86 protein-coding genes, 3 rRNA genes, 1 pseudogene and 1 riboswitch (2 of these 91 cut by a window edge) are annotated in these 115,343 nt (G+C 70.8%); of the genes and pseudogenes, 43 read left to right on the top strand and 47 right to left on the bottom strand.

The window, feature by feature from the left end; all coding sequences use genetic code 11:
* Positions 1-1,142: the 3' portion of an AMP-binding protein gene (locus tag OG408_RS06255; RefSeq protein WP_326668753.1), read on the top strand. The gene continues 409 nt to the left of window position 1, outside the view; 1,142 of the gene's 1,551 nt are visible here — the last part of the coding sequence; its start codon lies off the left edge, out of view; it ends in the stop codon at positions 1,140-1,142.
* A 154-nt stretch (positions 1,143-1,296) separates the two neighbouring features.
* Positions 1,297-2,892: an MFS transporter gene (locus OG408_RS06260; RefSeq protein WP_266776226.1), complete on the top strand. Its 1,596-nt coding sequence runs from the start codon at positions 1,297-1,299 to the stop codon at positions 2,890-2,892.
* Between the two features lie 92 nt (positions 2,893-2,984).
* On the opposite strand, the gene OG408_RS06265 is transcribed toward OG408_RS06260, so the two are convergent.
* The 12 genes and pseudogenes from OG408_RS06265 to OG408_RS06320 all read right to left on the bottom strand — a co-directional run bounded on the left by OG408_RS06265 (position 2,985) and on the right by OG408_RS06320 (position 35,194).
* The gene (locus OG408_RS06265; RefSeq protein ID WP_266776228.1) at positions 2,985-3,746 is read right to left on the bottom strand and encodes a TetR/AcrR family transcriptional regulator; all 762 of its coding nucleotides are present in this window, start codon (positions 3,744-3,746) and stop codon (positions 2,985-2,987) included.
* Between the two features lie 173 nt (positions 3,747-3,919).
* On the bottom strand, positions 3,920-5,125 hold the full coding sequence (locus OG408_RS06270; RefSeq protein ID WP_326668756.1) for an NAD(P)/FAD-dependent oxidoreductase: 1,206 nt from the start codon (positions 5,123-5,125) through the stop codon (positions 3,920-3,922).
* 75 nt (positions 5,126-5,200) lie between these two features.
* Positions 5,201-10,375, bottom strand: a pseudogene (locus OG408_RS06275) (type I polyketide synthase); the annotation flags it as partial.
* Between the two features lie 22 nt (positions 10,376-10,397).
* Positions 10,398-26,711, bottom strand: coding sequence for a type I polyketide synthase (locus OG408_RS06280; RefSeq protein ID WP_326668760.1), 16,314 nt, complete (start codon positions 26,709-26,711; stop codon positions 10,398-10,400).
* A gap of 110 nt (positions 26,712-26,821) precedes the next feature.
* Positions 26,822-28,180 carry a methylaspartate mutase gene (locus OG408_RS06285; protein WP_326668762.1) on the bottom strand — a complete coding sequence of 453 codons (1,359 nt, stop codon included), beginning with the start codon at positions 28,178-28,180 and terminating at the stop codon, positions 26,822-26,824.
* A complete protein-coding gene (locus OG408_RS06290; protein WP_326668764.1) occupies positions 28,177-28,677 on the bottom strand; it encodes a cobalamin B12-binding domain-containing protein in 501 nt (166 codons plus the stop codon). The genes OG408_RS06285 and OG408_RS06290 overlap by 4 nt, the downstream gene beginning before the upstream one ends.
* Positions 28,674-29,936, bottom strand: coding sequence for a type III PLP-dependent enzyme (locus OG408_RS06295; RefSeq protein ID WP_266776241.1), 1,263 nt, complete (start codon positions 29,934-29,936; stop codon positions 28,674-28,676). Before OG408_RS06295 ends, OG408_RS06290 begins: the two co-directional genes overlap by 4 nt.
* On the bottom strand, positions 29,933-31,468 hold the full coding sequence (locus tag OG408_RS06300; RefSeq protein ID WP_266776243.1) for an AMP-binding protein: 1,536 nt from the start codon (positions 31,466-31,468) through the stop codon (positions 29,933-29,935). Before OG408_RS06300 ends, OG408_RS06295 begins: the two co-directional genes overlap by 4 nt.
* Positions 31,469-31,624: 156 nt before the next feature.
* A complete protein-coding gene (locus OG408_RS06305; protein ID WP_266776245.1) occupies positions 31,625-31,819 on the bottom strand; it encodes a ferredoxin in 195 nt (64 codons plus the stop codon).
* An 11-nt stretch (positions 31,820-31,830) separates the two neighbouring features.
* The gene (locus OG408_RS06310) at positions 31,831-33,060 is read right to left on the bottom strand and encodes a cytochrome P450 (RefSeq protein WP_326668769.1); all 1,230 of its coding nucleotides are present in this window, start codon (positions 33,058-33,060) and stop codon (positions 31,831-31,833) included.
* 49 nt (positions 33,061-33,109) lie between these two features.
* The gene (locus OG408_RS06315; protein WP_326668771.1) at positions 33,110-33,973 is read right to left on the bottom strand and encodes a sugar phosphate isomerase/epimerase family protein; all 864 of its coding nucleotides are present in this window, start codon (positions 33,971-33,973) and stop codon (positions 33,110-33,112) included.
* Positions 33,974-34,306: 333 nt separating this feature from the next.
* Positions 34,307-35,194, bottom strand: a complete 888-nt coding sequence (locus OG408_RS06320; RefSeq protein ID WP_266785993.1) for an ACP S-malonyltransferase — start codon at positions 35,192-35,194, stop codon at positions 34,307-34,309.
* A 517-nt stretch (positions 35,195-35,711) separates the two neighbouring features.
* Between OG408_RS06320 and OG408_RS06325 the strand changes: the two genes are divergently transcribed.
* The 7 genes from OG408_RS06325 to OG408_RS06355 all read left to right on the top strand — a co-directional run bounded on the left by OG408_RS06325 (position 35,712) and on the right by OG408_RS06355 (position 41,941).
* Positions 35,712-37,322 (top strand): acyl-CoA carboxylase subunit beta, encoded by a 1,611-nt coding sequence (locus tag OG408_RS06325; RefSeq protein WP_326668773.1) that lies wholly within the window; start codon positions 35,712-35,714, stop codon positions 37,320-37,322.
* A 12-nt stretch (positions 37,323-37,334) separates the two neighbouring features.
* Positions 37,335-37,571 carry an acyl-CoA carboxylase epsilon subunit gene (locus OG408_RS06330; protein ID WP_266776252.1) on the top strand — a complete coding sequence of 79 codons (237 nt, stop codon included), beginning with the start codon at positions 37,335-37,337 and terminating at the stop codon, positions 37,569-37,571.
* A gap of 78 nt (positions 37,572-37,649) precedes the next feature.
* A complete protein-coding gene (locus OG408_RS06335) occupies positions 37,650-38,414 on the top strand; it encodes a thioesterase II family protein (protein WP_266776254.1) in 765 nt (254 codons plus the stop codon).
* 789 nt (positions 38,415-39,203) lie between these two features.
* Entirely contained in the window at positions 39,204-39,473 is a 270-nt protein-coding gene (locus tag OG408_RS06340) for a PqqD family peptide modification chaperone (protein WP_266776256.1), read from the top strand.
* 172 nt (positions 39,474-39,645) lie between these two features.
* Positions 39,646-40,449 carry an MBL fold metallo-hydrolase gene (locus tag OG408_RS06345; protein ID WP_326668776.1) on the top strand — a complete coding sequence of 268 codons (804 nt, stop codon included), beginning with the start codon at positions 39,646-39,648 and terminating at the stop codon, positions 40,447-40,449.
* Between the two features lie 198 nt (positions 40,450-40,647).
* The gene (locus OG408_RS06350) at positions 40,648-41,028 is read left to right on the top strand and encodes a hypothetical protein (protein WP_326668779.1); all 381 of its coding nucleotides are present in this window, start codon (positions 40,648-40,650) and stop codon (positions 41,026-41,028) included.
* Between the two features lie 208 nt (positions 41,029-41,236).
* On the top strand, positions 41,237-41,941 hold the full coding sequence (locus OG408_RS06355; RefSeq protein WP_326668781.1) for a class I SAM-dependent methyltransferase: 705 nt from the start codon (positions 41,237-41,239) through the stop codon (positions 41,939-41,941).
* Between the two features lie 87 nt (positions 41,942-42,028).
* On the opposite strand, the gene OG408_RS06360 is transcribed toward OG408_RS06355, so the two are convergent.
* Positions 42,029-42,949 (bottom strand): SDR family oxidoreductase, encoded by a 921-nt coding sequence (locus OG408_RS06360; RefSeq protein WP_266776264.1) that lies wholly within the window; start codon positions 42,947-42,949, stop codon positions 42,029-42,031.
* 136 nt (positions 42,950-43,085) lie between these two features.
* Between OG408_RS06360 and OG408_RS06365 the strand changes: the two genes are divergently transcribed.
* The 4 genes from OG408_RS06365 to OG408_RS06380 are packed head-to-tail and all read left to right on the top strand — an operon-like array spanning position 43,086 to position 46,553.
* Positions 43,086-43,841, top strand: coding sequence for an enoyl-CoA hydratase family protein (locus tag OG408_RS06365; RefSeq protein ID WP_266776266.1), 756 nt, complete (start codon positions 43,086-43,088; stop codon positions 43,839-43,841).
* A gap of 14 nt (positions 43,842-43,855) precedes the next feature.
* Entirely contained in the window at positions 43,856-44,704 is an 849-nt protein-coding gene (locus tag OG408_RS06370) for a CoA transferase subunit A (RefSeq protein ID WP_285571144.1), read from the top strand.
* Positions 44,701-45,480, top strand: coding sequence for a CoA-transferase subunit beta (locus tag OG408_RS06375; protein ID WP_326668784.1), 780 nt, complete (start codon positions 44,701-44,703; stop codon positions 45,478-45,480). The genes OG408_RS06370 and OG408_RS06375 overlap by 4 nt, the downstream gene beginning before the upstream one ends.
* A complete protein-coding gene (locus OG408_RS06380; protein WP_326668785.1) occupies positions 45,477-46,553 on the top strand; it encodes an NAD(P)H-dependent flavin oxidoreductase in 1,077 nt (358 codons plus the stop codon). The genes OG408_RS06375 and OG408_RS06380 overlap by 4 nt, the downstream gene beginning before the upstream one ends.
* Positions 46,554-46,563: 10 nt before the next feature.
* On the opposite strand, the gene OG408_RS06385 is transcribed toward OG408_RS06380, so the two are convergent.
* Positions 46,564-48,027: a tetratricopeptide repeat protein gene (locus tag OG408_RS06385; protein ID WP_326668788.1), complete on the bottom strand. Its 1,464-nt coding sequence runs from the start codon at positions 48,025-48,027 to the stop codon at positions 46,564-46,566.
* 148 nt (positions 48,028-48,175) lie between these two features.
* Here OG408_RS06385 and OG408_RS06390 point away from each other — a divergent pair, with 148 nt between their 5' ends.
* Entirely contained in the window at positions 48,176-49,543 is a 1,368-nt protein-coding gene (locus OG408_RS06390; RefSeq protein WP_326668790.1) for a M64 family metallopeptidase, read from the top strand.
* 58 nt (positions 49,544-49,601) lie between these two features.
* Here the strand turns inward: OG408_RS06390 and OG408_RS06395 are convergent, their stop codons facing one another.
* From OG408_RS06395 to OG408_RS06415, 5 genes are all read right to left on the bottom strand, one after another.
* A complete protein-coding gene (locus OG408_RS06395; protein ID WP_326668792.1) occupies positions 49,602-50,540 on the bottom strand; it encodes a DUF4862 family protein in 939 nt (312 codons plus the stop codon).
* 173 nt (positions 50,541-50,713) lie between these two features.
* Positions 50,714-51,871: an acetyl-CoA C-acetyltransferase gene (locus tag OG408_RS06400; RefSeq protein ID WP_266776278.1), complete on the bottom strand. Its 1,158-nt coding sequence runs from the start codon at positions 51,869-51,871 to the stop codon at positions 50,714-50,716.
* 34 nt (positions 51,872-51,905) lie between these two features.
* Complete coding sequence (locus OG408_RS06405) at positions 51,906-52,499, bottom strand: TetR/AcrR family transcriptional regulator (RefSeq protein WP_266785997.1); 594 nt, start codon at positions 52,497-52,499, stop codon at positions 51,906-51,908.
* Between the two features lie 5 nt (positions 52,500-52,504).
* The gene (locus OG408_RS06410) at positions 52,505-53,302 is read right to left on the bottom strand and encodes an SDR family oxidoreductase (RefSeq protein ID WP_326668795.1); all 798 of its coding nucleotides are present in this window, start codon (positions 53,300-53,302) and stop codon (positions 52,505-52,507) included.
* Positions 53,299-54,465 carry an acyl-CoA dehydrogenase family protein gene (locus OG408_RS06415; RefSeq protein WP_266776282.1) on the bottom strand — a complete coding sequence of 389 codons (1,167 nt, stop codon included), beginning with the start codon at positions 54,463-54,465 and terminating at the stop codon, positions 53,299-53,301. The genes OG408_RS06410 and OG408_RS06415 overlap by 4 nt, the downstream gene beginning before the upstream one ends.
* 46 nt (positions 54,466-54,511) lie before the next feature.
* Between OG408_RS06415 and OG408_RS06420 the strand changes: the two genes are divergently transcribed.
* From OG408_RS06420 to OG408_RS06440, 5 genes are read left to right on the top strand one after another with little or no spacing between them, the layout of a single operon-like run.
* On the top strand, positions 54,512-55,360 hold the full coding sequence (locus OG408_RS06420) for an enoyl-CoA hydratase (RefSeq protein WP_326668798.1): 849 nt from the start codon (positions 54,512-54,514) through the stop codon (positions 55,358-55,360).
* Positions 55,360-56,532, top strand: coding sequence for an acyl-CoA dehydrogenase family protein (locus OG408_RS06425; protein WP_326668800.1), 1,173 nt, complete (start codon positions 55,360-55,362; stop codon positions 56,530-56,532). Before OG408_RS06420 ends, OG408_RS06425 begins: the two co-directional genes overlap by 1 nt.
* Entirely contained in the window at positions 56,532-57,524 is a 993-nt protein-coding gene (locus tag OG408_RS06430) for an acyl-CoA dehydrogenase family protein (RefSeq protein ID WP_266776288.1), read from the top strand. Before OG408_RS06425 ends, OG408_RS06430 begins: the two co-directional genes overlap by 1 nt.
* The gene (locus tag OG408_RS06435; RefSeq protein ID WP_326668802.1) at positions 57,521-58,594 is read left to right on the top strand and encodes an acyl-CoA dehydrogenase family protein; all 1,074 of its coding nucleotides are present in this window, start codon (positions 57,521-57,523) and stop codon (positions 58,592-58,594) included. The genes OG408_RS06430 and OG408_RS06435 overlap by 4 nt, the downstream gene beginning before the upstream one ends.
* A gap of 35 nt (positions 58,595-58,629) precedes the next feature.
* Complete coding sequence (locus OG408_RS06440) at positions 58,630-59,418, top strand: SDR family oxidoreductase (RefSeq protein ID WP_326674481.1); 789 nt, start codon at positions 58,630-58,632, stop codon at positions 59,416-59,418.
* Positions 59,419-59,493: 75 nt separating this feature from the next.
* Here OG408_RS06440 and OG408_RS06445 read toward each other — a convergent pair whose 3' ends face one another.
* A complete protein-coding gene (locus OG408_RS06445; protein ID WP_266776292.1) occupies positions 59,494-60,417 on the bottom strand; it encodes an RNA polymerase sigma-70 factor in 924 nt (307 codons plus the stop codon).
* A gap of 197 nt (positions 60,418-60,614) precedes the next feature.
* On the opposite strand from OG408_RS06445, the gene OG408_RS06450 reads away from it, so the two are divergent.
* The 6 genes from OG408_RS06450 to OG408_RS06475 all read left to right on the top strand — a co-directional run bounded on the left by OG408_RS06450 (position 60,615) and on the right by OG408_RS06475 (position 66,998).
* On the top strand, positions 60,615-61,100 hold the full coding sequence (locus tag OG408_RS06450) for a carboxymuconolactone decarboxylase family protein (protein ID WP_326668806.1): 486 nt from the start codon (positions 60,615-60,617) through the stop codon (positions 61,098-61,100).
* A 117-nt stretch (positions 61,101-61,217) separates the two neighbouring features.
* Positions 61,218-61,778: an antibiotic biosynthesis monooxygenase gene (locus OG408_RS06455; protein ID WP_326668808.1), complete on the top strand. Its 561-nt coding sequence runs from the start codon at positions 61,218-61,220 to the stop codon at positions 61,776-61,778.
* 135 nt (positions 61,779-61,913) lie between these two features.
* Positions 61,914-62,519, top strand: a complete 606-nt coding sequence (locus OG408_RS06460; protein ID WP_326668810.1) for an acyl-CoA-like ligand-binding transcription factor — start codon at positions 61,914-61,916, stop codon at positions 62,517-62,519.
* Between the two features lie 103 nt (positions 62,520-62,622).
* Positions 62,623-64,227: an MDR family MFS transporter gene (locus tag OG408_RS06465; RefSeq protein ID WP_285571104.1), complete on the top strand. Its 1,605-nt coding sequence runs from the start codon at positions 62,623-62,625 to the stop codon at positions 64,225-64,227.
* Between the two features lie 82 nt (positions 64,228-64,309).
* A complete protein-coding gene (locus OG408_RS06470) occupies positions 64,310-66,469 on the top strand; it encodes a prolyl oligopeptidase family serine peptidase (RefSeq protein ID WP_326668813.1) in 2,160 nt (719 codons plus the stop codon).
* A 73-nt stretch (positions 66,470-66,542) separates the two neighbouring features.
* Complete coding sequence (locus tag OG408_RS06475; RefSeq protein WP_326668815.1) at positions 66,543-66,998, top strand: Rieske (2Fe-2S) protein; 456 nt, start codon at positions 66,543-66,545, stop codon at positions 66,996-66,998.
* Here OG408_RS06475 and OG408_RS06480 read toward each other — a convergent pair.
* A complete protein-coding gene (locus OG408_RS06480; protein ID WP_266776306.1) occupies positions 66,982-67,659 on the bottom strand; it encodes a cysteine hydrolase in 678 nt (225 codons plus the stop codon). The two genes, OG408_RS06475 and OG408_RS06480, sit on opposite strands and share 17 nt — an antisense overlap.
* A gap of 111 nt (positions 67,660-67,770) precedes the next feature.
* Between OG408_RS06480 and OG408_RS06485 the strand changes: the two genes are divergently transcribed.
* Positions 67,771-68,247: a pyridoxamine 5'-phosphate oxidase family protein gene (locus tag OG408_RS06485; RefSeq protein WP_266776308.1), complete on the top strand. Its 477-nt coding sequence runs from the start codon at positions 67,771-67,773 to the stop codon at positions 68,245-68,247.
* Positions 68,248-68,320: 73 nt separating this feature from the next.
* Here OG408_RS06485 and OG408_RS06490 read toward each other — a convergent pair whose 3' ends face one another.
* Positions 68,321-69,241: a LysR family transcriptional regulator gene (locus tag OG408_RS06490; protein WP_266776310.1), complete on the bottom strand. Its 921-nt coding sequence runs from the start codon at positions 69,239-69,241 to the stop codon at positions 68,321-68,323.
* 74 nt (positions 69,242-69,315) lie between these two features.
* On the opposite strand from OG408_RS06490, the gene OG408_RS06495 reads away from it, so the two are divergent.
* Positions 69,316-70,353 (top strand): DMT family transporter, encoded by a 1,038-nt coding sequence (locus tag OG408_RS06495; RefSeq protein ID WP_442806010.1) that lies wholly within the window; start codon positions 69,316-69,318, stop codon positions 70,351-70,353.
* Here OG408_RS06495 and OG408_RS06500 read toward each other — a convergent pair.
* Positions 70,340-71,671: an aminotransferase class I/II-fold pyridoxal phosphate-dependent enzyme gene (locus OG408_RS06500; RefSeq protein WP_266776315.1), complete on the bottom strand. Its 1,332-nt coding sequence runs from the start codon at positions 71,669-71,671 to the stop codon at positions 70,340-70,342. The two genes, OG408_RS06495 and OG408_RS06500, sit on opposite strands and share 14 nt — an antisense overlap.
* 35 nt (positions 71,672-71,706) lie before the next feature.
* Here OG408_RS06500 and OG408_RS06505 point away from each other — a divergent pair, with 35 nt between their 5' ends.
* Complete coding sequence (locus OG408_RS06505) at positions 71,707-72,402, top strand: pyridoxamine 5'-phosphate oxidase family protein (protein WP_266776317.1); 696 nt, start codon at positions 71,707-71,709, stop codon at positions 72,400-72,402.
* A gap of 55 nt (positions 72,403-72,457) precedes the next feature.
* On the opposite strand, the gene OG408_RS06510 is transcribed toward OG408_RS06505, so the two are convergent.
* The 3 genes from OG408_RS06510 to OG408_RS06520 all read right to left on the bottom strand — a co-directional run bounded on the left by OG408_RS06510 (position 72,458) and on the right by OG408_RS06520 (position 75,158).
* Positions 72,458-73,456, bottom strand: a complete 999-nt coding sequence (locus OG408_RS06510; RefSeq protein WP_442806011.1) for a DMT family transporter — start codon at positions 73,454-73,456, stop codon at positions 72,458-72,460.
* 113 nt (positions 73,457-73,569) lie between these two features.
* Positions 73,570-74,574 carry an EamA family transporter gene (locus OG408_RS06515; protein WP_266776321.1) on the bottom strand — a complete coding sequence of 335 codons (1,005 nt, stop codon included), beginning with the start codon at positions 74,572-74,574 and terminating at the stop codon, positions 73,570-73,572.
* A 137-nt stretch (positions 74,575-74,711) separates the two neighbouring features.
* Complete coding sequence (locus OG408_RS06520) at positions 74,712-75,158, bottom strand: nuclear transport factor 2 family protein (RefSeq protein WP_326668823.1); 447 nt, start codon at positions 75,156-75,158, stop codon at positions 74,712-74,714.
* A gap of 86 nt (positions 75,159-75,244) precedes the next feature.
* Here OG408_RS06520 and OG408_RS06525 point away from each other — a divergent pair, with 86 nt between their 5' ends.
* The gene (locus OG408_RS06525) at positions 75,245-75,838 is read left to right on the top strand and encodes a TetR/AcrR family transcriptional regulator (protein WP_326668825.1); all 594 of its coding nucleotides are present in this window, start codon (positions 75,245-75,247) and stop codon (positions 75,836-75,838) included.
* A gap of 9 nt (positions 75,839-75,847) precedes the next feature.
* Here OG408_RS06525 and OG408_RS06530 read toward each other — a convergent pair whose 3' ends face one another.
* Positions 75,848-76,381: a Clp protease N-terminal domain-containing protein gene (locus OG408_RS06530; protein WP_326668827.1), complete on the bottom strand. Its 534-nt coding sequence runs from the start codon at positions 76,379-76,381 to the stop codon at positions 75,848-75,850.
* Between the two features lie 244 nt (positions 76,382-76,625).
* Between OG408_RS06530 and OG408_RS06535 the strand changes: the two genes are divergently transcribed.
* Together OG408_RS06535 and OG408_RS06540 are read left to right on the top strand one after the other, a co-directional pair.
* Complete coding sequence (locus tag OG408_RS06535) at positions 76,626-76,802, top strand: hypothetical protein (RefSeq protein ID WP_266776329.1); 177 nt, start codon at positions 76,626-76,628, stop codon at positions 76,800-76,802.
* Positions 76,803-76,899: 97 nt separating this feature from the next.
* Positions 76,900-77,331 carry a type II toxin-antitoxin system Rv0910 family toxin gene (locus OG408_RS06540; RefSeq protein WP_266776331.1) on the top strand — a complete coding sequence of 144 codons (432 nt, stop codon included), beginning with the start codon at positions 76,900-76,902 and terminating at the stop codon, positions 77,329-77,331.
* 97 nt (positions 77,332-77,428) lie between these two features.
* Here OG408_RS06540 and OG408_RS06545 read toward each other — a convergent pair whose 3' ends face one another.
* Positions 77,429-78,070 carry a PadR family transcriptional regulator gene (locus OG408_RS06545; protein ID WP_266776333.1) on the bottom strand — a complete coding sequence of 214 codons (642 nt, stop codon included), beginning with the start codon at positions 78,068-78,070 and terminating at the stop codon, positions 77,429-77,431.
* Positions 78,071-78,267: 197 nt separating this feature from the next.
* On the opposite strand from OG408_RS06545, the gene OG408_RS06550 reads away from it, so the two are divergent.
* Positions 78,268-79,086 (top strand): PhzF family phenazine biosynthesis protein, encoded by an 819-nt coding sequence (locus OG408_RS06550; protein WP_326668831.1) that lies wholly within the window; start codon positions 78,268-78,270, stop codon positions 79,084-79,086.
* A gap of 95 nt (positions 79,087-79,181) precedes the next feature.
* Here the strand turns inward: OG408_RS06550 and OG408_RS06555 are convergent, their stop codons facing one another.
* Positions 79,182-79,961 (bottom strand): CPBP family intramembrane glutamic endopeptidase, encoded by a 780-nt coding sequence (locus tag OG408_RS06555; RefSeq protein ID WP_285571140.1) that lies wholly within the window; start codon positions 79,959-79,961, stop codon positions 79,182-79,184.
* Between the two features lie 184 nt (positions 79,962-80,145).
* On the opposite strand from OG408_RS06555, the gene OG408_RS06560 reads away from it, so the two are divergent.
* Complete coding sequence (locus tag OG408_RS06560; protein ID WP_266776339.1) at positions 80,146-81,933, top strand: substrate-binding and VWA domain-containing protein; 1,788 nt, start codon at positions 80,146-80,148, stop codon at positions 81,931-81,933.
* A 107-nt stretch (positions 81,934-82,040) separates the two neighbouring features.
* Here OG408_RS06560 and OG408_RS06565 read toward each other — a convergent pair whose 3' ends face one another.
* Complete coding sequence (locus OG408_RS06565) at positions 82,041-83,546, bottom strand: glutamate-cysteine ligase family protein (protein WP_266776341.1); 1,506 nt, start codon at positions 83,544-83,546, stop codon at positions 82,041-82,043.
* 480 nt (positions 83,547-84,026) lie between these two features.
* Here OG408_RS06565 and OG408_RS06570 point away from each other — a divergent pair, with 480 nt between their 5' ends.
* A complete protein-coding gene (locus OG408_RS06570; protein WP_266776343.1) occupies positions 84,027-84,620 on the top strand; it encodes a hypothetical protein in 594 nt (197 codons plus the stop codon).
* A 311-nt stretch (positions 84,621-84,931) separates the two neighbouring features.
* A complete protein-coding gene (locus tag OG408_RS06575; protein WP_136326371.1) occupies positions 84,932-85,138 on the top strand; it encodes a DUF5999 family protein in 207 nt (68 codons plus the stop codon).
* A 93-nt stretch (positions 85,139-85,231) separates the two neighbouring features.
* Here the strand turns inward: OG408_RS06575 and gcvP are convergent, their stop codons facing one another.
* Positions 85,232-88,114 (bottom strand): aminomethyl-transferring glycine dehydrogenase, encoded by a 2,883-nt coding sequence (gene gcvP / locus OG408_RS06580; RefSeq protein ID WP_326668837.1) that lies wholly within the window; start codon positions 88,112-88,114, stop codon positions 85,232-85,234.
* Between the two features lie 193 nt (positions 88,115-88,307).
* Positions 88,308-88,405: riboswitch (glycine riboswitch) on the bottom strand.
* Positions 88,406-88,518: 113 nt separating this feature from the next.
* On the opposite strand from gcvP, the gene OG408_RS06585 reads away from it, so the two are divergent.
* Positions 88,519-88,887, top strand: coding sequence for a PRC-barrel domain-containing protein (locus OG408_RS06585; RefSeq protein ID WP_266776348.1), 369 nt, complete (start codon positions 88,519-88,521; stop codon positions 88,885-88,887).
* Here OG408_RS06585 and OG408_RS06590 read toward each other — a convergent pair.
* The 13 genes from OG408_RS06590 to OG408_RS06650 form a co-directional block, all read right to left on the bottom strand.
* Positions 88,812-90,278: a DNA polymerase IV gene (locus tag OG408_RS06590; RefSeq protein ID WP_266776349.1), complete on the bottom strand. Its 1,467-nt coding sequence runs from the start codon at positions 90,276-90,278 to the stop codon at positions 88,812-88,814. The two genes, OG408_RS06585 and OG408_RS06590, sit on opposite strands and share 76 nt — an antisense overlap.
* Positions 90,279-90,372: 94 nt before the next feature.
* Positions 90,373-90,990, bottom strand: coding sequence for a MerR family transcriptional regulator (locus OG408_RS06595; protein WP_266776350.1), 618 nt, complete (start codon positions 90,988-90,990; stop codon positions 90,373-90,375).
* A gap of 166 nt (positions 90,991-91,156) precedes the next feature.
* Positions 91,157-91,630, bottom strand: coding sequence for a bifunctional nuclease family protein (locus OG408_RS06600; protein WP_006123076.1), 474 nt, complete (start codon positions 91,628-91,630; stop codon positions 91,157-91,159).
* 53 nt (positions 91,631-91,683) lie between these two features.
* Positions 91,684-92,427, bottom strand: a complete 744-nt coding sequence (ftsR, locus tag OG408_RS06605; RefSeq protein ID WP_285574368.1) for a transcriptional regulator FtsR — start codon at positions 92,425-92,427, stop codon at positions 91,684-91,686.
* A gap of 46 nt (positions 92,428-92,473) precedes the next feature.
* Positions 92,474-93,262 carry an FHA domain-containing protein gene (locus tag OG408_RS06610; protein ID WP_266776354.1) on the bottom strand — a complete coding sequence of 263 codons (789 nt, stop codon included), beginning with the start codon at positions 93,260-93,262 and terminating at the stop codon, positions 92,474-92,476.
* A gap of 190 nt (positions 93,263-93,452) precedes the next feature.
* A complete protein-coding gene (locus OG408_RS06615) occupies positions 93,453-94,241 on the bottom strand; it encodes a DUF881 domain-containing protein (protein ID WP_405402249.1) in 789 nt (262 codons plus the stop codon).
* Between the two features lie 5 nt (positions 94,242-94,246).
* Positions 94,247-94,579, bottom strand: a complete 333-nt coding sequence (locus OG408_RS06620) for a small basic family protein (RefSeq protein ID WP_003970459.1) — start codon at positions 94,577-94,579, stop codon at positions 94,247-94,249.
* Positions 94,576-95,499, bottom strand: coding sequence for a DUF881 domain-containing protein (locus tag OG408_RS06625; RefSeq protein WP_285574403.1), 924 nt, complete (start codon positions 95,497-95,499; stop codon positions 94,576-94,578). Before OG408_RS06625 ends, OG408_RS06620 begins: the two co-directional genes overlap by 4 nt.
* A gap of 153 nt (positions 95,500-95,652) precedes the next feature.
* Entirely contained in the window at positions 95,653-98,148 is a 2,496-nt protein-coding gene (locus OG408_RS06630) for a mannose-1-phosphate guanyltransferase (RefSeq protein ID WP_266776360.1), read from the bottom strand.
* Between the two features lie 113 nt (positions 98,149-98,261).
* Positions 98,262-98,870, bottom strand: a complete 609-nt coding sequence (locus OG408_RS06635) for a CDP-alcohol phosphatidyltransferase family protein (protein ID WP_266776362.1) — start codon at positions 98,868-98,870, stop codon at positions 98,262-98,264.
* A 153-nt stretch (positions 98,871-99,023) separates the two neighbouring features.
* A 5S ribosomal RNA gene (rrf, locus tag OG408_RS06640) occupies positions 99,024-99,140 on the bottom strand.
* Positions 99,141-99,219: 79 nt separating this feature from the next.
* Positions 99,220-102,344: ribosomal RNA gene (locus OG408_RS06645) — 23S ribosomal RNA — on the bottom strand.
* Between the two features lie 298 nt (positions 102,345-102,642).
* Positions 102,643-104,168, bottom strand: a 16S ribosomal RNA gene (locus OG408_RS06650).
* Together the 16S, 23S and 5S rRNA genes form the textbook arrangement of a ribosomal RNA operon.
* Before the next feature lie 698 nt (positions 104,169-104,866).
* Between OG408_RS06650 and OG408_RS06655 the strand changes: the two genes are divergently transcribed.
* Together OG408_RS06655 and ptsP are read left to right on the top strand one after the other, a co-directional pair.
* A complete protein-coding gene (locus OG408_RS06655; RefSeq protein ID WP_266776364.1) occupies positions 104,867-105,316 on the top strand; it encodes a PTS sugar transporter subunit IIA in 450 nt (149 codons plus the stop codon).
* A 76-nt stretch (positions 105,317-105,392) separates the two neighbouring features.
* Positions 105,393-107,063 (top strand): phosphoenolpyruvate--protein phosphotransferase, encoded by a 1,671-nt coding sequence (ptsP, locus tag OG408_RS06660; protein ID WP_266776366.1) that lies wholly within the window; start codon positions 105,393-105,395, stop codon positions 107,061-107,063.
* Between the two features lie 84 nt (positions 107,064-107,147).
* Here ptsP and OG408_RS06665 read toward each other — a convergent pair whose 3' ends face one another.
* Together OG408_RS06665 and OG408_RS06670 are read right to left on the bottom strand one after the other, a co-directional pair.
* Positions 107,148-108,065 carry a hypothetical protein gene (locus tag OG408_RS06665; protein ID WP_266776368.1) on the bottom strand — a complete coding sequence of 306 codons (918 nt, stop codon included), beginning with the start codon at positions 108,063-108,065 and terminating at the stop codon, positions 107,148-107,150.
* Between the two features lie 66 nt (positions 108,066-108,131).
* Complete coding sequence (locus OG408_RS06670; protein ID WP_326668845.1) at positions 108,132-110,108, bottom strand: acetoacetate--CoA ligase; 1,977 nt, start codon at positions 110,106-110,108, stop codon at positions 108,132-108,134.
* A 253-nt stretch (positions 110,109-110,361) separates the two neighbouring features.
* Here OG408_RS06670 and OG408_RS06675 point away from each other — a divergent pair, with 253 nt between their 5' ends.
* The gene (locus OG408_RS06675) at positions 110,362-112,713 is read left to right on the top strand and encodes a glycoside hydrolase family 31 protein (protein ID WP_326668847.1); all 2,352 of its coding nucleotides are present in this window, start codon (positions 110,362-110,364) and stop codon (positions 112,711-112,713) included.
* A 12-nt stretch (positions 112,714-112,725) separates the two neighbouring features.
* Here OG408_RS06675 and OG408_RS06680 read toward each other — a convergent pair whose 3' ends face one another.
* Positions 112,726-113,235 (bottom strand): NUDIX domain-containing protein, encoded by a 510-nt coding sequence (locus OG408_RS06680; RefSeq protein WP_266776374.1) that lies wholly within the window; start codon positions 113,233-113,235, stop codon positions 112,726-112,728.
* A gap of 97 nt (positions 113,236-113,332) precedes the next feature.
* Here OG408_RS06680 and OG408_RS06685 point away from each other — a divergent pair, with 97 nt between their 5' ends.
* The 4 genes from OG408_RS06685 to OG408_RS06700 all read left to right on the top strand — a co-directional run.
* Entirely contained in the window at positions 113,333-114,142 is an 810-nt protein-coding gene (locus OG408_RS06685; protein ID WP_266776376.1) for a M15 family metallopeptidase, read from the top strand.
* Between the two features lie 124 nt (positions 114,143-114,266).
* The gene (locus OG408_RS06690; protein WP_266776378.1) at positions 114,267-114,614 is read left to right on the top strand and encodes a DUF962 domain-containing protein; all 348 of its coding nucleotides are present in this window, start codon (positions 114,267-114,269) and stop codon (positions 114,612-114,614) included.
* A 48-nt stretch (positions 114,615-114,662) separates the two neighbouring features.
* On the top strand, positions 114,663-115,142 hold the full coding sequence (locus OG408_RS06695) for a Zn-ribbon domain-containing OB-fold protein (protein ID WP_326668850.1): 480 nt from the start codon (positions 114,663-114,665) through the stop codon (positions 115,140-115,142).
* A protein-coding gene (locus OG408_RS06700; protein WP_266776382.1) for a lipid-transfer protein crosses the window boundary here: on the top strand, positions 115,139-115,343 show its 5' portion. It continues 986 nt past the right edge of the window; the window shows 205 of its 1,191 coding nt (coding positions 1-205); it begins with the start codon at positions 115,139-115,141; the stop codon falls past the right edge of the window. The genes OG408_RS06695 and OG408_RS06700 overlap by 4 nt, the downstream gene beginning before the upstream one ends.

A 115,343-nucleotide genomic window follows, 5' to 3' on the forward strand; every position in this document is an offset into this window, starting at 1 on the left:
ACGGGGCGGCCGGGGTGGTCTCCCCCGACTCGGCGGCACGCCTGGCGTGCCCGCACCCGGTCGCCTCCGACGACGTCGCCTACGTGCTGTTCACCTCCGGCTCCACGGGACGGCCCAAGGGCGTGCCGGTCACGCATGCCAACGGTGCCCATTACTTCGGCCTGCTCGACGCGCGGTACGACTTCGGGCCGCACGACGTGTTCTCCCAGAACTTCGATCTGAACTTCGACTGCGCGATGTTCGACCTGTTCTGCGCATGGGGTGCCGGTGCCACGCTGGTGGCCGTTCCCGCGGGTGCCTACCGGGACCTGCCCGGTTTCGTCGCCGAGCAGGGCATCACCGTCTGGTTCTCCACCCCCAGCGTGATCGGCCTGGTCCGGCGGACCGGCCGGCTGACGGACGACGCCCTGCCCTCACTGCGCTGGAGCTTCTTCGCGGGCGAGGCGGTGACCTGTCAGGACGTGACGGACTGGCAGCACGCGGCGTCGGGTTCGGCCGTCGAGAACCTCTACGGCCCGACCGAGCTGACGATCACCATCACGCGGCATCGCTGGTCGCCCGGGACGTCGCCCGGTATCTCGGTCGCGGGTGTAGTCCCGATCGGGCCGGTTCACGCGGGCCACGCCTGGATGCTGATCGGCGAGGACGGCGAACGGGACCCGCTGGAAGGCGAGTTGTGCGTCGCGGGCCCGCAGCTGACGGCCGGGTATCTGGACCCGGCCGACGATGCGGGCCGGTTCCTCGACCGGGACGGGGTCCGTTACTACCGGACGGGCGACCGGATCCGTGTGGGTGAGAACGGACAGTTGCTCTACCTCGGCCGGCTGGATCAGCAGGTCCAGGTCCGTGGCGTGCGGATCGAACTGGCGGAGATCGACGAGGCGTTGCGCCGGTGCCCGGGGGTGGAGGATGCCATCGCGGTGCCGGTGCCCTCCGAGCAGGGCATCACGCTGGCCGCTTTCCACACCGGAGCGCGCGTCGCACCCGTCGCCCTGGCCCGCGAGCTGAGCAGCACCCTCCCCCGGGCCGTACTCCCCCAGCACTTCTTCCACCTCACGGAGTTCCCGCTCAACCCCAATCGGAAGATCGACCGACGGGCACTGCTGCACCGGGCGATGGAACTGCTCGGCCGTCCGCACTGAAGTCCCGGCGGCGCAGGGTCTCCGGAACCCGGCCGGCCACGGATGAGCACGCCAATGGGCACACGGATGAGTACGCGACACGCTGACGCGTACCTGATACGCTCAGCGTGTTACGTACTCAGGGTCATGACGCAGGAAGGCATGGACGTTCGCCATGACAGAAATCAAGCCCCGCGCGGGGCTCAAGGAATGGCTCGGCCTCGTGGTGATCGTCCTGGTCACCCTGCTGATCGCCATTGACATCTCCGTACTCGGCTTCGCGATCACACCCATCAGCGAGTCCCTGAAGCCGAGCGCCACCCAGCTGCTGTGGATCATGGACATCTACAGCTTCGTGCTGGCCGGCGCACTGATCACGATGGGGTGGGTCGGCGACCGCTTCGGCCGGCGGAAGCTCCTGATCGTCGGCGCCCTGGTCTTCGGCGTCGCGTCCGCACTCGCCGCCACGGCGGACACCCCCGAGATGCTCATCGGCGCGCGCGCCCTGCTGGGGCTCGGCGCGGCGACCCTGACGCCGACCTCCCTGGCCCTGATCCGCAACATGTTCCACGATTCCAAGCAGCGCAAGTCGGCCATCGCCGCCTGGAGCGGCACCCTCGCCACCGGGGCGGCCCTCGGGCCGGTCGTCGGGGGTCTGCTGCTGAACAACTTCTGGTGGGGTTCGGTCTTCATGATCAACACCCCGGTGATGGTGCTGGTGCTGATCCTGGCCCCGATCCTGCTGCCGGAGCGGCGGGACCCCTCGCGCGGCAAGCTGGACGTGCTCGGCGCGTTCCTCTCGATCGCCGGCATCATGCCGTTCATCTACGGCCTCAAGGAGCTGGCCGTGGACGGCTGGTCGGGCGAGTCCGCGATCTGGGCCGGTGCCGGCGCGGTCCTGCTCGTCGCCTTCGTGCAGCGTCAGCGCATGACGTCGCACCCGCTCATCGACATCTCGCTGTTCCGCTACGGCGGCTTCACCGGCGCGATCCTGACCAACCTGATGGTGATGTTCTCGTTCATGGGCATCAGCATTCTCACCAACCAGTTCCTCCAGATGGTGCTGGGCATGACACCCTTCCGGGCGGCGCTGTGGTCCATGGCGGTGATGCCGGCGATCGGGATCGCGGTCGGTCTCGTCTCGGCCCTGTCCCGCAAGGTCAAACCGGTCTATCTGGTCGCCAGCGGCATGCTCGTGATGGCCCTCGGATTCGGTGTGCTCAGCCGGCTCACGGTGGACTCGAACGTCGCCCTCCTCCTGGTGGGCGTGGGACTGATGGCCGCCGGCATGACGGCCTCGAAGACGCTCACCGCGGAGATCGTCGTCACCTCCGCACCGAAGGAGCACGCCGGATCGTCCACCGCCACCTCGGAGACGTTCACCGAGTTCGGCAGCGCGTTCGGCTTCGCCGTCATCGGCAGCATCGGATCCGCCATCTATCGGCATGACATGGACGCGGCGAACCCGGCCGGTCTCGGCGGAGAGGCACTGGACGCGGTACGCAACACGATCGGCGGTGCCGCCACCGTCGCCGCCCAGCAGCCGGCCGCGGTCGGCGCCGAACTGCTCGCCACCAGCCGCGAGGCCTTCACCCACGGCCTCCAGGTGGCAGCGCTCTCCGGGGCCGCCGCCATGGTCGTGGTGGCCGCGATCGTCGCCGTACTGCTGCGCAAGGTGCCGATCGAGACGGGCGACCCGATCGACCCCTACGACATCGACGCTCCGGCGACCGTGCCCTCCCCCAAGCGCATGCAGCCCACCGCGGGCTGAACCGACGCGGGCTACGTGCGTGGAAAGGGGCTGGTCGCCCACCCGGTCGGGTGGGCGACCAGCCCCTTTCCACGCACGTGGCCGGAAGGCTGTCAGGTGAGCGGCTGCTCGCCGTTACGGATGCGGCCCAGCACCTCGATGCCGTCCAGAACCCGCTGAAGGCCGAAGGTGAAGTCGTCCTCGGGCTCGTCGAACGCCCCGGCCTCCAGCAGCTCCACGAGGGCGGGGAAGGACGCGGAGTCGGCGTACTTGGCCAGCGCACGGCCGTAGTTGGCCATCAGGTCCGTGTCGCTGATGTCCTGGGTGACGACACCGAGCGACATCTGCACGTTGTTGCGCACGTAGCCGATCATCAGCATCATCACGGACAGCTTGTCGTCCGGCCGCAGGGTGGTACCGCCCAGCGTGCGCAGGCCGCACTCCAGCCAGCTGAGCTGCCCCGGCTCCAGAGGCGGTCCGCTGACCGAGATCTGCAGCATCCACGGGTGCCGGCGGAAGACCTCCTGGAACGCGCGGGCCCACTGCTCCAGCCCGCCACGCCAGTCACCGTCTGCCGTGTCGATGCGGGGCGGGGTGCCGTAGGCCATGTCGAGCATCAGCTGCCGCAGCTCGTCCTTGCTCGACACATGGCGGTACAGAGACATGGTGCCGAAGTCGAGGCTCTTGGCCACGCGGGACATGGACAGGCCGGCGAGACCGTCGGCGTCCGCCGACTCGATCGCGGCCGTCACGATGCGCTCGACGCTCAGACTGGTACGCGCGGTGCGCTGTTCCCGGTTCCGCAGTTCCCAGAGCACCTCGATGCTGTTCGGCAGGCCGACGCCTTCCGTGCTCGTTTCTTCGCCAGTCGTCATCTCGTGCCTGCCTTCATCAGAGCCTTTCCATGCGTATCACGCACGCATAGAGCATCGTATACGCCTCGGGTCCGCCGTACGCGGAGCCGGTGTGAGACCGAGGTGGAGAGACGGTACGGCACCGCGCACGGTGCCGTACCGGGCGACCCACGCCCGCCTCCCGGTGCAGCTGGTCAGACGCCTGCCGCCGCGGCGGTCAGCTCCGACGACGGCCGACCGAGCAGCTGCCTGCACTGCCGCAGGCCACGCGCGCTGTTCCAGCCCAGCCCGCCGACGAGGACACCGTCGCGGTGGTACGCGGCGACGAACACCCGGTCCGCGGTGGAACCGCTGATGATCTCCGTCCTCGCGTCGGGCGGGCACCAGCCGACTGTCTGGATCTTCTCCCCGAACTGATGCGTCCAGCCGAAGGGCACGGGGGTGTACGGCTTCGCTCCCGTTTCACCCGCCAGCAGGTTGGCGGCGACCGCCATGGCCTGCTGGGCGGCGTTGGTCCGCTGTTCGAGCCTGACCCGGGCACCGGCGACCATCGGGTGGGGCCAGTTGGCGACGTCTCCCGCCGCCCACACCCCGGGGGCGGCCCGGCAGTAGGCGTCGCACAGGACCCCGTCACCCAGGGGCAGTCCGGAATCGGCGAGCCAGTCCACGGCGGGCACGGAGCCGATCGCGACGACGACCAGATCCGCGTCGACGACGGCGCCGTCCGACAGCATGACGCCGCGGACACGCGTGCCGTCCCGGGCCATTCCCACGACATCGGCGCCGAGCACGAGCCGTACTCCGTTGTCACGGTGCAGGCCGGCCACGAGCCCGCCGATCTCGGCACCGACCTGGCGAGCGAGCGGCTGGTCGTTCGTGTCGATCAGTGTGACGCCGAGTCCGGCACCGCGCGCCGTGGCGGCGACCTCCGCACCGAGGAACCCCGCCCCGATCACCGCCACCTCGGGCCGCCCCGCCCCAAGTGCCTCGCGCAGCCGGACCGCGTCGTCCAGCGACCGCAGGACGTGGACGCCTTGCAATCCGTCCCCGCAGGGAAGCCTGCGCGGCCGGAGACCGGTCGCGATGACCGCCGCGTCGTAGGGCAGCCTCTCGCCGGTGGACAGGGCGATGGTGCGGGCGCCCTGGTCGAGGCCGATGGCCCGGCAGCCGAGACGCAGATCGACATCGAGGGCCGCCAGCACGTCTTCCTTGCGCAACCAGGTGTCCGAGGGCTCCCAGCTCTCGCCCAGCAACTCCTTGGAGAGGGGCGGACGGTCGTACGGCGGATGGCGTTCGTCGCCGACGAGCGTCAGCCTGCCCTCGTACCCCTTGGCCCGCAGCGTCTCCACCGCGGTCAGTCCTGCGGCCGCCGCGCCCACGACGACTATCCGGTTCAGCACACTCGCTCCTCGTCTCCGGTCGGTGCTCACGCGAGCGCCCGGTGCGGCTCCCGGCAGGGCCTGCCGGGAGCGGCCCTACGCCTCGCCGTCGAGAATGTCGAACAGCTCGTCCGCGGTGGCCGCGCTGAGGTCATCCGCGGGAACGTCCTCGCCGAAGAGGGTCCGGCGCAGGTGCGCGGCCAGCTCGGCGGCCGAGGGATAGTCGAAGATCAGCGTCGGCGCCAGCCGGCAACCGGTCACCTCGCTCAGGCGGTTCCTGAGTTCCAGAGCCGTCAGGGAGTCGAATCCGATGTCGAGGAATCCGCGCTCTGCCGGGACGGCCTCGGCGCCCGAGTGCCCCAGAACGGCGGCGGCGTGACCGCGCACCAGGTCCAGCAGGGCCCGTTCACGGTCCTCTGCGCCGAGGTCGGCGAGGCGTGCCACCAATGCGGCGGGATCGGCGCTCTTCGTGCGGCTCCGGACCACGGGACCGGCCTCGGTGAGGACCATGTCCCGCAGAAGGGGGTGCAACGCACCCGGCTTCGCGTTCAGGGTCGGTACGTCGACTGCGAGCGGCACCAGTGCCGGCAGCCCGGAGCGCAGACCGGCGTCGAACAGCCGGAGCGCGTCGGCCGGGGCGAGAGCGGGCAGACCCCGTGCGGCCATGAGACGGGCGTCGTCCTCGATGGCTTCGGTCAGGCCCGTGGCGACGTCCCACAGCCCGTACGCCAGCGAAGTGGCCGGCAGCCCCTCCGCCCGACGCTGCACCGCCAGCGCATCCAGGAACACATTCGCCGCCGCATAATTCGCCTGCCCCGCCGCCAGCACCGAACCACCCGCCGACGAGAACAACACAAAGAACGCCAAATCCAGCTCACGCGTCAGCTCATGCAAATACCAAGCACCATCCGCCTTCGCACCCAACGCCCGATCCAGCCGGGCCCCATCCATCGACCCCACCAAACCGTTGTCACCCGCACCCGCCGCATGCACCACACCCACCAGACCAGCACCCACACCCTCCACCAGACCAGCCACCGCAGCCCGATCCGACACATCACACGCCACCACCGACACCTCAGCACCCAACCCACGCAACACCTCACACAACTCCCCCACCCCCGGAGCCTCCGCACCACGCCGCCCCGCCAACACCAAACGCCGCACCCCATGCACCTCCACCAAATGCCGCGCCACCAAACCACCCAAACCCCCGGTCCCACCCGTCACCAACACCACCCCACCCGGCACCACCACCGGAAGACCACCACCGACCCCACCCACCTCAACCAACCGCGGAACCAACAACTCACCCCCACGCACAGCCACTTCCGACTCACCCGAACCAACCACCGCATCCGCAACATCAGCGAACGAACCACCCACAGAATCCACATCCACCAACACAAACCGACCCGGATTCTCCGCCTCCGCCGCCCGCACCAACCCCCACACCGGCGCCCCACACACATCAACACCCACATCCCCAGGCAACGAGACCGCACCCCGCGTCACCACCACCAACCGACCAGCCTCATCACCCTCCAACCAGCCCTGAACCGCCTCAAGCACCCCACCCAACACCGACCGCACACCCACCACCGGATCCACACCCACCAACACCGGCACCTCAAACACCCCACCCACAACACCCGAAACAGCAGCGCCGGCACCCACCAACGGCCGCCACACCACCTCATGCAACCCACCACCCCCACCCGACCCCACCAACTGCTCCACCGACACCGGACGGAACATGAGTCCGCCGATCGTGGCCACGGGCGCGCCGTCCTGGTCCGCCAGGCTCATCCTGAGGCTGCTGGCTCCCTGGGGCGACAGTCGCACGCGCAGCGAACGGGCGCCGGCGGCGTGCAGGGACACATTCGTCCAGGTGAAGGGAAGCTCGGTCGGCTCATCACCCGTGACGTCCTCGCCGACTCCCAGGGCATGCATGGTCGCGTCGAGCAGGGCGGGGTGGATACCGAACCGTTCGGCGTCCCCGTGCGCCTGCTCGGGCAGTTCGACCTCGGCGAAGACGTCGTCCCCGCGCCGCCAGACGGCTTTGAGTCCGCGGAATACGGGGCCGTAGACGTAACCCTGCTTGTGCAGCAGCTCGTAGGCATCGCTCGTCCGTACGGCTTTTGAGCCGGTCGGGGGCCAGTCGGTGAGGTCGAAGGTCGGCGCGGGTTCAGCCACACCCACAACACCCTCCGCATGCAACACCCACTCACCAACCGCACCCGCAGTCTCCCGACGCGAAAACACCCGCACCGAACGAGACCCCACCTCATCCGAACCACCCACCACCACCTGCAACGCCACACCACCACGCTCCGGAACAACCAACGGCGCCCGCAACGTCAACTCCTCCACCACCCCACAACCCACCTCATCCCCAGCCCGCACCACCAACTCCACAAACGCCGCCCCCGGCAACAACACCGACCCCAACACCACGTGATCCCCCAACCACCCCATCCCCTCCACCGACAAACGACCCGTCAACACCACACCACCACAATCCGGCAACGCCACCGCAGCACCCAACACCGGATGATCCACCACCACCTGCCCCAAACCACCCGCATCCCCACCACCCACACACTCCAACCAAAAACGCTCACGCTGGAAGGCATACGTCGGCAGATCAACACGACGCGCACCCGTCCCCTCGAAGAACCGGGCCCAGTCCACCAACACACCACTCACATGCAACTGCCCCAACGCGGTAACCGCCGAGGCCACCTCCGGACGCCCCTTACGCACCAACGGGACGAAGACCGTTGCCGCCAGCTCCGCGTCCACCGACTGCTGCGCCATCCCACACAGCACACCATCCGGACCCACCTCAACAAACGACGTCACACCACGCGACACCACAAACGACACCGCATCCGCGAACCGCACCGCCTCCCGCACATGCCGCACCCAGTACTCCGCCGAACCCCAGTCCTCCGCCAAATCCCCCGACACACCCGACACCACGGGAATCGACGGTGCACCGAACGACAACCCGGACACCACCGCCCCGAACTCCGCCAACATCGGCTCCATCAACGGCGAATGGAACGCATGCGACACCCGCAACGCACTCGTCCTACGGCCCTCACCGGCGAACTTCCCCACCACATCGGCAACCGCCGACTCCACCCCCGACACCACAACAGACCGAGGCCCGTTCACCGCGGCAATCCCCACCTCAGCGTTCAGCAACGGAAGGACCTCCGCCTCCGACGCCTCAACCGCCACCATCGACCCACCAGCCGGCAACCCCTGCATCAACCGACCACGCGCGACGACCAGTTCCGCCGCATCACCGAGCGACAGGGCGCCGGACACATGCGCGGCCGCGATCTCACCCACCGAATGACCCACCAGGAAGTCCGGACGCACCCCCCACGACTCCACCAGCCGGAACAACGCCGTCTCCACCGCGAACAACCCGGCCTGAGCAAACATCGTCCCGTTCAGCAGACCCGCATCCTCACCCCACACCACCTCACGGAGTGAACGCCCCAGCCGGGCGTCCAGTTCGCCCACGACCGCGTCAAACGCCGCCGCGAACACCGGAAACGCCTCATACAACTCCCGACCCATCCCCAACCGCTGCGCACCCTGACCCGTGAACAGGAAGGCCGTGGCACCGGCCTGCCGGGCCGAGCCCCGCACCACCGAAGACGACAGCTCGCCCTCCGCCAGCGCCGTCAGACCCCGCACCAGCTCCTCACGATCCGACGCCGCCACCACCGCACGATGCTCCAACACCCCACGCGACACCACCGACGAAAAACCCACATCCAACAACGACGCAGAGGGCTCTTCCGCCATCCGTGCCAGCAACCGCGTGGCCTGGCCAAAAATGCCGCTCTCGTTCTGCGCCGACAGCACGACGGGGACGACGGGGAGTCCGGTCACCGCTTCGGGCTCCGGCTCGTCCGTCACCGGGGCCTGTTCCACGATCACGTGCGCGTTCGTCCCGCTCAGACCGAACGACGACACACCAGCACGCCTGGGACGATCCCGCTCCGGCCACGCCCGCGACTCCGTCAACAACTCCACCGCACCCGCATCCCAGTCCACGTGCGGCGAACGCGTCTGTGAATGGAGGGACTTCGGCAGTATCCCGTGACGGATGGCCTGCACCGCCTTGATCACGCCACCGACACCGGCCGCGGCCTGGGTGTGGCCCAGGTTCGACTTCAACGAACCCAGCCAGATCGGATCGCCCTCAGGGCGGCCCTTGCCGTACGTCGCCAGCAGCGCCTGCGCCTCGATCGGGTCGCCCAGCCGGGTGCCCGTGCCGTGCGCCTCCACCAGATCCACGTCCGTGGTCGTGATCCCGGCGTTCTCCAGCGCCGCACGGATCACGCGCTGCTGCGACGGACCGTTCGGGGTGGTCATCCCGCTCGACGCGCCGTCCTGGTTGATGGCGCTTCCGCGGATCACCGCGAGCACCGGATGCCCGTTCCGGCGGGCGTCCGAGAGACGTTCGACCATGAGGACTCCGACGCCCTCCGAGCAGCCGGTGCCGTCGGCGTCGGCCGCGAAGGACTTACAGCGGCCGTCCGCCGCCATGCCTCGCTGGTGGCTGAAGTAGAGGAACATGTCCGGCGTCGTCATCACCGTCACGCCACCCACCAGCGCCATCGAGCAGTCGCCCCGCCGCAGCGCCTGGCCGGCCCAGTGGAGGGCGACGAGGGAAGAGGAGCAGGCGGTGTCGACGGTGACCGCGGGGCCTTCGAGACCCAGGGTGAAGGCGACCCGGCCGGTGACCAGGCTGCCGTCGCTCGTGCCCGGCCCGTAGTCGTGGTACATGACGCCGGCGAAGACGCCGGTGCGGCTGCCCTTCAGGGAGAGGGGATCGATCCCCGCACTCTCCACCGCCTCCCAGGACGCCTCCAGCAACAACCGCTGCTGCGGATCCATCCCCAACGCCTCACGCGGCGAGATCCCGAACACCCCGGCATCGAAATCAGCCGCGTCGTACAGGAAACCACCCTCACGCGTCACCGTACGATTCGGCTTCCCCGGCTCCGGATCGTAAAGCCCCTCGACATCCCACCCACGGTCCACCGGAAACGCCGACACACCGTCCCGGCCCTCCACCACCAGATCCCACAACTCATCCGGAGAACCCACCCCACCCGGATAACGACACGCCATACCCACGATCGCAATCGGCTCGGTGGCGTCGCCGGTGAGGCGGTCGTTGGCCGCGCGGAGACGTTCGTTCTCAACCATGGTGGTGCGGAGGGCCGCGACCAGCTGCTCTACAGATGTTTCCATGATGTCCTCAGCCCTCGCTCGGGTTCCGGGTCGGGTCGGCGGACGCGAGCGCGGCGCGCACCAGGTCGTCGACGTCCATGGTCCTGATCGCTTCGCCGGCCTGTGCGGTCTCGCCCTGCGGGGTGCGCGGGCCGGATTCAGTGGTGGGTGCGGGTGCCGCGGGTCGGGCGGCCAGGTTCAGCAGCGCGTCCAGCAGGCCGGACTCCCTCAGTGCGTCGACCGGGATGTCCGCGAGCGTCTGCCGGATGGACGCGTCGGTCTCCGCGGCCCCCGGCCCGCTCTGCGCGGGGGCGGTGTCGGCGGGTTCGTCGGGGGTGTTCTCATCGAGTCCCGGCGGGAGTTCGTCGAGGAGGAAGTCGGCCAGCACCGCGGGGCTGGGGTAGTCGAACATGAGGGTGGCCGGCAGTCGGAGTCCGGTGGCCTTCTGGAGCCGGTTGCGGAGATCGATGGCGGCGAGCGAGTCGAGGCCGAGCTCGGTGAAGCCCTTGGAGACGTCGATGGTGGTGGGGACGCTGTGGCTGACTCCGGCGACCTGCTCGCGTACGACGTCGAGTACCGTGCGGCGGCGTTCGGCCGCCTTCATACCGGACAGCCTCTGCTCCAGGGTGAGTTCGGCAGCGGGCGCGGCCATCGCGGTGACGGCGGGTGCCCGTACCTCCTTGCGGGCGGCGGGCCGTTCCGGTGCGCCGAGCACGTCCTTCAGCAGGTGCGGCGGTTCGGTCGTGGCCTGGCGGTCGCGTTCCACCCGGATCGGCACGAGTACCGGCCGGTCGATCTCCAGGGCCTCGTCGAGGAGGGCGAGGCCCTCGGCCGTCGGCAGCGCCGGCATGCCCATGGTGCGCATGCGCCGCAGGTCGGCGTGGGTGACGCCGCCCCCGAGACCGGTCCTGGTCTCCCAGAGGCCGAACGCCAGGGACGTCGCCGGGAGTCCGGCCGCCCGTCGGTGGGTGGCGAGGGCGTCCAGGAAGCGGTTGGCGGCGGCGTAGTTGCCCTGGCCGATGCCGACGACGAGTCCGGCGCAGGAGGAGAAGAGGACGAACGCCTTCAGGTCCAGACCGCGGGTCGCCTCGTGCAGGTTCCAGGCCGCGTCCACCTTGGGCCGCATCACCGTGTCGACCTGTGCGGGGGTGAGAGCTGCCAGCAGGGCGTTGTCCATGACCGCGGCCGCGTGGACCACCGCCGTCAGCGGATGTGCGGCGGGTATCGCGGTCAGCATGGCGTCGACCGCCGCACGGTCGGACGTGTCGCAGGCCGCGAGGGTGACGCGGGCGCCGAGTCCGTGCAGGGCGTCACGGAGTTCGGTGGCGCCGGGTGCATCCTGGCCCCGTCGCCCGGCGAGCAGGAGGTGGCGCACGCCGTGCCGTTCGACCAGGTGGCGGGCGACGACGGCACCGAGGCCGCTGGTGCCTCCGGTGATCAGCACGGTTCCCTCGGCGTCCCAGGGCAGGGCCGACGAAGGCGTCTTCGCCGGAACCCTGGCCAGTCGGGGTATCCGCACCTCGGCGCCGCGCAGGATCGCCTCGGGTTCGCCGGACGCGGCCACGGCGGGCAGTGACTCGCGGGCCGTGGGGGTGCCGTCGGTGTCGACGAGGACGAACCGGCCGGGGTACTCCTCCTGGGCTGCCCGTATCAGTCCCCATACCGGTGCCTGGACGAGGTCCACGGCGGTGTCGGCCTCCTCGACGGGAAGGGCGTCACGGGTGACCACCATGAGGCGGGACCGGGCGTACCGCTCGTCCGCCAGCCAGGACTGGAGCGTGTCGAGGACCTGGCCGGTGACGGAGCGGACGGCCGCCGGGATGTCGTCGTGATCCGTGGCCCGGGGTACGGGCAGGAGGACGACGTCGGGGGCCGGGGCGCCGTCCGTCAGCGCGGCGCCGAGTGCGGAGAGGTCGCTGTAGGCAGTGCCGGGGCCGGCGGCGGGAGTGCCGCCGAGCACGGCCCAGCGGTCCGTGGCCGCGGCGACGGCCGCGCCGAGAGGCAGTTGCTGGGTGACCAGCTGGAAGACGGCCTCGTGTTCGCCGCCTCCCGCCGCGGCGGCCGCGTTGACCTTGGCCGCGGTGACGGGGCGGACCACGAGCGAGTCGATCGTGGCGACCGGGGTGCCCGTGGGGTCGGTGAGTTCGAGTCGTACCGCGTCGGACCCCTGTGACCGGTGGGATTCGACGGCGGTGATACGCACCCGCAGCCGCGAGGACCCGGCGGCGTGCAGGGTGACGCCGGACCAGGCGAACGGCAGCTGGGTGCCGCCGACGTCCTGGGGGCGGCGGCCGTCCATGAAGTCGGTGGCGCTCAGCGCCGCGTCGAGGATGGAGGGGTGGAGCCGGAATTCCTTGCCGACGTCCAGGGAGTCCTCCGGCAGGGACACCTCCGCGAACGTCTCCTTGCCCCGGGACCAGATGCCGCGCAGGCCCCGGAACATGGGCCCGTAGCCGTAGCCCTGGCCGGTGAGGTAGTCGTACACACCGGAGATGTCGACCTCGGTCGCGCCCGTGGGCGGCCAGTCGGCCGGGGCGGGGGCGAAGGTGCCGGCAGGCGGCGTCTGTCCGGTCCCCGGGGCGAGTACGCCGCTGGCGTGCTTGCTCCAGGGGGTGCCGGCCGGGGCGTCGTCGGCCCGGGAGTAGACGGCGAGTGAGCAGCGTCCGCCCGCGTCCGGGGCGTCGACGACGACCTGGACGGCGAGTCCGCCGTGGGGCGGGAGCGGCATCAGTGCCTCGATGGTGAGTTCCTCCACCACCTCGCAGCCGACCTCCTCACCGGCCCGGATGGCGAGTTCGATGTAGCCGGTGCCGGGCAGCAGCACGGTTCCGAGGACGTCGTGGTCGGCGAGCCAGGGGTGGGTGCGGACGGAGAGGCGCCCGGTGAGCACGACGCCGCCGGCCTCCGGGGAGGCGACCACGGCGCTGAGCAGCGGATGCGCGGCCGCGGTCTGGCCGAGGCCGGTCACATCACCGCCGACCGGATCGGGGGCGTCGAGCCAGTACGTGGTCCGGCCGAAGGCGTACGTGGGCAGTTCGACCCTGCGGGCACCGCGACCGTCGAGGACGTCCGGCCAGCCGACTCGGGGTCCGGCGACGTGCAGCCGGGCGAGGGCGGTGAGCAGGGTGGACACCTCGGGCCGGCCCTTGCGCAGGACGGGCACGGTGAGGGTGTCGGACGTGACCGGTGCGACGGCCTCGGTGAGTGCGGAGAGCACTGCGTCCGGGCCGAGTTCCACGAAGCGGGTGACGCCGTGGTCCGCGAGGTGGGCGATGCCGTCGGCGAACCGGACGGCCTCGCGGACGTGGCGCACCCAGTACTCGGGCGAGGTCAGTTGCTCCGTGGTCGCCTCGGTTCCGGTCACGTGGGACACGACGCGTATCGAGGGTGCGGCGTACGAGAGTGTCTCGGCGACCTTTCGGAAGGCGTCGAGCATGGGCTCCATGAGCGGTGAGTGGAAGGCATGCGACACCGCCAGCCGCTTCGTCCGGCGGCCCAGTGCGGTGAAGTGCTCCGCGATCGCGAGGGTCTCCTTCTCCGCGCCCGACACCACCACGGCCGATGGACCGTTCACCGCCGCCAGCCCCACGTCGCCGCTCAGCAGCGGAAGCACTTCCGCCTCCGACGCGGCCACCGCGACCATCACTCCGCCGGAGGGCAGTGCCTGCATCAACCGACCGCGCGCGACCACGAGTTCGGCTGCGTCCGTCAGCGGCAGCACACCCGCCACATGCGCGGCGGCGATCTCACCGATCGAGTGCCCCGCCACCACATCGGCCCGTATGCCCCACGACTCCACCAGGCGGAACAGCGCCGTCTCGACCGCGAACAGTCCCGCCTGGGCGAACATCGTCCCGTTCAACAGGCCGGCGTCCTCACCCCACACCACCTCACGCAACGAACGGCCCAGCCGGGCATCCAGTTCGGAGACCACCGCGTCGAACGCCTCGGCGAACACCGGGAACGCCTCGTACAGCTCCCGGCCCATGCCGAGCCGCTGCGCGCCCTGACCCGTGAACAGGAACGCCGTCAGACCCTCGGCGGAGGAACCGGCCGAGGTGACGACATCCGCACTCTCGTGACCGGCCACCAGATCGGACAGCGCACGCACCGCCGCCTCGCGATCCGCGGCCAGCACCACCGCACGGTGATCCAGCACCGCGCGCGTCGTCGCCAGCGAGTGCCCCAGGTCCATCAGCGACTCGTCCGGGTGCGCCTCCACATGGGCGAGGAGGCGGCCCGCCTGCTCCGTGAGCGCCGTGGCGCTCCGTGCGGACAGCGGGAGCGGTACGACGGGCAGCGGTCCGGCGGGGACAGTGGTGCCGTCCGGTCCGGCCTCCTCGGCCGCCGGTGCCTCCTCGATGATGACGTGGGCGTTGGTGCCGCTGAGCCCGAAGGAGGAGACTCCTGCGCGTCGGGGCCGGTCCTGCGCCTCCCAGGCGACCGGCTCGGTCAGCAGCCGTACGCCGCCGGCCTCCCAGTCCACCTGCGGGGACGGCTCGTCGACGTGCAGGGTCCGGGGCAGCAGTCCGTTGCGCAGCGCCATCACCATCTTGATGACTCCGCTGACACCGGCGGCGGCCTGGGCGTGCCCGATGTTCGACTTGACGGAGCCGAGCCAGAGCGGGCGGTCCGCGGGACGGTCCTGGCCGTACGTGGCCAGCAGGGCCTGCGCCTCGATCGGGTCGCCCAGCCGGGTGCCCGTGCCGTGTCCCTCCACGGCGTCCACGTCGGAGGGGGCGAGGCCCGCCGCCGACAGGGCCTTGCGGATGACGCGTTGCTGGGAGGGGCCGTTGGGGGCGGTCAGTCCGTTGGAGGCGCCGTCCTGGTTGATGGCGCTTCCCCGGACCACGGCGAGGACGGGGTGCCCGTTGCGGCGGGCGTCGGAGAGGCGCTCCACCAGCAGGAGGCCGACGCCTTCGGCCCAGCTCGTGCCGTCCGCCGCGCCCGCGAACGCCTTGGAGCGTCCGTCGGCCGCGAGGCCGCGCTGCCGGCTGAAGTCGACGAAGATCTCCGGGGTCGGCATGACGGTGACGCCGCCTGCCAGGGCGAGGTCGATCTCGCCGGCGCGCAGTGCCTGGCAGGCCATGTGAAGGCTGACCAGGGAGGAGGAGCATGCGGTGTCGACCGTGACGGCGGGCCCTTCGAGGCCCAGTGCGTAGGCGACACGGCCGGAGGCGATACTGCCCGCGCTGCCGTTGCCGAGGTATCCGGCCAGGTCGTCGGGGACGTCGGTGACCCGGCTGCCGTACTCGTGGTACATCACACCGGCGTACACGCCCGTCTGGCTGCCGCGCAGTGTCTCCGGGTCGATGCCGGCGCGTTCGAAGGTCTCCCAGGCCGACTGGAGCAGCAGCCGCTGCTGCGGGTCCATCGCCAGGGCTTCGCGGGGCATGATGCCGAAGAACTCGGGGTCGAACTCCGCCGCGTCGTAGAGGAATCCGCCTTCGCGCACGTAGGTGCGGCCGGGGAGACCGGGCTCGGGGTCGTAGAGGGCGTCGGCGTCCCAGCCGCGGTCGGCGGGGAAGTCGCCGATGGCGTCGACGCCGTCGGCGACGAGGTCCCACAGGGCCTCCGGGGAGCGCACGCCTCCGGGGAAGCGGCAGCTGATCGCCACCACCGCGATCGGGTCGTCGTCCAGGGCCGCGTGCGGGGCGGCGACGGGGGCCGTCGTGGTGGTCGTGCCAGTGAGCAGGGTGTCGAGGTATCCGGCAACCGCACGGGAGTTGGGATAGTCGAAGACCAGCGTCGCCGGCAGTCGCAGCCCGGTGGAACCGGCCAGCAGGTTGCGCAGCTCCACTGCGGCCAGGGAGTCGAACCCCTGGTCGCGGAAGGCGGTGTCGGGTCCGACCGCCTCGGCGGAGGGCTGGCCGAGGACGGAGGCCACCTGGGTGCGGACCGTGTCGAGCAGGATGCGGGCCCTCTCGTCCGGGGTCGTCGCACCGGCCAGGCGGCGGTCGAGGGAGGAGGCGGCGGTGGCCGCCGCCCGGACGGTCCGGCGGGCGGGAGCGCGGCCGCGGACGCGCAGCAGTGCGGGCACCTCGTCGCTGCGGGCGGCGAGCGCGGCCGCGTCGATGGTGAGGGGGACGACGACGGGGTCCTCGGTGACGAGGGCGGCGTCGAAGAGCTCAAGGCCACGGTCGGCGTCGAGAGCCGGCAGGCCGAGGCGGCGCATCCGGTCCAGATCGGCTTCGGTGAGGTCGCCGCCGAGTCCGGTGCTGACGTCCCACATGCCGAAGGCGATCGATGTCGCGGGGAGGCCGGCCGCCGCGCGGTGGGTGGCAAGCGCGTCGAGGAAGACGTTGGCCGCCGCGTAGTCGGCCTGTCCGGCTGCCAGGACGAGGCCGCCGGCCGAGGAGAACATGACGAAAGCGGTGAGGTCGGTGTCCCTGGTCAGTTCGTGCAGGTGCCAGGCTCCTACCGCCTTGGGGCGGAGGACGGCGTCGAACCGATCGGGGGTGAGGCTGCCGATCAGGCCGCCGTCGGCGACCGCCGCCGCGTGGACGACGCCGCGCAGCGGGTGTGCGGCGTCGATCCCGGCGAGCAGGGCGGCCAGGGCGTCGCGGTCGGCCACATCGCAGGCGGCGATCCGGACCTGGGCGCCGAGGCCTGTCAGCTCGGTGGCCAGTGCCTCGGCACCGGGTGTGTCCCTCCCGCGCCGGCCGGCCAGGAGGAGGTGGCGCACGCCGTGCTCGGTGACGAGGTGGCGTGCGACGAGTGCGCCGAGGCCGCTGGTGCCTCCGGTGATCAGGACCGTGCCGTCGGTGTCCCACGGGGCGGGCCGTGCGGTCTCCGGGGCAGTGGCGCGTCCCAGCCGCGGTATCCACGACTCGCCGCCGCGCAGGGCGGATTCGGGCTCGCCGGACGCGATCACGGCGGTGAGAGCGGCCTGGGTCGCGCCGGACTCGTCCTCGATGTCGAGGAGGTGGAACCGGCCGGGGTTCTCGGCCTGTGCGGCGCGTACCAGTCCCCATACAGGGGCCTGGGCGGGGTCCACGTCCTCGCCGGGGAGCACGGGCACGGCGCGCCGGGTGACGACGACGAGGGGGGCGGTGCCCGCTTCGGGGTCGGCTAGCCGGTCTCGTATCTCACCGAGCACCTGCCGGGTGAGGGTGCGCACGGCGTCCGGGACGCTCTGGCCGTCGGGCGCCGCCGGGCAGTGCAGGACGGTGTGCGCGGGGGTGCGGCCGGGGTCCTCCGCGCCCGGCTCCGCCCGCTGCCAGACGATCCGGTGGAGGGCTGCGGACGGCGCCCCCGAGGCTGCCGCCAGCTGCTCCGGCGCGACGGGGCGGGAGACGAGCGACTCGACCGTGGCCACCGGTGCGCCGCTCTCGTCGGCGACCATGATGGCGGACACCTCGTCGCCGCGTATCCGCTGGATGTGGACGCGTAGCGAGGCGGTCCCGGCGGCGTGCAGGGTGACGCCGTTCCAGGAGAAGGGCAGCAGAGTGGCCGCGTCGTCGGCCGGGTCCGTCAGCAGGTCGGCGTGCATGGCCGCGTCGAGGAGGGCGGGGTGCAGGCCGAAGTCCGCCGCCTCGTCGCGGACCGGACCGTCGAGTGCGACCTCGGCGAACACGTCGTCGCCGCGCCGCCACGCCGCGCGCAGGCCCTGGAAGGCGGGGCCGTAGGCGTAGCCGCGCTCGCTCAGCCGCCCGTAGGCGGACTCGACGTCGACCGGGGTGGCGCCGGCCGGCGGCCACTGAGTGAGGTCGAAGGCGGCTTCGGGAGCTTCGCGGGTCAGGGTGCCGTGGGCATGCCGGGTCCACGGGGCGGCGGGGTCCGAGGACGCGCGCGAGTGGATGCCGACCGTGCGGGCCCCGGAGGGGTCCGGGGCGCCGACGACGACTCGCAGGGCGACGCCGCCCCGGGGCGGCAGTATCAGCGGGGCTTCGAGGAGCAGTTCCTCGATCCGGCCGCAGCCGACGTGGTCGCCCGCCCGGATCGCCAGCTCCACGAAACCGGTGCCCGGCAGCAGCACACTGCCCAGCACGCCGTGGTCCGCGAGCCACGGCTGGGTGCCGGTGGCGAGCCGCCCGGTGAGGACGACGCCCCCGTCGTCCGGCGTCGCCACGGCGGCGCTCAGCAGGGGGTGGGTGACCGCTTCCAGACCGGCCGCGTCGAGGTCGCCGGGGGCGGCGGCCAGGTCGAGCCAGTAGCGCTGGTGCTGGAAGGCGTAGGTGGGCAGGTCCGGACTCAGGCCGGTGCCGCGGGCGCCGAAGAAGGCGTTCCGGTCGACGGTGACACCGCGCGTATGGGCTCTGCCTGCGGCGGTCAGGAGTTCGCGTGCCTCGGGCCGGTTCCGTCGCAGCGCGGGGATGAACGCCGTCCCGTCCGTGTCCTGGACACAGTCCTGCGCCATGCCGCTGAGCACGGCGTCCGGGCCGATCTCGATGTACGAGGTGACGCCGCGGTCCTCCAGGAACCGGACCGCGTCCGCGAAACGCACCGCTTCACGGACGTGCCGCACCCAGTAGTCCGCGGTGCCCCATCCTTCCGCCAGGTCCCCGGACACACCCGACACCACCGGGATCGACGGTGCGCCGAACGACAGCCCGGCCACCGCGGCGCCGAATTCGGCCAGCATCGGTTCCATCAACGGCGAGTGGAAGGCGTGCGACACCCGCAGCGTGCTCGTCCTGCGGCCCTGGCCCTCGAACGTCGCCACGAGCCCGCGCACCGCCGCCTCCGTGCCGGAGACGACCACGGAACGCGGCCCGTTGACGGCCGCGACGCCCACCTCGGCGTTCAGCAGCGCAAGCACCTCGGCCTCCGTCGCCTCCACGGCCACCATCGACCCGCCGGCGGGCAACGCCTGCATCAGCCGTCCCCGAGCGACGACCAGTTCGGCCGCGTCGCCCAGGGGCAGGGCGCCGGACACGTGGGCGGCCGTGATCTCGCCGACCGAATGGCCCACCAGGAAGTCCGGACGCATGCCCCAGGACTCCAGCAGCCGGAACAGCGCGGTCTCCACCGCGAACAGACCGGCCTGGGCGAACATCGTCCCGTTCAGCAGACCCGCATCCTCACCCCACACCACCTCACGGAGTGAACGCCCCAGCCGGGCGTCCAGTTCGCCCACTACCTCATCGAACGCCGCCGCGAACACCGGATACGCCTCATACAACCCCCGGCCCATCCCCAGCCGCTGCGCACCCTGACCCGTGAACAGGAACGCGGCCCTGCCCTCGCTCACCGCGTCCCGTACCGTCCCGGCGCCGGAGGCCAACGCCTCCAGTGCGGCGACGAGTTCGGTGCGGTCGGCGCCGATCGCCACGGCCCGGTGGTCCAGGGCGGCGCGGGTCGTCGCGAGGGCGTGGCCCGTCGCGGCGAGGGTGTCGTCGGGGACGGACGCGAGGTGGTCGAGCAGCCGCGCCGCCTGGGCGTTCAACGCGTCCGGGGTCCTCGCCGAGAACGGCCAGGTGATCAGGCCGGGGGTGGGCGCGGCCGGCTCGGGCTCGTCCGGCGTGGTGGTGACGGCAGGCGGCTCCTCGATGATCACGTGGGCGTTGGTGCCGCTGATCCCGAACGACGACACCCCGGCGCGACGCGGACGGCCGTGCGCCGGCCAGGCGGTGGGCCCGGTCAGCAGCGCGACGGCGCCGGAGTCCCAGTCCACCTGCGGTGACGGCTCGTCGGCGTGCAGGGTCGCGGGCAGGGTGCCGTGACGCATCGCCTGCACCATCTTGATGATGCCCGCCACACCGGCCGCCGCCTGGGTGTGGCCCATGTTGGACTTGATGGAGCCGAGCAGCAGGGGGCGGCCGTCCGACGGGCGTTCCTGACCGTAGGTCTCCAGCAGCGCCTGGGCCTCGATCGGGTCGCCGAGAACGGTGCCGGTGCCATGGCCCTCGACGGCGTCGACGTCGGCCGGGGTCAGGCCCGCCACGCTCAACGCACGCCGGATGACGCGTTGTTGGGCCGGACCGTTGGGCGCGGTGAGGCCGTTGGAGGCTCCGTCGGAGTTGACGGCAGAGCCGCGGACGATGCCGAGGACCCGGTGGCCGTTGCGCTCGGCGTCCGAGAGCCGCTCCAGCAGGAGCATGCCGACGCCCTCGCCCCAGCCGGTGCCGTCGGCACCGCTGCCGAACGACTTGCACCGCCCGTCAGCCGCCAGGCCGCGCTGCCGGCTCATGTCGACGAAGGTGTCGGGGGTGGACATGACGGTGACACCGCCCGCGAGGGCGAGGCCGCAGTCGCCGCGGCGCAGGGCCTGGGCGGCCCAGTGCAGGGCGACGAGGGAGGAGGAGCAGGCGGTGTCGACGGTGACCGCGGGGCCTTCGACGCCCAAGGTGTAGGCGACCCGTCCGGACACCACGCTGGCGAGGCTTCCGTTGCCGTGGTAGCCGGCCACGTGCTCGGGCAGCGGGCCGAGCCGCAGTCCCCAGTCGTGGTACATCACGCCGACGAAGACACCGGTGTCGCTGCCGCGCAGGGTGTGCGGGTCGATGCCCGCGCGTTCGACGGTCTCCCAGGCGATCTCCAGCAGCAGTCGCTGCTGCGGGTCCATGGCCTGGGCCTCACGGGGGCTGATACCGAAGAACTCGGCGTCGAAGTCCGCCGCCCCGTAGAGGAATCCGCCCTGATCGGTGAGGCTCTTGCCCGGCGTGCCGGGCACGGTGTCGTGGATGTCGGTGGCCCAGCCGCGGTCGGCGGGGAACGCCGAGACGACATCGCGCCCCTCCTCGACGAGCTGCCACAGGTCCTCGGGCGAGGTCACTCCGCCGGGGTAGCGGCAGGCCATGGAGACGATGGCGATGGGGTCGTCGTCGGAGACGGTGGTGGCGGCCGGGACGGGCAGGCCGGCCTGCCGTTCCGCGTCGCCGCCGAGCCTGGAGGCCAGGTGGTCGGCGAGGGAACCGGGCGAGGGGTAGTCGAAGACGAGCGTGGCCGTCAGGGGCAGACCCGTGGCGGAGCCGAGGCGGTTGCGGAGTTCGACGGCCGCCAGCGAGTCGAAGCCCATTTCGTTGAAGGCCCGCGTGGTGACGACACGATCGGGTCCGTCGTGCCCGAGGACCGCGGCCACCTGGGTACGGACCAGATCGAGGAGGGCCTCGCCGCGCTGCGCACGGGTCAGGCCGGCCAGGCTGCGCGCGAGGGACTGCTCGACGCTGACCCCGCCCCCTCCCACGGCGCGGCGCGGCGCACGGACCAGGGCGCGGAGCAAGGGCGGGACGTCACCGCCGCGGGCGTTGAGCATGCGCAGGTTCAGCCGTACGGGCAGGACGGCCGGGTGGCCCGCGGTGGCCGCCGCACGGTCGAGCAGAGCGAGGTTCTCCGCGACGGACAGGGGCTGGAGGCCGAGGCGTTCGATGCGCCGCAGCGCGGCTTCGTCGAGGCTGCCGCCCATGCCGCCGGTGCCGGTCCACAGCCCCCAGGCGAGCGAGGTCGCGGGGAGTCCGAGGGCGGCGCGGTGGGTGGCGAGGGCGTCGAGGAAGACATTGGCGGCGGCGTAGTTGCCCTGTCCGGCGCCGTCCAGGACGGTGGCGGTGGAGGAGAACAGGACGAAGGCCGACAGGTCGCTGTCGCGGGTGAGTTCGTGCAGATTCCAGGCGCCGTCGGCCTTGGGCCGCAGGACGGTGTCCAGGCGGGCATCGTCAAGGGAGTCGGCCAGGCCGTCGTCCAGCACACCCGCCGCGTGCACCACGGCACTCAGCGGCAGCCCGTCCGGTACGGCGGCCAGGGCACCGGCCATCGCGTCGCGGTCGGCGGCGTCACAGGCGGCGATCACGACCTCGGCGCCCAGCGCGGTCAGCTCGGCCCGGAGCTCCTCGGCACCGGGGGCGTCCGCACCCCGGCGGCCGGTGAGCAGCAGTCCACGTACTCCGTGCGCCGCGACCAGGTGCCGGGCGACCGTGGCACCGACGCCGCCGGTGCCGCCGGTGATCAGGACGGTGCCGTCGGGGCGCCAGGGGGATACGGGGGCCGGTGCCTGTGTGGTGCGGGTCAGCCGCGGGACGTACAACAGGCCTTCGCGCAGCGCGATTTCGGGCTCGTCCGTGCCGGCGGTGAGGCGCAGCAGTTCGTCCGTGCCGAGGGAGCCGTCGGTGTCCAGCAGGAGGAATCGGCCGGGGTGTTCGGCCTGGGCCGAGCGCACCAGGCCCCAGACGGGCGCCTGGGCGAGTGCGGCCGGCTCCCCCGCGGCGGCGGCGACCGCGCCCCGGGTGAGGACGGTGAGCCGGGCGGTGGCGGACCGCTCGTCGGCGATCCAGTCCTGTACGGCCGTCAGCGTGGTTCCGAGGACGGTCCGGACGTCGGCGGCGATGTCGGGCCCTGCGGGTGCGGGGCAGGTGTGGACGGAGGCGTCGGGGTCCGGCCGGGTGGCGGCGGGTGCCGGCAGCGGGGTCCAGCGGACGTGGTGGAGCGCGTCGGGGTGGGCGGTGGCGGCCAGTTGGCCGGTCGCGACGGGCCTTACGAGGAACGAGTCGACGGAGGCCACCGGGGCGCCGGTGGCATCGGCCAGTTCGATGGCGACCTCGTCGGTGCCGGTGGCGGTGATGCGGGCCCGCAGCGTGGTGGCACCGGCCGCGTGCAGGGTGACTCCGGTCCAGGCGAAGGGCAGCAGGACGCGGTCGTCCGGGGTGTCGGTGGGTGCCACCGTGGCGAAGTCGGTGGCGTGCAGGACCGCGTCGAGGAGCGCGGGGTGGAGTCCGTAGGCGGAGACGGCGTCCCCGGCCGTGTCGGGCAGCCGGACCTCCGCGCACACCTCGCCCTGTCCGGTCCTCCAGACGGCTCGCAGCCCATGGAAGGCGGGGCCGTACCCGTAGCCCTGCGCGGCCAGGTCCGCGTAGAGGCCGCTGATGTCGATGGGCTCGGCGCCGGGGGGCGGCCAGGCGCCCGCCGCGAATTCCTCGGCCCGCTGCCCGGAGCGGTCCTGGGGGGCGAGGCGGCCGGTGGCGTGACGGATCCACGGGGCATCGGCGGGGGCGTCCTCGTCGCGGGAGTAGAAGGTGATGGCGCGAGGACCGGCGGGGTCGGGGGCGTCGACCACGATCTGGAGGGCGATGCCGCCCGTGGCGGGCAGGGTCAGCGGGGCCGCCATGACGAGCTCGTCCAGGTGTTCGCAGCCGGTCTGTTCACCGGCCCGGACCGCGAGGTCGACGAACGCGGTGCCGGGCAGCAGGACATGGCCGTCGATCACGTGGTCGGCGAGCCACGGGTGCGAGCGCAGGGAGACCCGTCCGGTGAGGACGGCGCCGCCGGTGTCCGCGAGCCCCACCACCGCGCCCAGCAGGGGGTGGTCGGCGGCCATCTGGCCGAGGTCGGTCGCGTCCTGGGCGGCGTCGGGGGCGCTCAGCCAGTACCGCTCTCGCTGGAAGGCGTACGTGGGCAGGTCGACGCGGCGGGCGCCGGTCCCGGCGAAGAAGGCCTGCCAGTCGACGCGGGCGCCACGTGTGTGGGCGACGGCCAGGGCGCCGAGCACCTGCTGCGGTTCGTCGTGCCCGCGTCGCAGGAGTGGCGCGAAGACGGCGGACGGGTCGGCGGCGGCACGGCCCATGGCGCAGAGCACCGGGTCGGGCCCGAGTTCGAGGAAGGTGGCGACGTCCCGTTCGGTGAGCGAGGCGACGGCGTCGTGGAAGCGTACGGGCGCGCAGATGTGCCGCACCCAGTGCTCGGGGTCGGTGAGTTCACCGGCGGTGGCGAGCCGGCCGGTGAGGGCGGAGACCACGGGCAGCTTGGGCGCGCGATAGGTGAGGATCCGGGCGACCTGCCGGAACTCTTCGAGCATCGGCGCCATGAGCGGGGAGTGGAACGCATGGCTGACCCGGAGCCGCTTGATGCGGTGGCCGTCGGCCTCCAGCCGCCCGGCGAGGGCGATGACGGTGTCCTCGTCGCCGGACAGGACGACCGAACGGGGGCCGTTGACCGCGGCGATGCTCACGGTGTCGCGGCAGTCGGCGAGAAGCGGCTCCACCGTCTCCTCGGCGGCCTCCACGGCGATCATGGCGCCGCCCTCGGGCAGTGCCTGCATCAGCCGGCCGCGTGCGGCGACGAGGGTGGCGGCGTCGTCGAGGGAGAGCACTCCGGCGACATGGGCGGCGGTCAGCTCACCGATGGAGTGCCCGGCCACGTAGTCGGGCTGGACGCCCCATGACTCCAGCAGCCTGAACAGTGCGACCTCGACGGCGAAGAGCGCCGCCTGGGCGTACATGGTGTGGTCCAGCAGGGCCGCCTCGGGGGTGTCCTCGTCGGCGAACAGGACGTCCCAGAGGGAGCGGTCGAGCTGGAGGTCGAGATAGCCGATGGCGTTGTCGAGGGCCTTGGCATAGACGGGGTAGGCCTCGTACAGACGGCGTCCCATGGCCAGGCGCTGGCTGCCCTGGCCGGTGAAGAGGAACGCGGTGGCGCCGCTCGCGGAGACCGAGCTGAACACTTCGGGGGTGTCGCGGCCGTCCGCCAGGGCACGCAGTCCGTCGAGGAGGCCCGCACGGTCCCCGGCGAGCACCACGGCACGGTGGGGCAGCGCGGAGCGGGTGGTCGCAAGGGAGTGGGCGAGGTCGAGCGGCCGGGCGCCCGGGGTGTTCTCGATGTGGGTCAGCAGGCGGCGTGCCTGGTCACGCAGGGCGGCGTCGCTCTTCGCGGAGAGAGCCGCCGGGAGCGGCCTGCCGTCCTCGTCCGGTGCGTCGGAGTCCGCGGCGTCGCCCTGCTCGTCCTGGGCCGGCGGCTCCTCGACGACGATGTGGGCGTTGGTGCCGCTGACGCCGAAGGAGGAGACGGCGGCCCGGCGGGGGCGCTCGCCCGGTTGCCACGGCACGGGTTCGGTCAGCAGCCGTACCTCTCCCGCCGACCAGTCGACGTTGGGCGAGGGCGCGTCCACGTGCAGCGTCGCGGGCAGCAGACCGTGACGCATCGCCATGATCATCTTGATCAGTCCGGCCGAGCCCGCCGCCGCCTGGGTGTGCCCGATGTTGGACTTCACCGAACCGAGCCAGGCCGGCCCCGCGGTGCGTTCCTGCCCATAGGTGGCGAGCAGCGCCTGGGCCTCGATGGGGTCGCCGAGCGTCGTGCCGGTGCCGTGCGCCTCGACGGCGTCGACCTCAGCCGCGGTGAGTCCGGCGTCCGCGAGTGCCTGGCGGATGACCTGGCGCTGGGCCCGGCCGCTCGGTGCGGTCAGGCCGTTGGACGCGCCGTCCTGGTTGATGGCCGTGCCGCGTACGACGGCGAGGACCGGGTGGTTGTTGGCCCGTGCGTCGGAGAGGCGTTCCAGGACGAACACACCGGCGCCTTCGGCGAACGCGGTGCCGTCCGCTGCGGCGGCGAACGCCTTGACCGTGCCGTCGGCCGCGAGACCGCGCTGTCGGCTGAACGCGGTGAACACGCCGGGGCTCCCCATGACGGCGACCCCGCCGGCCAGGGCGAGGGAGCACTCGCCGCGCCGCAGCGACTGGACGGCGAGGTGGATGCCGACCAGCGAGCCGGAGCAGGCGGTGTCGACGGTCAGCGCGGGGCCTTCCAGCCCGAGCGTGTAGGCGACCCGGCCGGACACCACGCTGGGTGCGTTGCCGCTGAGCAGATATCCGTCCAGGCCGTCCGGCGCCTCGTGCAGGCGCATCGCGTACTCCTGAGGCTCCGCGGCGACGAAGACGCCGGTCCGGCTGGAGCGCAGGGTCTGCGCGTCGATCCCGGCCCGTTCCACGGCTTCCCACATGGTCTCCAGCACGAGACGCTGCTGCGGGTCCATGGCCAGGGCTTCGCGGGGGCTGATGGAGAAGAACTCGGCGTCGAACTCGGCGGCGCCGGAGAGGAATCCGCCGTGCCGGGCGTAGGTGGTCCCAGGGGTCGTGGGGTCGTCGTCGAAGAGACGGCCGAGGTCCCAGCCCCGGTCGGCGGGGAAGTCGTCGCGGACGTGGGTGCCTTCGGCGACCAGCCGCCACAGGTCATCGGGCGACCACACGTCACCGGGGTAACGGCAGCCGATGCCGACGACCGCGATCGGATCGTCGGTGGCGTGGCCCGGCGCGACGACCGGGTCGGGCAGGTCGGGCAACCCCAGGGCCTCTGTGCGCAGATGAGCGGCGAGGGCGGCCGGTGAGGGGTGGTCGAAGACAACGGTAGGGGGCAGCGCGAGGCCGGTGGCCGCGATCAGCCGGGCGTGCAGGGCCACCAGTGCCACGGAGTCGAGCCCCAGCTCGCGGAAGGCGCGCGCCTGGTCCACGGTCTGCGGGGTGTCCGGCCGGGTCTGCCGCAGGACGGCCGCGGTGTTCTCGCGCACCAGGTCCAGCAGCACCCGGGTCTGTTCCGAGGTGGGGAGGGATTCCAGCTCACGCACGAGTGCGGCCTGCCGCTCTGTGCCCCCGTCCGGCACACCGTCGGTGCCAGAGACGAAGTTTCCCGACTCAGTCATCTGCACTCCACACAATTGTCGCCCGTCACCGGACGGAATTCACCAAGGAACCGCACCACTGCGGGTCACGCTATGAAGCCGAGGGGCCGCACACAGCCCCTAGAGCCCCCCTAAGAGAAACCGGAATCCGGTGGCGCGATTTCCGCGCGCTCGCGGCCCCGGACGCCTTTTGATTCCACCGCTCTGCTGTCGAACGCCCGTTGGACGTAGGAGAGGTCGGCGATCAGTCCCGACGAGGTCACGTCGCGGGAGCGGGCAGGGCCGACCAGCCCGGCCAGCGGCAGCCTCCCGATGCCCGCCCAGCGCAGCCGGCCGTCGCCGTCGATGTAGCTGCGGGCCCGGCCGTGGTTGTCCGGGTGCAGGCAGTAGGGGATGTCCAGGACCCCCTGTCTGAAGGCGAATTCGAAGGCGTGCCCGATGTCCGGGGACAGTTCGAGTACGCCCTCCACCAGGGCTCTGGCCTCCAGATACGTCTGTGAGTCGGACTCGGTGGAGGGCGGGCCGCCGGGCGCCGCCGTCCGCGCGGTCCGGGCCGCCGACTCCAGGGCGGCGATGTTCTCGGCGACGGTGGGGATCCGGCGTGACTCCGCCACCGTCTTCACGATGAGCCGCTCCGATCCGGAGGCGACAGCGAGCCGCGCCGCCTCGTCGAGCAGCAGATAGGCGCCCTCGTCCGTGGTCGGGTACACGCCCATGTAGGCGTAGATCACCACGTGCCAATTGGGTGTCGGAAGGAGTTCGGCGCAGAGCCGCCGCAGAGCCGCGACCGCCTCCCGGTCCTGTCCCGGGTGGGTCTGCTGGGCATAGCTGAGCGACACACTGCGTATACCGTGCTGGCAGAAGAAGAGCGCTTCGAGCACACTCATCGCCACCAGTTGGCTCGGTGGGCACAATTGCCCGAGCATGCAGCCGCCGAACGTCTCCAGATGAGGTTCCACTCCCGATTCCCGCAGCTGCGCGAAATCCTCGGTGCAGCGGACCCAGTTCCGTACCGACTCGTCCAGCGGAGTACGTCCGTAGGGGAGGCAGTAGGAGACGGGGCCTCCCTCGGTGGCATTGATCCAGGTGCTGCGCAGCGCGGCGAAGATGTCCCCGGGAACAGCCGATCCGTGCCGGACCTGGACCGGGAACGTGTCGTCCCTGATGCCCGCGAGGACCTGACCGGTCACGGCCCGGTGGTGGGTGACGATGGGGTAGCCGTTGAGACCGGCGCCGGCCTTCAGCGCGTTCTCCACGGACGCCAGTTCTCCGACCCGCGTGTAGCTGTCGAGGGTGATCGTGCCGACCGTCGTCGCGTCGGCGGCTCTGGTGGCGGCCAGCCCCGCGCGCATGGTGACGGGGTCGCTGAATCCCATGCGGGGCTGCACCACCAGGTCGCCGGTGCGGCTTCTCGCTCGGACGAAGGCTCCGAAGTCCACCGGGCGCGCGCCCTCGGCCGTCCGCCGGAGCGGGTGCGCGCCCGGTCTCACGCCACGACCTCGGTACGCTCCACGGCGCGGGCGGCCGCGGGCAGCGCGCCGACGAAGCGGGTGAACTCCGTCAGCGTGGTGGAGGCATCGTCGAAGACGGCGTCGAACCCGGCGGACAGCAGCGCGCCGATCGCCGCCTCGCTCTGCTGCCCGGCCACGCCGAGCTTGCCGCCGATGATCACCGGCGTCGAGGCCAGCTCACCGCAGGCGCGCAGCGCCTCGATGACGCGCAGACCGTCCTGGTGGCCGTGCCCGTTGACGCTGCTGACCACCACGAGATCGGGGGCCGTCTCCCGGCAGGCGTCCACGAGGACCTTGTCCGGGGTGCACGGGCCCAGATTGATCACCTCGTAGCCCAGCTCCTCGATGAGCAGCTGGAGGAAGACGAGGTTCCAGGTGTGCGAGTCGGAGACCATGGTCGTGACGACCGCGGTGCCGGCCCGGGCGCCTGCGGACGTCACTGTGTCCGTGACGCCGTGCATCAGTCCGGCGCTCACGCGGTCCCTCCCGCAGCGGTGTGCGCGGGCGCTCGGTCCACGGCCGTGTAGGTCCGGCTGTGCTCGATCCGCGAGACGGACAGCACCTCGTCGCCCCGCACCACCACCTCGGTGGGGGCCGGGCGGCCCAGGAACATCAGCAGGCTGGCGGTCGGCCCGTAGGCGCCGGCGTTGGGGATGGTCACCAGGTCGCCCGGGGCCAGTGCCGGGAGGTCGATCTCCCGGCCCAGGATGTCACCGGGGGTGCACAACGGGCCCACCAGGCTGGCGGATTCGACGCACTCCCCCGATTCGGTGCCGACGGCGACGGGCAGCAGCCGGCCGAGGCCCGACATCCCGCCGAAGGTGTTGATGCCCGCGTCGAGGATGACGAACTTGCGGCCCCGGCTGATCTTGACGTTGCTGACGGAGGCGACCAGGGTGCCGCTCGCCCCGACAAGGTAGCGGCCCGATTCGCAGGCGATCTCGGGGCCCTCGGTCCGCCACCGCGGGAAGTGGGTGTCCAGTGCGGCGGCGAGCTCGCCGCGCAGCTTGGGGTACGTGCCCCGGGCTCCGGGGACGGCGTACGGCACGGTGAACCCGCCGCCGATGTCGAGGAAGCGCAGGGGAAGGCCGAGTTCGTCCTGGAGGCGGGCGGCCAGCTCGATGGTGTGCCGGAACTCGCCGACGAGGCTCTCCTCATCCTTGGCGTTGCTCAGCGGGAAGAAGTGCATCCCGGTGATGCGGACACCCTCGATCGTGCGCAGCTCCGGGAGGACATCGGCCAGTGTCTCGCTGTCGAAGCCGAACTGGGAGGGGGTGCCGGTCATCCGGATGCTGCTGGTGGCGCTGGCGGACGCGCTGTTGACGCGCAGCAGGCAGTCGGCGGTGGTGCCGTGCGCCAGGGCGGCGTCGGCCACGTGGCGGACGTCGGAGACGGAGTCGGTGGAGAAGACGCGGACTCCCAGGCGGATCGCCTCGTGGAGCTCGCCCGGCGTCTTGCCGGGGCCGGTGTAGAGGCAGTCCTCGCCGCGGAATCCGGCCGCGAGGGCGGCCTCCAGCTCGCCGGTGGAGCTGATCTCGGGCCGGCAGTGACGGCCTTCGCCCTCCCGCAAAGCCCGGACCAGGCCGGGGTGGGGGTTGGCCTTGAGCGCGTAGAAGAGGGTGAACTCCTCGGGCAGGGCCTCGAACAGCTGCTGCCGTGCCGCGTCGGCCTCGTCGAGGTCGTACACGTACAGAGGTGTGCCGAAGCGTTCGGCCAGTGCCTGGTAGCGGCTCATCGCCCTTCCCCGTCGATCATCTCGGTCAGTACCTGCCGGGCGTTCTTCCCGTGCAGGCTCAGCGGCAGTTCGTCCAGGACCCGGCACAGGGCGGGCACCTTGGCCGACTCCAGGCGCTCGGCCAGTTCCTTCAGCACGGTGTGGGGCGGCAGTTCGGTCTCGGCGAAGATGACCAGGTCGCGGGTGTCGGTGGGCGGCAGCGCCGTGGCGGTGCGGACACCGGGGATGTCCATGGCGGCGGCCTCGATCTCGACCGTGCTCATCCGGATGCCCTTGCGCTTGAACATGTCGTCGCGGCGGCCTTCGAAGTAGAGGTAGCCGTCCTCGTCGAGCCGGCCGTAGTCGCCGGTGTGCAGCCGCAGCGCCCCGGTCTCCGGGTCGGTGCGGAAGGTGCGCGCCGAGAGTTCGGGGCGGCGCCAGTAGCCGGGCATGACGTGCGGTCCCACGGCGACGATCTCGCCGGTCTCCCCGGGCGGGAGGGCCCGGCCCTCCGCGTCCAGGATCAGGACGGTGGTGCCGGGCAGCGGCAGGCCCACCGACCGGGGACGCTCGTTCTCCTGGTCCGGCGGCATGATACTGACGCGTTTGCACTCGGTCTGGCCGAACTGGCGGACCACCTGTACGCCGGGGAAGGCCTCGCGCAGCGCGTCGACCGCGTGGTCGGGCAGCGCGGCACCGGTGTTGGTGAACATCCGTACCGGGGGCGGGTCCTGGGAGTCGCGTGCGGCGAGGGTGCCGATCATCGTGGCCAGCGACGGCACGATGGGGACCACGGTGGCGCCGGTCTCGCGCATCCGCCGCAGCAGTACGAGGTCGGACTCGCCGCCGTCCAGGACCAGTTGGGACCGTCCGAGACAGGCGAGCAGCACCTTGTACAGGCCGTAGTCCCAGGAGATCGGGAAGCGGCAGAAGACGACGTCGTCGGGCCGGTACCCGAGCACCTGCTGGATGGCGCGGGAGGCGAAGGTGACCTGCGCGTGCGGACACACCACGGCCTTGGGAGCGGCGGTGCTGCCGGAGGTGTAGACGAGGAACGCGATGTCGTCGGCGCTGATGTCGAGGGGTGCGGGCGCCGGTCGCCCCGCGGCCTCCTCCACGTGCGGCCATATCTCCGCGAGGTCGTGCACGGGGAGGGTGGCGGCCCGGCCGAGCACCTCGGTGGTGGGGCCGTCGCCGATGATCAGCGAGGGTTCGGCGTCCTCGATGACGGACCGGAGGTGGTACTCCTTCATCGCGGGGTTGAGCGGCACCAGGATCACACCGGCGCGCGAGGCCCCGTAGACCATGGCCACCAGCTCGCGGCGGCTGGGGAGCTGGACGACCAGCCGGTCACCGCGTGCCGCACCCTGTTCGGTGAGCCAGGCGGCGAAGCCGTGACTGAGTGCGGATATCTGACGGTACGTCACCTGACCGGCGGTGTCGTGCAGGCACTGCCCGTCCGGGGTGTCCGCGACCGCTGCGTCGAGCAGGGAATGGACCGTCCCGCCGTTCCCGTGCGCCGTCGGCGCGCAAGTGGTGTTCGGATTCTCCACGGTTCCAACGTCGCTTTCGGGAGTGGGTGGCGAGCTGACCGCGTCGTCGCGCGAGCGGGCCGGCTCTCAGGGGCGTGGGGTGGTCGCGGTGCGGCCGGGGCACGGACCCGGAGGGGGCGGGTCCGTGCCCCGGGGTCCGGGGGGGGTGGCCAGTACCTAGTCGGCGATGCTCAGTGCCCCGACCGGGCAGACGTTGACGGACTCCGTGACTTCCTCACGCAGCCTGTCGTCCGGCGTTTCGATCAGCAGGACCACCTTGCCGTCCTCGTCGTTCTGATCGAAGACGGCGGGTGACGTGATCACACAGGAACCGGCCGCGACGCAACGCTCTTTGTCAACGATCACACGCATGGAAAACTCCTTTACCAGGTCACCGGAAGCTCGTGCACGCCGTCGATGAGGGCGTTGGCCTTGAAGGGCAGTTCGTTCAGGGCCGCGTCGAGGCGCAGTCCGGGAATGCGACGCAGCAGGGTCGTGAACACGACCTCCAGCTGCATGCGGACGAGCATCTGGCCCGCGCACTGGTGACGTCCGAAGCCGAAGGCCACGTTGTGCCGCGCCTCGCGGCGGGTCAGGTCCAGGGTGTTGGGGTCCTTGAAGACCGCCGGGTCGTGGTTGGAGGCGGAGAGCGAGCAGATGACGCCCTCGCCCTTGCGGATCAGCTGGCCGCCGATCTCGGCGTCCTCCAGCGCGACACGGACGGTGCCGTGGTCGGAGATGCTGGAGTAGCGCGACAGCTCGTCAACGGCCTGGCCCGACAGTTCGGGATGCGCGCGCAGCCAGTCGGCCTGCTCGGGGTGCTGGAGGAGGACGAGGGCACCGATGGTGATGCCGTTGACGGTGCTCTCGTGACCGGCGGCGATCATGGCCCGCACCAGGGCGCTGATGTCGGACGGCTCCAGTTCCTTCTTCTGGTCGTTGCGCTGGAGCAGGCTGCTGATCAGGTCATCGCCGGGGTTCTTCTGCCGCTCGGCGATCAGCTCGTAGAGCAGCACCTCGACCTCGGCGTTGGCCGAGGCGTGCTCCTCGGCACTGCCCTGGGTGACGAGGAGGGTGACCCAGCGGTGGAACAGGTCGCGCGACTCGTGCGGTACGCCGGTCAGCTCGCACATGCCGATGGACGGCACAGGCATCGACAGCATGGACACCAGGTCCACCGGTCCGCCCTGATCCAGCATCGCGTCGATGCATTCGTCGACGATCTCCTGGGTACGCGGCCGCATCGCCTCGACGCGCTTCACACTGAGTTCCGGCATGAGCATCATGCGGTGCGCGGTGTGCTCCGGCGGGTCCATGTGGAGCAGGGCCGGCTTGACCTTGCCGAGGAGTTCCATGGGGAAGTGGAATTGGAGCGGGTAGCCGGGGTCGGCCATGTTGGAGCTGAACCGCGGGTCGACCAGCATCTGCCGGACGTCCTCGTACCGGGTGAGGAGCCATGCCTCACGGCCGTTGAACTTGAGCTTGACCCGGGAGACCGGCTCGGTCTCCCGCAGCACCGCGTACTCCGGTGCCGGGTCCAGGGGGCAGCCGGTGCGCTCCAGGGGGAACGGGCGGGGCTGGGCGTGCGGACATGCGTCGACGAGATCGGACATGGTTCCTTCTCCAGAGGTCTCTGCGCTCGGTGGGTAGGGGACGGCGCTCTCAGCCACGGGCCTTCTCGATGGAGGCGCGCACGGCGGCGGCGGTGCGGGCGATGTTCTCGCTGAGCGGCAGCGCCCGCAGGTCGGCGGAGAGGACCTCCACGGACGGGGTGACGTCGACACCCTTGGCGTCCAGCGTGCGCAGCAGCCCGGTGATGTCGCAGTCGCCGTCGCCGGGCAGCAGGCGGCCGCTGAGGACCTCGTTCATGACGTCGGGCGACGGGGTGCTCGGAGCGTCCGCGAACTCCACGGCCGCGATCTGCGCACCGGTGAGCTGGTCGACCGAGCCGACGCCCGTCGGGTCGCGGAAGAGGTGCCACATGTCAATGAGCAGACCGGCGTTGGGACGGTCGGCGGCGACGATGATGTCGGAGGCGACCTGGTAGGTGAAGCCGGGCATCACGGCCATGGCTTCCAGGGAGATGTTCAGCCCGCGTGCGGCGGCACGGTCACACATCGCGCCGAAGCGCTCGGCGAGGACTTCGGTGGGGGGCATCTCCACGCCCGTCGGGTAGACGGCGCAGGACTTGACCGAGGGAATGCCGGCCAGGACGGCCAGGTCGAACAGGCGACTCTCCGACTCCAGGGCGGGGCCGCTCTCCTCCGGCCCGGCGTTCCAGCCGAACAGGACCTCCAGCTCGTGCAGCCGGACCCCGTACTCGGTGAGCAGGCCGCGCAGCTTGTCCGCCGACTGGTCGGCCAGGAACGCCTCCAGCTCCTCGACACTCATGCCCATCGAGACGCAGTTGTTCTCGGCCAGCGCCGCCAGGCGCTCCTCCAGCGTGTGCCGGACGGGCTCCTGCCAGACCGACCCGGTCAGTTGCAGATAGGCGAAACTCAGGTCGGTCCTGGTCAGAAGGGTCATGGTGTACCTCTCGCTCATGAGTCCGCGGCCGGTCCTGGTGGGGACGGCGGGGGCGCGGCGCCGGCCTGGGCGCGTCCCGCCGGGTGTGTGCGTCGGGGCCGGGTCGACCGGGCCCCCGGTCAGGCGGCTCTACCTTTTTCCGGGTCTACGCCGGCCATTCGCAGGAGGCGGCACTCCTGGCACCCTCCCGACCCCCGACCGGCTCCACGACGGCAAACGTGCCGAGGGGAAGCGGCACGTGCAGGCCGTCCCCGCCCTCGCACGCCGGCGCGTCAACGTCATAGGGGCCCTTGTCCGTGACCGACGGTGCTGCCACGTCACACCTCCCGTCGCTCATGCCGCTTCGCTTCCGGATCGGGAAGCGAGGTTCCGGCGGACGGGCTGAAGGGCTGTCCTCGGGTCCACCGCGACGACATCGAAGTTCCCGGTGGTGACGGGAACCCGGCCGAAGAGGCTGTCCGGCCCGGCGACATAGAGCCTGCGGACTCCGTGTCCGCGCAGGGCGTCGACGACGGCGGGCCAGCGGACCGGACGGACGAAGCCGTCCAGCAGCATGGTGCGGACCTGGTCGCCGGTGGTCAGCAGGGCGCCGTCCTGGTCGGCGACGACGGGTATCCGGGGATCGTGGAAGGTCAGCGGGGCGAAGAGTTCCTCCTCGGCCCGCCGGCGCAGGGGCTCGAAGATGCTCGCGTGCATGGGCGGGCGCATCGTGTACAGCGGCAGGCCACCGACCGAACGCAGCCGCTTGCCGAGCCGCTCCAGCACGGTCTCGCGCAGCGACACCATGTAGAAGTCCTGGTCGACGTGGCAGGCGATCTCGTACCACTCACCGAGCTCGTCGAGTTCGGCGAGCACCCGGTCGAGTTCGGGGCGCGGGACGCGGGTGAAGGAGTGCGTGACCACGTCCTGGTGGTTCTCGGCGAACCAGGAGTCCAGGAGCCTGGCCCAGCCGGCGGTCAGGCGCACCGCGTCGGCGAAGTCCAGGACGCCGGTGTGGGCCGCCGCGGTCTTTCCTCCGAAGCTGGGGCCGACGCAGAGCGCGGGTTCCGGATCGAACCGGTCCTGCGCCCAGGTGGCGAGGGCCAGGCAGTTGACGAGGAAGGCGACCTGCGCGTACTCGCTGTAGTCGCCCTCCGCGTCGCGGTAGCGGTCGACCAGTGAGTAGCCGAGCGCGTCGTCGGCCTCGGCGACGAGCCGCCGGGCCACCGGGTTGATCAGCATGAACTTGGCGGAATCCTGAAAGCGTGTGGGGCTCATGCCGGGGAAGACCAGCGCACCGTCGGTGCGGAAGTCGTGTCTCATGGTGTCCTGCCCTTCAGCACGTCGTTCAGGAGCGATCAGCCCGAGGGGCTTCGTTTCCGAACTGGTCGGGATCCAGGCTGGGGTCTGCCCGCTGCCGCCAAAACCCCTAAGGTTCGCGGGTCCGAATTCCGTTGACATCCGGTCATGTTGGGCCCTCGGCACGTTGCCGTCCGGGCGACGCAAAGGCACTTCGCTTCCATCGTGCGATACCCCGTAGAGCCCCTAAGGGTGCCGGTCCCGGCCGGGGCGGCGAGGTGGTGGCGACTCGCGCGGCGCCGGAGGTTCTCGGACCCGGAAGGGCGAGGTTAGGGGGGCTCCGGACAACTTAGGGGCGGGCGCGGGGATCGCAACGGGCCTTGAATGAGGGACGGTTATCCGAATCCTGCGCCGGTGCGAGCAGCCACCGCGCACCGTCGACATGTGGATGGGTGGGACCATGACAGTCATTCAGGACGCCCCGTCGGACAGCGGTGGTGATACTCCCGCAGAGCACCGGCCGGACCTGCGTTCGCTGGTGGCTCAGGCGGCGGAGCTGAAGAGGGCGGCGCGCGAGGGTATGGGCCCGCGTTCGACGGAACAGCAGCATGCCCGGGGCAAGTTGACCGCGCCCGAGCGTCTGGAGTTGCTCTTCGACCCGGGTACGTTCCAGGAAGTGGAACCCCTGCGACGACACCGGTCCTCAGGGTTCGGCCTGGAGCAGCGGCGGCCGAGCGGGGATGGGGTGATCACCGGATGGGGCCAGGTGCACGGCCGTACGGTGTTCGCGTACGCGCATGACTTCAGGGTCTTCGGCGGCTCGCTGGGCGAGGCTCACGCCCAGAAGATCCACAAGGTGATGGACCTGGCGATCTCGGCCGGCGCCCCACTGGTGGGGCTGAGCGACGGCGCCGGTGCCCGTATCCAGGAGGGTGTGATGGCGCTCGCCGGATACGGCGGCATCTTCCGCCGCAATGTCCGGGCGTCCGGGGTGATCCCGCAGATCAGCGTGATCCTCGGGCCCTGCGCGGGTGGTGCCACCTATTCTCCGGCACTCACCGATTTCGTCTTCACGGTGCGGGACATCTCACAGATGTACATCACCGGGCCCGACGTGGTCCAGGCCGTCACCAACGAACGCGTGACGCACGAGGAGCTCGGCGGGGCGCAGGTCCACGCGACGGTCTCCGGCGCGGCCGGTTTCATGTATGACGACGAGGCGGAGTGCCTGGACGAGGTCAGGCACCTGCTCTCGCTGCTGCCCGCCAACAACCGCGAGCTCCCGCCCGAGGCGCCGACCGATGACCCCGCGGACCGGCGGTGCGAGGCACTGCTGAACCTGGTGCCGCAACACGCCAACCAGTCCTACGACATGCGTGCGGTGATCCGGGAGATCGTCGACGACGAGGACTTCTTCGAGGTCCACGCGCTGTGGGCCACCAACATCATCTGCGCGCTGGCCCGGCTGGACGGCCACACGGTCGGCATCGTGGCCAACCAGCCCGCTTCGCAGGCCGGGGTGCTGGACATCCACGCATCGGAGAAGGCGGCACGGTTCGTCCAGACATGCGACGCGTTCAGCATCCCCCTGGTCACGCTGGTCGACGTGCCGGGTTTCCTGCCGGGCACCGACCAGGAACACCAGGGCATCATCCGGCACGGCGCGAAGCTGCTCTACGCCTACTGCGACGCGACCGTCCCCCGTGTCCAGGTCATCCTGCGCAAGGCATACGGCGGGGCGTACATCGTGATGGACTCGCGTTCCATCGGAACCGACCTGTCCTTCGCATGGCCGACCAACGAGATCGCGGTGATGGGCGCGGAGGGCGCCGCGAACATCGTCTTCCGCCGGGAGATCGCCGCCGCACCGGACCCTGCGGCGGCCCGCGAGCTGCGGATCAAGGAATACCAGCAGGAACTGATGCACCCGTACTACGCGGCTGAGCGCGGCCTGGTCGACGACGTGATCGATCCGGCCGAGACCCGCGCGGTACTGGTGCGCTCCCTGGCGATGCTGCGGACCAAGGACGCACACGTACCGGCCCGCAAGCACGGCAATCCCCCGACCTGAGCCTAAGGACCGATGATGACCACTGCCGCCCGCTCCCCCGCACCGGACGCCGCGAACCCGGACCGCACCGGGCCGGCGCTGCGCTTCCTCGGCGGTGCGCCGTCCGCCGAGGAGATCGCCGCGGTGACGGCCGCACTGCTGAGCCTGCGCCGCGTGCGGACGGCCGGCCCTGACACCCGCCGGGGCACGACGCCCCGGTGGAGCACATCTCTTCGCTACCGGCCGCCGGGAAGCTGGGCGGCGCGGTGAGCCAGGGCTCGGTCCCGCCTCACCCCTGCCCCCCTTACCGCTGCGACCACAGCCACAGCAGAAGGACGTAAAGCACTGATGACGGATGAATCACGTGAGACCGGCCCCTGGATACGGCGCTTCCATCCGGCTCCCGAGGCCCGCACCCGCCTGGTCTGCTTCCCACACGCAGGCGGATCGGCCACCTACTACTTCCCGGTGTCGCGTGCGCTGTCCCCGGCGATCGACGTTCTCGCCCTCCAGTACCCGGGCCGACAGGACCGGAGACACGAACCTTGCGTCGAGGACATCGAGGAGCTGGCCGATCTGGTCGTCGGGGAGCTGGACTCCTGGCGGGACCTGCCGCTGACTCTGTTCGGCCACAGCATGGGGGCCACGCTCGCGTTCGAGGTGGCCCGCAGGCTGGAGGCCGAGGGGACATCGCCGGTCACCCTTTTCGCCTCCGGCCGCCGGGCACCCTCCCGGGTGCGCGACGAGCGCGTGCACCGGGCGACGGACGACCGCCTCATCGCGGACATCACCCAGCTGAGCGGCACGAATTCCGCAGTGCTCGGCGATCCCGAGATTCTGCGCATGATCCTTCCCGCCATCCGCAGCGACTACAAGGCCGCGGAGACCTATCGCTACCGGCCGGGACCGCCGCTCGGGCTGGACGTCGTGGCACTCGTCGGTGACGCGGACCAGCAGGTGACCGTCGACGAGGCGGAAGCATGGCGCGAGCACACCACGGCCTCGTTCGAGCTGAAGGTGTTCTCCGGCGGCCACTTCTTCCTCGATTCCCACGTGGCCACGGTCCTCGATCTGATCCGCGCCCGCACGAGCACGTCGACGGTCGGATCTTGAGTGACCGGGACGGGCGGGCCATCCGTCCGCCGGTCCCGGTCACCGATGAGTGGGCCCCCACAGGACGCCGATGACCGGCATCCCTTCCTGAACCCGCTCCCGCCTGCCCTGGAATCGTTTCCGGGGCAGGCCGACTTCGTATATCGGGCAATGAGCCAATCTGTCGGGGCTCTTGAAGGTCTCGGGACGATCCGGGATTCCACCACAGTGTGCTGACCGATTCTCGTGACCGCTTGTGCGAGGGCAACCGTGCGGACCGGTTGCCCTCCCTGTCGGTGGAGCGGATGCGAGAGGCCGGCATGGTCACCGAACGCGGGAAGCAGCGCACCGGCTCCACTCAAGTCCTGGCCGCCATCACCTCGGCCCGAAGCCTCACGGCTTTCCGGCAGTTTCTCGACGCCCGGGACCTGACCTGGGAATGCTGGTGGCGACGTGGCAAATAGGCCGCACACACGATCCCCGACAGAGTCGCTGCATTCCGGACAGAGTTGTGCTTCCCTCACCAGAATCTAGACGACTGTACTAGACTAACGTCTATCGTGGCATCGGGCAGCCGCCCCAAGGGCTGTCCCGCAATTCCTGACGGACCGGCGCTCGGCAACAGATGCGGTGCGTCGCATGCCCGCCAGGAATTGCAGGGCAGCCGTTGTAAGCCGATGCGCGAGGCAATCCCGGGAAACGCCGGCGAATTACGCCGTGCGGACAGACACCGATCGTCGCCCCGTGTACACGGTCACGCCTCCTCCCCGGTTGGCCGTCACTGACCGGTTATTGACTACGGAGGCCAGAGTGCCGCTACGACCAGAGCACGGCGTCACCTCGCGCGTCACCGAGGACGGGTACCTCGAATTCCTCACCGCGGCGGACGGCGCCATCTACCGGTGCAGCCCCGTCGCCGCAGCCATGTGGATCGCGCTGCGCCAGCACAACGGCGAACTCGGCCCGGCCGCCGAGATGCTGGCCGAGCTGTGGTGCACGGACCCGGAGAACACCCGTACCGACATGGACATCTGGGTGAGCGAGTTGCGGGACGCCGGCCTGGTCCGCGACGAGCCCTGAGCTTCGGGGCTCCGTTCGAACGCGCGCGGTACGGAGAATCGGCGACACGCCCCGGCTGAGCGGTTTCGGTCAGCCGAGAGCTCAACCGCACCTGCCGGTCCGTGTTGTCGGCACAGTGAACTCCGGTGCACCCGCCTGGTCGTGGGCCGCGCGCCGATGGCACCATCTGTGGATGCCCCCTTCCCTCCAGGTCGGCCCGTACACCGTCACCGCGCTCGACGACGGCGCGGGCCCGTTCTTCTCCCCCAGGTCGGAGGCGTTCCCCGACGCCACCACCGAGCAGTGGGCGGCGGCCGACCGACTCGATCCTGGCGCACTCGATGCCGAAGGGCGCTGGCAGCTCCGGTTCCGCGCGTTCGCGATCCGCAGTGACCGGGGCGTGACGCTGGTCGACGCGGGGATCGGCCCGGCCGACAGCCCGGCGGCCTCGTGGGCGCCCGTGCCCGGGGTGCTTCCGTACTCGCTCGCCGCCGCGGGTATCGAACCGTCCGAAGTGGACACCGTGGTGCTCACGCACCTGCACACCGACCACATCGGCTGGGCCGTCGTCGGCGGCGAGGAGATGCGGCCGTTCTTCCCGAACGCCGCATATCTGTTGCAGCAGGCCGAGGTCGACGCGATCGAGGACATCAACCCGCACCTGCGGTCCGCTGTGATCGAACCGCTCCGGAAGACTGATCAGCTACGGCTCCTCGACGGTGACACGTCGTTGCGTGGCGGCGAGAGCGTGTGCGCCACTCCGGGGCACACGCCCGGACACCAGAGCGTGCTCGTCGCGTCCGGGCGCGAACTGGTCGCTGTCACGGGTGATGTGCTCGTGCACGCCATCCAGCTGCTCCACCCCGAACTCGCCTACGCACATGAAATGGACCCTGCCCGGGCGAGGGCCTCAAGGGCAGAGCTGCTCCGCAACCGGGCCGCCGACACGCTCCACCTCGCGACCCCGCATCTGACCGAGCCGTTCGTCACCCGCTGACCCACCCGGCGGGGCCGGTCAACCTCACTTGTCAGAGGTGTTCCCGCCGCGCGTCCGGCCAGATGCTGGTCCCATCACCTACGAGGGGGACGCCCGGTGATGCCGGAGCCGGAATCGGTTCGGCGGCCAGGGCATTCGAGGGCTGTCAGAGGCACGCCGTCAGGTCCCCTTCGGACAGAAGAGGATGAGGGGATCACCATGAGGAACCTGAAGATCATGCTCGGAGCATCGGTGGCCACGGCCGGCGCCGTCGCCACCCTGATGACGGGAGCCGGCACCGTCAACGCCGCGGCCGCCGCCAGCCTCTACGGCTGCCCGTCCGGCGCCGTCTGCATCTACGCCGAAGGCAAGCCCGCCAGCAGCGCCACCCTGACCCATACGTTCTGGTCGTACGGTGCCCACAACCTGTCCAATCAGAAGAACTACCACTGGGTGATCAACAACCAGACCGGCGGCGCCTCAGCGGACCTCTGCCTCAAGTACGACGGCGGCAGCTGCACCGCCGGCCGGATCCCCGCCGGCGGCTGGGACGACCCGAACCTCACCCCGATCAACTCCGTCCGCCTCAACCGCCCGTAGTACGCGGCCGGGGCAGGGCAGCGGATGCGGGGGGCGTTGCCACACCTGGCCGGTTGATCAGGCTGCGAACAGGTCGGACAGGCGCTCGGCCGGGGTTTCCCGGCCGAGCGCCGCCGGCCGTCGTGCCAGGATGTTCGGCATGTCCGGTCGCGCGCTGAGTTTCGGAGACATCGCGGAAGCGTACGAACGCTTCCGGCCCGGGTATTCCATGGAGCTCTTCGACAGGGTGATGGGGTATGCGGGGCAGCCGGTCACCACCGCCCTGGAGATCGGTGCCGGGACGGGCAAGGCGACGCGCCTGTTCGCCCGGCAAGGGGTCGGGGTCACCGCCACGGAGCCGGACGGGGCCATGCTCGCCGAGTTGCGGAAGCACGTGCCGGCCGGTGTCAGGACGGTGCAGGCCGCGTTCGAGGACCTGCGACCCGGTGTGAGGTACGGGCTCGTGTACGCGGCTGCCGCGCTGCATTGGACGAGTCCGGAGGGCAGGTGGTCGCGGATGGCCGCGCTGTTGGAGCCCGGCGGCGTGTTCGCGTCCTTCGGCGGGTCCGTCCGACTGGCCGATCCCGGGGTGGCGGCGGCCGTTCAGGCCGCACGGGAGCCGTTCCTGGAGAGCGACGAGATCCCGTCCCCGGACGGGACACCGCCCGAGCACGACATGCAGTGGCCGGGTACGGAACTCCAACGGTCCGAGTGGTTCACCGACGTGCGGCAGTCGGTGATCGAGCGTCGGGTGACTATGAGCGCGCCCGACTACATCGGTCATCTCTCGACCGTCTCGGCCTACCTCATCCTCCCGGCCGCGGAACGGGAGCAGGCGTTCGACCAGATCATGCGGGTCCTGCCCGGAACGGTGGGACTCGTCGCCGACGTCACCCTCCATCTCGCACGTCGGTGCCAGGACGCCTCTCCGTGAGCCGATCCGCCGCCGGCTCCGAAGACCGCAACCCACCATGAGGCAGGGGATGGTGATGCCGCTCCACCATCCCCTGCCGCGGTGGTGTCAGGAGGCGCCGTACACCGGCTGCGGTGGCTCGGCCGCGGCCAGCAGACCGGTCACCGCGTCCCCGGCCTCGGCCGGGGTCCAGCGCGCCCCCTTGTCGGCGGTGGGGCCGGGCCGCCAGCCCTCCATGACGGTGATCCGTCCGGCCTCGGTCTCGAAGACGCGGCCGCTCACCCCGGCGGAGGCGGCCGAGCCCAGCCAGACGACGAGCGGTGAGACGTTCTCCGGGGCCATCGCGTCGAAGGCTCCCTCGCCGGGAGCCGCCATCGTCCCGGCGAACGCCGACTCGGTCATCCGGGTCCGGGCGGCCGGGGCGATGGCGTTGACCTGGATCCCGTAGCGGCCCATCTCGGCGGCGGACACCAGTGTCAGACCGATGATGCCCGCCTTCGCGGCGGCGTAGTTGCCCTGGCCGACGCTGCCCAGCAGCCCGGCGCCCGAACTGGTGTTGACGACCCGGGCCACGGGCGTCCGGCCGGCCTTCGCCTCGCCGCGCCAGTGCGCCGCCGCGTGCCTGAGCGGCAGGAAGTGGCCCTTGAGGTGGACGCGCATCACGGCGTCCCAGTCGTCCTCTTCGAGGTTGACCAGCATCCGGTCCCGGAGGAACCCGGCGTTGTTGACGAGGGTGTCGAGCCGGCCGAAGGTGTCGAGCGCGGCGGCGACGAGGGATGCCGCGCCCTCGGACGTGGCGATGTCCCCATTGTGGGCGACCGCCTCGCCCCCGGCCGCGCGGATCTCCTCCACCACCTGCTGGGCGGGGCCCGTACCCGATCCGGAGCCGTCGAGTCCCACACCGAGGTCGTTGACGACGACCTTCGCCCCCTCGGCGGCGAAGGCCAGGGCATGGGCGCGGCCGAGGCCGCGGCCCGCACCGGTGACGACGGCGACACGTCCGGCGCACAGAGCGGTCGTTGAGGTCATGACGAGTGTCCTTTCCCATCCATGAGCGAGGAGCGGGGTGCCGCACCACCGAGTGGCACGACGCTCTCCCGCGGCGTCCGCATCGCTGCTACGTTGAACCAAACAAACGTTAGGTGGAAAGGTAGCTGATCTGCTCATGGGTGTCTCCACCTCCGTCCCGGAAGAGGGCATCGCCGTCGTCACCGTGGACTTCCCCCCGGTCAACGCGCTGCCCGTACAGGGCTGGTACGACCTCGCAGCCGCCCTCCGCGCCGCCGGGGCCGATCCGGCCGTCCGCTGCGTGGTCCTCACCGCCGAGGGCCGCGGCTTCAACGCGGGCGTGGACATCAAGGAGATGCAGCGCACGGAAGGGCCCGAGGCGCTGATCGGCGCCAACCGGGGCTGCTACGAGGCGTTCGCCGCGGTCTACGAGTGCGAGGTCCCGGTGGTCGCCGCCGTACAGGGCTTCTGTCTGGGCGGAGGCATCGGCCTGGTGGGCAACGCGGACGCGATCGTGGCCGGCGACGACGCGACGTTCGGGCTGCCGGAGCTGGACCGGGGCGCGCTCGGCGCGGCCACGCATCTGGCGCGGCTGGTTCCGCAGCATCTGATGCGGACCCTGTACTACACCTCGCGCACCGTGACGGCCGCGGAGCTGCACCGGCACGGCTCGGTGTGGAGCGTCGTCCCGCGCGACCGGCTGGCCGGCGCCGCCCTCGGGCTGGCCCGGGAGATCGCCGCCAAGGACGGCTATCTGATCAGGCTGGCCAAGGCGGCCATCAACGGCATCGACCCCGTCGACGTACGCCGCAGCTACCGCTTCGAGCAGGGCTTCACCTTCGAGGCCAACCTCAGTGGCGTCGCCGACCGCGTGCGCGACACCTTCGGCACGGACAAGGAGCAGCAGACGTGACACAGGACAAGACGATGACGGCCGAGGACGTCGTCGGCCGGCTGGAGAGCGGCATGACGGTGGGCATCGGCGGCTGGGGTTCGCGCCGCAAGCCGATGGCCCTGGTCCGGGCGCTGCTGCGCTCGGACGTCACCGATCTGACCGTGGTGTCGTACGGCGGCCCGGACGTCGGCCTGCTCGCGGCCGCGGGGAGGATCCGCAGGCTGGTCGCGGCGTTCGGGACACTCGACTCGATACCGCTGGAGCCGCACTTCACCGCCGCCCGGCAGCGCGGCGCGTTCGAGATGACCGAGCTCGACGAGGCGATGCTGATGTGGGGCCTGACGGCCGGTGCGCAGCGGCTGCCGTTCATGCCGGTGCGGGCCGGTCTCGGCTCGGACCTGATGGAGGTCAACCCGGCGTTGCGCACGGTCACTTCGCCGTACGAGGACGGGGAGAAGCTGGTCGCGGCACCGGCCCTGCGCCTGGACGCGGCGCTGGTCCACCTCAACCGCGCGGACCGTCAGGGCAACGGCCAGTACCTGGGCCCCGATCCGTACTTCGACGACCTGTTCTGCGAGGCCGCCGACCACGCCTACGTCTCCTGCGAGCGGATCGTGGAGACGGCCGATCTGCTCAAGGAGCACGGTCCGCAGACGCTGCTGGTGAAGCGGCTGTTCGTGGACGGGGTCGTCGAGACGCCGAACGGCGCGCACTTCACGTCCTGTGTGCCCGACCACGACCGGGACGAGTCCTTCCAGCGCGCCTACGTACGGGCCGCCCGTGACCCCGAGGCATGGCCCGCCTTCGCCGAACGGTTCCTGTCCGGCGACGAGGCCGCCTACCAGGCCGCCGTCACCGCGTTCCACCAGGAGGAAGCATGAGCGCCACCGAGACCACCGGCACCGCCACGGCGAGCCGCGCCGAGTACTGCGTGGTGGCCTGCGCCGAGGCCTGGCGGGACGCGGGCGAGATCCTCGCCAGCCCGATGGGCACCGTCCCGGCGATCGGGGCGCGTCTGGCGCGGCTCACCTTCTCCCCCGGTCTGCTGCTCACCGATGGGGAGGCGCTGCTGATGGGTGACACGCCCGCCCTGGGGGCGGAGCCGGGGAGCGTCGAGGGCTGGCTGCCGTTCCGCCAGCACCTGACCCTGACCGCGACGGGCCGGCGGCACGTGATGATGGGCGCCAGCCAGATCGACCGGCACGGCAACCAGAACATCTCCTGCATCGGCCCCTGGGCCAAGCCCGTGCGACAGCTGCTCGGGGTTCGGGGCGCTCCGGTCAACACCCTCAACAACCCGACGAGTTACTGGGTTCCCAAACACTCGTCCCGGGTGTTCGTGGAGCACGTCGACATGGTGAGCGGGGTCGGGTACGCCCGAGCGGCGGCGGCCGGTCCGTCAGCGACCCGCTACCACCGCATCCCCGAAGTCGTCAGCAATCTCGGCGTCTTCGACTTCGAGACCCCGGACCGCACGATGCGGCTGCGCTCGCTGCACCCCGGGGTGAGTGTCGAACAGGTCGCCGGGGCAACCGGGTTCGCGCTCACGATCCCCGACGAGGTGCCGTTCACCCGGGACCCCACGGCGGCGGAGCTACGGCTGATCCGCGAGGTCATCGATCCGAAGGGGCTGCGCGAGCGCGAGGTCCCGGCATGACCGGCGCGGCCGGGTCCGTGCCGGTACCGACCGCGCTCACCGAACTGACCGGGGTGCGGTATCCGATCGTGCAGACCGGGATGGGGTGGGTGGCCGGGCCCCGGCTGGTGTCGGCCTCCGCGCGGGCGGGGGCGCTCGGCATCCTGGCCTCCGCGACGATGACCGTAGAGCAGCTGCGTGCGGCGGTCCGTGAGGTCAAGTCACGTACGGAAGCGCCGTTCGGGGTCAATCTGCGGGCGGACGCGGGAGACGCGGGCGAGCGGGTGCGGATCATCATCGACGAGGGGGTGCGGGTGGCGTCGTTCGCGCTGGCCCCCTCCAAGGACCTGATCGCCCGGCTCAAGGACGCCGGCGTCGTCGTCATCCCCTCCATCGGCGCCCGCCGTCATGCGGAGAAGGTGGCCACGTGGGGCGCGGACGCGGTGATGGTGCAGGGCGGTGAGGGGGGCGGCCACACCGGGGACGTGGCCACCACGGTGCTGCTCCCCCAGGTCGTGGACGCCGTGGACATCCCGGTGATCGCGGCGGGCGGCTTCCACGACGGCCGGGGCCTGGTCGCCGCGCTGGCCTTCGGAGCGGCCGGCATCGGCATGGGCACGCGCTTCCTGCTCACCTCCGACAGCACCGTCCCCGACGCGGTGAAGGCGAAGTACCTGGCGGCCGGCGTCAAGGAGGTCATCGTGACCACGCAGGTGGACGGTCTCCCGCACCGGATGCTGCGGACCGCGATGGTCGACTCGCTGGAGCGCTCCGGCCGGGCGGCATCCCTGCTGCGGGCGGTGCGGCACGCCTCCGCGTTCCGGAAGGAGTCCGGCGCGAGCTGGCCCCGGCTGGTCCGTGACGGGCTGGCGATGAAACACGGCAGGGAACTGACCTGGAGCCAGGTGCTGCTGGCCGCCAACACCCCGATGCTGCTGAAGGCCTCCATGGTCGAGGGCAGAACCGACATCGGGGTGATGGCCTCGGGTCAGGTGGCCGGGCTGATCGACGATCTCCCGTCCTGCGCGGAGCTGGTCGAGCGGATCATGGACGAGGCCCGGACGGCCCTGAAGGCGCTGCCGGGGGCGGACTGACGCAAGAGACTCAGGTCCAGGGGGCGAACGGCGGACGGGCGGGGGCGGGTCCGAGCGTGGTGGTGCCCGGTTCGGCACGGTGACCGAGGCCGGTCCGGTACGCGTTCAGTGCCGCTTCCGTCCGGCCCTCGCCGCGCAGCAGGTCCCCGAGCAGCCGGCAGATGTCGGCGAGGTCCCCGGCGGCTCCCGTCTGTTCGAGCAGGGAGAGCGCGGTGGCGTAGTGCGCCTCGGCCGCGCCGGCGTCTCCGGCCTCCTCGGCGATCAGCCCGAGGAGCCGGTGGGCGCCGCCGGCGTGCACCGCGCCACGGCCGGGCTGGAGTCCGGCCAGCAGGTTGCCGAGCAGTTCCGCCGCCTCCGCCGACTTCCCCCTCCTGCGCAGGACGTCGGCGAGTTCGACCTCCACCTGCGAGACGTACAGGGCGGCCCGTCTGGACACCAGCATCGAGTGCGCGGTGCGCAGCGCCTCCTCTGCCTGTACGAGGTCGTCGTGCTGGGCGCAGACGTAGCCCCGCATCCAGTGGCAGTGGGCGAGTTCGGTACGGATCTGGAGCTGCTCGTAGAGCTCGGTGGCCCGCGCCAGCGAGGCCTGGGCGGCGTCGACCCGGCCTTCGGCGAGGAGCGTGCGGGCCACGGTCCGGTGCATGGCGGCGACCAGGGCGGGGTCGGCGACCTGCGGGACCAGGGCGAGCGCCAGTTCGGCGGCCTGCGCGGCCCTGGCGTGGGCGCCCATGTCCATGTAGGGGGCGATCGAGGCGGTGTAGAGCTGGAGCAACGCGCCCGGGTCGTGCAGCCCGGAGGTGTTCAGCTCGTCGATCGCGCTCTCCAGGAGGTAGCAGGCGTAGCGCAGTTCACCGGCCAGGAAGTGGGCGACCGACCTGCCCCGGACCGCCCGGGCCCGGGCCGGGAGCGGCTCGTCGGCCAGGGCCCGCTCGGCCGCCGCGAACCGGGAGAGAGCATCGGCCAGTTCGCCCGTCTCCAGCGCACATTCCCCGAGGCCCACGAGCGCCGCCGCCCGTTCCTGTGCGAGCCCGTACTCCTGCGCCCTGCCGAGAACCCGCTCGTAGACGGCCCGCGCGTCGGCGGCGTCCTCGACGGCGAGTATCCGCTGGGCGTCGGCCAGCTCCATCCGCAGGGAGGTGGCGATGTGGGTGGGCCGGCCCGTGGACAGCTCCTCGTGGGCGACTCCGAGGCGTTCGGCGAAATGCCGGAGGGCGGCTTCGGATGGCCGCGCCTTGCCGGCCTCCAGGGTGGAGACGTAGGCGGCGGTGTACGCGGGCTCGGCGAGCTGTCGCTGCGTCAGTTCGCGTTCCTTGCGCAGCCGTTTCACCCGGAGGCCGATCGCCGCCGGGGCGTCCTGCCCCCCGGCCGGCTCCTTACCGGACCGGCCCGGAGCCGTGCCGCCGGCCGTCTTCGCTCTGCCCGAACCCGCCATGGCGGCCCCCTCGTCCTGCGCCTGTCGCCCCGATGTCGGCATTCGTCCGGTTACGAGTATCCCGGTCACCCGAGAACAACAACGCGCCCTCATCAGAACCGTTGTGCGGCCCCCTGACGAAGCCTAGGTTAAACGGCAATTCAAGCGTAGTGAACAGGAGAGTTACATGGGGCAGCTGCTGAGGACCGGCATGCGCACGCGGAGAACCGCCGCGATATCCGTGGGCGTCGCGCTCGCGGCCGTCATGGGTGCGGCTCTCGCCGCGCCGGCGGCGGCCGTGGACCCGGAGCCCGTCCAGGAACAGCGCCTCGACGTCGAGTACTTCCCCGAACCCGGCGGCGAGGGCCGGCGGACCGAGGTCCCGGTCAACACGGATCACGCGACCGGCCGTTCGGCCGCCCGCAGCGCCGCACCCACTGCGGGGACGACGGACGGGGAGGTCGGGGAGCTGTCCGTGACCGGCCCCTCGGCCGACCGGCTCGACGTGGTGATCGTCGGCGACGGCTACACCGCCGGCGAGCAGGACGCCTTCCACACCGCGGCGGCCGCGAAGTGGGCCGACATCACCGGCATCGAGCCCTACGCGAGCTATCAGGGCCTGATGAACGTGTGGACAGTCGACGCGGTGTCCGCCGAATCCGGCATCACCGGTGACCCGACCGCCGACGTCACCAGGAACACCGCGCTCGGCAGCTACTTCTGGTGCTCCGAAACCGAGCGGCTGATCTGCGCCGACATCGACAAGGTCGCCTCCTACGCCGCGAAGGCCCCCGAGGCCGACCTGGTCATCGTCATCTCCCACTCCACCAAGTACGGCGGCGCCGGCTACTCCGGCCTGGAGGCGGAGGGTTACCCGTTCGACGGCGTCTCCACCCTCTCCTCGGACAACGCGCAGTCGAGCATGATCGCCGCCCACGAGATCGCCCACTCGGTGGGCCTCCTCGCGGACGAGTACACGTACGACAGCTACGGCACCTGGTCGGGCGGCGAGGTGCCCGACATCAACTCCAGTGTCTTCACGGCGGAGCAGATGGCCGCCAACCGGAGCAAGTGGTACCGCTGGCTCGGCGAGACCGACCCCACGGGCGGCACCGTGGGCACGTACGAGGGCAGCAGCTACTACCCCTTCGGGATCTACCGCCCGACCGCCAACTCCCTCATGCGGGCCCTGGACGTCAGGGACTTCAACCTCCCCGGGCGCGAGGCCATGATCGCCGGCTTCTACCGCGAGGCCAACGCGCTGAGCAGCGGGACCGCCACGGGCAGCGCCATCCTCAGGACCACGCGCCTCAAGGTCTCCCGGGCCGCGCTCACCGGCCTCGCCTCGCCGGAGCTGCGCTGGTACGTCGACGGTGCACGGGTGAAGCGGGCGCAGGGTCTCACCGCCGCCGTCCCCGCCGCACTGGGCGTTCCCGCGGACGGCAGGACGCACACCGTCACGGTCGAGTCCGCGGACAGGTCCGCGTCGATCCGCGATCCCCAGGTGCGCGCCGAGGCCACCGAGCGCCTGACCTGGACCGTGAAGGCGTCCGGGCACAAGGGCCACCCGCACCGCTGACGGACGCGCGGCGGGCGGAGCCGCCGGCGGACTCCCGGTGCGGTGCGCCCGGAGTCCGTCAGCGGCGCGCGTCGACGCCGGACCCGGTCACGAGCCGCATGACGCGGCCCACCATCGCGAGCCGCTCGTCGACGCCGGCATCACCGGGGACCTGGATCTTCGCCCCCGCGTAGGACAACGCGCCCCCGGCCGCGCGGAGGCAACGGCGCACCTCGTCGGCGTCCATGAGGGAGGCGGGCTCGTCCTCGGTGAGGGGCAGGTGCGCGTCCGCCCACGGCCCCCCGTACCGGTTGGCGGTGGGACCGGCGCCGGAGAACATGACGCCCTCCAGCAGGCCGTCGGAGGCGAGCCGGCCGATCTGGGCGAGCGGCCGGGCCGGGTCCTGCGCCTCGATCGCCGACCGGCCCCAGTTGACGGCGATACCGATGCCGCTTTCGCGGGCGAGGACGATCTCGTCCTCCAGCGGCAGGAAGCGCTTCTCCCCGGGGACGTTCGGCGCGTACGCGTCGCAGTGCTCCAGGACGAGCCGGGTGGACCAGCCGCCGGCGGCGGACGCGCTCGCCGCGATCTCGTCGAGGGACCGGGCGAACATCTCGGCCACGGCGGTCGTCGAGGGCGCGGTGTGGATGTGCAGGGCGGAGACCGACTGCTCGCCGGTGAGCTGGTTGACCTGTTCGGCGGCGACGCGGGCCTCGCGGAGGAAGGCGAGCGCAGCCTGCCGGCCGTCATGGTCCGCGGAGGCCAGACCGAACCCGGCAGTGGCTCCCACGCGCATCATCGTGCCGGGAATCAGCGTGATCACCGAACGGGTGAAACGGCCGCGCAGCTGTGCTGCCAGCCACCGGACGTCCGCACCGAGGCCGTCCCGGAAGGGGATCTCCAGGCCGTCGGCGATCCGCCGGACCGCGAGCCCCTCGTAGAAGTGTTCCTGATCGGCGCGCAGGGCGGGCAGTGCCGCATACGCGCCCACCAGAGCGGCGGGCCGTGCTGTGTTCATGGTGTCGGGTCTCCCCTGCCGGTGACGGGTCCCGGGCGGTGGTGCGGAGCTGCCCGGCAAGAGGGACTCTATCGAACATCGGACGTCAGATGTCCGGAATAGGGCTCCTGTCGACGGCCCGCGCTGCCCGCCGGGCCACCGGGAGTCGGGAGTCGGGTCTGCGAACCCGTCCCTCAGAGGCGCTCGATGATGGTCACATTGGCCTGGCCGCCGCCCTCGCACATGGTCTGCAGTCCGTAGCGGCCGCCGGTGCGCTCCAGTTCGTGCAGCAGGGTCGTCATCAGCTTGGCACCGGTGGCGCCGAGCGGGTGGCCCAGCGCGATGGCGCCGCCGTTGACGTTCACCTTGTCCGGGTCGGCGCCGGTCTCCTTCAGCCAGGCCAGGACGACCGGGGCGAAGGCCTCGTTGATCTCGACCAGATCGATGTCGTCGAGGGACATCCCGGACTTCTTCAGCGCGTACGCCGTCGCCGGAATGGGCGCGGACAGCATCCGGATCGGGTCCTCGCCGCGCACCGAGAGGTGGTGGATGCGGGCCCGCGGGGTCAGACCGTGCTCGGCGACGGCCCGCTCGGAGGCGATGAGCAGCGCGGAGGCGCCGTCGGAGACCTGCGAGGAGACCCCGGCGGTCAGCCGGCCGCCCTCGACCACCGGCTTGAGGCCGGCCATCTTCTCCAGCGAGGTGTCCCGGCGCGGCCCCTCGTCCACCGTCACCTCGCCGTACGCGACGGTCTCCCGGGCGAAGCGGCCCTCGTCGATGGCGTGCAGGGCCCGGCGGTGGGAGCGGAGCGCGAAGTGCTCCATGTCCTCACGGGAGATGCCCCACTTCTCCGCGATGAGTTCGGCGCCGTGAAACTGGTTGACGGGTGCGTCGCCGTAGCGGGCGCGCCAGCCCGCGGAGCCCGCGTAGGGGCCTTCGGTCAGCCCGAGGGGTTCGGCCGCCTGGCGGCTGGCGAAGGCGATCGGGATCATCGACATGTTCTGGGTGCCGCCCGCGACGACCAGGTCCTGGGTGCCGGACAGCACGCCCTGGGCGGCGAAGTGGACGGCCTGCTGGGAGGAGCCGCACTGCCGGTCGACGGTGGTGCCGGGCACCTCCTCGGGAAGGCCGGCGGCGAGCCAGGCGGTGCGGGCGATGTCGCCGGCCTGCGGGCCGACGGTGTCGAGGCAGCCGAAGACGACGTCCTCCACGGCGGCCGGGTCGACCCCGGTGCGCTCGACGAGCGCCTTGATGACATGGGCCCCGAGGTCGGCGGGGTGGACGGCGGACAGCCCGCCCTTGCGCCGGCCGACCGGAGTGCGGACCGCTTCGACGATGTAGGCCTCGGCCATGACTTCTCCTTGGTGAAGGGCTGGTGATCGGGTGTCAGGTGCGGATGGTGATGCCGGCCAGGACCATGGACAGGTACTGGCGGGCGATCTCCTCGGCGTCGTGGGTGCCGCCGGGCCGGTACCAGGAGGCGGCCACCCAGACCGTGTCGCGGACGAACCGGTAGACGAGCCGGACGTCCAGGTCGGCGCGGAAGTCCCGTTCGGCGACGCCGCGTTCCAGCGTGCGCAGCCAGGCGTTCTCGAACTTCGGCTGCGATGCGGCGAGATAGGCGAAGCGCGGCTGGGCGGAGAGGTGCCGGGACTCCTTCTGGTAGATGGCGACCGCGGGACCATGCCGGTCGATCTGCCGGAAGGACTGGGTGACGAGTTCCCCGAGGGTCTCCCGGGGTCCGAGGCCGGCGGCGAGCACCGTGTCGTAGCAGGCCCACAGCTCGTCGAGGAAGGCCGAGAGGATCTCGTCCAGCATCGACTCCTTGGAGTCGAAGTGGTAGTAGAGACTGCCCGCGAGCATCCCGGCGGCGTCCGCGATGCGGCGGACGGTGGTGGCGTTGTAGCCCTGGGCGGCGAACACCCCGGCGGCGGTCGCGAGGAGTTCGGCCCGTCGCTCGGCGTTGGGGTGCGGGGTGATCGACCTCACGCCCTCTGGCTGCTGACGGAGACGGTCTCCCCCGTCATGTACGAGGAGTAGGAGCTGGCCAGGAAGACGATGACGTTGGCGATCTCCCAGGGTTCGGCGTACCGGCCGAAGGCCTCTCGTGCGGTGAGTTCGGCCAGCAGTTCGGGGGTGGTGACCTTCACCAGGTGCGGGTGCATGGCCAGGCTCGGGGCGACGGCGTTGACGCGTACGCCGAAGTCGGCGGCCTCCAGGGCGGCACACCGGGTCAGGGCCATGACGCCGGCCTTCGCCGCGGCGTAGTGGGCCTGGCCGCGCTGGGCGCGCCAGCCCACGACGGAGGCGTTGTTGACGACGACGCCGCCGGAGGGGTCGTCGGGGTGACGCTCCTTGAAGTGGCGCAGAGCGGCGCGGGTGCAGCGGAAGGTGCCGTTCAGGGTGACGTCGAGGACCTTCGACCACTGCTCGTCGGTCATGTCGACGAGGTCGGCGGTGCCGCCGAGTCCGGCGTTGTTGACGACGATGTCCAGCCCGCCGTGGCGTTCGGCGGCGAGCGCGAACAGTGCGTCCACCTGGTCCTGGTCGGTGACGTCGCAGGGCAGCGCGCCGACGTTGTCCGCGCCGAACTCCTCGGCGAGCGCGGCCGCGCTCTCTCCCAGGCGGCGTGCGTGGGCGTCGCCGATGACGATCCGGGCGCCCTCCTCCAGGAACGTGCGGGCCGTCGCCCCGCCGATCCCGGCGCCCGCGGCGGCGGTGATCACCGCGGTGCGTCCGGCCAGGAGGGAGTGGCCCGGAACATGGGGCGGCTGGGTCGTCACGGGCGGATCTCCTTGGGCAGGCCGAGAACGCGCTCGGCGATGATGTTGCGCTGGATCTCGTTGGACCCGGCGTAGATGGTGTCGGCGCGGGAGAAGAGGAACAGCCGCTGCCAGTCGTCGAGTCCGTACGGTTCACCGGGTGCCGTCATGCCTCCGGCGCCGAGGACGCTCATGGCCAGTTCGCCCAGTTCGCGGTGCCAGGTGGCCCAGAAGATCTTCCCGATGGAGGCCTCCGGGCCGGGTGCGCCGGCCGCCACGCCGTCGAGCATGCGCAGGGCGTTGCAGCGGATGGTCTCCAGACCCGTCCAGGCCCGGGCGAGCCGGTCGCGGATCAGCGGGTCGTCCGCGGCGCCGTTGCGCCGGGCCAGATCGATGAGGGTCTCCAGTTCGCGCCGGAAGCCGACCTGCTGGCCGAGCGTGGAGACGCCGCGTTCGAAGCCGAGCGTCGCCATGGCCACCCGCCAGCCGTCGCCCGGGGCGCCGACGACGTGCCCGGCAGCGGTACGGGCGCCGTCGAGGAAGACCTCGTTGAACTCGGAGGTGCCGGTCAGCTGGGTGATCGGCCGGATCTCCACGCCGGGCTGGTCCAGCGGGACCAGGAGGTAGGAGAGCCCGTGGTGCCGGGCGGAGCCCGGTTCGGTGCGGGCGACCACGAAGCACCACTGCGCCTCGTGGGCGAGTGACGTCCAGGTCTTCTGCCCGGTGACGACCCAGTCCGCGCCGTCCCGCTCGGCCCTGGTGCGGACGTTCGCCAGGTCGGAGCCGGCGTCGGGTTCGCTGTAGCCCTGGCACCACAGCTCCTCGACGGCGACGATCGGCGGCAGGAACCTGGCCCGTTGCTCGGGCGTGCCGAAGGCCACCAGGGTCGGCCCGAGCAGCTGCTCGCCGATGTGGTTGACCCGCGCGGGAGCGTCGGCCAGGGCGTACTCCTCGTGGAAGGCGACCTGTTGCTCGATGGTCGCGCCCCGGCCCCCGTGTTCCTCCGGCCAGCCCACGCACGTCCAGCCCGCGGCGGCCATGTGCCGTTCCCAGGCGAGCCGTTCGGCGAACGCCTCGTGCTCCCGTCCGGGTCCGCCGCGGCCGCGCAGGCCCGCGAAGACGCCGGTGAGGTTGGCGGCCAGCCAGCCGCGGATCTCGGCGCGGAACTCCTCGACGCTGCTCATGGGGGTACGTTAATCTACCAAACACTTGTTAGGGAAGGAGCGGCCGATGTCCGCTGCCCACGACGAACCGGTGCGTTACGAGAAGCGGGGCCCGGTCGCGACGGTGACCATGAACCGGCCCGGCTGCCGCAACGCGCAGAACTCCGCGATGACCTACGCCCTGGACCGGGCGTTCTACCGCGCCGCCGACGACGGCGAGGTGAAGACCGTCGTCCTGGCAGGCGCCGGTGAGCACTTCTCGGCCGGCCATGACATCGGCACCCCGGGGCGCGACGCCCATCTGCCGTTCGAGCGCCGGGCGGGACTGTGGTGGGACCACTCGGACAAGGAGGGCGCCGAGAGCCGCTTCGCCCGTGAGTCCGAGGTGTATCTGGGGATGTGCCGCAGGTGGCGGGAGCTGCCGAAACCGGTCATCGCCTCGGTGCAGGGCGCGTGCGTGGCGGGCGGTCTGATGCTGGCCTGGGTGTGCGATCTGATCGTGGCGTCGGACGACGCGTTCTTCGCCGATCCGGTGGTCCGGATGGGCATCCCCGGTGTCGAGTACTTCGCCCACCCGTGGGTGATGCCGCCGCGGATCGCCAAGGAGTTCCTCTACACCGGGGACCGGATGAGCGCGCAGCGCGCGTACGAGGTGGGCATGGTCAACCGGGTCGTACCCCGGGCGGAACTCACCGACCGCACGGCTGAGTTGGCGCTGCGCATCGCGCAGATGCCGCGGATGGGGCTGGCGCTGACCAAGCGTGCGGTCAACCAGGCCGAGGACCTCCAGGGCCTGCACACCGGCATGGACTCGGTGTTCGGCCTGCACCACCTGGCGCACGCGCACAACGCCGAGACCGCACCGGACGCGCTCGGTGGCATGGACATCCGGGCGATGAAGGAGGCGAGCGGCTGATGGACCTCGATTTCGACGCGGCCGACGAGGCGTTCCGTACCGAGGTACGCGACTGGCTGGCCGCTCATGTCCCGGCCGCTCCCCTGCCGTCCCTGGAGACCCGCGAGGGGTTCGCCGCGCACCGGGAGTGGGAGGGCGTCCTGTCCGCCGACCGCTGGTCGGCGGTCTCCTGGCCCGAGGAGTTCGGCGGGCGCGGGAGTTCCCTGCTGCGCTGGATGGTCTTCGAGGAGGAGTACTACGCCGCCGGGGCGCCCGGCCGGGTCAGCCAGAACGGCATCAGCCTGCTGGCCCCCACCCTCTTCGAGCACGGCACCGCCGAGCAGCGGACCCGGATCCTGCCCGCCATGGCCCGCGGCGAGGTCATCTGGGCGCAGGCGTGGTCGGAGCCGGAGTCCGGTTCCGACCTGGCCTCGCTGAGGTCGAGGGCGGTACGGACCGGGGGCGGCTGGCTGCTCAGCGGGCAGAAGACCTGGTCGTCGCGGGCCGCCTTCGCCGACCGGGCCTTCGGCCTGTTCCGCAGCGACCCGGACGCGGACCGGCCGCACCGGGGGCTGACGTATCTGATGTTCCCGCTGGACGCCGAGGGCGTCACCGTCCGGCCCATCGGGCGGCTGGACGGGAAGCCCGCCTTCGCCGAACTCTTCCTGGACGAGGTGTTCGTGCCCGACGAGGACGTCATCGGCGAGCCCGGGCAGGGCTGGCGGGTCGCGATGAGCACCACAGGCAACGAACGCGGACTCACCCTGCGCAGCCCGGGCCGCTTCACGGCCGCCGCGGACCGGCTGACCGCGCTGTGGCACGAGCACGGCGACCCGGCGGACACGGCGCTGCGCGACCGGGTCGCCGACGCGGTGATCGGGGCCCGCGCCTACCGGCTCTTCTCCTACACGGGCGCCTCCCAGGTCCTGTACGGCGACGGCGGTCCGGCCGGGCCGACCTCCAGCCTCAACAAGATCTACTGGTCCGAGCTGGACATCGCACTCCACGAGACGGCGCTCGACCTGCTCGGCCCGTACGGCGAACTCGCCGACCACGCGGCCGAATCGCCATCGGGCGGCTGGGCGGAGGGCTACACCTTCTCGCTGGCCGGTCCCGTCTACGCGGGCACCAACGAGATCCAGCGCGACATCATCGCCGAGCGGCTGCTCGGCCTGCCGAAGGGGCGCCGCTGATGCGTTTCCTCCTGGACGCCGAGCAGCGGGACTTCGCCCGCTCCCTCGACGGTCTGCTCACCTCCTGCGACACCCCGGCCGCGATACGGGCCTGGGCGGCCGGCGACCACGGGCCCGGGCAGGCCGTGCGGTCCCGGCTGGCCGAGGCGGGGGTCTTCGCCCTCGCGGTACCGGAGAAGCACGAGGGCCTGGGCCCGCTGCCCCTCGAACTCGCCCTCGCCTTCGAGGTGCTGGGGCGGCACGCCGTCCCCGGACCACTGGTCGAGACGGTTGCCGCGGCGGCCCTGCTCGACCGGCTCGGCGACGACCGCGTCGCCGGCGACCGGCTGCCCGGCATCGCCTCGGGGAAGTCCGCCGTCTCGCTCTGCCTGACCTCGCTCGGCCCGTTCGCCCTGGACGCGGACGCGGCCGACGCGGTGTTCGTGGTGGACGGCGACACGCTGCGCCTCGCCGCCGGGGCGGGGCCCGTGCAGCCCTCGGCCGATCCCGGCCGGCGGCTGTCGCGGCCGTCGGGCGGCACCGTCCTCGCCCGGGGCGCCGCGGTCACGGCCGCCGCCGGGTACGCGGCCGACGTCGCCGCACTCGTCACGGCGGCGCAGTCGCTCGGTGTCGGCCGGACCCTGCTGGCCCGTACCGTCGCCTACGTCACCCGGCGCACCCAGTTCGGCGTGGCCATCGGGTCCTTCCAGGCGGTCAAGCACCGGCTGGCCGACACCCTGCTGGCCCTGGAGTTCGCCGAACCGCTGGTGCACGGCGCGGCTCTCGCGCTGGCCGCCGGGGACGACGACGCGGGGCGGGCGGTCGCCGCGGCCAAGGTCACGGCGGGTGAGGCGGCGTACGGGGCGGCCCGCACCGCCCTCCAACTGCACGGCGCCGTGGGCTACACCGATGAGCTCGACCTGTCCCTGTGGATCCGCAAGGCGCGGCCGCTGCGCGACGCGTGGGGCACCCCGGCCGCGTGCCGGGCCCGCGTCATGGGAGCGGCGCGATGAGACTGACGCAGGAGCAGGAAGAGCTGCGATCGGCCGTACGTTCCCTGCTGACGCAACATCAAGACGAGTCTGCCTGGGCGCCGTTGGCCACCCAGATCGGTGCGGCCGGGCTCGCCGTCCCGGAGGGGTACGGCGGGGCGGGCGGCGGCGCCCGGGATGTCCATGTGCTGATGGAGGAGCTGGGCAGGAGCCTGAGCCCGCTGCCGTGTCTGGGTTCTGCGGTGCTCACCGTGGGCGCGCTGCTCGCCTCCGGGGACCGGGAGGCGTGCGGGCGGCTGCTGCCCGGGCTCGCCGCGGGCAGCTCGGTGGGCACGCTGGCCTGGGCGGAGCACGGTTCCTGGGACCTCGGTGCGGTACGTGCCGAGGCGGCCCCGTGCCCCGGCGGCGGCTGGCTGGTCACCGGGGCCAAGGAGCACGTCCTGGACTGGCCGGCGCTCGACGTCGTGCTGGTCGCGGCCCGGACGGCGGCCGGGGTGTCGCTCTTCGAGGTGGTGCCCGGTGCCGCCGGTGTGCGCCGGGAGCCCGTGGTGACCATGGACGGCACCCGGGTCCAGGCCCGTTGGGTGCTCGACGGCGCCGAGGGGCGGCTGCTGGGCGCGGACGGTGACGGCGCCCGGGTTCTGGAGCATGTCCGGGACCTGGCGTGCGCGGCACTCGCCGCGGAGCAGGTGGGTGCCGCCGGGCGCTGCCTCGAACTCACCGTCGAGTACACCCGCGACCGGGTGCAGTTCGGCCGGGCGATCGGTTCGTTCCAGGCGGTCAAGCACCGGCTGGCGGATGCCTATGTCCTGGTGGAGTCCGCGCGTTCGGCGGCGCTCGGTGCGGCGTTCGCCGCCGACGAGGACCCGGGCGCGCTGCCGAGGGCCGCCGCCGTCGCGAAGTCGGTCTGCTCCGAGGCGTTCTCGGCGGTGGCCGGCGAGATGATCCAGCTGCACGGCGGGATCGGGATCACCTGGGAGCACGACGCGCACCGCTTCTTCAAGCGGGCGCACGGGGCGGGCGAGCTGTTCGGACCGCCCGCGCAGCACCGGGCACGGCTCGCCGCCGGGCTCGGCCTGGCCGCCCGATGAGCGGGCACCGGCAGACGGAGAAGGGCGTGCGGCACATGGACATCGGCGATCCGCTGGACTTCGCGGGGCGCGTGGTGCTGGTCACCGGCGGCACCAAGGGAATCGGAGCCGCCATCGCCGGGGCGTTCCTCGGTGCCGGGGCCGACGTGGTGGTCTGCGGCCGCGGCACCCCGCGGACCCTGCCGTCGGCCGGGGGCCGGGAGGCGGTCTTCGTCCCCGCCGACGTGCGCGATCCGGCGGCGGCGTCCTCGCTGGCGGACGCGGCGGTGGAACGCTTCGGCCGGCTCGATGTGCTCGTCAACAACGCGGGCGGCTCCCCGGACGCCGACGCGGCGACCGTCTCGCCGCGTTTCGTCGAGAAGATCGTGGCGCTCAACCTGCTCGCGCCGTTCTACGTGGCGCAGGCCGCTCACCGCGTGATGGCGGTCCAGGACGGCGGGGGCTCGGTCATCAACATCGGCAGTGTCTCCGCCCACGATCCGCAGCCGGGCACCGCCGCCTACTCGGCCGCCAAGGCGGGGCTGCTGGCCCTCACCCGGGCGCTGGCCCTGGAGTGGGCGCCGGCGGTCCGGGTCAACCACATCACCACGGGGCTGATCCGCACCGAGAGCGCGGCGTCGGTCTACGGCACGGACGGCGGGACGGCGGTGGCGGGTGTCATCCCGATGGGACGGATGGCGGTGCCCGGCGACGTGGCCCGCGCCTGTCTGTTCCTGGCGGGCGGCCTGTCCGGGTACGTCAACGGGGCGGACCTCGCGGTGCACGGCGGCGGGGAGTTCCCCGCCCGCTACCTCGCCGCACGGTCGGCCGTCGGACCTGGCTGAGGGCGTACGGAGAAGGTCCCGGCAGCCCGCACCCTCACGCGGGCGCCGGGCCGCTGCCCCGGGTCCGATGCCGGCTCACCGGGTCACCGCGGTCTCCCGGTCGACGCGGGACAGCTTCTCCGGGTTGCGGACGGCATAGAGGCCGCTGATGAGACCGCCCTCCAGACGCACCGCGAGCACCGTGTCGATCTCGCCGCCCGTCCGCACGATCAGTGCCGGGTGCCCGTTGACCTGGGCCGGCTCCAGGGTCGCCGCGGCGATCCTCAGGAGCACATCGGCGACGGTCCGTGCACCGGTGACGGGCTCCAGTGCGGCCCGTACGACTCCGCCCCCGTCGGTCAGCAGCACGACGTCCGGGGCGATCATGTCGAGCAGGCGCCGCAGATCACCCGTTTCGACCGCCTCCTGGAAGGCCGCGAGCGCGCCGCGCGTCTGGGTCCGGGAGACGGCCTCGCGCGGGCGGCGCGCCGCGACATGGGCCCGTGCGCGGTGGGCGATCTGGCGGACCGCGGCGGGGGTCTTGCCGACGGCCTGCGCGATCTCGTCGTACTCGACGGCGAAGACGTCGCGCAGCACGAACACGGCCCGTTCGGTCGGGCCGAGGGTCTCCAGGACCAGCAGCATCGCCATGGACACGCTGTCGGCCAGCTCCACGTCATCGGCGACGTCGGGCGCGGTGAGCAGGGGCTCGGGCAGCCAGGGGCCGACGTAGGACTCCTTGCGGCGGCTCAGCGTGCGCAGCCGGGTCAGGGCCTGGCGCGTGGTGACGCGGACGAGGAAGGCGCGGGGTTCACGGACCGTGTCCTGGTCGATGCCCGCCCAGCGCAGCCAGGTCTCCTGAAGGACGTCCTCGGCGTCGGCGGCGGAGCCGAGCATCTCGTAGGCGACGGTGAACAGCAGATTGCGGTGGGCGACGAACGCCTCCGTGGCCGCGTCCGTGCCCGCCGCGCGCGGGCCTTCCCCGCCCGCGCCGGCCGCTCGTCCAGCCTGCTCCTCCATCGTCGGTTCCCGTCTTCGCTGTCTCGTCCGCGTCACTCACAAGTCGCCGCTCCCCGCTTTCCTGTGACACGTCAGCGCAGTGACCTACGTCACACCGTCGTGCTGTCACGGGGCCGGGGCGGCCGGCGACTCATGGGCATCGGAACGCCGCACGGACGATCCGCGCGGCACACGGAGCCACGAGCGAGGACGTTGAGATGGAACCCCGTATGAACCTGTTCGAGAACGAGACCGGCGCCCGGATCGGCAAGCGTATCTACGCCGTCAGTCAGGTGATCCAGGCGTCGGCCCTGCCGGAACCCACCCAGCAGCTGGTGCAGTTGCGCGCCAGCCAGATCAACGGCTGCGGCTTCTGCCTGGACATCCACGCCAAGGACGCCGCGGCGGCCGGCGAGAGCGCGACCCGGCTGAACCTGGTCGCCGCCTGGCGCCACTCCACGGTGTTCAGCGAGGCCGAGCGCGCCGCACTGGCACTCACCGAGGAGGGCACCCGCATCACCGACGGCCACGGAGGTGTCTCGGACGAGACCTGGGCGCAGGTCCGCAAGCACTACGACGACGACCAGACCGTCGCGCTGGTCTCCCTGATCGCGATGATCAACGCGACCAACCGGCTCGGCGTGATCCTCGACAACCAGGGCGGGGCCTACACACCCGGCGCCCTCGCCGCCCTCGCTGACTGATCACGGCCGATGCCGCGCGGGCCCGGGTCGCACGACCCGGACCCGCGCGGGTCGATGAGGAAGCGACCGGGCCCCCTCTTGACCTCAAGTGCGGTTGACGCAGCAAGGTCTCTACCCATGACGCGTTTCCTCGATCTCGTTCAGCCCGCCGCCGGTACCGCCCTGATGAGTGAGTGGCTCACGGGTTCCGCCGGGCGTTCGCGCGCCGCCGCCGATGCCATCGCCGCGGAATGGGCGGCGGCCGGGACGCCGTCCGGGCGCCTGGCCCAGCACATCTTCCTCGACACCGATGGCACCGGCCTGCTCTTCTACGCCCAGTGGACCGGCGACGAGGAGCATCTGGCGTGGGCCCGCGCCCATCGCGCCGGCACCGTCAGCCGCGTCGACACGCTCGTCCCGGGGATCGAGCGCCCCGGACTCCGCCGCACCCGGCTGGAACGCAGCGTCGTCCACGACGCCGAGCGGCCGGCCGGTGTCTTCGTGGTCACCACCCTGGCGGCCGCCGAAGCGGAGAGCGCCGTGGCACCGGCGCCGGGTCTGCTGGCAGCGCACGTCCACCTGACGTCCGGTGGCGACCGGGCGATCGTGATCGGCGAGTGGACCCACGCCGCCGCCCACGCCGAGGCGGCCACGGGCACCGACCCCTTCAAGCGCTACACCCTCCACCACGCGTCCTGACCGGCCTGACGGAACTCGCCCCGCCGCGCCGGACGGGGCGAAGGCGTCCGGCGGATCCTCCACACCGCACACCCCTCCCGCCCCTCCCGGGAAAGAATTTTGCCCAGGGCGCAAACTTGCATAGCATGCACCTTCATGAGTGCCGACGACACATCTCTCGGGCTGCGCGAACGCAAGAAGCGCGCCACGCGCGACGCCCTTGCCGACATGACCCTGCGCATGGCCGCGGACCGAGGGATCGAGAACGTGACCGTGGAGGCGGTCACCGACGCCGTCGGCGTCTCCGTGCGCACCTTCTTCAACTACTTCCCCTGCCTGGAGGACGCCCTCACCCGTCCCGTCCAGGAGAACGCCGAGCGCACCCGCCGTGCCGTGCTCAACGCGCCGGAGCACCTCACGGCGCTCGAAGCCCTCAGTGAGGCACTCGCCCAGGAGCTCGCCCAGATCGAGGAGGACCACGAACGCTGGGAACTCCAGATGGCGGTGCTGAAGAGGAGCCCTGCCCTGCTCCCCGGCTTCCTGGCCGCGCAGGGTGCCGACGAACGCGCCCTGGTCGCCGTCGTGGCCGAGCGTCTGGGCCAGGACCCCGAGACCGATCTCTATCCCCGGCTCCTGGCACACGTGGCGATCGCCGCCGTGCGCGCCGCGGTCGAGGTCTGGGCGGCCTCCGGCCGTACCCGTACGTTCCAGAGCCTCTGCCGCGAGGCCTTCGCCGCACTGTGCGCCGGACTGAAGACCTGAAGACCTCAAGGCTCGAAGGCCTGAACGCCCCACGGCTTCACGGCCCGACGGCCCGAGACACCCACCACCGCACCAGTCACCAGAGAATGAGGAACGACAGCCGATGACCGCTGCCGTCACACCCGAAACCGGCACCGCCGGTGCACCACAGGAAGCCGCGTCCGGCATGACGCGCCGCCAGATACTCCAGGCCATGTCGGGCCTGATGGCCGGCATGTTCGTGGCCATCCTGGCCTCCACCGTGGTCTCCAACGCCCTGCCGAGGATCATCGCCGATCTGAACGGCAGCCAGTCCTCGTACACCTGGGTCGTCACGGCCGAACTCCTCGCCATGACGGCGACCGTCCCGATCTGGGGCAAACTCTCCGACCTGTACGACAAGAAGCTGCTCATCCAGCTCTCGCTGTCGATGTTCGTCGTCGGCTCGCTCGTCGCGGGCTTCTCGCACAGCGTCGGACTGCTCATCGTGAGCCGTGTCGTGCAGGGCATCGGCGCGGGCGGTCTCACGGCCCTCGCCCAGGTCGTGATGGCGGCGATCATCCCGCCGCGTGAACTCGGCCGCTACTCCGGCATCTTCGGTGCCGTCTTCGCCGTCGGCACCGTCGCGGGCCCGCTCATCGGCGGCGTGCTCGTCGACACGTCCTGGCTCGGCTGGCGCTGGTGCTTCTTCATCGGCGTACCGTTCGCGCTGCTCGCCATCGTGCTGCTCCAGCTGACGCTGAAACTTCCCACGGTCCGCCGGGAAGTGAGGATCGACTATCTCGGCGCCGTCCTCATCATGAGCGGCGTCAGCGCCCTGCTGCTCTGGGTGACCCTGGCGGGCAACCGGTTCGACTGGGCGTCGTGGCAGACCGCCGCGCTGGTCACCGCAGGTGTGGTCCTGCTGGGCACCGCGGTCCTGGTCGAGTCCAGGGTCAAGGAACCGATCATCCCGCTGGACATCTTCCGCAACCGCACCGTGGCACTCACGACCGTCGCGAGCCTGCTGGTCGGCGTGGCCATGTTCGGCGGCACGGTGTTCCTGTCGCAGTACTTCCAGATCTCGCTCGGCAAGACCCCGACCGTCGCGGGCCTGATGAGCCTTCCGATGATCCTCGGTCTGATGGTCTCCACGACCGTGGCCGGGCAGATCATCTCCGCCCGGGGCAAGTGGAAGGGCTTCCTGATCGCGGGCGGCGTCATCATGACCGCGGGCATGGGTCTGCTGTCGACGATCGGCGCCGACTCCTCCTTCGTCGTGCTCAGCCTCTACATGGTCGTGCTCGGCGTCGGTGTCGGCATGCTGATGCAGAACCTGGTGCTGGCCGCCCAGAACGACGTGCCCGCGTCGGAACTCGGCGCGGCCACCTCGGTGCTTTCGTTCTTCCGGAGCCTCGGCGGGGCCATCGGTACGAGCGCCCTGGGCGCCGTCCTCGGCCACCGGGTGGCCTCCGAGATGGAGAAGGGCTTCGGCGGGGCGGCGGACAACGGGGGTGCCGGACACGGTGTTCCCAACCTCAGCACCCTTCCCGAACCGGCCCGTCAGGTGGTCGAGCACGCGTACGGCGTCGCGACCGCGGACGTGTTCCTGATCGGTGCCCCCTTCGCGTTCCTCGCCCTGATCGCGGTCCTGTTCATCAAGGAGAAGCCGCTCAGGACGCAGAGCGGCATGGAGCGGCTCGCCGAGGAGACCGCCGCTGCGGAGACCGCGGCCGCACCGGCCCACTGACCACTCCACCCGGTCACCCGAGCCCCGTACCGGCACGCACCCGCGTGCCGGTACGGGGCTTTCCACCTGTCATGGTGTCGCCATGACTCCCCCCTCCCCCGCCGACTCCCTCGCGGCCGACGCGGAACGCTTCCCCGCCCAGTTCGCCCGCACCCGGCGCTTCTCCCTCGGGGTGCCCCGGCAGTTCACCGTCTCCCCCGACGGCGAACGGGTGCTGTTCGTCCGCGGCACCTCGGGCACCGACCCGGTGAGCAGGCTCTGGCTGCACGAGAACGGCACGGAGCGGCTGCTCGCCGATCCCCTCGCCCCCGGCTTCGCGGACGAGGCGGCGGGCGGGGTGCCGCCGGAGGAACTGGCCCGCAGGGTACGGGCCCACGTCACCTCGTCGGGCGTGGTCTCGTACGCCACCGACACGTCCGGGCGGCTGGTGGCCTTCGCGCTCACGGGCACCCTGTGGATGGTCCGCACCGAAGGGGGCGCCCCGCGCCGCATCACCACGGCGGGACCGGTCGTCGACCCGCGTCCCTCGCCCGACGGCTCCCTGATCGCGTACGTGTCGGCGGGCGCGCTGCGGACCGTACGCGCGGACGGGACGGACGACCGGCCGCTCGCGGAACCGGAAGGGGAGCACATCACGTACGGCCTGTCCGACTACGTGTCACAGGAGTCGATCGGGCGCTCCCGCGGCTACTGGTGGTCGCCGCGGAGCGACGCGCTCCTGGTCGCCCGGGTGGACACGGCCGGGGTGCGCCGCCGCTACATCACCGACCCGGCGGACCCGGAGCGGCCGCCCCACGTGGTCGCCTATCCGGCCGCAGGCACACCGAACGCGAAGGTGTCGATGCAGGTGGTTCGGGTGACGGGGGAACGGACCGGTGTCCGGCTGCCCGCGGAGGCCGGCACCGGGCACCCGGAGGCCGGGTGGACGGACCGGGCGTTCGAGTACGTCGTGGCAGCCGGGTGGGACGACCGGGGCCCGCTGGTCTCCGTACAGACACGGGACCAGCGGACGGTCCAGGTCCTGGCGGTGGACGAGGAGTCGGGCACGACCCGCACGGCGCACCGGGAGCACGACGCCGCCTGGGTCGCGCTGCGTCCGGGCACCCCCCTGCGCCTGGCCTCCGGAGCGCTCGTCGTCCCCGCACGGCCGGGCGGCGACACCCAGGGGCTGGACATCGGCGGCGCCACGACACCGCCGGGTCTCGAGGTCCGCGAGGTGCTCGGCGCGGCGGACGGCCGGGTGTTCTTCACCGCGGGCGAGGAGCCGACCGAGGTCCACGTCTGGTCGTACGCCGCCGACGGCTCCGATGAGGAGCCCGTACGGGTCAGCGCGACACCCGGCGTGCACACGGCGGCGGTCGGCGGTCCGACGGTGGTCCTGGACAGCAGGACACCGCAGGGTCATACGGTGACGGTGCTGCGGGCCGGCTCCCCGGCGGGCAGCATCGCGGTCCTGGCCGAGGAACCGCTCGTCACCCCGCGCCCGCTGGCCCTGAGCCTGGGCAGGCGGGAACTGCGCAGCAGGCTCTACCTGCCCTCCTGGCACCGGCCGGGCGACGCCCCGCTGCCGGTGCTGCTCAGCCCCTACGCCGGACACGGCATGCAGCTCGTCCTGGAGGTGCGGACCTGGTGGGTGGCGGTGGCCCAGTGGTTCGCCGAGCAGGGGTTCGCGGTGCTGGTCACCGACGGCAGGGGCACCCCGGGCCGGGGCGAGGCGTGGGAGAAGTCGGTGCACGGCGACCGCCTCACGGCCGTCCTGGAGGACCAGATCGACGCGCTGCACGCGGCGGCGGACCACCATCCCGGGCTCGACACGGCCAGGGTGGCGATGCGCGGCTGGTCGTTCAGCGGGTATCTCGCGGCGGCGGCGGTGCTGCGGCACCCGGAGGTCTTCCACGCGGCGGTGGCGGGCGCCGCACCGGCCGACCGGCGGCTCTACGACACCCATTGGGAGGAACGTTTCCTGGGACACCCGGACGTGCTGCCCGAGAACTACACCCGCAACTCGCTCCTGGACGAGGCGGGGGCCCTGACCCGGCCGCTCATGCTCGTGCACGGACTTGCCGATGACAATGTGGCCGTGGCGCACACGCTGCGGTTCTCCGCAGCACTGCTCGCCGCGGGCAGGCCGCACACGGTGCTGCCGCTGTCGGGCGCCGGCCACCTGGTCAGCCAGGAGCGGACCGCGAGCAACCTGTTGCTGCTGGAGCGGGATTTCCTGAGGAAGTCCCTGGGGCTTTGAACACGGGGTACCGGCCGCGCGTACCCCTGGACGAAGCGTCGGAGCCATGAACACCGCGGAAGGGATTGCCAGCATGAGCGCATCGCAGGACCACGAGGCCCGTATCGGACGCCGGACCGTCGTCACGGCGGCCGGGGCCGTCTCCGTGGCCGCCCTGCTGACCGCGTGCGGCGGCTCGGACGAGCCGGCCGGGTCGGGCACCGTCAAGGAGGCCGATGACAGCACGGACGGCAGCGGGGGCCCCGTCCTCGCGAAGACCGCCGACATCCCGGAGGGCGGCGGCAAGATCTTCACGGATCAGGGCGTCGTGGTCACTCAGCCCACCGCCGGTGAGTTCAAGGCGTTCTCCTCCAAGTGCACCCACATGGGGTGCGCCGTGTCGAGCGTCTCGGACGGCACCATCAACTGTCCCTGCCACGGGAGCAAGTTCGACGTGGCGACGGGCGACGTCAAGACGGGACCGGCCACCAAGCCGCTGCCCGCCACCCCGATCACGGTCCAGGGCGACTCGATCAGCCTCGCGTCGTAGCGTCCCCGCCGCCCGGCCGCCTCACGGCCCGTCCGCCGCGCCAGCAGCCGAGCAGGTCGTCGGTCGTGGCCACGGTGGCCACGAGGGCCAGGGTGTTGCGGATCATCGCGGGGGTGTAGTCGGCGGGCACCCCCGCGATGGCATCGGACGGCACCACCGCCGCGTAGCCGAGGTTCACCGCGTCGAAGACCGCGTTGGGTATCGCCACGTTCGCGGACACACCGGTGACGACCAGGGTGCGGCAGCCCAGGTTGCGGAGCAGCGCGTCCACGTCCGTGCCCGCTATCGGCGAGAGGCCGTGCAGCCTGCGGACGACGAGGTCCTCGTCCGCCACCTCGATGGGCTCCGCGATCCGTACCGCCGTGGTGCCGGAGTGCTGCTGTACGGGAAGCCGCCCGGCGGCACGGAAGAGGCGGGCGTTGGTGTTCGCGCCGCGGCCGTCCGGGCGGCGTTCGGCCACCGCGTGCAGCACCTGGACTCCCGCTTCGTGGGCGGCGGAGACCAGCCGGGCGACGTTGTGCAGGGCCCCGGAGGACCGGGCCTCCTTGGCGAGTTCGGGCAGCGCGCTGCCGGGTCCCACGACACCCTGCTGGCACTCGACCGTCAGCAGGACGGTGGTGGCCGGTTCGACCTGCTCGGCTAGCTGTTCCCTGGACGGCACGGCTGCCCCTCTCGGTGACGGATCGGCGCGCGAGGTTAACCTCCATTGCGCGATGAAGGAAGAGGCCTCATGATTCCTGACACCTAGTCAGCTATCGGGAGGGGGCCACCCATGGCCGTCAGTCAGCGGCGGGGCCGCCGGATCATGATGACGGACGAGGAGCGCGACGCCTACCTCGCCGATCAGCGCACCTGCCGGGTCGCCACGGTGGGTGCGGACGGCCGCCCGCACGTCGGCGCGCTCTGGTTCTGCTGGGACGGCACCTCGCTGTGGCTCTACTCCATCACCCGGAGCCTGCGCTGGTCCCAGCTGAGCCGCGACCCGAAGATCGCCGTGGTGGTCGACGACGGGGTGGAGTACGGGGAACTGCGCGGCATCGAGCTCTCGGGCGACGTCGTCTTCGTCGGCGAAGCGCCGCGCACCGGCGAACCCTGCCCGGAACTCACCGTTCCGGAGAGGCTGTTCGCGGCGAAGTACTTCGGCATGGAGACGATGCCGCACGACGGCCGGCACGCCTGGGCACGGCTGACCCCGGACGCCCTCACCTCCTGGGACTTCGGCAAACTCGGCGGCCCGGCCGGGAGCTGAACCGGGCGGCCCGCCGGTCTGCCGGCCGGAGGAGTCCGGGCCCGGCCCGGGCAGCAGGGCGGCCGGCCGGACGTCAGGAGCCCGCCGGCGGATCGTTCAGCGCCCGCCCCGCCTCACGGAGCGCCGCGACCGCCGCCCTGATCGAGGGGCGCCGGTCGGCGTCCGTCCGCCACACCGCATGCACATGCCGTCTCATCTGCTGCCGCACCGGCACCAGCCGCACCCCGTCGGGCACCGGGCCGCGGCCCAGCCGGGGCGCCACACAGACCCCCATTCCCGCGTCGATCAGCGCGAGTTGGGTGTGGTGCTCGCCTGCGAGGTGGGCGATGCGCGGCTCGATGCCCTTGGAGCGGAGCGTGAACATCAGCCAGTCGTAACAGAATTCGCCCTCGGGCCAGGACACCCAGTCGTCGTCGGCGAACTCCTCCAGGCCGACCTCGTCCCGCCCCGCGAGCGGGTGACCGGCGGGCATCGCGATGTCGGGGGCGTCGTCGAGCAGCTCCGCCCGGGTGAGACCGCCCGGGACCGGCAGCCGCTTGTTGCTCCAGTCCAGCACCACCGCGAGGTCCAGGTCCCCCCTGAGCACCGCCCGGATCCCGTTCTCGGGCTCCAGCTCCTGCGTACGCACCCGCAGTTCGGGGTGGTCCGAGCGCAGGGCGCGCAGCGTCGACGGGAACAGTCCGCGCGCGGCGGTGGGGAAGGCACCCAGCCGGATCTCGCCCACCACCTCGCCCCGCTGGGCCTCGATGTCGGACTGGGCGAGCTCGACCTGCGAGAGGATCCGGGCCGCGTGGTCGGCGAGCAGCTGTCCCGCGTCGGTGAGCCGGACCCCGCGGCCGTTCCTGGCCAGCAGCTGCTGGCCCACCTCCCGCTCCAGCTTGGCCATCTGCTGCGAGACGGCCGAGGTGGTGACGTGCAGCCCCTCGGCGGCGCCGCTGACCGAACCGAGCCGGGCGAGGGCATCCAGGGTGCGCAGCCGCTCCAGGTTCAACATGTAAGCAATGCTACGGGAGTGAGCGCACAAAGTCTCACTTGTGCTACGAGATCGAAGTCGTCATCGTTGACCTCATGAGCGCACCGCCCGCGCCGGGAACTCCGGCCGCCGAGACCACCCCCGCATCACGGACCCTCGCCGGCACCGCCCCGGCCCGTCGCCCGGCCCTGGACTGGCGGCTGCGCTTCGCGGCCCTCTCGCTCATCTGGGGCTTCAGCTTCCTCCTGATCAAGGTCGGGACCGACGGCTACGCCCCGTTCCAGGTCACGCTCGGCCGGCTCCTGTCGGGGACGGCGGTCCTGGCCGTGGCCATGGCGGTGAAGCGGGAGCGGCTGCCGCGCACCGCGCGCACCTGGGGACATCTGGCCGTCGCCGCCTTCCTCCTCAACGCCCTCCCGTTCTCACTGTTCGCCTATGCCGAGCTGACCATCCCGTCGACGCTCGCCGGTATCTGCAACGCGACGTCACCGCTCTGGGGCATGGCGCTGTCGCTCGTCGCCCTCTCCGAGGACCGCCCCACCCGTCGCCGCGTCGCCGGCCTCGGGCTCGGCTTCCTCGGCGTGCTGACCGTGCTGGGCGCCTGGCAGGGCTTCTCCGGCCTGGACTTCAGCGGTACGGCCATGGCACTGCTGGCCTCCCTCAGCTATCCGATCGGCTGGATCTACGTCCGCCGCACGCTCGCCGGGAGCGGCTCGTCGGCCCTCGCCCTCACCGGCAGCCAGCTCTTCCTCGGCACGGTGCAGCTCGCCCTGGTGACCCCGCTGTTCACCTCGGCGCCCGACGCCTTCCCGCTGTGGCCCACTCTGGCCGTCGTCGCCCTGGGGGCGCTCGGCACCGGTCTCGCGGTCCTCCTCCAGTACGGACTCGTCACCGAGGTCGGCCCCACGACGGCACAGATGGTCACCTACTTCATCCCCGTCATCGCCACCGCCGCCGGCGTCGCCGTGCTCGGTGAGCAGCTGAGCTGGAACACCCCGGTCGGCGCCCTCGTGGTCCTGGCCGGTGCCGCCCTCACCCAGAGCAGGGCCCGTACCGGCGGGCCGGCCGGCCCGCCGAACGCCGTCGCCGGAACGCGGCGCCGGGAACGGCGGCCGTCCCTCATCCGTAGCTGAGCGGATTCGCGGGCTCCGCGGCCGCCGCCACCGCATCCGCCAGCGGAGCGATGTCGGCGTCGGTGAGCGACGAGACGGTGAGCCGTATCCCCGGGGGCGCGGCCATCCGGAACCGGGCCCCGGGTGCCGCCGCCCAGCCCGCGTGCAACAACCGCGCCACGGCACCCGTCTCGTCGCCGACCGGGACCCACACGTTCATCCCGCTGCGCCCGTGCGCCTCGACGCCCCGCTCCTCCAGCGCCGCCACCAGCGCGTCGCGACGGCGGGCGTACGCCCGGGCGACGTCGCGCGGGTCGACCGCGCCCGACGTCCACAGGTGCACCATCGCCCGCTGCAGCAGTCGGCTCACCCAGCCGGGCCCCAGCCGCTGCCGGCCCGAGACGCGGTCGGCCGTGACGGCGTCCCCGGTCAGCACGGCGACCCGGAGGTCCGGCCCGTACGCCTTGGAGACGGACCGCACGAACGCCCAGCGGTCGGTCGCGCCGGCCAAGGGGTGCAGCGGCAGGTCGACGATGGCGTGTCCGTGGTCGTCCTCGATCAGCAGCACCCCGCGGTACCCGGCGAGGACCGCCCGCAGTTCGGCCGCGCGGGCTGCGCCGATCGCCGCCCCGGTCGGGTTCTGCGCGCGGTCGGTGACGACGGCCGCGCGCGCACCCGCCCTGAGCGCCGCGTCCAGCGCGTCCGGCAGCGGTCCCTCGTCGTCGACCGCCACCGGGACCGGGCGCATGCCCAGCGCCGGGACGAGGTCCAGCAGGCTGCCCCAGCCCGGGTCCTCGACCGCGACGGCGTCACCGGGCCGGAGATGGGCGGCCAGCACCCGCTCGATCGCGTCCAGCGAACCCGAGGTGGCGATCACCGGCCCGGCCGGAACACCGTCCGCGTCGAACCCGGCCCTGGCCAGCGCGGCGAACTCGGCGTCCACCGGCTCCTGTGCGTACATCCCCGGCCCCCGCGCATACTCCTCGGCGACCGCGGCCAGCGCCTCCCCCAGCGACGGCAGCAACGCCGGGTCGGGATTGCCGTCCCCCAGGTCCCGCACACCCGGCGGCGCCTCGACCCGCACCGAACCGCGCACCGTGCTCGCCGGGCGCGGCCGGACACGGCTCCCCCTGCGCCCCGCCGTCTCGATCACCCCGCGCTCGCGCAGGGTGCGATAGGCGGCCGCCACCGTATTCGGGTTCACCTCCAGCCGACTCGCCAACTCCCGCATGGGAGGCAGCATCTGACCGGGCGCCAGCTCACCCGAGCCGACCGCCCGCTCCACACTGGCGGCGATTTCCGATGCACGCCGCCCACTGATCCGATACTCTCCTAGCACAAAGATCAGTATGCACTAGTGCAATGGAGTACGCAATGCCGGACACCCACCAGCCGCAGACCACGGGCCCGGACGCCGCAGCCGCCTACGAGCCGACCGGGCGCACGGTTCCGACCCGCTCCCGCGAGCGGGCGGCGTACGACCGGGACGTGATCCACTCGATACTCGACGAGGCCTACCTCTGCCACCTCGGTTTCGTCCGGGACGGGGCGCCCGTCGTGCTCCCGACGCTCTTCGGCCGGGTCGGCGAGCGGCTGTACGTGCACGGCTCGACCGGCTCCCGCCCGCTGCGGACGGCGGGCGGGAGCGACGAGGGGCTGGCCGTCTGCCTGACCGTGACGCATGTCGACGGACTGGTGCTGGCCCGGTCCGCCTTCCACCACTCGCTCAACTACCGTTCGGTGGTCGTCCACGGCGTGGCGCACACGGTGACCGATCCCGAGGAGCGGCGCATCGCGCTCGACGCGATCGTGGAACAGGTCGTGCCCGGGCGTTCCACGGACTCGCGCCCCGCGGACGAGAAGGAACTGGCGGCCACCGCCGTGATCCGGCTGGACCTGCGGGAGGTCTCGGCCAAGATCCGTACCGGGGGCCCGAACGACGACGAACGGGATCTCGCGCTGCCCTACTGGTCCGGCGTCGTCCCCCTCGCCCCCGGCTATGCCGCGCCGGTCCCCGCGGACGACCTCGATCCCTCGATCGCCGTCCCGGAGTACCTGAACGCGCTCTGATCACCGACGGGGGGCGGGGCGGTGCGCCGGCGCACCGCCCCGCCGCCCGTGCGGGTCACGCGGGGGCGGCCGCCTCCCGGCGGGCCTGCGCCGCGCCGCGCGTCTCGGCGACCGCCAGTCCGACCACCGCCGTGAGCAGCAGCAGCGTCCCGGCGACCGTGGCCGTGGTGAGCTGCTCGTGCAGCACGACGACGGCGATGACCGCCGCGCTGACCGGTTCGAGCAGCATGATCACCGACACCGTGGCCGCCCGCACCACCGCGGTGCCGGCGAAGTAGAGCGCGTAGGCGAGAGCGGTCGGGATCGCCGCGACGTACACGAGCAGCGTCACCACCCGTACCGCGTGCTCCGTCTGCGGGACGAGTCCCTCACCGGCGGCCATCGGGAGCAGCAGGACCGCGGCGATGCCGAACGCCCAGGCGCTGGTGGCGAGCGGGTCCGCGCCGCCGCCGTCGCGGCCGAGCCGGCGGGTCAGCAGCGTGATCGCGGCGTAGCCGGCGGCGGAGAGCAGGGCCCAGACGATCCCGGCGGGCCGGACCGTGCCCGGGTCGCCGCCGAGCACCAGTACGGCGAGACCGGTCAGCGCCCCGGTGACCGCGGCGAGTCCGCCGCCACCGAGCCGCTCCCCCATCGTCAGCCGGGCGCCGACGGCGATGAGGACGGGGCCCGCCCCGAGGGTGACCACGGTGGCGACCGCGAGGCCGGTGGCCTGGACGGCGGCGAAGTACGCGGTCTGGAAGACGGCGAGTCCGGTGCCGGTGCCGAGGATGCGCAGCAGCCGCCTGCGCCGGGACTCGGCGGCGGGCCTCCGGGCGGGCCGCAGCACGAGGGCGGCGAGCAGCAGGACGAGGCCGCCGGCGCAGCGCCAGAACGACAGCGCGAGGGGCCCGAGATCGCTGGCCCCGAAGAGCAGCGAGGCGGCGGCGCCGGCCGTGCCCCAGGCCACTCCGGCAATGATCAGATACGACAGGCTCCGCCCGACGGACAGGCCGGAAGCAGGATTCGACACGTGACTTCTCCAAGGAAGACGGGAGGTGGTCGCTCGGCTCCGCATGCGGGCAGCGACGAACCGCTCGGGGACTGCCCGAGCCCGGTCTTCGTCAGATGAGGCCGCCCGCGCGCTAGGCGGCGGGAGGCGGAAGCACAGTCAAATGCATGATCGTCACCCTACGTGGCGGCACGCTCGGCGGACAACTCCCCCGGGGTCCGCTCCGAGTCGTCCCCCGGTCCCGAGGCGACGGGCCCGGAGGGCGCCTTCGGTGTCGAGGACTGCGCGATGAGGGCGCCGGCCAGCACCAGCGAACCGCCGAAGAGCTGGGCGGCCGCCAGATGCTCCCCGAGCAGCACCCAGGCGAGTACGGTCGCGATGACCGCTTCGAGGCAGGCGACGACGCCGGCGACGGCCGGGGACAGCATCCGCACGGAGATCACCCCGGTCACGTACGCGATGACGGTGGCGAGCAGCACGATCCAGACGAGCAGCAGCCAGGCGGGCACATCCGTGCCGTTCATGACCGTGTCTCCGCCCAGGAGGGACCAGTCCATGCCCCACGGCCGGGCCACCACCGTGAGGACCACGGCCCCGATCAACAGCCCGTAGGCGATGACCCCGACCGGATGCGGAGGCTCGGCATCCTCCGCCGTCGTGCCGCTTCCCTGATCGGAGAGGACGAAGTAGCCGACCTGGCAGCAGGCGGCACCGAGGGCGAGCAGCAGTCCGACGGCGTCGAAGGTCAGCCCGGACCACACCTCGACCACACAGGCGAGGCCGCCCACCGCAAGCACCACACCGACGGCGGCCGCCCGGGTCACCGGGCGGCGCTGGACGAAACGCACCCAGCCGAGGACGAGCGCGGGCGCCAGGTATTCGACGAGCAGCGCGACACCGACCGGGATACGGGAGATCGCGGCGAAGTAGCAGGCCTGCACCCCCGCGACGGCGAGGAGCCCGAACCCCAGCAGCAGTACGGGGCGGCTGCGGACCAGGCCCCGGTGGCGCCAGGCCACGGGGAGCATGACGAGCGCGGCCCCCACCACCCGCAGCCACACCACGTGGAGCGGGTCGAGCCCCGCTTCGATGAGCGGCTTGGCAGCCACTCCGGAACCACCGAACGCGAAGGCCGAGGCGAGGGCGAGTCCCAGGCCGGCGCTTCTTCCCTGAGACGCGTGCATCGGCACATCATGACAGCTGGCGTCAGGAGCGTCACCCCTGTGACACCTGACCGGGGTAACACTCCGATGTCATCGGCGCCCCTGACAGCACAGTCCGGCGCCCCGGCCCTCGCGGTTCACCGCGGAACCCGCTTTCGCTACGCCCCGGACCCCGCGGCCACCGACGCGCCCGCGCGGGCGACGGCAAGGGCGTCCATATAGTCGCGCACCCGTGTGATCAGCCCGTCCCTGACCTCGATGATCAGCAGTCCGGGCACGGCGAAGCGGTCGCCCTCCGCCGACCGCACCACGACCACGTGCTCGGCGACGACCGTGCCGGGGTCGGCGGCCGGGCGGACGGCCACGTCCGCGATCTCCACCACCTGGAGCGGGCTGGCAATCCAGGCCGCCCGGTAGCCGGCCCGCACCTCCTCACGGCCCGTGAAGCGGGCGGGGAAGCCGGGGGCGGAGAAGGGGAATTCGTGCAGCGCGTCCACGGCGTACAGATCGGCGAGGTCGTCGGCCGACTTGTCCAGCATGGCCCGGTGGTAGCAGCCCAGCACCGTGCGCGGCGTACGGGACGTGAGCCCCCGGGAATCCGTCATGGAATCCGCTCCATTCACTCAACGACTGTTGAGTAAATGACGGTACGAGCCGGTCCGCCATCGGTCAACAGCTGTAGAGTGAATCCGTGACCAGCCACCCCCTCTCCCGCGCGGACCGCCGCCGGGCCACCGAGGCGCGCATCCTCGACAGCGCCCGGGAACTGTTCGCGGCGAAGGGGTTCGACCGCACCACCATCCGCGCCGTGGCGTCCTCGGCGGGCGTCGACCCGGCCCTGGTGATGCAGTACTTCGATTCAAAGCGCGGGCTGTTCACCCGGGCCGTGCAGGCACCGCCCGCAGCTCAGGCGTCGGTGGACGGCGACGCACTGCTCGGCCATCTGATGGCCACCCTGGGCGTCAAGCTCGGCGGAATGCCCGACGGCACACTGGCGATGCTCCGCTCCATGCTCACCGACCCGGCCTCCGCCGAACACGCCCGCGCAACGCTCGACCGCCAGATCACCGCCATCGGCGACGCCCTGTCGACCGACGACGGGGGTGGTGAGTACGGGGACGGCAGCGACGCGGAACTGTGCGCCGCGCTGATCGTCACCACGATGGTGGGCGTCACCATCGGCCATCAGCTCCTGGGCCTCGCCGCACTCCGGGACGTCCCCGCCGACCGTGTCACCGCCCTGCTGCGCCCGGCGCTCGACGCCCTCACCCGGCCGGCCGGCTGAGTCCGGCGGTCAGCCCCGGCCGGTGCCTTCCACGATCCGGTCCGCGAGCAGCGCCGCGTCGACCCCCGCCCGCTCCAGAACCTCGACCGCCCGGCTCTCCCGGTCCGCGGCAAGCGCCGCGAGCAGGTCGACGCCGCCCGCCCGTTCACGGCCGAGCGAGCGCGCCCGGCCGTAGGCACCCGCCATCGCGGACGCCGCGGCGGGCGACCACCCCTCGGCATCCGCCTCCGGCACCACCGGGACCGCGCCCGAGTCCTCGACCGCCCCCTGCCAGCGGAGCCCGTATCCGATGCTGCGCTGGACGAGGTAGCCGAGCACCCTGGCCAGCTGCGGTCCGCCGTCGAAGGCCTCGCGGACCCCGGGGTCGGACTCGATGAGGGAGTGCAGCAGATGAGCGGTGTCGATCTGCCGGTCACCGTCCCGCAGGGCACGCCTGCGGGCACCGCTCACCACGGCGGCAAGCTCCGCGGTGAGTCCGGCGTCGAACTCAGCACGGTGATGCGGTGCGGGCTGCTGAGGGATCCGCGGGGTCCGGTTCTGCACCCTTCCACCCCATCAGCCCCGAAGAGCCGGAGCGTCCCCGGAGAGTCCCATTGCCGCATCCCACCCGAGTTGGGCACAGAGGAACGATCCCTCCTCCTTACGGATGAGATCGCGCCGTTCCGGAACCTGATTCCGGCAAACGGCGCGCGCCGCCTTGCCATGCGCTCCCGCGGCAACCGGAAGCCTCCTCCGGGGCGTCCCACAGCCCGGAACACTGTTGCGGCGGCAGAAGGGGGTGCCGGAAGTGAGCTGGCTTGTCTCGCTGCCGGCGCTCGACGGGCGCGACTACGTCTACCGGGTCCACGCGCCGCCCGACGCCCTGCCCGCCGACCTCTTCTGGGCGGCGTTCCACTGCCACGACGACGGACCGCACCCCCGCGCGTCCGACCGGTTCGACGCGGCCCTGATCTGGCGGACCTGACCGGATCCGGCAGATCTGACGCTTCATCAGTATTGAATGTTCCGGCCGCTGCGGCTACGTTCCGCGACACCGTAACCCGTCGAGAAGGGGTGGTCGCATGGCCGAAGTCAGTGCAGAGGCGCGTATAGAGGCACCGGCCGAGAAGGTCTGGGCGCAGCTGACCGACTTCAGCGCGTACGCGGAGTGGAACGCCACCCACACCAGCTTCCCCAAGGGTGGTCCGGCCACGCTCGAACTCTCGGCGACCTACGAGGAGAACCTGAAGCTGATGGGCTTCCCGGCCGAGGTGACCTGGACGGTCTCGGAGCTGGAGGCCGGCCGGCTGCTGACGACCACGGGCAAGGGCCCGATGGGGGTCAACCTGAAGATGCGCTACGCACTGACCCCCGACGGGGACGCCACCGCGGTCCGCATCGACGGCGAGTTCACCGGCGCCGCGGTCTCACTGATGGCGGGCAAGCTCAAGGACTCGGCCACCGCGGCGCTCGTCGAGTCGCTGCGCAAGCTGGACGGTCTGATCGTCGCCTGACCGGGGCCACAGCGGCCACCGGCAGCACGAAGGGCCCCGCGGCACTGCCGCGGGGCCCTTCGGTACACCTCTGCGCCGGACTCTCCCACCGCCGGGCTCAGCCCTCGTCGGCGAGGATGAGGTAGAGCTTCTTGCGCGCCTCGTTGATGACGGTCAGCGCCTTCTCGCGCTGGTCGGGCGAGCCGGTCTTCCAGACCTGGCCGAACGCCTCCATCAGACCGAACCCGGCCTGCCGGATCTCGTTCATGCCCTCCCAGTCGACGCCGCGCCCGGCATCCTCCCAGGGCGCGTCAGGGCCCGACTCGGCCTCGGTGCGGCCGGCCTCGGTCAGCGTGAACAGCTTCTTGCCGCCCTCGCTCTCGCTGACGATCAGACCCTCGTCCTCCAGGAGCTGGAGGGTCGGATACACCGAGCCGGGGCTGGGCCGCCAGGCCCCACCACTGCGCTCGCCGATCTCCTGGATCATCTCGTAACCGTGCATCGGCCGGTCCGTCAGCAGCGCCAGGATCGACGCGCGTACGTCACCGCGGCGCGCCCTTCCCCGTCCGCCGCCCCGGCCGCGTCCGCCCCCGAAGGGACCACCGCCACCGAAGGGACCGCCGCCGAAAGGCGGTCCGAACTGCCCGAAGGCCGCCCGGCGGCCCTCGAAGTCGCCCCGCTCGCCCCGACCGGGACCGAAGGGGCCACGACCGTGTCCGTGCCCGTGCTCATGTCCGTGCTCATGTCCATGTGAACGCATGACTGCACTCCTTCTCATCTTGATCACTTGTCTGTCGCAGCACGGCTGATGGCCGTACCGCCTATCGCTGTACTGTCGCGATGCGTCAACGATATATCGGAACCGGTCGCCTGGCAAACACCTTCGCCGGGATTTCCGAGCCGCCGACCCGGAATTGGCCTTGGCCTGCGGCTTCGCCCCGCCCCTACGGTCGGCTCATGAGGATTCGTATCGTCGACGCGTTCACCGACCGCCCCTTCGCCGGCAACCCGGCGGGAGTCCTGCTGCTGGGCCCGGAGGGCTTCCCCGAGGACAGCCGGCTCCAGCAGATCGCCACGGAGCTGAACCTCTCCGAGACCGCGTTCGCCCACCCGCTGCCGCCCGGCGGTACCGCGGACTGGGCGCTGCGCTGGTTCACCCCGTCCACCGAGGTCGACATGTGCGGCCACGCCACCCTGGCCACCGCCCACGTCCTGCACACCACGGCGACCGCGACCGGCACGGTGCGCTTCGCCGCCCGGTGCGGGGTGCTCACCTCGACGACGGCTCCGGACGGCTCGATCTCCCTGGACTTCCCCACCGCCCCGCTGACCCCCGACACCCCGCCGCAGGGCCTGGCCGCCGCGCTGGGCGCCGAACCGCTCTCCGTGCACGACACCGGTCCCCATGTGGGCGACCTGCTCGTGGAACTGGCCGACGAGGCCGCCGTACGGGCGCTCGCCCCGGACTTCGCGGCCCTGGCCGCACTCTCCCGGCGAGGGGTCATCGCGACGGCCGCCGCCGCCCCGGACCGCGGCTACGACTTCGTCTCCCGCGGCTTCTTCCCCGCCGTGGGCATCGACGAGGACCCGGTGACGGGCAGCGCCCACACCGCCCTCGCTCCGTTCTGGTCGGCCCGGCTCGGCCGCGACGAGCTGACCGGCCTGCAGGCGTCCGCCCGGTCCGGACTGGTCCGCACCTCGCTGCGCGGCGACCGCACCCTGCTGACGGGCCGCGCCGTGACGGTCGTGGACGGCGAACTGCTGGTCACCCTGTGACGGCAGAAGTGGGCGCACGGCTCGTCCCGTGACGACCGGAGGGGGTGTGCGGTACGAGCCGCACACCCCCTCCCGTCACTCACCCCGCACCGGGCTCACGGCGTGGGCAGCCAGCCCACCTTCCCGGCGAGCAGCGCGTAACCGACGAACGCGCCGATGTCGAGCAGGGCGTGCGCGGCGACCAGCGGCCCCACCCGCTGCCAGCGGCGGTACAGGAGCACGAAGACGACGCCCATCACCATGTTCCCGATGAAGCCGCCGATGCCCTGGTAGAGGTGGTAGGAGCCGCGGAGCACCGAACTGGCCACCAGGGCGGCCATCGGGGTCCACCCCAACTGCCCCAGCCGGCGCAGCAGATACCCGACGACGATCACTTCCTCCAGCACGGAGTTCTGGATCGCCGACAGGATGAGGACCGGGTACTTCCACCACACCTCGGGCAGCGACTCGGGCACGACCGTGAGGTTGAAGCCGGCCGCCCGGGCCACCAGGTAGAAGGCCAGACCGGCGCTCCCGATCCCCGCCGCCACCAGCGCGCCGCGCCCCAGGTCCGACATCGGCCGGGTCCGGTCGAAACCGATGACCCGCAGCCCCGCACCCTCCCTGATCAACAGATGCGCCACCAGCGCGACGGGCACCAGCGCCGTGGTGATTCCGAAGAGCTGCCAGGCGAGATCAAGCCAGGGACGTCCCGGCGCGTAGGAACTGTTGAGGGTGGCCGCCTGATCCTTCAAACCCCCTGGTTTCGTCAGGGATCCGACAAAACTGATCAGGGCAGACACCCCGCTGGCCCCCAGCGAGAGAGCCAGAACCAACACCGTCTCGGACCGCAAGATCCGTCGTGACACGGCCTCCTGAGGAAAAGAATCAGCCACGCGCCCCGCCTCCACCTGTACACCTGCCCTCAGTTATGCATTCACGTCCCAAGCCGCCCCGCACCCCGCTAGGGTCTCGAATGCAGGTACGAAGATCATGCGCGACAGGCCGGGGGACGAGCACCATCGCCGATGGTGTGGTCCCCCTTTTCCTTGTTCATCCTCAAGGAGGGGCACCACCGACATGGGACGTCACAGCTTGCCGGACGACTACGCCGCGGACGGAAGCGGGGACCGCCCGCCGCGCCGCCGTCGTACCGTAGCCATCGCCACCATGCTCGTTCTCGCGGTGGCCGCGGGAACGGCGGTCGCGGCACAGGGCGGCCTGCTGTCGTTCTCGAAGTCCTGCGAGGACACCGCCGTACATCTGACCATGATGACCTCCCCGGACATCGCGCCCGCCGTGCGTGCCGTCGCCGACAAGGCACGCAAGGACGACCTGAGATCCGACGGCCACTGTGTGGACGTGGACGTGGTGGCGCGTGACTCGTACAAGGTCGCGGACGCCCTCGCCCGCGGCACCCGCCCGCCGGACTACCAGATGTGGCTGCCCGACTCCGACCTCTGGCTGAACAGGGCGAAGGGCAACGGGGACGCCGTTCCGATCACCCCGGGCGACTCCGTCGCCACCTCACCCGTCACCCTCGCCATGGTGCCGTCGGCGGCCAAGACCCTCGGCTGGCCGGAGAAGCAGTACTCCTGGGCTGAGCTGACGGCCGCGGCGATGGAGTCCGACAAGGTCCGTCTCGGCTCGGCCGACCCGGCGCGCAGCGCCACCGGTCTGCTGGCGCTCACGAGCATCGGCATCTCCTCCGACAAACTGGGCGGGGACAGCGACACCAGGGCCGCGGCGACCGCGAAGCTGCTCGCCCAGCGCATGTCGGACGGCGACACCCAGGTCGTCGAGACGCTGCCGCAGGACAGCTCCGGCGCCGAGCAGGGCAACCCGTCACGCAACCAGGCGGTGCTGCTCTCCGAGCAGGCCGCGTTCGCCCACAACGCCGAGTCGACGGACGGCGGCAAGCTCGACCTCTTCTACCCCAAGGACGGCACCCCGCTCCTCAACTACCCGTTCACCCTGGTCAACGAGGAGGAGCAGACCACCGACGAGAGCCGGGCGGCGCTTCGGTTCATGACGCTGCTGTCCGAGGACGCCTCGCAGCGCACCCTGCAGGAGCACGGCTTCCGGACCGTCGAGGGCACGGCGGACGAGACCCTGACCGCATCGGCCGGCGCCAAGTCCCCACAGCCGTACGAGACCTCTCCCGGCACCCCGCCCTCGGACGAGGTGCTGCAGGAGACGCTCGGCATGTGGACGATCACCGTGCAGAGCGCGCGGCTCACCACCGTCGTCGACGCCTCGGGGTCGATGGCCACGATCGTGCCGGGCCGCAACCAGTCCCGGATGGACGTCACCAAGGCGTCCCTGATCCAGGCGCTCAACCAGTTCACCCCGAACGACGAGATCGGACTCTGGGAGTTCGCCACCACCCTCGACGGCGAGAAGGACTACCGCAGCCTGGTGGCGACCGCCCGGCTCGGCGACCCGGCCAAGGGCGGCGGCACGCACCGCGAGAAGCTCGCCGCGGCGTTCGCGGCGCTGAAGCCCGTGCCGGACGGCGCGACGGGTCTGTACGACACCGCGCTGGCCGCCTACAAGGAGGCGCAGCGCACCTATGTGAAGGGCAAGTTCAACGCCGTCGTGATCCTCACCGACGGCTCGAACCAGGACGAGCGCTCCATCTCGCGCTCCGCCCTGATCGCCGAGCTCAAGAAGATCGCCGATCCGGAGCGCCCGGTGCCGTTGCTCGCCATCGCGGTGGGTCCCGACGCCGACCGCGACGAGGTGAACGAGATAGCGAAGGTGACCGGCGGCGGCGGGTACCAGGTCAACGACCCGGCGGAGATCCAGGCCGTGATCCTGCAGGCCGTCATGACGGCCGGGCAGAGCGGCCGCGCCGGGGAGGAGTAGGACCGGTGCCGCCGGAGCCATGCGGGCGCGGCCGGCCGCGCCCGCATGGCTCCGCTCAGTGACCCGGGATCCCAGGCGGCCCCATCGTGCGGGAACGCCCGCCGGCCTCACTCGCCGGGAACGCCCGCCGGCCAGCTGTGCACGGGCTCACCGGCCTGCATCAGCTCGGTGTACCGCCGGGTCATGGCGGCGAGCGCCTCACCGCGTCCCAGCCCGGACTCCCGGGCCCGGTGGTAGGCGTCCGCCTGCCAGGACGCCCCGTTGGTCCGCCGCCGGCAGCGCTCCTCGATGATCCCGAGGTAGTGGTCGCGGTCCGCGGGCTCGATGTTCCAGGCGTCGAGCCCCGCGGCGGCGAGCGGCAGCAGTTCGTCCCGGACGAGCTTGACGGCCGGTACGCGGGTCAGTCCGCCCGAGCGGCCCGGCCTCGGCCAGAGCAGTTCGGCGTCGATGCCGTGGCGGCAGGCGGTCTCGAAGTTCTCCGCGGCGGCGGTGAACGGCATCCTGGTCCACACCGGACGGGACTCCTCGGCGAGCGCCCGGACGAGTCCGTAGTAGAGCGCCGTGTTGGCGATCACGTCGGCGACGGTCGGGCCCGCGGGGAGCACCCGGTTCTCCACCCGCAGGTGCGGTACGCCGTCCGCGAGCCCGTAGACCGGGCGGTTCCACCGGTAGACCGTGCCGTTGTGCAGGACCAGCTCCTGGAGCCCCGGCACCCCTCCCTCGTCGAGCACCCGCAGGGGGTCCTCGTCGTCGCAGATGGGCAGCAGCGGGGGGAAGTAGCGGAGGTTCTCCTCGAAGAGCTCGTACGCCGAACCCGCCCACTTCTCGCCGAACCAGGTCCGCGGCCGCACCCCCTGGTTCTGCAGTTCGGGCGGCCTGGTGTCCGTGGCCTGCTGGAAGAGCGGCGGCCGCGACTCCCGCCACAGCTCGCGGCCGAACAGGAAGGGGGAGTTGGCGCCCAGCGCCACCTGCACCGCGGCCACGGCCTGGGCGGCGTTCCACACGTCCGCGAAGCGTTCCGGCGTCACCTGGAGGTGCAGTTGCACGGAGGTGCAGGCCGCCTCCGGTGCGATCGAACCGGAGGTGCAGACCAGTCTCTCGACGCCTTCGATATCCAGGGAGAAATCCTCGCCGCGCGCTGCCACCATTTGATCGTTGAGCAGCGCGTAGCGGTCCACGTCGGAGAGATTGGACCGGACCATGTCCTCACGTCCGAGCGTGGGAAGTATTCCGATCATCAGGATCCCGGCATCGACCTCGGCGGCCTTCCGGTCGGCATATCCGAGGCCGGTCCGCAACTCCTCGGCCAGCTGATCGAGAACACGCCCTGACAGATTGTGGGGAACTATGTTCACTTCGAGATTGAACATCCCCAGTTCCGTCTGGAAATCCCGGCTCGCGATGCGGTCGAGTACCTGCCCATTCAACATCTTCGGCATACCGTCGGCCCCGGCCAGATTCAGCTCGATCTCCATGCCCATGAGATTGCGCGGCCGGTCGAACCTCCGCTCCGCCAGGAGCCTCTCCAGTCCCTCCAGGCACTGATGGAGCTTCCGCCGGTACTTCAGCCGATCGGACAGGTCAAAAGCGCCCGCCACGACCTTCTCCCCCATCGGGGTGTCCCTCCTCGAGTGGGCGGCCCGCGGCCCAGGCCGCTCGCGTCACGGTCGATAATGCCCAGGCAGAGTGATCCATAACGCCCCACGGCCGCCGCGTAGCCGCTAATCTGATGACTGTGGCCCGCGGCACATTCACGCGGCATGGTTGGGTGCGCAGTTTCCCCGCACGTGCTCTGGGAAAGCACCGGTACGTTTCAGCCTACCGCTGTACGGGAAAAACCCGAGGCGGTGGCTGCGCCGCTCGCACCGAATCAGCATAATCTCCGCATAATTAAGTCCGGATACCGCCTTGCCGGCAATAGCCGTGGCGGCTAGTGGAAACACCGCGTGAACACGTGTCGTATAAACTCCGCGGACGAGGCAGAGAGTTGACGCACCGGCCCAGTCACCGGCCTCCTCTGGCCCCGCACGCCGACAGCGCCGTCTGCACCCGCCCACGCTCCACCGTGTCTCCGAAGTGAGAGGCGACCCACTATGCCGCTGCACGTTCCCCCTGCTCCCGCGCCCGCGCTGAGAAGCGTTCTCGCGGCGCTCGGTTCACCGACCGCGGTCCGCGAGGCCCGTACCCCCGGCCTGCGGTCCGTCCAGGGACCTCTGAGCCCCGAACATCCGCTCCCCGTCCATGTACTGGACCGCATCGGACCGGACGGGCTCGCGCCCACCACCCGGCTCGCCGCATGGCGCTTCCTGATCAGCAGCACGGAGCGGCCGGTCGCCGCGGCCGACACGATGCTCACCCCCGACGGCTGGACCTTCTCGCACTTCTTCGAGGGCCCGTACATCGCCTCGACCGAACTCGCCCTGCGCCAGGCGGACGCGTCGGTCACCCCGTACCAGCCGAGGCTGCTGTCCATCCCCGAGCTCTACATGCTGGCCCTGTGGCTGCACGGGGACACCGAGGCCGACGCAGCCGGCGGGTCCCCCGCGCCGGCCGATCTGCTGGTCCCCCTGGCTCCCGCCCCACCGGGAATCGCGGCACACCGTCCGCACCGGGTCGCTGATCTCCTTCCCGTGATCACCACCCGCATCGCACCCGGTCCCGGCCCCCTGCTCGGTTCACCCGCCTGATTCGGCTCCACCACGTGCGCTGTGCCCCGCCACCGGCTCCGGTGGCGGGGCACAGCGCCTCGGGGGCGGCGGGTGCCCATCCGGACTAGCCCTATCCGGCCACCCCGAACCACCCGAAGTGACAGTGCAGTTGCGTTGAACCGTCCGGGCGGGTGATGCGTCATGAGAGGAGAGGAAGCGCTGCTGCGAAATCCCTGCGGATTGACGCCCGTGGGGCAACACTGGGACCGGACCGATCGATACGGGGGGCGGCCGTGAACACCTCTTCAAGCCGCAGGACACTCGACTCTACGCAGCGAAAGAACCCATCCATGTGCCAGCACCAGCCACCCTGTCCGACAGCCGACTCAGCCGACCGGGAAGCCGCCCGTCTGGTGGCGCACCATCCGGAACAGGGCTGGAGCCTGCTGTGCAACGGCGTCCTGCTCTTCGAGGACACCGGTGAGCTGCTCCCGGACGGGCAGATCATCGCCCCGCACCGGCCGCTGGGAACGGGCCGGGTGGTGAAGGCGGCCTGAGCCGCCGGTACGGAAAGGGGCCGGCCCGGAGAAGTCTCCGCACCGGCCCCCACGCATGTCCGCGTCACGCCGCCGTGTTCCGGCGTCCCACGGTCAGTTGTCGTACTCCTCCAGCGGCGGGCAGGAGCAGACGAGGTTGCGGTCACCGAACGCACCGTCGATCCGGCGCACCGGCGGCCAGTACTTGTCGGCGACCGGGACACCGGCCGGGAAGACAGCCACCTCGCGGCTGTAGCCGTGGTCCCAGTCCCCACCCAGCGCGGCCGCGGTGTGCGGGGCGTTGACCAGCGGGTTGTCGTCCGCGGTCCACTCGCCCGAGGCCACCTTCTCGATCTCGCTCCGAATGGCGATCATCGTGTCGCAGAACCGGTCGAGCTCCGCGAGGTCCTCGCTCTCGGTCGGCTCGATCATGAGCGTCCCCGCGACCGGGAACGACATGGTGGGCGAGTGGAAGCCGTAGTCGATGAGGCGCTTGGCGACGTCGTCGATGCTGACGCCGGTCGCCTTGGAAATGGGCCGCAGGTCCACGATGCACTCGTGCGCGACCAGGCCGGCCGGGCCGTTGTACAGGATCGGGTAGTGCGGCTCCAGGCGCTTGGCGACGTAGTTGGCCGCGAGCACGGCGACCTGGGTCGCACGCTTCAGGCCCTCGCCGCCCATCAGACGTACGTACGCCCACGAGATCGGCAGGATGCCGGCCGAGCCCCACGGGGCGGCCGAGATCGGCCCGACACCGGTCTCCGGACCCGCGGCGGGCTGCAGCGGGTGGTTCGGGAGGTACGGCGCCAGGTGCGCGCGCACCCCCACGGGGCCGACACCGGGGCCGCCGCCGCCGTGCGGGATGCAGAAGGTCTTGTGCAGGTTCAGGTGCGAGACGTCGCCGCCGAAGTGCCCCGGCTTGGCGAGGCCGACCAGCGCGTTGAGGTTGGCGCCGTCGACGTACACCTGGCCGCCGGCGTCGTGCACCTCGGCGCAGATGTCGGCGACGTGCTCCTCGAAGACACCGTGGGTGGACGGGTAGGTGATCATGAGCACGGCGAGCTCGTCGCGGTGCTGCGCGATCTTGGCGCGGAGGTCCTCGATGTCGACCTCGCCGTCGTCGGCGGTCTTCACGACGACGACCTTCATACCGGCCATCACGGCGCTCGCGGCGTTGGTGCCGTGGGCGGAGGACGGGATCAGGCAGACGGTACGGCCCTCGTCACCGTTGGCGCGGTGGTACGCGCGGACGGCCAGCAGCCCCGCGAACTCGCCCTGCGAGCCGGCGTTCGGCTGGAGGGACACCGCGTCGTAACCGGTGACCTCGGCCAGCCGCTCCTCCAGCTCATGGATGAGCGTCAGGAAGCCCTCGGCCTGCTCGGCCGGCGCGAACGGGTGCAGCGCACCGAACTCGGGCCAGGTGATCGACTCCATCTCGGCGGTCGCGTTCAGCTTCATCGTGCAGGAGCCGAGCGGGATCATGCCGCGGTCCAGCGCGTAGTCACGGTCGGCGAGCTTGCGCAGGTAGCGCAGCATCGCGGTCTCGGAACGGTGCTGGTGGAAGACCGGGTGCGTCAGGATCGTGTCGGTGCGCAGCAGCCCCTCGGGCAGCGCGTCGGCGGTCGTGTCGTCCAGCGCCTCGATGTCGCCGTCGGCGCCGAAGGCCGCCCAGACGGCCGCGACCTGCGCGCGGGTGGTGGTCTCGTCGCAGGCGAGCGAGACGAGGTCGGCGTCGACGAGCCGCAGGTTGACCCCGCGGCCACGGGCGTCATCGACGACCTCCGCGGCCCGGCCCGGAACCCGGACGGTGAGCGTGTCGAAGTGGGCGCCGGTGACCACGTCGACACCGGCGGCACGCAGGCCCTCGGCGAGGATCGCGGCGTAGCGGTGCGTGCGCCGGGCGATCGTCCGCAGCCCGTCGGGGCCGTGGTAGACGGCGTACATGCCGGCCATCACGGCGAGCAGCACCTGCGCGGTGCAGATGTTGCTGGTGGCCTTCTCGCGGCGGATGTGCTGCTCGCGGGTCTGCAGGGCCAGCCGGTAGGCCTTGTTGCCGTCCGCGTCGACGGAGACGCCGACCAGGCGGCCCGGGAGGCTGCGGGCGAACTTCTCGCGGACGGCCATGAAGCCGGCGTGCGGTCCGCCGAAGCCCATCGGGACACCGAAGCGCTGGGTGGTGCCGACGGCGATGTCCGCGCCCAGGTCGCCGGGCGAGGTGAGCAGCGTGAGCGCCAGCAGGTCGGCGGCCACGGTGACGATCGCGCCGAGTCCGTGGGCCTGCTCGATGACGGGCTTGATGTCGCGTACGGCACCGGAGGCGCCCGGGTACTGCAGCAGCACGCCGAAGACGCCGCGCTCGGCGATCTCGGCCGGGATGCCGTCGCTGAGGTCGGCGACGACGACCTCGACGCCGGTCGGCTCGGCGCGCGTCTCGATGACGGCGACGGTCTGCGGCAGGGAGTCCGCGTCGACCAGGAAGACGCCGTTCTTCACCTTGCCGACGCGCCGCGCCAGCGCCATGGCCTCGGCGGCGGCGGTGCCCTCGTCGAGCAGCGAGGCGCCGGAGGTGGGCAGCCCGGTGAGCTCGGCGACCATCGTCTGGAAGTTCAGGAGGGCTTCGAGGCGGCCCTGGGAGATCTCCGGCTGGTAGGGCGTGTACGCCGTGTACCAGGCGGGGTTCTCCATCACGTTGCGCAGGATCACCGGCGGGGTGAACGTGCCGTAGTAGCCGAGCCCGATCATCGGGGCCAGGACCTGGTTGCGGTCGGCGAGGAGGCGCAGCTCGGCGAGGACCTCGGCCTCGGTCCGGGCGTCCGGCAGCCGCAGGGCCTCGGCGCTCTTGATCACATCGGGCACCGCGGCGGCGGTCAGCTCGTCGAGCGAGCCGTAGCCGACCTGGGCGAGCATCTTCGCCTGTGCCTCGGCATCAGGACCGATATGACGCTGCTCGAACGGGATGCCCTGTTCCAGCTGGGAGAGCGAAGTGCGGGGGGTCATGATGGAGGCCTCCTGGTCTGTCACGACCTGCGAGGGGCACCACGGCGCGGGGTGCCCGAACGGCCTCCCCCTCTGTCATCTCAACCTGAGAGCTTCACCGGTGCCCGCGGGGCGCACCGGCTTTCACCGTCGGTGAGGACGGGGTCCGGCCCGGCCGTGGCCGCGCGAAACCCGCCCTGCTTTCCAGAGTGACCTCGTCCGTGCGGTACGGGGGCCTGAGAGATTCCGGGGAGGATTTGCTCCTTCGGCGCCTGCCGGAATTTCTCCGGAGGACTCTCCCGCACGGGGTCAGCAGCCGACACCAGCGTACCAGCGGGGTTCCCGGCGCATTTCTCGAGTGGCCGACGCCACGGATCTGCACTTCTGTAGTGCCTGTGGAGTAGTCGCGACCAGTGGGAGGGACCGTGCAGACCGACATCGATCCGCGCAGCCTGATCGGCCGCAAGGCGTTCGACCGCAAGGGCACCAAGATCGGAACCGTGGACGAGGTGTACCTCGACGACGCGACCGGTGTGCCGGAGTGGGCGGCCGTACGCACCGGACTGTTCAGCCGGGACGCGTTCGTCCCGCTGGAACCGAGCGAGTTCGTCGAGGACGCCCTGCGCATCCCCTTCGACCGCGCCCTGATCAAGGACGCACCCGACTTCGGGGTCGGCCGCCATCTCTCGCCGGAACAGGAGCTCCAGCTCTACCGTCACTACGGTCTGGACTCGGCGCCCGCCGAGAGCGCCCCGGACCGCGACTTCGGCAAGCTGGCCGGCCAGGACGAGTAGTCCACCGGGTTCCGTACGAGCGGCAGCGGGTCGGCCGGCTGCAGCTCCGGATCATCGATACGGAACGTGCGGACCCGGCCGGGCGCCGATTCCGGCTCCTCGAACCGCACGGTCACCCGGCCGACCCCGCTCCCCTGCACCCAGCCGTGCCCGTGGGTGTCGTGCCGTACGTCGTGTCCGGCCGGCCAGCGCCGTGCGGCGAGCTGTTCGGCGCTCTCCTGCGCGGTCTCCTCGTGCGCGGCCCCGGCCGCTTCCTCGGCGGTGCCCGTCCCCGCGTCGGCCGGCTCCTCGGGGGCCACGGCGGCGGCCGCCCGCTCGTCGGCCGCCTGCGCGAACAGATCCTCCTGCGTGAAGTCGGCGAGCCCGGTGACACCGACGCCCAGCAGCCGTACGCCCCCGGTGGTGTCCACGGACTCCAGGAGCCGCGCCGCGGCCTCCCGGACCACCGTGGGGTCGTCGGTGGGCCCGCGGAGGGTCTCGGAGCGGGTGAGGGTGGAGAAGTCGTACCGCCGCACCTTCAGCACCACCGTGCGCCCCGATCGACCCGCGGCCCGCAGCCGCTGGACACAACGGTCGGCCAGCCGCTCCACCTCGGTCCTGACCCGGACCCGGTCGTGCAGATCGGTGTCGAAGGTGTCCTCGACCGAGACCGACTTCGCGTCGCGCTCGGCGACGACGGGCCGGTCGTCGTGACCGGACGCCATGCGGTGCAGGGAGCTGCCGTGCGCCTTCCCCAGCAGGCGTACGAGCTCCGCCTCCCCCGCTTCGGCCAGGTCGTCGACCGTCGTCATGCCGGCGCGGCGCAGATGGTCGGCGGTGGCGGGCCCGACACCGGGCAGGGTGCGCACCGGCATGGGAGCGAGCAGCTCCCGCTCCGTGCCCGGTTCTATCAGCAGGATCCCGTTGGGCTTCGCCTCCTCGGAGGCGATCTTCGCCAGCATCTTGGAGCCCGCGAGACCGACGGAGCCGCTGAGCCCCGTGACCGCCTCGATCGCCTCGCGCAGCTGCTCGCCGATCGCCAGGGCCGAGGCCGTGTCGTCGGCCGTACCGCCCGCCTCCAGGTCCACGAAGGCCTCGTCCAGGCTGAGCGGCTCCACCAGCGGGGACAGCCGGCCGAGCAGCTCCATCACCTGTTCGCTCACCGTGCGGTAGAGCGTGAAGCGCGGCACCAGGTAGGCCGCGTTCGGCGCCAGCCTTCTGGCCTGTGCCATCGGCATCGCCGAGTGCACCCCGAATCGCCGCGCCTCGTAGGAGGCGGTGGCGACGACCCCGCGCGGCCCGAGCCCGCCCACCACGACAGGCTTGCCGCGCAGACTCGGCTTCGCCGCCTGCTCCGCAGAGGCGTAGAAGGCGTCCATGTCGAGATGCAGGATGGTGGGCGCGGCTCTCACATCAATCGATGTTGCCCTACGGCACTGACAGTCGCCGCGTAGCAACGGCGGCCACGCCCCGGATTCCGGGGCGTGGCCGCCGTTGTCACCCGGTTCAGCCCGCCCGATTGCGCCGGCGGGCGAGCTCGTCGGTGGGGTTGTTGCCGACGAGGGTCTCGCCGGTGTCCACGCGCTCCCCGTGCAGCTGCGACAGCGCGGCGTCCACATCACGCCACACCACCCCTACGGCGATGCCGAAGACGCCCTGTCCCCCTTGGAGCAGGTCGACCACCTCGGCGGGTGAGGAGCACTCGTAGACCGTCGCTCCGTCGCTCATCAGCGTCATGCGCTCGAGATCCTGGAATCCGCGGGCCCGCAGGTGCTGGACCGTCGTGCGGATGTTCTGAAGCGCCACCCCGGTGTCGAGGAAGCGCTTCACGATCTTCAACAGGACGACGTCCCGGAAGCTGTAGAGACGCTGTGTGCCCGACCCGTAGGCCGGACGGACGCTCGGTTCGACCAGCCCCGTGCGCGCCCAGTAGTCGAGCTGCCGGTAGGTGATCCCCGCCGCCGCGCACGCCGTCGGCCCGCGATAGCCGATGTCGTTGGCCGATGTCATGCCGCCCCCCGCCACCGCATCCGGCGCAGCCGGCTGCCTGATGGTGTGGCCGGCTGTACTCCCCTGCTGCGGATACGGCCCGCCCGCTGCCGTACCGTCGCCGCTGCTGCTCACGCCGACCTCCGTCCTTGACCTGCCCACTCGAAGGTAGGCAGTCACCCGGGGTGCGTCAACGATCGCCACACTCGGCACGCCGAGTGATAATCACCCTGAGGGTGGTTTCCCGTGACCCTCGACCGGGAAAGGCTTGTCGGATGCGCCGGTGGCTCCCCTCAGGACGTCACTGACTGTTCGTACCGAAGTCCTCCGGCGAGATCTGGTCGAGGAACTCACGGAACTTCTCCACCTCGTCCTCCTGCTCGTCGGGGATGGCGATCCCCGCATCGTCGAGGACCCCGTCACTGCCGTAGATCGGCGTACCGGTGCGCAGGGCCAGGGCTATGGCGTCGGAAGGCCTCGCGCTCACCTCGACCCCGCTGGCGAAGACCAGCTCCGCGTAGAAAACCCCTTCGCGGAGGTCCGTGATCCGGACCTCGGTGAGCTCCTGGCCGACGGCCTCGAGCACATCCTTGAAGAGATCATGGGTCAGCGGCCTGGCCGGAGCCATGCCCTGCTGAGCGAAGGCGATCGCGGTCGCCTCACCAGGACCGATCCAAATGGGGAGGTACCGGTCGCCTCCCACTTCACGCAGGAGCACGATCGGTTGGTTGGAGGGCATTTCCACCCGGACACCCACAACGTCGAGCTCGTTCACACAGCAACCCTAGGACGTGCTCGGCAGGTTTGGGTAGTCGGGCTCCACCCGGATCAGTGGAGACGGATCCGGAGAGCGGTCTGCACGAGGGCCGAATGCAGCCGGACGGAGAGCTCCGCCAGCTCCTTCGCGGTGGCCTCGGCATGCGCTCTGGTCTGCGGATTCCGGTGCCGGCGCAGGGGCGCGACGACCTGTTCGATCAGCCCCGCCTCGCGGTCCGCGGCCGCGCGCATCGCCCGCAGATGCCGCGGTTCCAGACCGAATCGCCCCAGATCCGCCACAAGCCTGGCGACGGTGACCGTCTCGGCGTCGTAGCCGCCCTCGGCCGCCGGTGCGACCAGGCCGTACGACTCCCACGCGTCGAGGTCACTCTCGGTCACCTCGGCGGCGGCGAGAAGCTCCGCACGGCCGATACGGGCCGCGGTGACCCGGTTGGGCCCACCCGTCCAGCTGCCGTCGGCCAGGTCCCGCTCGCCGCCCGGGGACGGCAGGGTCACCTGTTCGCCCCGCGCGAGGGCGTCCAGGTGCTCCCGGATGACCCTCAGCGGCAGATAGTGGTCCCGCTGCATGCGCAGCACCTGAGCGAGCCGCTCGACGTCGTCACGGCGGAACTTCCGGTAACCGGAAGGCGTCCGCTGCGGCTCGACGAGCCCCTCGGCCTCCAGGAAGCGGATCTTGGAGATGGTGACTTCGGGGAACTCGTCGCGCAGCTGGAGGAGCACCGTACCGATGCTCATCGGGCGGTCGTCCGCGGTGGCGGTGCCGTGTCCGGCACCGCCCGTCGGTGTTCTCAGCATGGCCCTTCCTGGGGGCCCTCCCCCGACGGAGTCAGGAGGGGGCGGGTCAGATGCCGCGCTGGCTCGCGTAGAAGACCAGCCGGTACTTGCCGATCTGCACCTCGTCGCCGTTGGACAGCGCGACGGAGTCGATGCGCTCACGATTGACGTAGGTGCCGTTGAGACTGCCGACATCCCCCACCGTGAAGCTGCCGTCGGGACTCCGGCGGAACTCCACGTGCCGACGCGACACCGTCACGTCGTCGAGGAAGATGTCGCTCTGCGGGTGGCGGCCGGCCGTGGTCAGCTCGCTGTCCAGAAGGAAGCGGCTGCCCGAGTTCGGCCCCCGTCGCACGACCAGCAGCGCCGAGCCGAGCGGCAGGGCGTCCACCGCCGCCTGGGCCTCGGGCGAGAGGGACGGCACGGACGTCTGTCCGGTCGCCTCCGCCTCGTAGGCCTCCAGGCCCGAGATGGAGATGGTCGACGTCGTCTCCGAAGCACGCTCGGGCACTCCGCCCCGCAGCGGCGCACCGCAGTTGGAACAGAAACGGCTCGCCTCGGCGTTGCGGTGCCCGCACCTCGTACAGACCGGCATGGACGAAGCCTCCTGCCTCGGGGCGAACCCTCCACCCGTACTTGAGGTTGACGGTTCTCCGAAACCTATGCGGCCGGGACCGGCAGGGTCAACAGACGACGCGCCGGAACCACCCGAATTGTCACCCCCCGGACCTGCCACCTGGTCCCGGAAGAGGGGGCGCTCGCCGCCCGTCTCCTCGGTCTGGCCATGGCGCGGTGCGCGATGGCGTGCGGCCTCATCGCGAGCGCTCTTGCCGAACAACTTCCCAAACAACTTCACGGGCGATTCCCCTTGACCGAAACAGACCCGCCCGTGGGGCAGGACGAACCCTGAATGAACACACCTGCCGACCCGGACATCTTCACAACGTCCGTATCCACTCGACAGTTTCCACCACGCACCACCATTACGATGCGGCGACCCCCCGCAACCTCCTGCCCGTGTCCCCCGACGTCCACGCGTCCCCGGTTCACTGCGCCGACGACCGAGCGTAGTCAGGCCGCTCCGCCGGTCGCAAGGCGTCCACGACAATGTCGTCGGACTGCGTCACGTGCACGGTGGCCTGCTCCTTCTCCAGCGTCTGCACCACACCGCCGGGGATGTTCAGCGCCGGTTCGAGATCCTGCGGCTTGCCGATGACCTTGAAGACGTACGGGGCGGAGATCTTGCGGTCGTCGACCTTGACGGCACCTCCGTCGCCGGAGAAGTACGTGTTGGCCACCACGCGCACACCGTTGACCTCGATCGCCTCGGCACCCGCCGCCCGCAGCTCCTGGAGCGCGTCGAGCAGCATGTCCGCCTGCACCGCGTCTCCGGGATCGTTGATCGTGAGCGTGATGCCGGGGCCGTGGACCGCTACGGTACCCGCGAGGATGCCGAGTTGGCGCTCCTTCTCCACCGTCTGCTTGCGCGCCTCCTCCGCCTGGTCGGAGCTGTTCTCCAGCTCCGTGCGCTGGTCGTCGAGGCGCTGCTTCTCGTCCTCCAGCCGCTGCGTGCGGTCGTCCACCTCGTCGAGGATGCGGACCAGGTCCTCCTGCCGGGCGCCCCGCAGCGCACTGTTGTCGCTGTTGGACCGCACCTGGATGGCCAGTCCGAGGCCGAGGACGAACAGCAGGACCGCGACGATGAGTTGGGCACGGGTGACCCGGGGCGGCCAGATCCCCGCCATCAGCCGCTGGCGCCCGGTGAGCTCCTGGGGAGCGTCCGCGGGCTTCTCGCCGGTCTCGTCCCGGCCGCCGTCGTATGCGTCGTTGCTCATCGGCGTCAGGCCCGGAAGACGTGCCGGCGGATCGCGGCGGCGTTGGAGAAGATGCGGATACCGAGGACGACGACCACACCGGTGGAGAGCTGCGCTCCGACTCCCAGCTTGTCGCCCAGGAAGACGATCAGTGCGGCAACGACGACGTTCGAGAGGAACGAGACCACGAAGACCTTGTCGACGAAGATCCCGTCGAGCATGGCCCGCAGGCCACCGAAGACAGCGTCGAGTGCGGCCACGACGGCGATCGGGAGGTAGGGCTCGACCACCGCCGGCACTTCGGGCCGGACCAACAGTCCGACCACGACTCCCACGACGAGGCCCAGTACGGCGATCACGATGTGCCCTTCCCTGTCTGTGCCGCACCACTGCCGGTGTCTGCGGCCTTGTAAGGCTCTGCTGTCCGTACGATCAGGCTCGGGGCCGCCGGGAGGCTGACCTTCTCCTGGACGGAGATGCTGGTCCTGATGTCGAAGGTGTCCTTCAGCGACTGCAGGTACTGGCCGTCGGCGCTGTCCTGGAAGGCGGCGCTGAGCTTCTTCCCGTCCCCCACCGCGAGCACCGTGTACGGCGGCACGAGCGGTTTGTTGTCGACCAGTATGGCGTCGCCCGCCGCGCGGATCGCCGACAGGGCGGTCAGCCGCTGCCCGTTGATGGCGATGGCTTCGGCGCCGGACTGCCACAGGCCGTTGACGACCCGCTGCATGTCCCGGTCCCTGACCCGTCCCGTGTCGGAGAACCCGGTGGTCTCGCGCGGCCCGCCACCGCCCTGGTCGGTGTCCTTCGCGTCGTCGACGACGAGCTTCACGCCGGGGCCGTGCACCGGCGTCGCCCCGGAGAGCAGAGCCACCAGTTCGGCCTGGTCACCGCCGTGCTGCTCCAGCGCCTTGCGCTGACGCCTCCCCACGTCGTCGCGGACCTCCTCGACCTGCTTCTCGAGGGTGTCGGCCGCGGCCGTCTCCGCATCGATCCGGTCGATGAGCTCCTCGCGCTCCTTGGCCAGGACCGGCGCCGCGACCCGCGCCTGCGCAGCACCCAGGGTCACGACCAGCGCGGCGAGCACCAGGCAGGCCGCGAAACCGAGTTTCGCCTTGACCGTGCGGGGCATGCCCGTGCGTCCGTCGGCCTTGCGACGCGCCGCCGCCTCGGCGTATCCGTCGTCCAGGCTGTGGTCCATCACATTGGTCAGCAGCGACATGGACGCGTCCGGGCGCGCGGGCGGCGGGGAGGTACTCCGATCGGGGGGCTGCTGCGACATGCCGCACATCGTCGCATGTCGCGGCGGCTACCACCGAATGGCCCCACCGATGTGCGAGGGCAGGCCGAACGGTTCCGGCGGCAGCGCCGCGGGAACCGGAAAGCGTGCGGGTGCCGGGGCGGGGTCTCTCACCCGCCCCGGCACCCGGTCACGTCATTCGCCTGCGCTGTCGACGATCGCGGACCATTCGTCCAGGAGCGCCTGAGCGGAGGCGTCGTCGGGTCCTTCCGCCCACAGATGGGTGACCGCCTCGGCCCGGTCGGGCAGCACCATCACCCAGCGCCCGTCCGCCTCGACGACCCGTACACCGTCCGTCGTGTCGACGTTGCGGTCCCCCGCGGCCTCGACCACCCGGCGCATGACCAGTCCCTTGACGGCCCAGGGGGTCGCCACGTCGCGTCGCAGCACATGGGCGCGCGGGATCCGCGCGTCGATCTGGCTGAGCGTCAGCTGCGTCCTCGCCACCAGCCCGATGAGCCGTACGAACGCGGCGGAGCCGTCGAACACGCTGCTGAACTCGGGAACGATGAACCCGCCGCGCCCGTCACCGCCGAAGATGGTGCCTTCCTCACGCCCCACCCGGGTCAGGTCGTCGGGCGACGTCGTCGTCCACTCGACCTGGGTGCCGTGGTAAGCGGCCACCTGCTCGGCGACACGCGTGGTCGTCACGGGCAGCGCCACCCGGCCGCTGCGACGCTCGGCGGCGACGAGGTCGAGCATGACCAGCAGAGCCCGGTCGTCCTCCACGATCCGTCCCCGCTCGTCGACGAGCGAGAGCCGCTCGCCGACCGGGTCGAACCGCACCCCGAACGCGGCCCTGGCCGAGGAGACGATCTCCCCGAGCCGCACCAGTCCGGACCGCCTGGTCTCGGCCGACTCGGTGGGCCGGGACTCGTCGAGGCCCGGGTTGATGGTCAGCGCATCGACGCCGAGCCGCCCCAGCAGGCTGGGCAGCACAAGCCCGGCGCTGCCGTTGGACGCGTCGACGACGACCTTCAGCCCGGCGTCCGAGATCCCCGCGGTGTCCACGTTCCGCAGCAGGGATCCCGTGTACGAGTCGAAGACGCTGGACGGGAAGTGGAGGTCGCCGATCTCGCCGGGGAAGGCGCGGCGGTACTCCTGTCGTGCGTACACCCGGTCCAGCTTTCGCTGGCGGGCCTGTGAGAGATCCGCTCCCCGTTCGTCGAAGAACATGATGTCGACGGAGTCGGGAACGCCCGGCGAGGTGCGGATCATGATGCCGCCCGCGCTGCCGCGTGCGGTCTGCTGACGTGCCACCGGCAGGGGGACGTTCTCCAGGTCGCGCACGTCGATGGCGCTGGCCTGCAGGGCGGAGATCACCGCGCGCTTCAGCGCACGGGCGCCACGGGAGTGGTCACGTGCGGTGGTGACCGTCGAACCCTTCTTGAGCGTCGTCGCGTACGCGCCGGCCAGCCTGACGGCCAGCTCCGGCGTGATCTCGACGTTCAGGATCCCGGAGACGCCCCGCGCACCGAAGAGGTGAGCCTGCCCGCGCGACTCCCAGATCACCGAGGTGTTGACGAACGCGCCCGCCTCGATGGTCTTGAAGGGGTAGACGCGGACATTGCCCTGGATGATCGATTCCTCGCCGACGAGGCATTCGTCGCCGATGACGGCGCCGTCCTCGATCCGGGCCGCGCGCATGATGTCGGTGTTCTTGCCGATCACGCAGCCGCGCAGATTGCTGTGATCGCCGATGTACACGTTGTCGTGGACCACGGCCTTGTGGAGGAAGGCGCCGCTCTTCACGACGACGTTCGACCCGATGACCGTGTGTTCCCGGATCTCGACGCCGGCCTCGACCTTGGCGTAGTCGCCGATGTACAGGGGCCCGCGCAGGACGGCGTCGGGATGCACTTCGGCGCCTTCGGCCACCCATACGCCGGGGGAGATCTCGAAGCCGTCGAGCTCGACATCGACCTTGCGCTCGAGCACGTCCGCCTGGGCCTTCACATAGCTCTCGTGCGTGCCCACGTCCTCCCAGTAGCCCTCGGCGACATAGCCGTAGATCGGCTTGCCCTCCTTCATGAGCTGCGGGAAGACATCGCCGGACCAGTCGACCGATACATCGGCCTCGACGTAGTTGAAGACCTCGGGCTCCATCACGTAGATGCCCGTGTTCACGGTGTCCGAGAAGACCTGTCCCCAGGTGGGCTTCTCCAGGAAGCGTTCGACCTGACCCGCTTCGTCCACGATCGTGATTCCGAATTCCAGAGGATTGGGAACACGGGTGAGACAGACCGTGACGAGGCCGCCCTTTTCCTTGTGGAAGGCGATCAGGTCGGTGAGGTCGAAGTCGGTGAGCGCGTCACCGGAAATGACGAGGAAGGTGTCGTCCTTCAATGCCTCTTCGGCATTCTTGACACTCCCCGCGGTACCGAGCGGCTTCTCCTCGTTGGCGTAGGTGAGCTCCATTCCGAGCTCTTCGCCGTCGCCGAAGTAGTTCTTCACCAGGGAGGCCAGGAACTGGACGGTCACGACCGTCTCATTGAGCCCGTGCCGCTTGAGCAGCCGAAGCACATGCTCCATGATCGGCCGATTGGCTACGGGCAGGAGCGGCTTGGGCATGCTTGAGGTCATGGGGCGAAGGCGTGTGCCTTCACCACCTGCCATCACAACGGCCTTCATGTCGGAAACGTCCTCCTTGAAGAGACGACGGTCTAGCCGACTTCGCCCGTCGGGGCAGCATGTGTGTCATCAGCCGCGGGCCGGCCACGTTGCACGGCACCGCATCAACGAGCTCAATCGGCTACTGCATCCGCCTTGACCAGCCGGCGGACCTGAACCACGTAGAGGATCCCTGCCCACCAGTAGAGCGTTGTACCCCATCCTGCGAACGCCCATCCGAAAACAGTGGCCAGCGATGCCAGCCAACCACTTCCGTCACTGAGCAGCAACAAGGGGAATGCGTACATCAGGTTGAACGTGGCCGCCTTGCCCAGGAAGTTCACCTGGGGCGGCGGATAGCCGTGACGGCGGAGGATTCCCACCATCACGAGAAGCATCAGTTCACGGGCCAGGAGCGCGGCGGTGAGCCACAGCGGCAGGATCTCCCGCCAGGTCAGGCCGACCAGGGTGGAAAGAATGTAGAGACGGTCGGCAGCCGGGTCAAGGAGCCGGCCGAGGCTGCTGATCTGATTCCATCGGCGGGCGAGCTTACCGTCGAGGTAGTCGCTGACCCCGCTGAACATCAGCACCAGCAGCGCCCAGCCATCGCTCTGGGGCCCGCCGAACTCGGGGCGGAGAATCAGCCACAGGAAGACAGGCACGCCGACGAGGCGAGCCATGCTCAGGATGTTGGGGATGGTGAGGACCCGGTCCGTCTGAACGCGGGTCTCCTGGACCTCCACCCGGGGGCCTCCTGTGAAGAACGTGCCAATGATGCCCCCTGACCCTACCCTCAGCCCTGGCCAGGGGATGCACAGGGGTACCGGGAACATGGGCCCGTAAACGCGGAAAAGCCCCGTGCCACAAGGGCACGGGGCTCAACCATTCTAAAAGGAGTTCGGCGGCGTCCTACTCTCCCACAGGGTCCCCCCTGCAGTACCATCGGCGCTGAAAGGCTTAGCTTCCGGGTTCGGAATGTAACCGGGCGTTTCCCTAACGCAATGACCACCGAAACACTATGAAATTAACCAACACCGGAACAAAACACGGCCGTTCGTTATTTCAGAACTAACACAGTGGACGCGAGCAACTGAGGACAAGCCCTCGGCCTATTAGTACCAGTCAGCTCCACCCGTTACCGGGCTTCCACATCTGGCCTATCAACCCAGTCGTCTACTGGGAGCCTTAACCAATCAAGTTGGTGGGAATACTCATCTCGAAGCAGGCTTCCCGCTTAGATGCTTTCAGCGGTTATCCTTTCCGAACGTAGCCAACCAGCCATGCCCTTGGCAGGACAACTGGCACACCAGAGGTTCGTCCGTCCCGGTCCTCTCGTACTAGGGACAGCCCTTCTCAATATTCCTACGCGCACAGCGGATAGGGACCGAACTGTCTCACGACGTTCTAAACCCAGCTCGCGTACCGCTTTAATGGGCGAACAGCCCAACCCTTGGGACCGACTCCAGCCCCAGGATGCGACGAGCCGACATCGAGGTGCCAAACCATCCCGTCGATATGGACTCTTGGGGAAGATCAGCCTGTTATCCCCGGGGTACCTTTTATCCGTTGAGCGACAGCGCTTCCACAAGCCACTGCCGGATCACTAGTCCCGACTTTCGTCCCTGCTCGACCCGTCGGTCTCACAGTCAAGCTCCCTTGTGCACTTACACTCAACACCTGATTGCCAACCAGGCTGAGGGAACCTTTGGGCGCCTCCGTTACTCTTTAGGAGGCAACCGCCCCAGTTAAACTACCCATCAGACACTGTCCCTGATCCGGATCACGGACCCAGGTTAGACATCCAGCACGACCAGAGTGGTATTTCAACGACGACTCCACAACCACTGGCGTGGCCGCTTCAAAGTCTCCCACCTATCCTACACAAGCCGAACCGAACACCAATATCAAACTATAGTAAAGGTCCCGGGGTCTTTCCGTCCTGCTGCGCGAAACGAGCATCTTTACTCGTAGTGCAATTTCACCGGGCCTATGGTTGAGACAGTCGAGAAGTCGTTACGCCATTCGTGCAGGTCGGAACTTACCCGACAAGGAATTTCGCTACCTTAGGATGGTTATAGTTACCACCGCCGTTTACTGGCGCTTAAGTTCTCAGCTTCGCCGACCCGAAAGTCAGCTAACCGGTCCCCTTAACGTTCCAGCACCGGGCAGGCGTCAGTCCGTATACATCGCCTTACGGCTTCGCACGGACCTGTGTTTTTAGTAAACAGTCGCTTCTCGCTGGTCTCTGCGGCCACCCCCAGCTCAGGAAGCAAGTTCCCTCACCAGTGATGGCCCCCCTTCTCCCGAAGTTACGGGGGCATTTTGCCGAGTTCCTTAACCATAGTTCACCCGAACGCCTCGGTATTCTCTACCTGACTACCTGAGTCGGTTTAGGGTACGGGCCGCCATGAAACTCGCTAGAGGCTTTTCTCGACAGCATAGGATCATCCACTTCACCACAATCGGCTCGGCATCAGGTCTCAGCCTTAATGTGTGACGGATTTACCTACCACACGGCCTACACCCTTACCCCGGGACTACCACCGCCCGGGCTGGACTACCTTCCTGCGTCACCCCATCGCTTACCTAGTACAAGTCTGGTTCGTCGGCTCCACCACTACCCTCAACTCCGAAGAGATCGGGCCGGCTTCACGGACTTAGCATCGCCTGATTCAGTATTGGGCGTTTCAAAGCGGGTACCGGAATATCAACCGGTTGTCCATCGACTACGCCTGTCGGCCTCGCCTTAGGTCCCGACTTACCCTGGGCAGATCAGCTTGACCCAGGAACCCTTAGTCAATCGGCGCACACGTTTCTCACGTGTGTATCGCTACTCATGCCTGCATTCTCACTCGTGAACCGTCCACAACTCGCTTCCGCGGCTGCTTCACCCGGCACACGACGCTCCCCTACCCATCCCAGCAGGCGTTGGCCCTTAATGCTGGAATGACACGACTTCGGCGGTACGCTTGAGCCCCGCTACATTGTCGGCGCGGAATCACTTGACCAGTGAGCTATTACGCACTCTTTCAAGGGTGGCTGCTTCTAAGCCAACCTCCTGGTTGTCTCTGCGACTCCACATCCTTTCCCACTTAGCGTACGCTTAGGGGCCTTAGTCGATGCTCTGGGCTGTTTCCCTCTCGACCATGGAGCTTATCCCCCACAGTCTCACTGCCGTGCTCTCACTTACCGGCATTCGGAGTTTGGCTAAGGTCAGTAACCCGGTAGGGCCCATCGCCTATCCAGTGCTCTACCTCCGGCAAGAAACACACGACGCTGCACCTAAATGCATTTCGGGGAGAACCAGCTATCACGGAGTTTGATTGGCCTTTCACCCCTAACCACAGGTCATCCCCCAGGTTTTCAACCCTGGTGGGTTCGGTCCTCCACGAAGTCTTACCTCCGCTTCAACCTGCCCATGGCTAGATCACTCCGCTTCGGGTCTTGAGCGCGCTACTAAATCGCCCTATTCGGACTCGCTTTCGCTACGGCTTCCCCACACGGGTTAACCTCGCAACACACCGCAAACTCGCAGGCTCATTCTTCAAAAGGCACGCAGTCACGACGCACCGAGTAAACTCGATGCGCGACGCTCCCACGGCTTGTAGGCACACGGTTTCAGGTACTATTTCACTCCGCTCCCGCGGTACTTTTCACCATTCCCTCACGGTACTATCCGCTATCGGTCACCAGGGAATATTTAGGCTTAACGGGTGGTCCCGCCAGATTCACACGGGATTTCTCGGGCCCCGTGCTACTTGGGTGTCTCTTAAACGAGCCGTTAATGTTTCAGCTACGGGGGTCTTACCCTCTACGCCGGACCTTTCGCATGTCCTTCGCCTACATCAACGGTTTCTGACTCGTCTCACAGCCGGCAGACTATGAAAAAGAGATCCCACAACCCCGCATGCGCAACCCCTGCCGGGTATCACACGCATACGGTTTGGCCTGATCCAGTTTCGCTCGCCACTACTCCCGGAATCACGGTTGTTTTCTCTTCCTGAGGGTACTGAGATGTTTCACTTCCCCTCGTTCCCTCCACACTGCCTATGTGTTCAGCAGCGGGTGACAGCCCATGACGACTGCCGGGTTTCCCCATTCGGACACCCCCGGATCAAAGCTTGGTTGACAGCTCCCCGGGGCCTATCGTGGCCTCCCACGTCCTTCATCGGTTCCTGGTGCCAAGGCATCCACCGTGCGCCCTTAAAAACTTGGCCACAGATGCTCGCGTCCACTGTGCAGTTCTCAAACAACGACCAGCCACCCATCACCCCACCCTTACAGGCGAGTTCACTGGGGCCGGCAACCGAAGGACGACCATTACGGCCGTACCTTCAGATACCCAACAGCGTGCCCGACACAGTCAACCCGTCTTCATGTTCCACGCCGAAGCAGTACTTACGAAAACCAGCCAACCGTGCCGAATAGTCAACGTTCCACCCATGAGCTAACCACCGTCGAACATTTGTCGACGTAGTGGCTCTGGATTCCTTGCGGAATCTAGATGCTCCTTAGAAAGGAGGTGATCCAGCCGCACCTTCCGGTACGGCTACCTTGTTACGACTTCGTCCCAATCGCCAGTCCCACCTTCGACAGCTCCCTCCCACAAGGGGTTGGGCCACCGGCTTCGGGTGTTACCGACTTTCGTGACGTGACGGGCGGTGTGTACAAGGCCCGGGAACGTATTCACCGCAGCAATGCTGATCTGCGATTACTAGCAACTCCGACTTCATGGGGTCGAGTTGCAGACCCCAATCCGAACTGAGACCGGCTTTTTGAGATTCGCTCCGCCTCGCGGCATCGCAGCTCATTGTACCGGCCATTGTAGCACGTGTGCAGCCCAAGACATAAGGGGCATGATGACTTGACGTCGTCCCCACCTTCCTCCGAGTTGACCCCGGCAGTCTCCTGTGAGTCCCCATCACCCCGAAGGGCATGCTGGCAACACAGAACAAGGGTTGCGCTCGTTGCGGGACTTAACCCAACATCTCACGACACGAGCTGACGACAGCCATGCACCACCTGTCACCCGACCACAAGGGGGGCCGTATCTCTACGGCTTTCCGGGCGATGTCAAGCCTTGGTAAGGTTCTTCGCGTTGCGTCGAATTAAGCCACATGCTCCGCTGCTTGTGCGGGCCCCCGTCAATTCCTTTGAGTTTTAGCCTTGCGGCCGTACTCCCCAGGCGGGGAACTTAATGCGTTAGCTGCGGCACCGACGACGTGGAATGTCGCCAACACCTAGTTCCCAACGTTTACGGCGTGGACTACCAGGGTATCTAATCCTGTTCGCTCCCCACGCTTTCGCTCCTCAGCGTCAGTAATGGCCCAGAGATCCGCCTTCGCCACCGGTGTTCCTCCTGATATCTGCGCATTTCACCGCTACACCAGGAATTCCGATCTCCCCTACCACACTCTAGCCTGCCCGTATCGACTGCAGACCCGGGGTTAAGCCCCGGGCTTTCACAACCGACGCAACAAGCCGCCTACGAGCTCTTTACGCCCAATAATTCCGGACAACGCTTGCGCCCTACGTATTACCGCGGCTGCTGGCACGTAGTTAGCCGGCGCTTCTTCTGCAGGTACCGTCACTTTCGCTTCTTCCCTGCTGAAAGAGGTTTACAACCCGAAGGCCGTCATCCCTCACGCGGCGTCGCTGCATCAGGCTTTCGCCCATTGTGCAATATTCCCCACTGCTGCCTCCCGTAGGAGTCTGGGCCGTGTCTCAGTCCCAGTGTGGCCGGTCGCCCTCTCAGGCCGGCTACCCGTCGTCGCCTTGGTAGGCCATTACCCCACCAACTAGCTGATAGGCCGCGGGCTCATCCTTCACCGCCGGAGCTTTTAACCTTCCCCCATGAGAGAGAAAGTATTATCCGGTATTAGACCCCGTTTCCAGGGCTTGTCCCAGAGTGAAGGGCAGATTGCCCACGTGTTACTCACCCGTTCGCCACTAATCCACCCCGAAAGGCTTCATCGTTCGACTTGCATGTGTTAAGCACGCCGCCAGCGTTCGTCCTGAGCCAGGATCAAACTCTCCGTGAATGTTTTCCCGTAATCGGGTAGACACACACGAGAGCGGAACGGTCAGGTCGGAATAAGACCGACCGTTCACTGTGTCCTCGCTGTGTTCATTGCCTACCAGGCCGGTAAAGACCTGCTAGGACTTTCAAAGGAACCTCGAACCTGCCGAAGCAGGTCGGGGTATCAACATATCTGGCGTTGACTTTTGGCACGCTGTTGAGTTCTCAAGGAACGGACGCTTCCTTTGTACTCACCCTCTCGGGCTTTCCTCCGGGCGCTTCCCTTCGGTCTTGCGTTTCCGACTCTATCAGACTCTTTCGTGTCCGATTCCCGGTCGAAGCGGGCCTCGCATGTCTTGCAATTTCTCGCCCTGAGGAATTCGCTTTCGCGTTTCCCTTTCCGGCGAGTCCGACTCTATCAGCCGTTTCCGCTCCCCTTTACCGGCCCCCCGCAGACATGCGGGTGCCCGATTTCGGGTTAGGGTCTGGGCTTAATAGTCGCCGCCGACCCCCGACTCAAAGTCGCGTTGGGGCCAGGCAGGAGTACGACAGTACAGGCTGCCGGTAGTCGAGGCAAATCGTTTCCGGTACACCCCTAGGTCCTCGAACCACCAGGACTCGGGCGGAACCGGGACTTCTTATGACTTACTCTGCTGAGCAGTACGCCGTGCTCCTACCAGCCGCGGCGGCGCCATTGAAGCTCCACTCTGGGAGGCCCCCATGACCACTGTGACGTCCCCTCTTGCCGGACGCGCCATCGGGCTCGCTGCGGTACCCGACCCGGTCTTCTCCGGTGCGATGGTGGGTCCCGGTACCGCCATCGACCCCGTGCGCGAGCCGTCCGAGGCCGTCTCGCCCGTCGACGGCATCGTCGTCTCCCTTCACCCGCACGCCTTCGTGGTCGTGGACGGCGAGGGGCACGGAGTGCTGACCCACCTCGGTATCGACACGGTCCAGCTCAACGGCGAGGGCTTCGAGCTGCTCGTGAACAAGGGCGACACCGTCACGCGCGGCCAGGGAATCGTCCGCTGGGACCCGGTCGCGGTCGAGGCGGCCGGCAAGTCGCCGGTGTGCCCCATCGTGGCACTGGAGGCGACGGCCGATTCGCTGTCCGACGTCATCGAGGACGGCGACGTGAAGGTCGGCGACACACTGTTCGGCTGGCAGTAACGCGTTCGGCGCAGTGACAGCCAACGGGATATCCACCGCGGGGGCATCTGCCGCCGCACAACCGGAGACGGGTGAAATGCAGACAACGCTGCGAGGCGTAGGCGTCAGCCACGGTGTGGCGATCGGCGAGGTACGGCACATGGGCACGGCAGTGCTCGAACCGCCGGCCAAGCAGATCCCGGCCGAGGAGGCCGAGCGCGAGCAGGGCCGGGCCCGGCAGGCCGTGGAGGCTGTGGCGGCCGACCTCATCGCGCGCGGCAACCTGGCCGGTGGCGAGGCCCAGCACGTGCTGGAGGCCCAGGCCATGATGGCGCAGGACCCCGAGCTCATGGCAGATGTGGACCGCCGTATCGCGGTCGGCAGCACCGCCGAGCGCGGTGTGTACGACGCGTTCGCGTCCTACCGGGCGCTGCTGGCGGGCGCCGGCGAGTACCTGGCTGGCCGCGTCGCCGACCTCGACGACGTGCGCAACCGGATCGTGGCGCGCCTGCTCGGTGTGCCGATGCCCGGTGTCCCGGACAGTGACGAGCCCTATGTGCTGATCGCGCGCGACCTGGCCCCGGCCGACACGGCGCTGCTCGACCCCACGCTGGTGCTCGGCTTCGTCACCGAGGAGGGCGGGCCGACGAGCCACAGCGCGATCCTGGCGCGGGCGCTCGGTGTGCCCGCCGTGGTGGCGCTCCCCGGCGCCGGTGAGCTGGCCGAGGGAACCGTGATCGCCGTGGACGGCAGCACCGGCGAGATCTTCGTCGAGCCGAGCGCCGAGAAGCGCGCGGAGATGGAGAGCGCCGCCGCCGCGCGCAAGGCCGCGCTGTCCGCGTCGACCGGTCCCGGCGCGACGTCCGACGGCCACAAGGTGCCGCTGCTCGCCAACATCGGCGGGCCCGGCGACGTGCCGGCGGCCGTCGAGGCGGGTGCCGAGGGTGTCGGTCTCTTCCGTACCGAGTTCCTCTTCCTGGACGACAGCAAGCAGGCGCCGACCGAGGAGAAGCAGATCGCGGCGTACCGCGCCGTGCTTGAGGCGTTCCCCGAAGGCCGTGTCGTGGTCCGGGTGCTGGACGCGGGTGCGGACAAGCCGCTGGACTTCCTGACGCCGGCGGACGAGCCGAACCCGGCGCTGGGTGTGCGCGGGCTGCGCAGCCTGCTGGATCACCCCGACGTGCTGCAGACCCAGCTGACCGCACTGGCGAAGGCGTCCGAGGGGCTGCCGGTCTACCTCGAGGTCATGGCACCCATGGTGGCGGACCGGGCGGATGCCAAGGCCTTCGCCGACGCGTGCCGTACGGCCGGGCTGCAGGCCAAGTTCGGTGCCATGGTCGAGATTCCGTCGGCCGCGCTGCGGGCGCGCTCGGTGCTGCAGGAGGTGGAGTTCCTCTCGCTGGGCACCAACGACCTGGCGCAGTACACCTTTGCCGCGGACCGTCAGGTGGGTGCGGTGTCCCGGCTTCAGGACCCGTGGCAGCCCGCGTTGCTGGATCTGGTCGCGATGTCGGCCGACGCCGCCAAGGCCGAGGGCAAGAGCTGTGGTGTCTGTGGTGAGGCTGCCTCCGATCCGCTGCTCGCCTGTGTCCTGACGGGTCTGGGCGTGACGTCGTTGTCGATGGGTGCCGCGTCCATTCCTTATGTACGCGCCACGCTGGCGAAGTACACGCTCGCCCAGTGCGAGCGGGCCGCGTCGGCCGCGCGTGCGGCGGACTCCGCCGAAGAGGCGCGGGTCGCCGCGCAGGCGGTGCTGTCGGGCGAGTAGGGCATGCGCGCAGGGCCTGCACGGTCCGGGCGTTGCGTGAGAAGGGGCTTCCCGCCGATCGTGGCGGGGAGCCCCTTCCGGCTGTCAGCGGTGCGTCTCCGGTTCGTCCGCGCCGATGTCGAAGCCCGCGCAGTATTCGACGCCGGACTCCGGGGAGACGGGCTCACCGGTGTCGGCGTCGGTGCAGTAGGCGCTGAAGACCTCGCCCGCGGTGAGCGGGGCGAGAACGCCGGCCGTCAGGCGCCAGCCGTGGACGCGGTCCGGCGTTCCCGGGGCGCTTGTCCGCAGCACGACTCCCCCATGGCTTTCCAGCGCGATGCCGACGGCCAGCACGGTCACGAACTCGGCGCCTTCCGCCGAGTCGAGCTGCGCCGGTCCGCCGGCGCCGCGCTCGGTGTGCAGGGCGGCGAGCAGCTGCTCGTTCTCCGTGGGGGTGCTGCAGACCAGGTGGTGCGTGCCGGGGCCTGCTGCCTCCAGGGTGCGCAGCAGGAGGTGGGAGGCCCGGTCGAAGGCCGCGCGCCCGATGTCCTGTCCGCAGTCGGCGCACTCCCCGAGCCCGGCCAGGAGCATCGTGGCGTACTCCCAAGTGGCCCGCCGTACCGACCGGGCGACCAGGAGCGGGATCAGGGTATCGATGGGTTGTCCGGTGTAGGCGACGGTGGCGCCGCAGGACGCGATCTCCGCGGTGAACCGGCTGCGGCCGGCCGGGCTGTCGGGGGCGATGCCCGACTCCGCGCAGTACTCCGCGTACTCCTCCGGGTCGAAGAGGGCGACCGTCGTGTGCATGCCCTGTGCGGCGAATGCCTTGAGCAGGCCTTCCACCTGCTGCAGGTAGACGGAGTGGTCGTCGAAGGTGAAGGTGCGGTAGCGCCGCATCGCCGCGAAGTCCTGTTCATCGGTCAGGAGGCCGATGGTGCTCGGTGCTTCGCGGCGCAGCGTGCGTCGCATCGTGGTGCCGGTCCGGCCGCGGACGGTGGTCCGCCTGTTCCTGGTCTGCGCCATGACTCCCCCAGTGCGCTGTCGATCATTGCTCACTCAGAGTAATCACCGGCACTGACAACGCGTCGGTCAGCGGCGCTTGCGGGCCAGTTCCTCGTAGAAGTGGAGGAGTTCCAGGTTGTCGATCGAGCCGGGGTTGACGGCCTTGGCCAGGGCCGTTCCCTGGAGGAGGCGTTTGACCGGAACCTCGATGCGTTTGCCGGTGAGGGTGTGCGGGATGCCGGGGACCTCGATGACCTCGTCCGGCACGTGGCGGGGCGAGAGGTTCTCGCGGATGGTCCGCTTGATGCTGTCGCGCAGGGCGTCGTCGAGGACGGCGCCGTCGGCGAGGTGGACGAACAGCGGCATCCAGTAGCCGCCTTCGGGTTCCTCCAGGCCGATGACGAGGGACTCGCGGATCTCGGGGAGGCGCTCCACGGCTTCGTAGATGTCGGCGGAGCCCATGCGGACGCCCTGCCGGTTGAGGGTGGAGTCGGAGCGGCCGTGGATGACGACGGATCCGCGGTCGGTGATCGTGATCCAGTCCCCGTGCCGCCAGGTGCCCGGGTACATCTCGAAGTAGCTGTCGCGGTAGCGGCTGCCGTCGGGGTCGTTCCAGAAGCGGATCGGCATGGACGGCATGGGCTGGGTGACGACGAGTTCGCCGACCTCGCCGGTCAGCGGCCGGCCCGCGGGGTCCCAGGACTGGAGATCCGTACCGAGGCACGCGGCCTGCAGCTCGCCGATGTGGACGGGGAGGGTGGGGACTGCGCCGGCGAAGCAGCTGCAGACGTCGGTGCCGCCGCTGACGGAGGCGATCCACAGGTCGTCGGCCACCTCGTCGTGCAGCCAGCGGAAGCCGTCGGGCGGGAGCGGGGAGCCGGTGGTGGCGACGCACTGGATGCGGGAGAGGTCGAAGTCGCGGCCCGGGTGGATGCCGGCCTTGCGGCAGGCCATGACGTAGGCGGCGGAGGTGCCGAAGAGGGTGGCGCCGGTCTGTTCGGCGACGCGCCACTGGGCGCTGACGTCCGGGTGGCCGGGGCTTCCGTCGTACAGCACGAGGGTGGTGCCGGTGAGGAGGCCGGAGACGAGGAAGTTCCACATCATCCAGCCGGTGGAGGTGTACCAGAAGAAGCGGTCCTCGGGTCCGAGGTCGCAGTGGAGGCCGATCTGCTTGAAGTGTTCGAGCAGGATGCCGCCCTGGGACTGGACGATGGCCTTGGGGAGGCCGGTCGTGCCCGAGGAGTAGAGGACCCACAGCGGGTGGTCGAAGGGGACCTGCTCGAAGACCGGCTCGGTGTCGGCGGCGGTGAGGGCCGACCAGTCGAGGGCGCCTTCGGGGGCGTCGGTGCCGAGCAGCGGGATGTGGACGACGGCGCGCAGCGTGGGCAGTTCGCGGCGCAGCTCGGCGACGGTGTCCGCGCGGTGGTGTTCCTTGCCGCCGTAGCGGTATCCGTCGACGGTGAACAGGACGACGGGTTCGACCTGCTGGAAGCGGTCGAGGACGCTGCGGGCGCCGAAGTCGGGGGCGCAGGAGGTCCAGACGCCTCCGACGGCGGCGGTGGCGAGGAAGGCGACGACCGCCTGCGGGATGTTGGGGAGGTAGCCGCTGACGCGGTCGCCGGGGGTGATGCCCAGGGCGCGGAGTTCGGCGGCGAGGGAGCCGACCTGGCGGCGCAGCGCGGACCAGGAGAGGGGGACCTGGGTGTGGGTCTCGTCGACGTGGAGCAGCGCGGGGGCGTCGGCGCGCAGCGGGTCCTCGGCGGTGCGCAGCGCGTGTTCGGCGTAGTTGAGGGTGGCACCGGGGAACCACTGGGCGCCGGGCATCGTGCGGTCGCCGATGACGGTTTCGTACGGGGTGGAGAACCGCACGTCGAACCATTCGGCGACGGCCTGCCAGAAGGTGTCGAGGTGGTCGACGGACCACCGGTGCAGGCTCGCGTAGCCGCCCTCGGCCGGTGCTCCGTGGCGTTCGGCCGCCCAGCTCTGGAAGCGGGTGACGGCGGCGGCCGCGATGCGGTCGGGGCCGGGCTGCCACAGGGGGGCTTCGTCGGCTGCTGAGGTCATGGGGCGGCTCCCTGGCTGTACGGGTACGCGGTGTGTGCGTGAGTCGCGCGCACGGGCTGGGGTGTGCGCGTGAGGCGGCTTTCACGGACGATGCCATGTGATCGTCTTTCGCACCAGGGTTGCCCGCCCATGGGCGCGTGTCCCTCTGTGTGGTCCGGCCACACCTCCGCCGGGTGCGTTCCCCGCCGGGCCATGGGTGAACGGAAGTTGAACAGAACCCGTTCGCGGATCGCCGGGTGGCAGGGTGAGCCGCATGGACGGTGGTGACCTGGTGCGCTCGGTGAGATTGGTCGGTTCGAAGCAGGGGCTGCGTACGGTGCGCTCGGCGTGGCGGCGGGTGCGGGCGGATGCGCGGGCGCTGCCCGTGCGCGGTCCGGAACGGGCCCGGGTCCCGGGGGCCGTGGTGGCGGCGGAGCCGGGGCCGGGGGGCGGGGTGGTGAGGTTCGCCCGTTCGGAGCTGCGCATCCGTGTGGCGGTGGGCGGTGCGGTCTTCTGGGGGTGGGACGGTGCTGAGCCGCTGCCTTCGTACGCGCTGCCGGGGGCTGCTCCCGACGCGGATCCGCGGGCCGTGCTGGAGCCGGACAAGGACGGCGGCTGGCAGGTGGTGTCGGAGCGGCTGACGGTGGTGGTGTCGCGTCACGGGGCGGTGGAGCTGCGGACGCCGGGCGGGGTGCTGCTCCGGCGGGAGCTTCCGCCCCGGTGGTGGGAGCCGGTGGCCGGCGGGCCGGCGCGGTGGGTCCAGCGGTCCGAGGTTCCCGCGGACGCGCGCTTCTTCGGGCTGGGCGGGCGGGCCGCGGGTCCCCGGCTCAGGGACGGGGTGTACCGGCTGTGGAACACGGATCCGGGCGGGCGGTTCGGGCCGGAGGACGATCCGCTGTATCTGACGATGCCGGTGCAGATGGTGGTCTCCGACGCGGGAACGCATCTGGCGTTCCACGACAACCCGTGGGCGGGCCGGGTGACGTTGTGCGAGGGCGAGGAGGGGGCGGGCTCCGGGCATGACCGGCCGGGGACGTCCGAGGTGCGGATGGACGGGGGGCCGCTGCGCTGCTGGGTGGTGGCGGGTACGCCGGCCCGGGTGCTGCAGGGGTGGTCGGCGCTGACGGGCGCCCCGGCGCTGCCGCCGTCGTGGGCGCTGGGTCCGCAGCATGCCAGGTGGGGCTTCGGGAGCGAGCAGGAGGTGCGGCGGATCGTGGCGGGGTACCGGGAGCGGGGGCTGCCGCTCCCGGTCCTCCATCTGGACATCGACCACTGCGACGCGCACCGGGTGTTCACCGTGGACCGTGAGCGCTTCCCCGATCTGCCGGGGCTGGCCGAGGAGTTGCGCGAGGACGGGGTGCGGCTGGTGTCGATCGTGGACCCGGCGGTGGCGGCGGTGCCGGGCGACGCGGTGTTCGACACGGGTGCGGCGGTGGGGGCTTCGGGGGCGTTCGTCCGGGACGCCCGGGGGCGGACCGTGCGCGGGGAGGTGTGGCCGGGTGAGTGCGTGTATCCGGACTTCACCGATCCGCGGGTGCGTACGTGGTGGGGCGGGCTGTACGAGGAGCGGCTGGCGCAGGGCTTCTCCGGTGTCTGGCACGACATGAACGAGCCGGTGTCGTTCGCTGCGTTCGGTGACCCGACGCTGCCCCTCTCCGCGCGGCACTGCCTCGAGGGGCGCGGTGGTGATCACCGCGAGGCCCACAACGTGTACGGGCTCGCGATGGCGCGCGCGGGTTATGAGGGGCTGCGCCGGCTGCGGCCTGACGAGCGGCCGTTCCTGTTCTCGCGCTCGGGCTGGGCCGGGATGCAGCGGTACGGCGGCACCTGGTCCGGCGATGTGGCGACCGGCTGGCCGGGGCTGCGGGCCTCGCTGGCGCTGGTGTTGGGTCTCGGGCTGTGCGGGGTGCCGTACTCGGGGCCGGATGTGGGCGGGTTCGACGGGTCGCCGTCGCCCGAGCTGTATCTGCGGTGGTTCCAGCTGGGGGCGTATCTTCCGCTGTTCCGCACGCATGCGGCGATCGACGCGGGGCGCCGGGAGCCGTGGGAGTTCGGTCCGGCGGTGCTCGACGCGGCGCGGGAGGTCCTGGTGGAGCGGGAGCGGCTGCGTCCGTACTGGGTGACGCTGGCGCAGCTGGCCCGGCTGACCGGTTCCCCCTATGTGCGCCCGCTGTGGTGGGCGGCTCCTGGCGACCGGGCGCTCCGGGAGTGCGAGGACGCGTTCCTGCTGGGGGACGCGTTGCTGGTGGCGCCGGTGCTGACGCCGGGGGCCGGGCAGCGGGCGGTGCGGCTGCCGCCGGGGCGCTGGTACGACACGGTGAGCGGTGCGGTGTACGAGGGTCCGGGTCAGGTGATGGTCGACGCGCCGCTGTCGCGGGTGCCGGTGCTGGCGCGGGCCGGTGCGGTGATTCCGGTGCGGGGCGCGGACGGCGGGCTGGAGCTGGAGGTGTGGGCTCCGGCTGCGGGGCGCGGCGGGGGCGGCTCGGTGGTCCGTGACGCGGGTGACGGCTGGGAGCCGTCGGTGGTCGAGCGGTACACGAGCCGGTTCGCGGACGGGCGGGTCGTGGTGGAACGGGACGGTGAGGAGGGGCTGGTGGACTGTCCGGTCCGGGTGCGCGGGGTCTGAGCGGGGCCGCGGTCAGCGGTAGCGGCCCGCGAACCAGGAGCGGACCGCCTCGGTGTGGAGGGGGAAGGCGAGGGGGGCGGGGGCGTGGAGGACCGCGTACCCGGAGGTCTCGTCGGTGGGTGCGGACGGCGGGAGGGCGGCGGCCGGGCGTTCGGGGAGCAGCCCGAACAGGAGCAGGTGTCCGTCCGGGTCGCTGAGGGCGTCGGCGAGGCGGACGTCGTCCCGTTGGGCCTCGATCCCGGTCTCCTCGCGGAGCTCGCGGACGACCGCGTGCCTCCAGTCCTCGGCGTGGTCGATGAATCCGCCGGGGAGGGCGGTGCCGCCGAGGCTCGGTTCGATGGTGCGGGTGATGACGACGAGTCCGGTGCCGTCTGGACCGGTGACGGGAAGCAGGGCGACGGCGACCGGGAGGGGGTTGCGGTACGCGGTGTCGCCGCAGGCGGTGCAGGTGCGGGGCCAGGCGTCCGGGGACGCGAGTGAGGCGTACGGGGTTCCGCAGCTGCCGCAGTGGGAGTGCTTCACGGGCTCCTCCGGTTTCGGGGTTCCGCGTTGCCGCGGACACGCGCGGACTGTATCCGATCGGCCACCCGGGACGGGAGGCCTGATGGACGATGTGCTCATGACAGGTATTGCTTCCGCTTTCCGTGTCCTGGCCGCCACCGCCGCCACGCTGCTCGCCGTCACCGCCGCCGCCCCGGTGGCGCAGGCGAAGCCCGAGCCGAAGGCTCCCCGGGAGTTCGTCGCGTTGCGCTCGGTGGATCCCACGATCATCCAGGAGATGCGCTACCCCACCGGGCACGACTTCATGGGCACACCGGTGGACGGGTACCGCCAGTCCCTCTGCATCCTGACCCGGCCGGCCGCCGAGGCCCTGCACCGCGCCCAGCTCCGGCTGCTGCGCCAGGGCTATTCGCTCAAGGTGTACGACTGTTACCGGCCGCAGCGGGCCGTCGACCACTTCGTGCGGTGGGCGAAGGATCTCGACGACGAGACCATGAAGGGCGAGTTCTATCCGCAGGTCGACAAGACCCGGCTGTTCGCGGACGGTTACATCGCGGAGAAGTCCGGCCACAGCCGGGGCAGCACCGTCGACCTGACGCTGGTGCGGCTGCCGGCCCTGCCGACCAGGCCGTACCGGCCGGGCGAGGAACTGGTGCCGTGCTACGCGCCGCAGGCCGATCGCTTCCCTGACAACTCGGTGGACATGGGCACCGGCTTCGACTGCTTCGACACGCTCTCGCACACGGACGACCCGCGGGTCCAGGGCGTCCAGCGCGCCAACCGCCAGTTCCTCAAGAAGACCCTGACCGACGCCGGATTCGTGAACCTGGCCGAGGAGTGGTGGCACTACACCTTCAAGCCGGAGCTGTTCCCGGACACCTACTTCGACTTCCCGGTGGCCAGCAGGTCCGTCGCCGGTCACCGATAGGGCCCGCCTCCGACAAGGAAGAGCGGGCGGCTGGGACCACCCCCGTGGATTCCAGCCGCCCGTTCTTCTTCTCGGACGCGGATCGGCCGTATCCGGTTGCCGCCCCAGCCATTACGGTGCCGGTATGTCACAGCAGACGTTCGATTCGTACGAAGAGTTCTGGCCCTACTACGTCGCGATGCACTCCCGGGCCGCGACCCGCTGGGTCCATCTGACCGGCACCCTGACCGGTCTCACGATCGCCGCCTACGGCCTGGCGCGCGGCCGCAGGCGGTACCTGGCGGCGCTGCCGCTGATCGGATACGGGACCGCCTGGCCCGCCCACTTCCTGATCGAGAAGAACAACCCCGCCACGTTCGGTCATCCCGCCTGGTCACTGCGCGGGGACGCGCAGATGATCGGGATGATGCTGGCCGGCCGCGACCACGAGCTAGCGGAGACCGCTGCCAAGTGGCTCGCCGACAACAGCTGACCGTGGCACACTTCTGACGTTCCGTCAGATCCAGTGCCGGGAGGGGCTTTGCCGCGCAAGCGCATACCTGTGGTGGCCGGGTGGTTCACCGAGGACGGTCCGGAGGAGGAGTTCCGGCTGCTGGGCACCCGCTGCCCGCTCTGCTCATCGGTCTTCTTCCCGCCCCACAAAGGTTTCTGCCGCAATCCGGCCTGTGCCGGCGAAGAGCTGGCCGAGGTACCGCTGTCCCGGCGCGGCACGGTGTGGTCGTACACCGACGGGCGTTACCGGCCACCCGCCCCCTACCTCTCGGATCCCGGGGTGCCCTGGCAGCCGTACACGCTGGTGGCCGTGGAGCTGGCGGCCGAGCGGATGGTCGTGCTCGGTCAGGCGGCACCCGGCGTCGGCGTCGGAGATCTCGCGGTCGGGATGACGGTCGAGGCCGTGCCGGGTGTCCTGGACACGGGCCCCGGTGACGACGACGGCACGGTCCGGACCACCTGGCACTGGCGGCCGGTGTCCGACGGTTCCGGGGAGGGTGCGGCATGAGCGGGGACGTGGCCGTCCTCGGGGCCGGAATGCACCCCTGGGGCAAGTGGGGCCGCAGTTTCGTCGACTACGGCACCGTGGCGGCCCGTAACGCGCTCGCGGACGCGGGCGTCGAGTGGCAGCACGTGCAGTCCGTCGTCGGGGCGGACACCGTGCGCGGCGGCTATCCGGGCTATGTGGCCGGGGCGACGTTCGCGCAGG

It is taken from the genome of Streptomyces sp. NBC_01257 (assembly GCF_035917255.1).
Taxonomy (GTDB): Bacteria; Actinomycetota; Actinomycetes; order Streptomycetales; family Streptomycetaceae; genus Streptomyces.

Coding starts and splice junctions, on each gene's coding strand:
- OG408_RS06415 (WP_266776282.1), bottom strand. CDS start 54,465: ATGAGCAGCGTCGAGGAGTTCCGCGCCGAGATCCGCGGCTGGCTGGCC.
- OG408_RS06455 (WP_326668808.1), top strand. CDS start 61,218: ATGACGCGTTTCCTCGATCTCGTTCAGCCCGCCGCCGGTACCGCCCTG.
- OG408_RS06665 (WP_266776368.1), bottom strand. CDS start 108,065: ATGGCGCAGACCAGGAACAGGCGGACCACCGTCCGCGGCCGGACCGGC.
- OG408_RS06400 (WP_266776278.1), bottom strand. CDS start 51,871: ATGGCCGAGGCCTACATCGTCGAAGCGGTCCGCACTCCGGTCGGCCGG.
- OG408_RS06570 (WP_266776343.1), top strand. CDS start 84,027: ATGCCGCTGCACGTTCCCCCTGCTCCCGCGCCCGCGCTGAGAAGCGTT.
- OG408_RS06280 (WP_326668760.1), bottom strand. CDS start 26,711: ATGACTGAGTCGGGAAACTTCGTCTCTGGCACCGACGGTGTGCCGGAC.
- OG408_RS06690 (WP_266776378.1), top strand. CDS start 114,267: ATGTCACAGCAGACGTTCGATTCGTACGAAGAGTTCTGGCCCTACTAC.
- OG408_RS06540 (WP_266776331.1), top strand. CDS start 76,900: ATGGCCGAAGTCAGTGCAGAGGCGCGTATAGAGGCACCGGCCGAGAAG.
- OG408_RS06395 (WP_326668792.1), bottom strand. CDS start 50,540: ATGAACACAGCACGGCCCGCCGCTCTGGTGGGCGCGTATGCGGCACTG.
- OG408_RS06385 (WP_326668788.1), bottom strand. CDS start 48,027: ATGCCGACATCGGGGCGACAGGCGCAGGACGAGGGGGCCGCCATGGCG.
- OG408_RS06335 (WP_266776254.1), top strand. CDS start 37,650: ATGACGGATGAATCACGTGAGACCGGCCCCTGGATACGGCGCTTCCAT.
- OG408_RS06490 (WP_266776310.1), bottom strand. CDS start 69,241: ATGTTGAACCTGGAGCGGCTGCGCACCCTGGATGCCCTCGCCCGGCTC.
- OG408_RS06510 (WP_442806011.1), bottom strand. CDS start 73,456: ATGCGGAGCCGAGCGACCACCTCCCGTCTTCCTTGGAGAAGTCACGTG.
- OG408_RS06625 (WP_285574403.1), bottom strand. CDS start 95,499: ATGTCGCAGCAGCCCCCCGATCGGAGTACCTCCCCGCCGCCCGCGCGC.
- OG408_RS06550 (WP_326668831.1), top strand. CDS start 78,268: ATGAGGATTCGTATCGTCGACGCGTTCACCGACCGCCCCTTCGCCGGC.
- OG408_RS06450 (WP_326668806.1), top strand. CDS start 60,615: ATGGAACCCCGTATGAACCTGTTCGAGAACGAGACCGGCGCCCGGATC.
- OG408_RS06330 (WP_266776252.1), top strand. CDS start 37,335: ATGATGACCACTGCCGCCCGCTCCCCCGCACCGGACGCCGCGAACCCG.
- gcvP (WP_326668837.1), bottom strand. CDS start 88,114: ATGACCCCCCGCACTTCGCTCTCCCAGCTGGAACAGGGCATCCCGTTC.
- OG408_RS06575 (WP_136326371.1), top strand. CDS start 84,932: ATGTGCCAGCACCAGCCACCCTGTCCGACAGCCGACTCAGCCGACCGG.
- OG408_RS06260 (WP_266776226.1), top strand. CDS start 1,297: ATGACAGAAATCAAGCCCCGCGCGGGGCTCAAGGAATGGCTCGGCCTC.
- OG408_RS06515 (WP_266776321.1), bottom strand. CDS start 74,574: ATGCACGCGTCTCAGGGAAGAAGCGCCGGCCTGGGACTCGCCCTCGCC.
- OG408_RS06560 (WP_266776339.1), top strand. CDS start 80,146: ATGGGACGTCACAGCTTGCCGGACGACTACGCCGCGGACGGAAGCGGG.
- OG408_RS06495 (WP_442806010.1), top strand. CDS start 69,316: ATGAGCGCACCGCCCGCGCCGGGAACTCCGGCCGCCGAGACCACCCCC.
- OG408_RS06325 (WP_326668773.1), top strand. CDS start 35,712: ATGACAGTCATTCAGGACGCCCCGTCGGACAGCGGTGGTGATACTCCC.
- OG408_RS06615 (WP_405402249.1), bottom strand. CDS start 94,241: ATGAGCAACGACGCATACGACGGCGGCCGGGACGAGACCGGCGAGAAG.
- ftsR (WP_285574368.1), bottom strand. CDS start 92,427: ATGCTGAGAACACCGACGGGCGGTGCCGGACACGGCACCGCCACCGCG.
- OG408_RS06265 (WP_266776228.1), bottom strand. CDS start 3,746: ATGACGACTGGCGAAGAAACGAGCACGGAAGGCGTCGGCCTGCCGAAC.
- OG408_RS06460 (WP_326668810.1), top strand. CDS start 61,914: ATGAGTGCCGACGACACATCTCTCGGGCTGCGCGAACGCAAGAAGCGC.
- OG408_RS06440 (WP_326674481.1), top strand. CDS start 58,630: ATGGACATCGGCGATCCGCTGGACTTCGCGGGGCGCGTGGTGCTGGTC.
- OG408_RS06465 (WP_285571104.1), top strand. CDS start 62,623: ATGACCGCTGCCGTCACACCCGAAACCGGCACCGCCGGTGCACCACAG.
- OG408_RS06355 (WP_326668781.1), top strand. CDS start 41,237: ATGGAGCTCTTCGACAGGGTGATGGGGTATGCGGGGCAGCCGGTCACC.
- OG408_RS06630 (WP_266776360.1), bottom strand. CDS start 98,148: ATGAAGGCCGTTGTGATGGCAGGTGGTGAAGGCACACGCCTTCGCCCC.
- OG408_RS06345 (WP_326668776.1), top strand. CDS start 39,646: ATGCCCCCTTCCCTCCAGGTCGGCCCGTACACCGTCACCGCGCTCGAC.
- OG408_RS06360 (WP_266776264.1), bottom strand. CDS start 42,949: ATGACCTCAACGACCGCTCTGTGCGCCGGACGTGTCGCCGTCGTCACC.
- OG408_RS06520 (WP_326668823.1), bottom strand. CDS start 75,158: ATGACGGATTCCCGGGGGCTCACGTCCCGTACGCCGCGCACGGTGCTG.
- OG408_RS06350 (WP_326668779.1), top strand. CDS start 40,648: ATGAGGAACCTGAAGATCATGCTCGGAGCATCGGTGGCCACGGCCGGC.
- OG408_RS06485 (WP_266776308.1), top strand. CDS start 67,771: ATGGCCGTCAGTCAGCGGCGGGGCCGCCGGATCATGATGACGGACGAG.
- OG408_RS06655 (WP_266776364.1), top strand. CDS start 104,867: ATGACCACTGTGACGTCCCCTCTTGCCGGACGCGCCATCGGGCTCGCT.
- OG408_RS06295 (WP_266776241.1), bottom strand. CDS start 29,936: ATGAGCCGCTACCAGGCACTGGCCGAACGCTTCGGCACACCTCTGTAC.
- OG408_RS06315 (WP_326668771.1), bottom strand. CDS start 33,973: ATGACCCTTCTGACCAGGACCGACCTGAGTTTCGCCTATCTGCAACTG.
- OG408_RS06305 (WP_266776245.1), bottom strand. CDS start 31,819: ATGCGTGTGATCGTTGACAAAGAGCGTTGCGTCGCGGCCGGTTCCTGT.
- OG408_RS06380 (WP_326668785.1), top strand. CDS start 45,477: ATGACCGGCGCGGCCGGGTCCGTGCCGGTACCGACCGCGCTCACCGAA.
- OG408_RS06475 (WP_326668815.1), top strand. CDS start 66,543: ATGAGCGCATCGCAGGACCACGAGGCCCGTATCGGACGCCGGACCGTC.
- OG408_RS06320 (WP_266785993.1), bottom strand. CDS start 35,194: ATGCTGATCAACCCGGTGGCCCGGCGGCTCGTCGCCGAGGCCGACGAC.
- OG408_RS06675 (WP_326668847.1), top strand. CDS start 110,362: ATGGACGGTGGTGACCTGGTGCGCTCGGTGAGATTGGTCGGTTCGAAG.
- OG408_RS06390 (WP_326668790.1), top strand. CDS start 48,176: ATGCGCACGCGGAGAACCGCCGCGATATCCGTGGGCGTCGCGCTCGCG.
- OG408_RS06685 (WP_266776376.1), top strand. CDS start 113,333: ATGACAGGTATTGCTTCCGCTTTCCGTGTCCTGGCCGCCACCGCCGCC.
- OG408_RS06435 (WP_326668802.1), top strand. CDS start 57,521: ATGAGACTGACGCAGGAGCAGGAAGAGCTGCGATCGGCCGTACGTTCC.
- OG408_RS06470 (WP_326668813.1), top strand. CDS start 64,310: ATGACTCCCCCCTCCCCCGCCGACTCCCTCGCGGCCGACGCGGAACGC.
- OG408_RS06445 (WP_266776292.1), bottom strand. CDS start 60,417: ATGGAGGAGCAGGCTGGACGAGCGGCCGGCGCGGGCGGGGAAGGCCCG.
- OG408_RS06420 (WP_326668798.1), top strand. CDS start 54,512: ATGTCCGCTGCCCACGACGAACCGGTGCGTTACGAGAAGCGGGGCCCG.
- OG408_RS06545 (WP_266776333.1), bottom strand. CDS start 78,070: ATGCGTTCACATGGACATGAGCACGGACATGAGCACGGGCACGGACAC.
- OG408_RS06505 (WP_266776317.1), top strand. CDS start 71,707: ATGCCGGACACCCACCAGCCGCAGACCACGGGCCCGGACGCCGCAGCC.
- OG408_RS06565 (WP_266776341.1), bottom strand. CDS start 83,546: ATGGGGGAGAAGGTCGTGGCGGGCGCTTTTGACCTGTCCGATCGGCTG.
- ptsP (WP_266776366.1), top strand. CDS start 105,393: ATGCAGACAACGCTGCGAGGCGTAGGCGTCAGCCACGGTGTGGCGATC.
- OG408_RS06670 (WP_326668845.1), bottom strand. CDS start 110,108: ATGACCTCAGCAGCCGACGAAGCCCCCCTGTGGCAGCCCGGCCCCGAC.
- OG408_RS06430 (WP_266776288.1), top strand. CDS start 56,532: ATGCGTTTCCTCCTGGACGCCGAGCAGCGGGACTTCGCCCGCTCCCTC.
- OG408_RS06310 (WP_326668769.1), bottom strand. CDS start 33,060: ATGTCCGATCTCGTCGACGCATGTCCGCACGCCCAGCCCCGCCCGTTC.
- OG408_RS06375 (WP_326668784.1), top strand. CDS start 44,701: ATGAGCGCCACCGAGACCACCGGCACCGCCACGGCGAGCCGCGCCGAG.
- OG408_RS06370 (WP_285571144.1), top strand. CDS start 43,856: ATGACGGCCGAGGACGTCGTCGGCCGGCTGGAGAGCGGCATGACGGTG.
- OG408_RS06365 (WP_266776266.1), top strand. CDS start 43,086: ATGGGTGTCTCCACCTCCGTCCCGGAAGAGGGCATCGCCGTCGTCACC.
- OG408_RS06425 (WP_326668800.1), top strand. CDS start 55,360: ATGGACCTCGATTTCGACGCGGCCGACGAGGCGTTCCGTACCGAGGTA.